The sequence below is a fragment of the Pontibacter locisalis genome (genome assembly GCF_042684605.1).
Classification (GTDB): Bacteria; Bacteroidota; Bacteroidia; order Cytophagales; family Hymenobacteraceae; genus Pontibacter; species Pontibacter locisalis.
In genome coordinates, this window is the sequence record NZ_JBHULU010000006.1 from 1 (window position 1) to 106351 (window position 106351).

The window sequence follows — 106351 nt, forward strand, 5'->3', positions numbered from 1 at the left end:
CATTTATGCCTTTGGCTCTTTTGCTGATCGTTGCCCGCTTTAGTGGCCTTTGATGCCCTCCAGCCCCTTAAAAGCCTGAAAGACACGCCACTTTAAAACCTGAAAATAATCCCAATCACGGCCAACTAGCGGATATGCGTAAACATACGGTTATTGCCACTATGTGCGAAGGTGATTGAGCCTGTTTTATAGCAGTTGCCTTTTCCTGTTCGCTTCTTTCCAGTAGTCTTCATACCCATAGCATATTCTTTAGCTAATATAGGAGTTATTTATAAGTTGTCAAGCGGGCTGGTGATTTTTTCCAAAGAGTGGCTGGTCACGTGCGTGTAAATCTCGGTAGTCCGGCTCGAGCCGTGGCCCAGCAGCGTCTGGATGTAGCGCAGATCCGTACCCTGCTCGAGCAAATGCGTGGCAAAAGAGTGGCGCAGTGTGTGAGGCGTCGCCTTCGTCTGGATTCCGGCCTTTGCCATGCTGGCCCTAAAAACATTACGGATGCTCTCCACCGTGTACTGCCCGCCCGTCTGCCCCTCAAACAGCCACACCTTTGGCCGATAGGTTTTATAGTATTCTCTGAGGCCCTCCAGCAGTTTCTGCGAAAGCAGCGTGGTGCGGTCCTTTTTGCCCTTCCCCCCACGGATTAGGAGCAGGTTCCGGTCTGACTGCACGTCTGAAAGGCGCAGGTTTATCACTTCCCCTATCCTTAGCCCCCCGGAGTAGAGCAACTGCAAGAGGCAGCGGTGCTTGATGTTCTCCGTGACCGAGAGAATCCGAGCCACCTCCTGCTTGCTGAGCACAGTGGGCAGGCGGCGGGGCTTCTCGGGCCGCTCCACCAGGTTTAGCTGCACCTCGTGCCGGCCCAGTACCCGCTGAAAATAAAACTTGACGGCGTTGATAGACTGGCTGATGGTGGAGAAAGAGTATTTCTGGCTCTGCACCATTCCCCGGTGATAGTGGTTGATCTCCTCTTCTGAAAAGGCATTGATCTTCTCCAGCCCCTGCTCCTTATGCCCGTTCAAAAAGCGCAGCAGAAGCGAGTGGTAGGTGCGGATGGTGTTCATAGAGTAATTGAGAAGAAAGAGCTTTTCCAGGTAAGCCACAGGGCAGGCAATATAGCCCTCGCCCTTGGCGTAGTTCTGCTCCCAGAGCCTTGCCTGCAGCCTCAGGTCCCGAACCTTCAGCGTCTGCGCCAGCCACAACTGCGCCACCCCCGCCACATCATCAAGCAGCAGGTGCAGGCTGTCGCTGCCGGCCCCCGTCACAAAGCACTTTAGCGCAGGCAGCCATCTGCAGCTTTTGCTAAGCCTCAGGCACTCATAGATGCTGGTGTCGTAGGCGTGGCTGATCTGCACCAGCGACTTCCCCTCATGCTCCAGCGGCTGCAGACGCACCACCGGCAACACCGGCGCTTTCTTTAGCGGCTCTGAAGCATGGCCCTCGGAGAGGATAACCAGGCCTTCTGCCGGCCTTAGCCTTTTGGGGCGGTTGAGGTAGCGGGCGTCTACCTTTGCCATACCATCAAAGTGGAGGTGCAGCCGCTCGATGCATTGCTCAGAGCGGTGCATCACAAAGCACTTGTAAGTCTTGCTGTAGCGTAGCCATTCGGCCTCCTTCAGCCGCTTTACGATGAAAGGGTTGGGCTTGTGCCAGATGCGGATAAAGGGCTTTCCATCGTGCTCCAGGGGATTGAGAAAGATGACCGGCTGTGAAGAGGTGTAGTACATGTCACGATGGATTGATTAACGGACACAATTACGCTCATTCCAAACACTTAGTCGGAAATTACCCGTATAGTTCCGTAAGTATCCGGGTAATCCGCTTATATCCGAATAATCCGGATATAAGCGGATAGGTACGGCTAAAAAACAAAACATGGAGAAAGAAAACAGGGGATGCGGGCAGTGTGGTGGCCCCATGGCGGGAAGATCAGACAAGAAATTCTGCTCGGACCAGTGCCGGGCGGCGGCAGGCAACAGGCGAAAAATCTCAGACGAAGGAGAGCAGTTAATGCGACAGGTGAACGCCACTCTGCGCAGGAACAGGCACCTGTTAAAGCAGGCAAGCCCGCTGGGAAAGACGACCATCAGGCGAACGGCACTTGAGCTTCATGGCTTCGACTTCCGCCACTTTACCCACCTCTACCGCGCCAGGAATGGAAACACCTATCACTTCTGCTACGACTACGGCTATATGCTGCTTGAGGAAGAGAAGATGCTCATCGTCAATTGGCAGCAGTATATGGGGAAATAAGCTACTTCCCTCCTACCTGTAGAGAACGGGTCATGGATGCTGTGCGGATAAAGGAACATATGCTTACATACTCGTATACTTACATACTCGTATAATGGAGTAAAAAAGTTGAAGGGAGGTGATTATACAGCTATGCGCTTATTCATACAGCTACCCTATTTACTTATTTTTTTAGATAAACCAATCCCATGTTCAGGAAAACAAGCATCGATAACGATCTACTCAAGGTTTTTGAAACGGTTCCTGACCCTTATCTGATTCTCTCCCCTGACCTTTTCATCATCACCGCAAGTAATGCATACCTGGAAGCGACACTGAAGCAGCGGGAGGACATCGCAGGTAAATATGTATTCGATGCCTTTCCCGACAATCCAGCTACTCCCCTTTCTAATTCTGTTTCCAACCTTAAAGCCTCGCTAAATGAAGTGTTAAAGACAGGGAAGCCACACCAAATGGCCCTGCAACGTTATGATATTCCCCTACCCGGGGCAAATGGAGGATTTGAAAAGAAATACTGGCAACCTATGAACACACCGGTGCTTGATGAAAAAGGAGCGTTTCTCTACATCATCCATAAAGCTATCGATGTTACCAGGCAGGTTGAGGACAATGCCCGGATTGAAGTCCTTGAGCAGAGCTACCGAAAAGAGCATAGTCTGAATAAAAAATTAGCTACTCACGGCCAGGAGTTGACAACTGCCAATGAGGGACTGATTGTTGCAAAGCACGCGGTTGAAAAGCTGAACAGCAAGCTGGAGGACCTGGTGCAAAAAAGAACCAACGAGCTGATACTTGCACAGCAGGAAACTGAACGCCAACGGAGTGTATTAAACGAAGTTATCATGGAAGCTCCGTCCCCCATAGCAATTATAGCCGGGAGAGAGATGGTTTACCAACTTGTTAATCCGGCCTATCAGCAAAGCTTCCCGGGAAGGGAGGTGTTAAACAAAACCGTGCTAGAAGCGTTTCCCGAATTAGCTGGCACGCAGATTCCGGCTATTCTTGATCATGTATATTGCAGCGGTGAGACCTTTGTTTCAAAGGAGATGCCCCTGATGCTGTCCCGCCATGAAGGTGCACCCCTGCAGCAGCTTTACTGGACCTTCACCTACCAGGCCCGCCACAATCAGCAGGGAGATGTAAACGGCATCCTGGTCTTTGCCCACGAAGTTACCGAACAGGTGCTTGCCAGAAAGAAAGCAGAGGAAAGCGAGCATCAGGTACGCTCCATCATTGAAAGCTCCCCGTCCCCCCTGGGTGTCTACGTAGGAAAAGAAATGCGCATACAATTCGCCAACAAGGCCATTAAGGATATATGGGGCAAGGGTCCAGATTTGATCGGCAAACGATTCAGGGATGTGTTGCCTGAGTTGGAGGGTCAGTCAGTATTCGGAGAATTGGACTATGTATTTGAGACAGGCATTCCTTTTCATAGCAAACACAGTCCTACGGAACTGCTTATAAACGGACAGCTGAAAACGTTTTATTTCAACTACATCTTCACCCCTCTTTTCAATGCTTCGGGTGAGGTGTATGGCATTATTACTTCTGGATCAGATGACACAGAACTTATACTTGCCCAGCAAAGACTGGAAGAAAGCGAATCCCGCTTTCGCAACATGATAGAGCAGGCGCCAATTGCCATTGGCCTAAGCCGTGGCAGGGACCACTTCATTGAAACCATGAATACCCCCATGCTGCGCATAGTAGGCAGGAATAAAGATGAGATCGTCGGAAAGAATCTGACACAAGCAATGCCAGAGACCAGAGACGAGCCATTTCTGGAAATAGTTGATTCTGTTCTGCAGACAGGTGAGGCCTACACTGGGAGTGAAGTGCCCATTTCCTACAAGCTGGGGGAAAACACGGTGCAACGCTACTTTAACCTCTCTTATACCCCCTTAAAAGAATTAGGCGAGGTAACAGGCGTACTACATGTGGCCGTGGATGTGACGGAACAGGTGGAAGGGAATAAGATAGAGCTGAAGCGGTTCAAGTTCATGGCCGACCAGGCGCGTGACTCCTTTATTCTGATACGGAAAGACGGCTCTTTTGCCTACCTCAATACAAATACCCTGGAGTCATGGGGGTATAATGATGAGGAAATGCAGCATTTGCACATGGCTGACATAGATCCCGTTTATGACCGGGAAGCTTTCATGCAATTGTTTGCTGAAGCTCAGAAAGAAGCTGTTCCACAATTTGAAGCACTGCATAAAACGAAAGGGGGTGACATTTTTCCCGTGGAGGTTAATGTGGTTGGATTGACTCTTGGTGAGACGCCCTACCTGTTTGCAATAGCCAGGGACATTACCAGGCGCAAACAGGCAGAGCAAGAGATGGAAGTCAGCAATTCTGAGTTGAAAAGGATGAACAGTGACTTGGACAATTTCATATACACGGCCTCACATGACTTGAAAGCGCCCATACACAATATCGAAGGCTTGCTTCACGCCTTGCTCCAGAACCTGTCCCCGGACACTTTGGCCTTGGATGAAAATCGACAAATCACCTCCATGATGCAGGAGTCTGTGGACCGATTCAAAAAAACCATTGCGAATCTCACGGATGTGGTAAAGCTCCAGAAGGAAAACAGCGGAGAAGCGGCACTGATAAATCTTTCGGAAGTAATTGAGGGTGTACGATTGGACCTTGAGCAGGTGATTCAAAGCTCGGGGGCTGAAATAGAGATAGACATTGCCGGTTGCCCCAGTGTTCACTTTTCGGAGAAAAACCTTCGATCAGTGATGTACAACCTGCTCTCCAATGCCATCAAGTATCGTTCCCCCGGGCGGGCGGCACGGGTGCAGATCAGTTGCAAGGCTTCCACTGACTTTCATGTCCTCTCGGTGAAAGACAATGGCCTGGGCATGGAAGCCAGGCATGTCGATCAGCTTTTTGGCATGTTCAAACGCTTTCATGCAGATATCGAAGGCTCCGGGATAGGCCTTTTCATGGCCAAGAAGATGATAGAGAACGCCGGGGGACGCATTGAGGTAGAAAGCACATTGGGTATAGGAACCACATTTCAGGTGTTTTTCCCATACAGCAAGAATAAGTAAATAGCTTGTTTCACTATGTATGCCTGGGCAAAGCAACTATCCTTAAGACATATTGTGGTTGCAATGGATTCCGCAGCGCTGTATAGATACGAAGCGCTTGTTTACGCCAACAAGCCCAATTCGTCCTGGGCAGTAACAAAGAATTTCGCTCTCCTCATTGCAGCAGGGGTGGAGATGTAGCCCAGCTTGCGCATCCAGTTGAGCAACTGCCCGTGCTCGTCTGATTGGCCGGTGTACTTCTGCCACAGCTGGGCTTTGGTGTACCGCCCCACGTACACCTGATAAGCACCGGCGAGCACAACGGCCACCGCAGCCGTCATGATCAGAAAATGGCTCAGGGGCTTTTGAAAAACCCCTGTGAATAAGGTTCAAAAATTCCATCCTTTGGTCTATCGAAAATTACCGGCCTCTCCCCTTCATTTTACAAACAATTAAAGCAAAAGCGCATGACTAACCTCGAAAACATGTGATTTATGTAACATACTTTTTTTACTATGTAACATAAAGCAGTTTGAATAGCCCCACCTTTGTATCATCAAAAACAGTTGAACTATAGAAAGGCTGGCTACTGCAAGTAACGAACAATAAGAAAACCCAGATTGAATTTAAGATACAAAATACCAGCATCAGCGAAAGCATTACCAAACTGCCGGAAGTACATCAAAAAAGACGTTAGGCACTAAAGCAGCAATTCCAATCCTAAGGTTATATATCTCCGGCCAGGTTACTGGTCAACAACTCAAACCATACAAAAAGCCAAGTACTTTAAGCAACGCCCTTTTTCAGACGAAATTAGGTGCTATTGTTTGTGCTTTAAAAAATCATCTTTAAACAGTTCCGGGAAGGCAAAGCAGGAACTATAAAAACCCCCTATTCAGAATTTTAAAAAACATTATATGAAAAGATTATTTACAATTACATTAACCTTTCTGTTTATCAGCTTTTTCACATTGAGTGCGACTGCCCAGGAAAAACACGGCGGCACGTTAAACTTAGGTATAGGCATTGGCGGCTACGGCGGCTACTATAAATATACTAACAGAACAATGCCTGTTATAAACGTGAACTATGAGTTTGATGTAGCCAAAAGGTTTACGCTTGCCCCGTTCATAAGCTTCTCTACTTTCTCAAACGATTACCACGACGATAACAACAACTATTCGTACAGCGAAACTATCATCCCGATTGGTGTAAAGGGCACGTATTACTTTGATGATATACTGCAGGCAAATTCTAAATGGGATTTTTACCTGGCCGGCTCATTAGGTTTTGCAGTTATAAACTCGCGTTGGGATGATGGTTATGATGGCGACAAGAACCATTACCGCAAAGGCAACCCGCTATTCCTGGACCTGCACATTGGTACAGAATACCATTTTAATAACAGAGTTGGTGCTTTCTTAGACCTTTCTACAGGTGTATCAACTATAGGCATCGCCATTCATTAATCAACTATAGCCAAAACAGAGTAGTTTATCCTGTAACTGATGTACCGGTTAAAAACCGGAGACCAGTTACAGGATAAACTATTTTGCGGTTATACTGGTATCTGATGCAGCAGGCACACTATAGTTTAAACCATAGGTTATAGTTTGCAGCTTAATGAATTAATGTTGCCGCACATACGTCTTACTTATACATCACAGAACCTGACTTACATGTTATTGTAAGATCCTGATCTCATTGCTCATCACATCGTACCGGGTTCTGATCTCATTGCCAGTAGCAGCGCCGTACCATACTCCCGGATTTGAGTATGCACTTTACTAAAACAAATGAAATTATATATCAAGTACATGGTGAGCGATCGCTGTAAAGCACTGGTGCAAAACGAACTTACAAATCTTGGTTTGCAATCAGAATATGTGGTAGTTGACCTGGGCGTGGTGGAGATACACAAAGACATTACCGACATTCAGCTCGAACAACTAACAGAAAACCTTAACAAGGCAGGGTTAGAACTACTTGATAACAGCAAAAGCAAACTGATCGATAAAATAAAGAAACTGATAACAGAGATGATCAATTCGCCGGAAGAACAGCCGAACGTGAATTACTCTGTTTACATCAGCGAGAAACTGGGTTATAACTATAAATACTTAGCCACTATCTTTTCCGAAGTAAAAGGCATTACCATACAGCAATTCATCATAATCCATAAAATAGAGAAAGCAAAAGAATTGCTGTTTTATGATGAGCTAAGCCTTACCGAAATTGCCCACCGCCTGCACTACAGCAGCGTGGCCCATTTATCGAGCCAGTTCAAAAAAGTAACAGGCCTTTCCCCCTCTTTCTACAAGCATCTGAAAGAAAAGCGTGCGGGCGTGCTTGAAAATCTGTAAAATATGAAACATACTTGAACAAGTATGTAAAGTATTGCCTCTCTATAACCCCCACCTTTGTCTATTCTATTATGTGCACACTTCACACTATAGGTATGGATAGACTTAAGTTGACTATTTCGGAACTGTAACCAGCATCTTACTGATAGATAATGGGTTTTACAGGAATAGTTAGTATGCTGCTGGTCTGCCTGAAAGTTTATTAAATCCAGTTATATACTTCCTGTCATGGTAACACCTCGACCTGAAAGTGCAGTACAATTTCTCTATTTCCAAAATCGCTTACGTTTGCCTATGCACCTTCAAAAACTAGAAACCGGAAACTCTTCCTTCGACCACATTGCCCATGGCGGCCTTCCACTTGGCCGCACTACACTTGTTGCAGGCAGCTCTGGTAGCGCCAAAACGCTGTTTGGTGCGCAATTCCTGGCAATGGGTATTCAGCTGTTCGATCAGCCTGGCGTGTTTGTTACCTTCGAAGAACAGGTAGATGATATTCGGAATAACCTGAAAAGCTTTAACTGGGATATTGACACCTGGGAAAAAGAAGGAAAATGGATATTTTTGGATGCTGCTCCCAAAGAAGAAAATATAATAGCAGTTGGTGATTTTGACCTAAGCGCTTTCAGAATAAGGTTAGAAAGAGCGGTAGAAAAATGTGGCGCTCAACGGGTAGTTATAGACTCCATCGGCAGCATATTTACGCAATTCCACGAAGAGATGCATACCATCCGCAGGGAGCTAATACAAGTAGCCCTGACACTTTCGCGGCTGGGAGCTACGTCTATCATCACAGCTGAACGCCTGGAAGAATATGGCAAAATCACGCGCTTTGGTGTAGAAGAATTCCTGACAGATAACGTGATCATACTCCGGAATGTGTTGCATAACGAAAAGCGCAGAAGAACTATAGAGATACTTAAGTTCAGGGGAAGTAACCACGAGAAAGGTGAAAATCCGTTTTCGATAAGCGCTGAGAAAGCTATCGTTATCATCCCGTTATCAGCCATGAACCTGATGCATATCACATCTAATGAGCGGGTAACATCAGGTATACCTGCCCTGGACGAAATGATAAACGGCGGTTTTTATAAAGGCTCTATCAACCTTGTGTCCGGGGCAATAGGTGCTGGTAAAACATTAATGGTCACTAACTTTGTAAATGGAATCCGGGAGAGAAAAGAGCGCTGTCTGCTTATGGCTTTTGAAGAAAGCAGCCAGCAACTATACCGTAATGCAGCAAGCTGGGGTATAGATTTTAAACAACTGGAAGATGAAGGACTGCTGAAAGTTATCTGCATTTATCCTGAGATCTCATCACTGGAGGATCATTTCATTAATATCCAGGAAATTGTAAAAACGTTCAAGCCTGATAGAATCGCGATCGATAGTTTATCTGCCTTATCTCGGGCTTCTTCTGATAAAGGCTTCCGGGAGTTTATCATCGCTTTTACATCGTATCTGAAGCATCATGAGATAACAGGCTTGTTTACGTCAAATACACCGTTGCTGGCGGGTGGCACATCCGATACGGAAGGAAACATCTCTCCTATCACGGATACCATTATTCTGCTGCGCTATGTAGAGATGTCCGGGGAGATGCAACGCAGTATAGCGGTGCTTAAAATGCGCGGCTCCAAACATGACACCTCTATCCGAAAGTTTACTATAACAGATGAAGGAGCCAACATAGGAAAACACTTTGAAGGCATAAGCGGCATACTTACAGGCAGCCCTATACTTATTAAACTTGAGTAACAAATAAAAAGCAACCATCATTAGCCGGTAATTAACCGGCAATATCAGCCAAAATTTAATCAATGAGCATGCATATATTTCAGCTCTTTATTAACGGACATAGCCTTAATTCAGTTGAGGCCGTGGACACATTACTCAAGATTTGCAGGGAAAATTTAAACGGAAACTATCAGCTTGAAATTATTGACATCCAGAAAGACCCTGATAAAGCAGAAGAGGCCGGCATTATAGCGATACCAACCCTTATCAGGATGGAACCGACACCTGTTAACCGCATAATAGGCGCTTTAAATGTTAGAAGCCGGGTATTGGCTGGTTTGGGAATATCCAGTATGCATGTTACGGTATAAACTTACAGGCAGTGTTATTACAAATGTAACACTACCTGTAAGTATAAATCAGCCTTCTGTTTCCGATAGAACAAGATGCAGCTACTTTAAAGAATTTTATAGCTTAAATAGACCAACTATAGATCTTACTATTTTCAACACGTGCGAATAATGTAACATGCATTTTGAGGTGCAACATTATTCCGGTTTTAGTTTAACACATTTTTAACATCATACAACAGTGCCTGTTATGGCAAATTGTCGAGAGGATGAAGAAAAAAATATTACTGATAGACGATGACAGCACTTACATCTATATCCTGAAACAGCTGCTGAAAAAGCATGATGAAGTGGGAGAGATTGTAACTGCAGAAAGTGGGTCTGAGGCGCTGGGTATCTTAAAATCAGACTTTGAAATGTGTCAAATGCCAGTGGTCATTATATCAGACATTGAGATGCCGGTAATGAATGGCATCTTATTTCTGAGGGAGCTGGAAAGTCTGAAACTGGTAGATCATAGGATAACAAAGATAGTGCTTAACAGCAACAATTCGCGGTACGATGATATGGACTGGTCAGTGGAAAGCCCCGATATAGTCTATTTCCAAAAACCCCTGAATTTTAAAAAAATACTCCTGATACTGAGCGATCAGCATTAGTTGTTATCATATCAGCCGGATCAATTCCATGCCGTAGCCCGAAACTGAAAAAGCAGTCAGTATATTTGGGGAGGAACACAGTTAAACCATACATATTTTAGTTTAAAACAGGCTCTCTATAGCTCGTCAAAACAACTTAAGAGACTCAACGAACGCTATGACACTGTTTATTAAATATATGGTTAGCCAACGCTGCAAAATGCTGGTGAAGGCAGAATTGTTCAATCTCGGGCTACAATATGAAGTAGTTGACCTGGGCACTGTGGAGATACTGGGTACTATTACACCGGAACAGCGCTCACAACTAAAAGAGAATCTGCTGGTATCTGGCTTAGAGTTGCTGGATGACAGGAAAAGCATCCTTATCGAGAAGATAAAGAACGTCATCATCGAGATGATCCACTACTCTGATGAATTCCCGAAGGCTAACTACTCCGACTTTATAAGCGATAAACTAAACTACGATTATACCTACCTGGCTAATATCTTTTCAGAAGTAAAAGGCATCACGATTCAGCAATTCATCATTTCGCACAAAATAGAAAGAGTGAAAGAATTGCTCCTGTACAAAGAACTTACTTTAACGGAGATCGCCCACATGCTCCATTACAGCAGCGTGGCCCATTTATCAAACCAGTTTAAAAAAGTAACCGGCCTCTCCCCTTCGTTCTACAAGAAACTAAAGCATAAACGCATGGCCAATCTCGAAAACATGTGATTTATGTAATATAGTTTTTTTACTGTGTAACATAAAGCAGTTTGAATTGCCCCACCTTTGTATCATCAAATACTGCCGTGCTTAATAAAGATGCACGCACCCGCCAGTAACGGAAAAAATAAATAACACAGATTGAATTTAAGAAAACTAGTGACTACCCTTGCGCTTGCATCGGTTGTTGTAATTGCCGGATGTAAAGAGGATACATTCATAGAAGATCTTGGGGTTTGCCCCGTTGTTATAAGTACCACTCCTGAAGACGGAGCCACCTCGGTCCCTCTCACCTCTCATGTTACAGTTACCTTTAATGAGGAAATGAACCCTGAGACTATCACCCAATCATCTTTCACCTTAACAGGATCGGAAAAAATACCAGGCGAAATATCCTACAACACCGAAACCAACACCCTTACCTTTATACCTGAAAACGAACTAAATTATGCCACCACTTACACAGGCAGAGTTGCTCCCTCTGTTAAAGATGTACTGGGTAACGCGCTACAAACAGATTATGTCTGGACCTTTACTACCATCGCTGCTTCAATACCAGCAGTAGTTTTAACAAACCCGCTTAACCTGGCAACTGGTGTGCCCCGAAATCAAGTGATCAATGCCGGATTCAGTGAAGCAATGATTCCTTCAACGATCACAGCCACTTCGTTTACCCTGAAAAATGGTACATCAACTATAGCCGGCAGCATCAGCTATACTAGTACTACAGCTAAGTTCTCACCTGAGAATAACCTGGCTGCCAACACAACTTATACTGCAACTATAACTACAGCTGCCAAGAGTAAAAATAATGCTCCTTTGGCTGCTAACTATACCTGGACCTTTACGACGGGAGCTGACAATACACAACCCGGTTCCCCGGCAATGGGCGTTGACCTTAAATCGGTTGGCCGCTTCGGTATCTTTGCAGGTGTAGGTATCAGTAACAATGCTGGCTTCAGTGAGATCAGAAACTTAGATGTAGGCATAACTCCTGGTGTTCGCTCATCAGTAACCGGTTTCCCGCCGGCTATAGTTGTGAACGGCGCCATTTATGCATCAGATGATATTGCACCTCCGGGAACTGCAGCTATGTTGTTACAAGCTAAGCAGGATTTGTTAGAAGCGTATCTGTTTGCTGAAGGAGCCTCTTCTCCGGCACCAGCTACCGTAGCCGGCGACCAGGGTGGTAAAACACTTGCACCGGGTATCTACAAATCAACTTCAACTTTACTGGTACAGGCCGGTGACTTAACACTGGATGCACAAGGCGACCCGAATGCCGTCTGGATCTTTCAAATAGCCTCGGACTTTACCACAGTTGGTGGCGCAGGCGGTAACATTATACTTACAGGCGGCGCACAGGCTAAAAACATCTTCTGGCAAACAGGCAGCTCAGCAACTATAGGCGACGGTACTTCCTTTAAAGGAAATATACTTGCCCTGACCTCTATCACCATGAACTCAGGTGCCAGAGCAGTAGGTAGAATGCTTGCCAGAAACGGCGCGGTTGTAATGACCAACACAAACATCATCGAGAAGCCTTAATCAACACGAACATGAAGATCAAAAATAACAATACCGGATCGCGCCAAGCGTGGTCTGCCTCTAAGCTTGCGCTCAAAAGTATCGTACTTAGCACCATTATCTTTACAGGAATACAGGCTCCGGCCCAGGCCCAGAATGCTCCGTTCACTAAACCATCGTGGTGGTTTGGTGCATCAGCCGGTGCAAACTTCAACTTCTACAACGGTTCTACTCATAAACTGAACTCGCAGCTTACGCCGCCTGTAACTTTTCATGAAGGCAACGGTGTAGGTCTTTTTGCAGCGCCACTTATAGAGTATCGTCGCCCGGAATCGAGATGGGGACTGATGCTGCAGACAGGTTACGATAGCCGCAGAGGTGAATTTAACCAACAGACAACCGCTTGCGATTGCCCTGCAGACCTGAGTACCAAGCTAAGCTACATTACAGTAGAGCCAAGCCTGCGCTTCTCTCCTTTCAAAGCCTCAGGGTTTTACCTGATGGGTGGCCCGAGACTGGCCTTTAATGTGAAGAAAGAATTCACCTACGAGCAGGGCGTAAACCCGGCTTATACGGATCAGCAGACAAGCTCTAGCGTAAAAGGTGACCTGAGCGATGTAAAAGAGAGACTTCTTTCGATGCAGGTGGGTGCTGGTTACGACATTCCGCTTAACTCACAGAACAACCGCACACAACTTGTACTTACTCCATTTGTAACGTACCAGCCATACTTCGGCCAGTCGCCGCGCAGCATCGAAACCATGACGGTAAACACGTTAAGAGTTGGTGCCGCTATAAAGTTAGGACGAGGTAAGCCAAACGCAACAATAGCTGCCAACGATGTGCAGTTCACGGTTAACTCGCCTACCAATATTACGGCAGACCGCAGGGTAAGAGAGACCTTCCCGCTTCGTAACTATGTGTTCTTTAACCAGGGTTCTACAGCCATTCCGGATCGTTATGTGCTGCTTGAGAAAGACCAGGTAAAAGACTTTAAAGAAGATCAGCTGGAAGTATTTACTCCTAAAACATTAGCTGGCCGCTCTGATCGTGAGATGACAGTATACTATAATGTACTGAACATACTTGGTGACCGCTTAGGCAAAAATCCATCGGCAACCATAACCCTGGTAGGTTCATCAGAGAATGGTCCGCAGGAAGGTACCGTAATGGCTGAAACTGTGAAAAGCTACCTTGTAAATACGTTTGGCATCAATGCTTCGCGCATCGCTATGGAAGGACGTAACAAACCTAAGCTGCCATCGGAACAACCGGGTGGTACCAAAGAACTGGAACTGCTTCGTGAAGGTGACCGTCGTGTGTCTATCGAAAGTAACGCACCGGCCTTGCTGATGGAATTCCAGAGTGGCCCTGAAGCTGCCTTGAAACCGGTAGTGATATCAGCCATACAGGAAGCACCGCTTGACAGTTATGTAACGTTTACCGCATCTGGCTCTGATAAGGCTTACACTTCTTGGTCTATGAACATGACAGATGACAAAGGCATCGTTCAGAACTTCGGACCATACATGCAGGAAACTGTAAGTATACCAGGCAAATCCATATTAGGAACACGCCCTAAAGGCACGTACCTGGTAACTATGCTGGGCACCAAAGAAGACGGTACCATCGAGAAGAAAGAAGCTACCGTGAACATGGTACTCTGGACTCCGGCCAAAGACGAAGAAGGCCAGCGTTATAGTGTACTTTATGAGTTCAACGACTCTAAAGCGATAACTACTTACGAGAAATACCTGACTGAAATTGTGACTCCTGAAATACCACAAGGTGGCAAAGTGATCATACACGGTTACACTGACATTATCGGTGACGATACCAACAACAAAAACCTGTCGCTGGCTCGTGCTAACGATGTGAAAAGGATCATCGAGAACAGCCTGGCGAAAGCAGGCAGAAAAGATGTGACCTTTGAAGTGCACGGATTTGGCGAAGACCAGAAACTGGCACCATTCAATAACAAATATCCCGAAGAGCGATTCTATAACCGTACGGTTATCATCGACATCATCCCCGGAAAGTAAGAAACCCGTTTATTCATGAGTTAAAAGCTGCCTGATTTAGTTCAAGCAGCTTTTCGCTTTTCAGGAAGCCTCACATTAGCTAGCCTTAGTAGTGACCAGCATACGTTTTTCAACTGCCATTAAAGAATTAAAAGTCAACAAATCTGGAAACTATCTGATACACCAATTTTGTCATCAGGCTAGTAGTAACACCATCAAGCATAGACTGGCTTATATGGTAGGATACTGATCGCTTTGGGTCACGCGCCTCTTTAACATCTCCCTCCCGAAACTTGCCCCAGGAGGAAGGATTATTAGATTTGATAACAAACATATTTATCAATCTGCTACCTGTCTTTAAAACCAAACCAGGATTATCCGGATCATGTTTGTTCAGTAGTTGTACCTTAAGATTATTATAAGGGAAGTGTACCTGTCCTGTGGCTTCATTTCTGGTAGCCTCTATCTTGAAAGTCGCTTTATGTATCTGCCCGCTTTTTATCCGCATAAATACCAGGTTCTCTAACAAAGGGTTTAAAGCCTTAAAATCCATTGGTTCCAAGGTGCCTTCGTAGGTATACCGGTCTTCCGGATGGTCCAGCTGAAACTGAAAATGAGCCTGCAGGGTACTAACGCCCATAAACAGTGCGGAAGCATGTACAGTTAACATGTTCTTCCGGCGGATGAGTGCTGTATCGTTAGTGATGTTATAAGCTTGCAAGCGAATTTTGTCCAACATGAATACTGCAGGCTTAATACCATCAATGCCGATAACGGGGTGTACCAGGTAGTTTTTTTCCACATGTATTGTATCCAGATTAATATAAACCCCAGCACCACGTAATGCGCTTTGCAGCGTAGGTGGCCTTTTATCGGGATCAAATCCTAAACGGTTATCTCGATAAATTTCCACTACCGGATTCCGGATCAACATATTAAGCGCAACTATATCCTGGTTGTTGAACAAAGCCCGCAAGCTGATGCCTCGCATCTCAATCTCAGGTACTGTCAGGTCATTACGGTCACGGGCATACCTGAATAGGCTTGCATATTGTTCTTTACTATAAAGTGGCCGCAGGCGTAGACTATCTATAGAAAGTGATCTGTTGCTCATCGAGGCTCTCATTGCTTTTACCTCGAGCGCATACAGGCTGTCGCGCGTGAAGAAGGTATAGCCTCCCACAAGTATACTTAAGTCCTCCACATCAAAAATTTCAAGGGGATCAGAAGCCTCCAGCGATACTAACCGAAACTGATCTATTTCCAGCGCTACGTGCTCCAGGGTCTGGCTGATACGAATCGTGTCCTCCAGAATGTGAAAATCAAACGTGCCATCATCTATCTCCAGTCGTTCCACACGGAAAGTCGTTTCTCTGTCAGGCAGCTGTTGCATCGCTTCACTGGTTGTTTTCGTATCCTGCCAGACCGGAACTTTTACTTTCAAAAGATTTACGCTGTGGTCCTGCAGAATAGTTACCCTGGGGCCTGAGAGCAGCAACTTGCTCATGTGGTATTGCCCCGTTGCGTAGGCATGGATCAGGTTAAATCCGGTTATCCGGGACCTCTCCGATGAAATATCGATCAGGTTACGGCTGGCAAGTTCCGGGTAATCAGCTTTCAGGCGTTCGTTTACTTCCCTGTCGGCGCTTACCGTTAAGGTATGGGCGATAACCTCCTGTTGCCTGCTGGAATAGTGCAGGCTGTCCAACCGGATGGTGTACAGACTATCGGTGGTCCTGTAAGTGTAGTTTTTTGCCAGCAGGGTCATCTCCTCCAAAGGGAGTGCTTGGCTCAGGTTCTCAAAACTGGCAGATGTCAGCTGAAATCCTGAAATCGTGGCGGTGGCGTGCTCCAGCAAGTGCGTTTGCATAACCGGTTCCAGCTTTTCGTTAAAGGTAAAGGAGCCATCTTCCAGCCGGATCGTTTTTAAGGAAACAATATCCAAATATTTAAAGAGTCCCTCCCCTGCACCTTGCTTACCAGATTCTGAAGCTGCCACTTTACGATCCAGCAGGATAGCCACATCCGGTTGCCGGAGCAGCAAATAGTCGGCCTCCAGCCGCCCGGTATTAAATGTATTAACCAGATCCAGACCAGTTATTCGCAGTGTGTTGGCTGAAAGGTCGAAGAGATTGCGGCTGGCGTTATCGAAAAGTTTCTGGCGGTCGTTTTCCCTGATGCTGGAGATCACATCTACCGAACGGGCAGAGAATTCCTTCTGCCTGGTGGAGTAGCGCAGACCCTCCAGGGCAAAGGTATACGTATTGTCAGGCATCTGGTAGCGGTAGTTACGGGCAGTTCCAACCATATCCTGCAGAGGCAGTTTTTTATCCGGATTGAAAATGAAGGCAGAATCTACCACTAAACCAATGGCTTTCAGCGAGGCGTGATCCAGCTGCTGCAGGAGCTGAGTAGCTCTGTTTTTGCTGTGCTGTGTAAGTGAGGCATCCGTAATGTTTATCTCTCCTACTTCCAGTTTGTTTACAAAGCCAGAAACCTGCCGGTACAGCTCCTCCAGATCCGGCCCTGCATCCTGTGTTTCTACCATCTGGTCGGTACGCACATCTATGACTGGTTGTGCTGCGGTTATAGTTCCTATTGTCAGCCGGGATGTGCGCAGAGCCCTCAACAGGTCCATATCTCTGAATTGCAAGTGTGGCAGGGAAATGTTGTAAAATGTGCGCTTGGCCTTGTTCAGGCTTTTCAGTTTATCATTTTTGTTCCAGTCACCATTCAAATGTAGGCCAACTACATGCAAGGTTTTATCCCATGTAGAAAGCTTCATGCTCTCTGACTTCAGGGTATATGGGTTATTTAGGGGGCTGTAGGTATAGGTCTTTGTCGTAATCCCTATTGCTGCTGCGAAGGCTTTTTCTTTCGGTGTAAAAAGGGTGGCAGAATCTAGTTGCAGAGATTGCAGGTAAATATCTCCCTTTTCGAGACTATGGATAGTTTGAATGGCAGTGTTTTTCTGCCTGTACTTGAAGCTGCCGTCAGTCAGGCGCAACTCCCTTATACTAATCTCTTTCAGGTAAGGCGACAGGTCGGCGTAAATTTCAGCCAGGCCAGGAAATGAAGCAGCATCAGGTATAGTAAGGTCTTCGGTTAAATGCAGAGCAGTACGATTCAACAGTAACTGGTCGAGGTGCAACTGCTTTGAGCGCCAGGTTGCTCCTATATCCAGACCTTTTATATGTAGCTTTGGTGCATGCAGCTGATAGACTACCTGGTGGGCCAGATTCTTAGGAAGAGCCGCGTTTACCTGAATATCAGGCTGCACCTCCACCTCTACTGCTTTCAGCGCCTGTTGCCTGGAGGAATAGGAAAGTCGCCCTAGCCGTACTGAATACACACTGTCCGGGGAATGATAAGTATAATTATTTAAGCGTAGTTCAACCTCATCTGCCTGAAGCATCTCTGCAATATCCTGCTGTTCCTCTACGTTCAGCCGCACGCCCCGAACCTGTAGCGAAAGGTTATGAATTTGATGTTTAGGTCTGCTTTGTAGTCCCTCTGCCAGGTACCGATAGCTTGCATCCTGTATTTCGAGCTGCCGGATGCGCACAGCTTCCATAGCCCCTCCTTTGCTTCTATAATTTCTGTTTTCCTGTCCAGTCTTATTCAGCAGCTGCGTGATCTCCGGGCGTTCTGCTACAACAGTATTCACTTTATACTGATTGTTAAAAATCAGATCAGTTAGATTTATGTTTTTTATTTCCAGCCTTGGTACATGAATGTCGAAGAGACTCTGGCTCGCCTGGCCTTTTTCCTTTAGCTGATTGTTTACTGTGGTGTCCGGGTAGAGGTGCAGTCCTTTCAAAGTGATGCTTCTAGTGCGAAAGTGAAGCTGAAGATCACTTAACTCAATGTGGTATAGTTCATTGGTCTGACGGGCAACCTGTTTTTTTATATAACGCTCTACAAGTGGCTCGGCCAGGAAATACAGTACAACCAACACAACCAAACAGAAACCCAGTAGGCTTACAAGCACAATACCAGCAGTCTTTAAGGCTTTTCGGCTTGTGCCGGTTGTAGCTGGCTTTGCCATTGGATATGTATTATAAAAGGAAAAATCAGTAAAGGCTTGTCTAGATGCCGGTAAATAGTTTTACGATTTGCAGGTATTTGAGATGTTACTGCACTACCTGTGCTAAGTGCTTTGTATAACCTTTATGATTTAAATACACTTCCCGGAATGGGGAGCAGGACGACGCTGTTGTTTGGATGAGAAATGATACTACCAGAGAGATGCTGTGCCTCACCATCCTTTGGTCTACACGAAAAGCCTTCAGTTAACGCTGAAGGCCTTTTTTTTTCACTTCGAACACTATTCGGACACCACGCCAGCTATCAGGTATTCTTCCAGGCGCCTGTGGGCCCTGTTTTCTTGAAAGCCGGTTACGGCGTCAACAGGCTAGAGTATCTGCAAAAAGTGTTATACAGTAAAAATAGGCTGAGTCATGAACGAAGGTCAAAACAGATTAATCTTTAAGAAACTTTTGGCCAGCTAAAACTATGGAGTGGATTCCTATTGAAGATCAGTATCCGCAGCTGGAAGGTCCAATCATTTTTACTTTAAAAGATTTTACTTTTAAAGATAAAGCTGGGGACAGGACAGTTGAACTAGGGTATGTCAATGCTGCTGGAGACATTTTTACCCTACAGCATTACGATGTCATCACATCCAGGGAATAGCCTGGATGCTTCTACCAGAACCTTACCAGGGAGAGGATTAGCCCGTTAGCATAACCATAGCTTACTTACAGTAAGTGCTATGCCATCAGAAGCCTCTTGATGTCTTTGGTTTTACCGAACAGCACAAGCACGTCGCCTCCTTCCATAATCGTTTCAGCCGAGACAACCCCCACTGCGACAGGCTTTTTTATAGTCTTTTCCAAACAGGTTTTTGCGTTCTCTCATCCGCAGGATAGTCAGCACATTCACGTTAAACTCAGTCCTGAAGTTTGCCTCCGCTATGCTTTTCCCCACGTATGGCTCGGGCACAGTTGCCTCTATAATGTTGTATTCCTCTGATAACTCAAACGAGTCCACAACGCCTTTCATGTCCAGGCTTTTAGCCAGGCGCTCTGCCGACTCTGCCTCAGGGCTGATGATCCTGTCCACGCCAATAGCCTCCAGCACGAAGGGAGATGGCTCTGCCGATGAGCTTTTTCACCTGCAACTGCTTCAGGTTTGCCACGGCCATAACCGAGGCGCCGAAGTCCTCCCCTATCCCCACCAACACGACATCGGTCTCTCTGAGCGGCAGGGTGGACAAGGCCTGTATGCTCGTGGCATCAAGCGCACCGGTGTGGGTGATCCGGTCTTTGTACATGGTAACCTTCTCCAGGTCCTTGTCCACGGCGATTACCTCATGCCCCATGTCTGTCAGCTTGATGGAGAGCGAAGAGCCAAAATACCCTAAACCAATAATGATGAACTTCATATAACGTCTTTCTCTTAAGTGATAATGATCCTCTCGGAGGGATAGCGGTAATACCTGGTGTTTACCTTAGCCACGATGCTGGCTATGAGTGTGTAGATGCCCACTCTCAAGGAACATGGTAATGATGATGGCCACTTTACTGCCCGCACTCAGATCCCCTGTTATGCCCAGGCTCAACCCAACTGTGCTGAAGGCGGAGAAGGCCTCAAACGCCACCGCAGGCAGCTGCATCTCCGGGTTAAAGTAAGACACCGCTAGCGTGGTTAACCCGATCACCAGGAAGGAGAGCAGCATCACGCCGAATGCCTCCCGGACCGACTTGCTCGCGATCTCGCGGCTGAAGGCCTCCAATTTGTGCTTCTTCCAGTCGTTATACTTAATGTTGTAAGGGGAGCGTTACTGTATTTCACGGACACTGCCTGCATACTCTCAGCCTTCCGGAATCTTATCTATCTTAGGGCCATATGGTTTATATATGAGAGCAAAGCGTCAAATTCGCGGAAGGGTTTTACGTACTGCTCAACTAATCTCATACCCACCTATCCATGCTACCACCACAGCTACTGTTTCTTTTCAACTCGTCTTACAAATCAGTTTTGAACTGTGAGACAGGGAAAACAGCCTAGATATTTGCTAAACCTCTAAATATTGATTAAAATATGCTATTAAAATCAAACATTTTGTCCCCATGGAACCTGCTGACTTTCTGCTAAATAAGCTTGTTGACCTTAAATCAGGACTTAACAAGACCCTTCTTGAGAAATTTGCAAAAGCAATGCCTCTAAAGGCGTTTCGCAAAGGAGAACTCATAGCACCCGCGGGACGGGTGGCCAATGAGGTTTTCTTTGTTGAGAAAGGCTGTGTGAGAATGCTCTACTACCTGGAGAGTAAGGAGGTCACTGCCTCTTTCTACTTTGAAGGCAGCTTTACAGGACCTTGTATTAGCATGATGTTCAAGACGGAGAACCAGCAGGTTTTTGAAGCATTTGAGGAGTGTAAAATACGTTCCCTGAGCTTTGCTGCCTATACAGAGCTTCTTAAGCAGCAGCCAGAGTTCTACAGGTTACGTAGCACCATCGCTGAGAGAATCATGGCAGACCAGGAGCTGATCATTCGCTTCTTTCTCGGACTTACGCCAAAACAGCGCTACCAGTACCTTATGGAGAACCAGCCCGAGTTGTTTCTACGGGTTCCACAGCATCACATCGCCTCGATGATAGGGGTAACGGCAGTGAGCCTTAGCCGGATCAGGAAAAGAATTTCCTGTTAGCCCTCTTTTCTTATCTTTTGTTAACGGTTTTAACCCTCACTCCCTGCTATGTTTGTAGTGCAAAATGAAGTTATGTTTTGCACTAGCAGAGGCTCCGCTGGGCCTCCATCCTAAAATGACCTCGGCAGCGGACGGGAGATAAAACATGAAAAAAATGATAAAGGAAAAAATCACAAAGGCAAACCAGGGAGACTCCTTCACCATGATGGGACTCAAAATTACCGTAAAGCAAAATGCGGAATCCAGCAACGGCCTCATTTCTGTGCTTGAGCAGGAAGTAGCACCTGGTGCAGGCTCACCACCTCACATCTGCAGCAAGGAGGACAAGATCATCTATGTGGTAGAGGGTAATTTTGAGGTTCTGCTAGGTGATGAGGCACACGGCTGCACAGCAGGCGACACCATCACCATTCCACGCGGGACAAGGCACAACTTTAAAAACTCAGGTCTGCAACAAGGTAAGATTCTTGTAACCCTCACCCCCGGCGGACATGAGAACTTCCTCCGCGACCTTAGCCATTCACTAGTGCAACCTGGCGCTGACAAGGGAGTTATGAAGCTGATAGCCGAGAAGCACGGAGTTATATTAGGATAAGTTCTCAGTTAATTTATTTGCTTATGCGCTGCTTTTTGTGCCTTTGTGCTCCTAGACTCAAAGACAAAAGGTAGGGAATTAAAAGAAGAAAACCAGTTAAAAATCATCAATCCTCTCAAGTAAAAGGGAAAATAACTGCATGGCACTAACTAAGATGGAAGGGGCTCTTATGTTCCAATCTTAGTTATGCCAATGCAATTCTGCCCCCATCTCAGGTCATAACCAGAGGGACCACGATGAAAAGAAAATGGTGACAACAAAAACCGCACTTCCTGAAGGCTCAATTTTTAACTTGAATTACGGAAAGTACAACTACTTTGACGAGAGTGTTGGGATTGGACAGCGTTTTAGTCAGCTTTAGTTCCCGATCCTAACCTATGAACCTCGAGAATCACAGGAATCGACTTACAAGCTGGATTATGGCCAAGTTCAGAACAAAACAGAATTTAATGGTCTTTGTAGCGGAACCTGGACTCTATGAAAACAAACATGCTATAGCACATCAGGCCAAGCGACACTGCCCCAAGAAGGTAAGCACCGTAGGTTGCGCTTTCGAGAAAATGGAAGGCACTCTCGGCTGCCCCTTTCTTCGCATTTAATGCGGCTCTCCCGAGCAAATAGCTGAAGATGCACCAAACTGTGCCACGGGAGACATAGCCAATTTTCCCGGTTTTAATCATTGCCTCTTCAGCTTTGTGCCCTAAACCGGCCTCTTTTATCTTTTTCCTGTATCTCTCTGATAAGCCTTCGTAAATAAAGAAAGCTCCACCAAGGGCCATAAGCGCGGCACCGAAGAGAACTATCCACTGCCCCAAGGGCTTCTGCAGCACTCCTGTGACGAACTCCTGCCTAATGCTCTCGCTGCCGCTACCGCTGCCTACTGCCAGCCTGCCCGCCACAAGCGATAAAAGCCCATAGAAGGCTCCACTGGCCCCGTAGCGCGCCCTGTAGACAAGCCCTGTTAAGCCGGATCCCTTTCCCTCCGTGTCTATTATGGCTTGTAGCAACCTCCAGCAACAGTAGCACGCCAAGCCGAAAGAAACAATCAGCAGGAGGGCTTTTCCAAAAAACAGATCTTCTATAAAGAGAAAGACCTCTTTTCTGTTTATTTTCTGGCTGTCCCTGCCCCATTCAAGCGCCGCCACCAGGGCCAGCACGCCCAATAGGAAATATACAACGCCTTTTGCCGCCAAGCCTATCCGGGCAAAGCGCTTCACAAATTTTGGGGGAACAGAAGGCAGGTATTCGGCAGGATCTAGAAGCTTTAAATTCATAGTGTTTGCGCCCCAGGGCAGCAATTGGAGTGGAGTGCATAATCTGTACGTGCCTGAAAAGGACATGTTATCTTATAGCTTAGCACATTCTGAATTTACTAACCTTGGGAGCAATTAACGACAGTTGTACCTCTAAGAACGAGTGGAGTACAGCAGCGATAGACTTCAGGGTAGATCCTGTGGATTGAACAGGCTTAAAAGCAACAACCTTTGTATAAAGCACAACACAGCCGATACAATTTAAAATACGGCACCAAGAGTGAACCTGCGCTTGCTAACCCTGACATACATTTTATCCATTTAAACTGGTATCATGTAAAACGATGAATAGCTCCAGCAAGCTCACAAACTAGCCTGCCGGTGAGAAGCTGTTTCAGAAGATACATTTCACTAATGCTGAGACGCTAAAGGGGATGTTCACTAAACGATGTACAGCACCTTTCGTAAAGCTTAACATGCACCTATAAATCTCCAAACCAGCAACTTACTATAATTAACTATGAAAAGAATGAACAGAATCAACAGGACAATTAAATGGGGACTCTGCCTTACTCTTCTGGGTGGTTTGATAGCCTGCAATCCGGGAAAAGAGGCTGTAGAGGATGGCGTCATCCTTGATGACATCGAAAAAGAAGAGGTTGAAGTTACTACCACAGGCACTTGGGATAAAAACCTGTTCAACACCACCTTCGCCTCCACCAACTACTATGAAGACTGGGACGTGAACGATGACAACATGCTCGACCAGAACGAGTACATGGGAGGCTTCTACGACACCTGGGACACCAACAACGACAACAGGCTGGACGAGAACGAGTGGAAGACTGCTACCAGCGACTTTGGGATGGAGAATGAAGACTGGATCACCTGGGACGGCAATGCAGACGGCGTACTGGATGAAGTCGAGTTCGGGACGAATTTTGCCAAAAACGGCTGGTTCAACAGCTGGGACACGGACAGAAACAGCATGCTCACCGAGCGGGAGTACACAGATGGCCTGTTCGGCCTCTGGGACGAGAACAGAGACGGTATGCTGGACGAGAACGAGTACGGCGCCTACAATACCTACTTCGGAGTGTAAGGCAGTTTAGTTAGCATTTCTTTTTGAAACCTTGAAAAGCAAGGAAACAAAAACAGGTGCTACATCTCACAAAGGGGAGGCTTGGTTCCGCTAATGGGCCTGGCCCTCCCTTTTTAGCTTTACGTTACCCTCATTTCTATTTCTACTGCTCTTTTGTGGAAGTAACAGCTAACCTGTTCCATACACGTCCTGCCAGGTCCAGCCATCGCTTTCCAGCAGCGCCGTAAGCTTCTGCCGGTGCTGCTTTACCTCCTGGCGTGCTACATATCCGGTTGCATCTTCATGCAAAGGAACACCCTCCTCACGCAGCTCACAAAGATCAGGCTCAGGGGCTGTTCCCTTATCAGGGCTATTTTTGGAGGAGGCTCCTTTCACAATGTCAATGTAAGTATCAAGAGTAACTCGTAGCATTTTGAGCTTCAGCTTATCTTTGCAGGAATCCTCGGATACTGCAGGCATAAGGACCAGGACAACTTCATCCAGCATCACCAGGGACCGTTTGATGGATTTATCTTCTCTGCTGTTATGATAGTAATGGATCATGGGGTAAGACCGGTGGTTCAGGGTATGCTGCATGATCATGTCGGCCAGGTCGGAGGCATTGTCGAAAAAAGAGGAAAAGTCTTTACCATTCCAACTGTTTATCAGGATCGCCTGCGGCGTTTTGCCCATGCTGGCGATGTAGAGGCTGATCTTGCTCTGGAGATTCACGGCTGACAGTACGGGCACAAAATAGGTGATGGATGTGGTGATAAAGGCAATACCGGCGAAAGCCGAGAGACTGGTAACTACCCGCCATGCATCGCTGGCCGGGGAAAAATCACCTGTGCCTAGGGTGGAGAGCGTAAAACCAGCGAAATAAAGCTTTTCAACCCAATCCGCAGGAAGGTGTGTGCTGCTGTCCCTGACAGAATCTGCGTCTGAGAGCAGCACAAGGAGCAGCGCAGACCACATGCCTGCTATCCAGACAATAAGAATGGAGACCAAGATAGCAGGCCCCGCATATTCGAGTGATCTACAACAGTAAAAGCCGCTCCTTTTAACGTGGAGCGGCTTTTATTTCTAACTGTCCTTGGACACTTACACTTTTCATTTAAACTATGTAACTGTACCTGATAGGCTTGCTATTCTATGATTGCACCTGCTTGATACCTCTACATCTTTAGTTGTCCCCTGCCCTGTTCACCTCATCCAGGTTTATGTTGCGCTTTTTCATTTCCACCTTTGCACCTTTGCTAAAGCGGTAGCGCAGGTTAATGCGGAAGCTCTGCGTGCCATGATACTGCTCCGCGCTGATGGCGTAACCCTCTACCTGTGTCTCTCCTTCCATCTTTTTGCTTCTGAATATGTCGGTTACGTTCAGGCTCAGGTCCAGTTTATCATTCAGGAACGAGCGTTTCAGACCGGCATCCACCCACCAGTTGCCGTACAGTTCATACAAGCCATAAGCCACTGGGCCACGGTAGCCGGCATTAACCTCCATGCGCACGCCTGCCGGCAACTGCACATTGTGGCTCGACTGTGCCATAAACGTTACCTGCTCGTTCTCCAGCACCTGGTCACCTCTTGTCTGCGCGAAGCTCTGGAACAGCACCGTAGCACTGTTGTTCATTTCCCACTTCGCAGCCACCCTTACCGGGGCAACCAGTGTCGCACTTGCGCTTTGCATGTCGTCCATGTTCTGCTGCTGAAATAAGGTTACCTCGTCTGATGATGTCTTTGCCGGAACCTCCACAATAAAGTCTTTTGTGACAGCATAATCGAGCACCAGGTTGTAGCGCTGCTGCAGTGTTTGGGTCACAGAGAATGAGTGCGTGTACTGTGGCTTCAGATCCGGGTTGCCCAACACGAGCGAGTAAGGGTCCAGGTACAATACGAAAGGGTTCAGCGCACTGTAGCGCGGCCTGCTGATGCGGCGGCTGTAGCTGTAGCTGACCTGGTAGTTCTCGTTAACGGTCTGCTGCAGGAACAGGCTTGGGAACAGGTCCAGGTAAGAGTTTTTGTTGCGTTTGTTCAGGGTTAAGGATTTTCCGTTTGTAACCGTTTGCTCAGCCCGCAGACCTCCCTGTAGTCTCCATTTATCTCCCAACCCTGTAGAAAAGTTAGCGTAGGCGGCATAAATGTTCTCTGTGTAGATGAAGTGGTTGCTCCTGCTGTTATCCAATATCTTTTTACCGTCAGCCGTCTGGTAAAACCTCAGCTCATTATCAGACACCACATGACTTGCTTTGGTACCTAACTCCAGTTTACGGCCTTCTCCAAGTGGCTTGGCAAAATCTGCCCTGGCAGCGTAAATATTATAGTTGCTGGGGTTCTCCGAAGTCAGCAGGTCTGTTACGCTCGGTGAGCTATTGCCTAAGCTGTCATACACGTTCAGAAAGCGGGAAGCATCATCGCTCGTAAGCCTTACATAGTCCACATCAGCCGACAAAGTAGTACCAAGGGAGTCCAGCTTGCCCAGGTAGTGCACATTAAAGGTGGTGTTGCCGTATTGTGTCTCAGAACTGTTGGCAGCCTTGATGTGCAGGTCGTTCTCCGGCTGGTTGTCGCGCAGGTAAGCGTTGGTGTTGATCCTGTCTTCAGTGGTGTAGAAGGAGGCATTTGCCAGAAAGCCTACGCTGTGTTTGCTGTTCAGGATATAGTCAGCACCTGCCCGTATGGCAGGTATGAAGCGAGTGCCTTCTTGCTTTACATACTGCTTTAGTTGTAGCCCTTGCTTTTCCAGGTAAATGCGCTGCATGTTGTTGGTGCGGTAGTTAGTGCGCTCTGCCACATCCAGGTTTACAAACGAGCTCCACTTCCCCTGCTTATAGTTCAGGTCCGTGCCGGCTGTATAGCCGTGTAAGTCGCTGTACTGGTAACCAGCATACACGCTGCCGTTCATGCCGCCGGTAGTGTTTTTTTTCAGGTTGATGTTGATGACACCCGAAGCGCCTTCTGCATCATACTTAGCTGACGGGTTGGTGACAATCTCTAAATCTTTGATGTTATCAGCTGACATGCTCTGCAGCAGGTTTTGCAGCTCCTTACCTGAAAGGTAAGCTTGTCTGCCGTCGATCATAATCTGTACGCCCGCCTTGCCGTTCAGCTTGATGTTCCCGTCCTGGTCCACCCAAACGCCCGGCGACTTGGTGAGCACCTCAAAGGCAGTAGCACCAGCAGCCATAGCCGTTCCCGCTACATTTACCACCATTTTGTCGGCGTGCGCAACTACGGTCGGGCGCATGGCCTGCACCGTTACCTCGCGCAGCACCTGCGCGTCTTCTTTCAAAGACAGGCTACCAAAGTCTTTGCTGAAGTTACTGCTGGTCACCTTGAACGGAACGGTTTCCGTGGGCGTGTAGCCAAGCATGCTTAGCTTCAGTTTATAGATACCGGCGGCAGGCGTAACGATACGGAAGCCACCTTCCATGTCGGCAATTGTACCAGTCACTACGGCCTCGTCAGAATCTTTTAGCACCGCTACGTTCACAAAGCCCAGTGCCTTCCCCTGCTCATCTTTAACAGTACCTGACAATACACCTTGTGCCAGTGCCTCGTGACCAAGTGCGGAAAGTGTCAGGAAAATCAGAAGTAGATAACGTTTCATAGTTTTATTTTTTTGTGGTTTTAAATCTTTTTCGTTCAGCTCTTCCGCTGAAGTAGTACAAAGATGTAAAGCACATAATGGCTATGAAATCTGATTCTGATGAACCGGGACCTGAGTGGAATGAACCAGGATATGGGCTAAATGAAATGGAATGCCTTCCGCATGAAACTGCCGTTTAAAGGAATGAAGCGGGTATAACAAAGTAGCCAGACCAGCCGCCCCGCCAAGGCAACTGCTTGTTTCTTATGTTTAAATGGCTTTAATTACGAAAAAATGCAGTAGCGAAACACCAGCCCACACAATAGCAGGTTTCAGCTTTACCCGATAAAACAGATGCGCTACAAGTATAAATTCTTCCTCAGAAAAATCGCAATCGCAGCGCTCACGACTGTGCTGTTATACTATGCCGTGGTGTTTATACATGCAGGTACCATCTGGTTCTTTAATGAGAACATACTAATTGAGCTTGTTTTTGCATTTTTCTTTCTGTTCGCCTTGCTCTGGTCGCACATAGTTATTTCCAAAGCTTTTACTTCGGAGCCAATCAAAAGTCTTCCGAACAGTTGGAAAGCTGCTTTGGAAGGAGTAACAGTTGTAGTAATCAGCATTGCCATCTGGTATCTGATGTATTATCTACCATACACCTTTATCTTCTCCCTTTTCGGCGCAAAACTGGCTTTGCTTCCAGAGCGGCTAAGGTTAGCTTATGTTATTAGCAGTGTGGCCTCGCTCTTTTTCTACTATTTTGTAGAGCGCCAGCGCAACATAAAGCAGCTACAGGCAGAGCATCTGCGGGCCGAGCAACTACAGAAGGAGAACTTCAGGGCACAGCTGGAAGCGTTAAAGAACCAGGTAAACCCGCACTTCCTTTTCAACAGTCTGAACGTGCTTAGCTCGCTCATTTATGTTGATCAGGACAAAGCCGCTACTTTCCTGAGCCAGCTGGCTGAGGTATACCGTGCCCTGCTCGACAGCGGCGATAAGCAACTGGTACCGCTTGAGCAGGAGCTGTCTCTGGCAAACGCTTATATCTACCTTATGAGAACCCGCTTCGGCGACAATGTGCAGTTCCAGGTAGAGGTGCCATCAGAGTACCTCCACTTGCAGCTGCCTCCAACTTCTCTGCAGATGCTGCTGGAGAACGCCACCAAGCACAATGGCTCTACCTCCACAAAGCCGCTGCACATCAGAATCTATGTCGTTGACGAGAAACTGGTGGTGGAGAACAACCTGCAGCCCCGTCTGGAGGAGGTAGCTTCAACCAAAGTAGGCTTACAGAACATCAGCAGCAGGTACAAGTACTTAACCGACAAGAAAGTAGAAATAAAACAAAGCGAGCAGTCTTTCACTGTAGCCTTACCCTTACTTGATGTAGCAACCTATGAAAGTAGTTATAGTTGAGGATGAACAATTAGCTGCCGATGCCCTGGCCTCTATCGTAAAAAGGCTGCGGCCGCAGTCAGAAATTTTGGCCACGCCGGGCTCTGTGGAAGAGACGGTACAGTGGCTTAGCCTGAACAAGAAACCGGACCTGATCTTCTGCGACATACACCTTTCGGACGGAAACAGCTTTGAGATTTTCAGACAGGTGGAGGTAAACTGCCCCGTCATTTTCACGACGGCCTACAACCAATATGCCATAGAGGCTTTTAAGGTAAACAGCGTGGATTACCTGCTAAAGCCAATAAAAGCGGAGGATGTAGCACAGGGATTGAAAAAGTTTGAAAACCTCCAGCAACAGCACCTGACACAAGGTATGGGAAACCTACAACAGCTTCTGCAGGCACAGCAAACACGGCAGCAGCAAGCAAAATCCAGATTCCTTGTAAAGCACGGCCAAGCCATAAAAGCCATACCCGTGGAGGAAGTAGCTTACTTCTGGGCGGAGGAAGGCGTTGTGTTCCTGGTAACGCAGCAAGGAAAGCGCTTTATCGTGAACTATACCCTGGATCAGCTGGAGGAGCAGTTAGATGGCTCATCATTCTTCCGGGCCAACAGGCACCTGATTGTGCACATCAAGGCTGTGCAGGAAGTACGCCCCTACTTTAAAGGGAGGCTTTCGCTCCTCTTACAACCTGCCTCCGAGAAAGAGGTTATCATCAGCAGCAGCAAAGCATCAGATTTCAAAGAGTGGCTGGACTTGTAACCTATTTTATGTAAAAGCCTTTAAAGGATAGCAACTCAGCTTTGACACAAATGAATCTAATCAAAGACAATACATGGAAATACTCATCCTGATACTACTTACCCTACTGAATGGCTTCTTCGCCCTCTCTGAGCTGTCCATCATCTCGGTCAACAGAAACAGGATTTCCCAAAAGGCAAAGCAGGGAAGCAAAAGCGCAGGCACGGTTCTGGAGCTGCTTGAGTCCCCGGAGAACTTCCTCTCGGCCGTCCAGGTCGGCATCACCCTGATTGCCATCGTGTCTGGTGCTTACGGAGGGGCTGCACTCTCCGATGACGTGGAGGCGTGGCTCAGGGGCCTCCCCCTCCTCGCCCCCTATGCCGACACCCTCTCCATTGTGCTGGTGGTCGGGCTGATCACCTACTTCTCCATCGTGGTCGGGGAGCTGATACCCAAGACCGTGGCGCTGGGCAACGCAGACCGGATAGCCCTTGCCGTGGCGCCTGTTATCCGGGTGTTCACCAGGGCCACCATGCCGCTGGTCAAGCTGCTCTCCGGCTCGACCAACCTGGCCGTGCGGCTGATGGGCATCAAAAAGCCATCGGAGGAGAAGATGTCGGAGGAGGAGCTGAGGCAAATCATCCGGACGGCGGGGAAGCAGGGCGTGCTGGCCAAGGACGAGATCCAGCTGCACCAGAACATCTTCACCTACGCCGAACAGCGGGCCAGGAACCTGCGCACGCACCGAAACGAGGTGGAGTTCATCGACCTCACCCAACCGCTCGAGCGCATACGGGAAACCATAGAGCACAGCGCCCACACCCGGTTCCCCGCCACCGAGGGGGGCTTCGACAAGGTGGTCGGCGTGCTAACGGCCAAACGCTTCTACGAGTACCTGGCCGGGAGCATGGCAGAGCCGCTCCGCAACGTGCTCTACCCGCCAATCTTCGTGCCCGAGACGATGCGGGCCAACTCCGTGCTCAACACCTTCAAGAAGGAGAAGCAGTACATGGGCATCGTGGTGGACGAATATGGCACCACGGAGGGCGTCATCACGGTGCACGACATACTGGAGGCAATCGTGGGCGACATGCCGGACCTGGACGAGGTGGAGGAGCCGGAGATTATCCGCAGGGACGATGGCACCCTGCTGGTGAGCGGCTCGGTGGAGGTCCACGAGCTGAACCGGGAGCTGCGGCAGGAGGTCATCCGCAGGGACCCGGAAAACTATGCCACGCTGGCGGGCTTCCTTTCCTACACGCTGGGCCGGTTCCCCTCCTCCGGGGAGAAGGTGCCGCTGCAGGGGTATGAGCTGGAGATAGTGGACATGGATGGCTATAGGGTGGACAAGGTAATCCTGAAGGCGCAGGAGTGACCCGGCTCTTACTTACCAGCGGCGGCACCCTTTCCTGTAAAAGAAAAAACAAATCAGCCGAAGCTCTACCTGCTTCCGAGTCGCCAAAGCTCTGATATGCTACAGAAAGGCCTTCTCAAGTGGTAACAGCATAAAGGCACCGGGCCGCAAGGCGAAAACAACTTCATTGAAGCAGGACCGCAAAACTTTTGCAAATTTGTGGACAAAGGTTCAGAAGCACATAAGTCATTCTCCTGCTCAAAACCCAAAATGATGCCTGTTTGAGTGGAGTTTACATTAAGTAGAACTTCTCAGGAGCCAGTGGCTTTGGCACCTCTGGCTCCTGCAGAACCTGTTTTATGTTGATTTCAATGGTTCTGGCTATGGCCGTCACCGATGTGTCCGTAGGCTTATTGCGGAAAGGGTCCTGCATGTGCTTCGCTGTTTTCTCAATCAGGAAGAAGGTGGAGGCAATCAGCGTCAGAACCGGAATTTCGTATAGCCCTATAGTCTCCACCAGGGCCAGGGAAAGTATCACCAGGAAAAGGTAGATAAAGAAGTGCAGGAACAAGCCGTAGGTTACCGGGAACACAGTGTTGTTGATTCGCTCGGCCTTTCCCATTGAGTCGCAGAGACGCACAATGGTGCTGTCCAGCTGGACCTGCTGAAAAGGATTTATGGCCTCCTTACGATGCAGCTCCTTCAAATCCTTTATGTGAAGCATCAGCAGGGCGTATGGTTTGTTGTTCTGCTTGCTTAAATACAGAAGGTCCTCCTCCTGCAGGTGCTCCTTCTGCTTTTCGGCAATTGGGTCTAAGCCTCTTAAGGATTGGCCTAAGCAATAACACCAGGCGATCTGCCGGAAAGATATCCTGTTCAGCAAAGGCCGCTCCTCCCCAACCATTAAGTAGTCGTCTTTGATAAAGGCCTTCAACTGCAGCACAAGAGAACGTGAGTCGTTCACGATAGCACCCCATACTTTGCGGGCCTCCCACCAGCGGTCGTAAGACTGGTTAAGCTTAAATGCCAGCAGCAGTGAAATGGAGGTTCCCAGAATGGTGGGAAGTTGGAATGGGATAAGAGGCAGATAGTCTGCAAAGAAGTACTTGAGCAAATGGAAGGCGACTGAGAAAAGCAGGACCCGGAACACGTCATACTTTATTTTATTGAAGATATAGCGAAAGGGGATTCTTTTTTCTACTAGCATACTAACACTTATTCTTGTTACTGAATTTTCACTAAACTATAATTTACTGTTTTATAGCTTTACCGGTTTAGGCATCTAAAAGCCTGATGAGAAAAATATACTATCCGCCTTTTGATCTACAGAGTAAATAATAACAAAACGGTTTAAACTGTTGTCCAAGCCGCTTTCCATTTTCTTCAGTAACGGAAAGGATTTTTTGTTTTCTTACCCCCTACTATATCCCATCCCTAAGATCGCCCTGCTGCACATTCTATATGGGAAAGCCAATGCCTTTTGTTTCTTCTGCTGTCCCTGCTTTTTATTGCCGGTTCTTGACACTGATGTGTCCAAAAACAAGATATATGTTGATTTGCCTGAGGCAGCGACAATCAGTAGCTATCACACCTAAACAGTCACTAACAATTGATAATAGTAACATTTAAGAGTAAGAAGCGTCCAACCAATAGACTAGGTATAGCACCAAAGTTTGTCATCAACTATGTTCAGATTTTTTTTATTATCTATTGTCTGTCTTATCACCATTCCTGGCTTTGCCCAATTTCCGGAAAGCAAACCTGAAGATGAACCTTTCTTAGACATTGGAGTCGCATTACGTTTCAACTACAACCTCTCCACCTGGAAGGAAGACCAGCTGGAACGTGGCGGTGACTTTGGTTTTGATATTTTCCGCATTAATGTATTGGCAGCCTACAAAGGCATCAAACTGAACGCCGAATACCGCCACTATGCCGAGGGTTTTGGTGGTGGCATGCTCAAACAGGGCTGGTTTCAATATGATTTCTCCGAAGCGTCGCAGATACAGGTCGGGCTAAACCAGGTGCCGTTCGGTATTCAGCAATACAACTCCAATAACTGGTTCTTTAACATGACCTACTATGTAGGCTTTGAAGATGACCACGACATGGGCATAAAGTACATCCGAGATACAGGCCGATGGAAGTGGCAGGCAGCATACTATAAAAGCGCCGAAGATCTTGTGTTCAGTGCAGCAGAAGGGAGTCCTGACCGCTATTCTTATGACATACTGGGGCGCAACAAAGAGAATAATCAGCTGGATTTTAAAGTGGTCCGGCGCCTGGGCGATAGCCTTGCACATGAACTGGGAATATCAACACAGGGTGGGTTACTCTACAATCTAGACACAGAAGAGAATGGCACCAGGTATGCCGGCGCCATACACTACGAATACAAAACAGGCCATAGTCTCTGGAATATAAAGCTGCAGGCCATGTTCTACCGTATCAACCCGGAATATGCACCCGGTAACAACCTGAATTTTGTGGAGATGGGAGCATACGGCGCAAACTATAATGTAGCCAACAAAGGTGAGATTTATACAGCAGGCATTGCTTACCACATCCCCTTAGAAACCCGCCTGCTGCAGGGTATTACCCTCTACAATAACTACGGTTACTACAACAAGCGGGTAAGTGGTTTTGAAAACTCACATATGAACGTGCTTGGCGCCTTATGGACTGCCGGCCCCATGTACATCTACACAGACGCAGCCTTTGGCTATAACCAGCCCTGGCTGGGGCCAGAGTGGGAAAACGCTTTTACCGCAGGTACCCCAGGAGACACAGACTGGCACATGCGCTTTAACATTAACCTGGGATACTATTTCTGACATGAAAAACAATCCATAAATGAGCAAAGTAACGAGAAGTGACACAAAGAAGTCGTTGGGCCTGGAGGTGAATGGCCCTGTATTCTGGTCTTCCATTGTAATCCTGGTAATAATCATAGCACTTGTTCTTATCTTCAGGGAAAGCGCCGAAGTGTTCTTCAGTGAAACACAGGCCTCCGTTACCTCTAATATGGGCTGGCTGTTTATCCTGAGCGTAAATGTATTCGTGATCTTCTGCCTTTATATGGCTTTCGGAAAGTTCAGCCACATACGGCTGGGAGGCAAGGAAGCAAAGCCGGAATTCAGCACCTCCTCCTGGTTTGCGATGTTGTTTAGTGCTGGTATGGGTATCGGTTTATTATTCTGGAGTATTGCTGAGCCAATCAACCATTTTCAAACGCCGCCTTTGGGCGAACCGGGTACACCAGCCGCGGCCAGACAAGCCATGAACTTCACTTTCCTGCACTGGGGATTCCATGCTTGGGCTATATACGCACTAGTAGGGCTCTCACTGGCTTATTTTACCTATAGCCGCAAACTTCCCTTAACCGTTCGTTCTGTATTTTACCCTTTCCTGGGGGAGCGTATCCATGGCCTTATAGGCGATATTATAGATATTCTGGCAGTACTGGCTACACTGTTCGGTCTGGCTACCTCACTGGGGCTGGGTGTAAAGCAGGTTGCTGCTGGTCTGAACCATGTATTCCCGGCCATCGACAGCGACGTATCTACCCAGATCATGCTGATAGCAGGCATCACAGCCATAGCCACTATTTCGGTGGTAACGGGTGTAGAAAAGGGCGTGCGAATTCTGAGCGAGTGGAACATACGCATAGCCCTCGTGATACTACTGGCGGTGCTGTTCTTGGGTCCGACTGTTTTCATACTTGGCTCCTATGTACAAAACACCGGCTCTTACCTGGGCAACTTTCTGCAGCTGTCTTTCTGGAACGAAGCCTATTCTTCCCGGAACTGGCAAGGTGGCTGGACAGTCTTTTACTGGGCCTGGTGGATTTCCTGGGCTCCGTTCGTGGGCATTTTTATTGCCCGTGTTTCCAAGGGACGTACCATCCGGGAGTTTGTACTTGGCGTGCTGATCGTTCCATCACTGCTTTCATTTCTGTGGATGACAGTGTTTGGCAGTACAGCCTTGCGGGATGTATTGGCCGGTGAAACAGCTGTTGCCGAGGCCGTGGCAGCTGATATGTCTACTGCCCTTTTTGTTTTCTTTGAGCAGCTGCCTTTTTCTACTATCCTTTCTGTTATAGGTATCATTCTGGTAGCAGGCTTTTTTGTTACCTCCTCTGACTCCGGCTCTCTTGTTGTAGACAGCCTCACTTCCGGAGGTAGAACAGACTCACCAGCGGGCATACGCGTTTTCTGGGCGGTGGCGGAAGGGGCTATTGCGGCAGTACTGCTGATCGGTGGCGGACTGCAGGCTTTGCAGACAGCTGTGATTATAACAGGCCTGCCCTTCGCACTTATACTGCTGTTGATGTGCTACAGTTTATACAGGGGCCTGAGCGAAGAATTTGAAGAAGAGAGCAAGCTTGGGAAGGCTCAGCAACGGAAAGACTACCAACAACTGGTGGCAGACGTGCTGGCCAAACGCTCCGCCAAGCAGGAAGTAAAGACATCAGTAGAAAAAAGAGATGACACTCCTAATAAACCAAAGCTATGATTGCAATTGATTCCATGATGGTCTGCCTCGACCTGAGCGATATAGACGAAACACTGGTAAGGTTTACCCGAACTGTGTGCGAGCGCCTGCCGGTAAAAAAAGTGTTCTTTGTACACAACATTAAGACCTCGGAGTTGAGCGATGACTTCAGGGAGTACTTCGGGGATGTTAATATTAGTGATGAGATTGAAGGCAACATAACAGACATTGTTACGGAACATTTTGGCAGAGCCACCGAATATGAAGTACTCGTAAGCGAGGAGCCGAATACAGAAGTGATGATGGCTGAACTGGTAAAACGCTATAGCGTAAAGCTGACGTTGCTGGGCAAGCGCATGAGCGACAAGAGTACGGGGGCTTTGGGTACCAAACTGCTTCGAATCCTACCCTGCAGCATACTGGTGTTACCGGAAACTGCTAGTTTTAACATCGCCAATGTACTCACACCTATCGATTTTTCCGATGCATCCGTTCATGCACTCCACTTAAGCAAGAGTCTTGCTGATCAGTTGAACCTCAACCTGGAGATCATGCACGTATACAAACTGCCTACGCAGTACTTCCCGCTGATCTCAGAGGAAAAAGCTATCAGAAAGGCGGAGGAAGTCGTAAAAGGTAAATTTGCTGACCTGCAGAAAAAGCATGGGGAAATAGCTGGCGTGCCTTATACCCTGGTACGGGCAGCCGGCAAAACCGTGGCAGAGCGAATTGAAATGCAACTGCATAAAAGAGAGTATAACCTGCTGGTGGTAGGCCTGAAAGGAAACAATCCTATCCCATCACTGAGCCTTGGCAGCGTACCAACAAAGCTATATAACATGGACATCAATATTCCACTGTGGTTTGTGTATTCAGAGGAAGTGATAAAGTAAAGCGCTAGGACTGTGCAGCTGCTCCTACCAGGTTGCTGATACCCAACACGACCATATCCACACCGATGGCTCCCAGAAAAAAACCGTTGATACGCAGGAGCAGCTCCATGTTCTTATCAAAAGCCAGTTGCACCCTTTTCGAGCGCATACTGCGCCTTACCTGCTTCATGCCCATAATAAAAACAAAGTTGATGAGCATGATCAGAAAAAGGGCGAGAACTCCCTGCCACAATACCAGCTGTTCGGACATAAGAACAGTGAGAGAAATAGTACCTGCCCCTACCATAAAAGGCAAGGCTATTTCAGAGGCCAGATCATGTAGATCACCTTTGATTTGAATAAAAGCTTTCTTGCCCTGCACGATGAAGATGTAGGCAAAGGAGAAGAGCACAATGCCGCCGAAGATCCGGAAGGACTCGAAGTTGATACGGAATACCTTTTGGAAAACTATATCTCCCAAAAGCAGGAAAACGAGGAAAATGAAAAACGAAATAACAGAGGCCTTTAAAAACACAGACCTGAAGTCAGCGTCTGACAGGTCACCCATGACTGGCTTTAGGTACAGGAAAAGCGCAAACGGGTTCAGCATCACAAGAAAACTCAATATAGCTGCTATCATAGGTCAGGTATTGTTTTATGCTTTTGGAGTTACGGTACATCATGAAGTAAGATTCCGGACTGTGCAAGCAAACCACAATTAAAGGGGAACTTTCGGGTAATTCTGCACTTCTGTTTCCTTTCCGCTTTTGCTGTTAAGCAGACGACTAGGGCGGTTTTGTTGTGCCTCTTCCTGCGCCTTATCAAGCGCCTCCTTTTCATGATCGAAAGCTTTAATGAGGTTTCTGTCATGATCCAGTACGCACCATTGCTTCTTCTCCTGGCTCCACTGAACACGGTAGGTTTTCACCCCTGCCTTGTTGCGGATCAGGTCAAGTATTACTTTGCCGTCGCTGTCGTTGCCATCCGGGTAAGGCATGGGTAGGAGCGCAAAGAAGACATAGTACAAAGAGAAATAGGTGAACTGGTAGGTGAGTATGCCAGCCTCCAACACTTGGTGCTCAACCAGGTATATCACCGCCCCCGCTGCTATTGCATTAAAAAGAGCACCACCTGAGAAAATGAGAATGTTGGCAATACGCTCATTGCGCCTCAGATTATCAAAGGTGCAGAGGCCGTACCAGAAGTAGTATTTTCGCACCTCCAGTATGCCTAAACGGAACAGTACCTTTCCAGACCCAATCGTTACTTTAATGTTTTTACCACCCATCAGCCAGGCAAAAAACACATGCCCCGCCTCGTGCACAAACGAGATAATGGGAAGCACCAGGAAGAAGGCCAGAAAGAACTTTGGTATGTCATTTATCCCAAACATGTCATGTCTGTTACGGGATTGGTAGCAAGTAGTATCAGCTGCGTTAGTTCTTTTTCCAATTTTAGACCATAAGAACATATGGACTGTACTAAAACAGTCTCCAATAGGCATAGATGGACTTTAACCTGATTACATGCAGCTAAATAATTCACTAACTGCTATTTAAAGTCTGATATTCCAACCACTTTATACTGTCTTTTTTGATTTAATTAAACTCAAATACTAACAACACATCTCCTAAAATAAATGATATAAAAATCTTTCCCAGCATATCATTTTCCACCTGCAAAAGACTGACTAAAACCGTTAAATCAGTGTTAATATGGTTTGATATTTTCATCCTTCGTTCTACATAGAGGTTGTCAGTTCTACCTAAACACGAATCAGCACACACTACACCAAAGGAGGTCAACGCAAAAGAAGCATTTAATAAAGTCCTTATTTTGCCTCAGAAAAGAAGAGCGTGTCCACCTTGTCCAGAAAGCGTTCATCCCTCAGGCCTGATCTATTGAACAAGACAAGTGTGCCCAGCCCCTCCTCCGGGTACAGCCTCATTTCCACATAGTATCCGCCTCCGCCGCCGGCATGGTTGTAGTAGCGCACCCTGTTCAACGTGCCAGAGAACCAAGACAGGCATATGCCCGTTGGCTTCCCGGAAGCATTCTTTGTCTCCGTGAAGAGCATATCTTTGCTGGCAGCTGAGATAACCCCGCTTGGAATTGCAACAGTTGATTGGAGAAATTTTTCATGCAAACAGGTAGTGTCAGCCCAAACAACCACTTTTTACCTTCATGTTTGCCAGACATAATCTGGCCCGCTTTAGTGAACACTTTAGTGGTTTCTTGTTGTGCTGTAGTCCCTCCGCCAGAATCAAATTTGCTCAACAAAATCCACAAAGACTTTTTTATGAAGTTCAAGATCCATATCAGGTGATAGTGACACACGGGCAATATAGTCTTTGTCGGCTTCTTTGGTCGTGCCCTGGGTGGATGTTGCAGGTATCGTCCAGTAACAGCCTTTTAGCTGCCCATAACTCACACAGTACTTACTCTCACTGGGAATCTCACTGATCATCAAATCGATCAGTTTTTGATTCAATGCTCTTTTATAGGATTCCCTTTCTTCATCCGTATTCCCTTTAGTGGGAAGGTCCAGTGAAAACACGGATGGCGTAAATCCTTGCTGAGCCAGTTCCTCTGAAACAAAATTGATCTTCGCCTCCGGTAAAGTATCCTTTATAAAATTCACATACTCCCGTGTGTTCTTGTAGGCATCTGCTATCCTTTGATTCATGGAAGGCAATTGCTCTGCCAGTATCTCCATCTGAAGGTCTGTTGCCTCGTTATCGCAAAGTATCAGGTGCTTCTCTATCTTTCCCAGCAAGGCTTCAGCTTTTGAGTTTACCACACAGTAGCCGGCAGTAACTTTTCCGCCACTCGGGAATTTCGATCCACTCACATAGGATATGGTCCTGATCGAGGAGAGTATGCTATCCTCACTTACAAACTGCACATTAGGGCAGAATGTCTGATCCAGGATAAAAACCGGATCGATGGCAACTTCACCTGTTGCAGTCTTACGCTCTTTTCTTAGAACATCTCTTAATTTGTCAAGATCCGGAACCTCAACTCTTGGGTTCGTTGGTATCTCAGCGATGATGTAAGGAACAGCATCTTCCTTAGCAATTTTGTCCAGCACCGTGTCAATGCTTTGAACCATATCATGCTTTCCATCAACCGGTAAGTCCACCACTTCAACATTATCAATACAGGCAGCTACTCGTCTTGCCTGGTCATTTGTTCCACCATAGCAATTGGGAGGAACAATAAATCTGATTCCCTTTCCTTTATGATTTTCCAGAGCATCGTGCACCAGGCCCATCATAATCGCATACTGCATAGACAGTCCCGATGAAGCAACCAATGCTTTTGTTTTGGCACCGGTGATCTTTCTGATTGACTCTAAGACACTTGCTTTGTTCTTCTCGACGTCACGCTGCTCATTATTGAAAGAAGATTCCCCTGTTAATTTCTGCAAGGCAGCAAAACAATTGGCCGGGGTCATGGCAATGGTCTCTCTCCTGCGCACATGCTGAATTTCTGAAATATATTCATCATTTTGTTCACCATTTACCAATAAAATGCTTCCAAGTTGAGGGTGAGCTTTGATAAAGAAGTCAATATTCGGATTGAGATCAGCATGACCAATTTCATCTTCCTGTGAAACGAAAATGGTACTGCCGTTAAACTCCGAAATCCCCTCTACTTTCTCAACATGCTTTAAGTCGAATTTATAATTGTAAACGCCCTTTAGTACCTCAGCATCAAAAGATTCCGGTAGTGTGCCGGTATAAACGATTTGGGTGTTCTTATGATCCAGTAAGTTTTTTCTTAGAACTGCTAATACAGGAACCGTCCTGGAAGAAAAACTGATTACATTTTCTGGTTTTAGATTATTCAACTTAGCAATTGTCCACTCCAGTACTGATGATAATGGATGGCCTAACCGAATATAGTCAAAAGCAGTGGGTAGTTCACTGAGCGCTGACGTTTCAGAATTATTTTCTTTAACCAGAATTTCGAACTGCTCCAGGAATTGTGTTTTGGCTAATTGTTCATTATAAATATCCAGCCGATGGGTTGTTAGCCGCAACCAGTCAGTAGGCATACTTACTAATACATTTTTAATATATTTTAGCACTTTATTATCTTCCATAATTTTCACTTTTAGATAGAGCGTTAATATAGATTGCTAAGATTTATATTAAAAGTGTTAGAAGACATTTGTTACATCATCCCTAAAAGCGGCCATGCGGAAACAAACGGTAAATGAAAAAGAAAAGGTGGTTATGAGAAACTGGCAGCCCTAAATGGAAAGTTCGTTAAACCATATCTTCCTGTAGAAAACAGTCCAAGACACCAAAATCCATATTAGTTAACAGCACTTGCCTCAGACATGCCTATGCTATTTACCCTTAACTGAACCTCCACGCTGTACCCGTTCACCTGCGTTACCTCCCGCCAGGCATCCACGTGCACCTTATCCTTTGCCTCCGGCCAAAAATTCCTGAGCTGAGGCACCAGGTCTCCCACTTTCTAAGCTATGCCGAAAAATACATCGTGCTGCTCAGTATTCCAGCCGGGAGGCCTGCAGCCGAGCATGAGCATAAATAGCTTATGTTTCTTCATCTCAGAAATGTATGTACTTTGGTAACACCGTGTTCAATCCTATATTGTTTTACACTATATAAAGGCTATTAAGCTATGGTAATGTTGGATGCAGAGAAAGTAGACTGTTGGTTCTCATCCAGAGAAACAACAGGTTTTTAAACTTTTAATGGTCAATGGGCTACTCATCCCTTCTTTCCAGAACCGCTGTAACTGATACGAACCTTACGATGCAATCAGCAAAGAACTAAGCCTGCTGAAGTTCGCATGCCCCTCCCTTAAGAGTTGCAGTGGCCTCTACCCCACCACTCTTATCAGAGCGCACTTCCTGTCGCTACTAATGCTTTCCCTATTTAAGGCCTGCTTTGTGCACGTTTTGAAGGTTATACACAAGGTGTCCATTCAAACGCTGCAGATAAATTGAACTAAGAATCATCTTTTTTGAAAGCAGACGCAAATACAGCCTTTTTGACCCCAAGGACACTTTGGCAATTTTTCCCCGCATCAGCCACTGCAGTGATACCGGAACAGTCTTTAAATTTCACTACAATTATTTTTTTATAATTTTAGCCTAACGGATGAGCTACAACTGCCCTATGCAAAGAGAAATCAAAAACACATTTGGACGGACTTTCTATAAGATCCAGTACCACGAGGACCTTAACGTCGTTGATGCCGTGTGGTATAGTTCTGCCTCCAAGCAGGACCTCAAACAGGCAGTGGCTGCAGGGCTAGAGGTACACGAAGGCACCCGCTGCCCTTACCGGCTGAACGACAACACCGATTTTTCGTCACCCTGGACAGATGCAGTGGCTTGGCTTGAAGAAGATTGGCTGCCTCGTGCCTATAAGGCCGGCATACGATTCCTGGCTCATGTGGCCCGTCCCGACTCTTTTGGTGAAGCGGCAGGAGAAGCACTTGTCAAGGGGAAGATAGGCTCTGTGATTGAGGTGCAGTATTTCTCTAACAGACAAGATGCGCTTGAGTGGCTAAAATATAAACAGGGGGTAGATCTGGCTGCAACCTCACGTACATGGTGAGTGCGCGCAACTTACTTCTCTTTGTATTTACCCCTCTAACTGAAATACATCATGGCTCTGGCCTGACCCGCTGTATCAGCTTATGTAGAGTATAATCCAGCACCTCATCCACCTCGTCAACCAGATGATCTCTAACCTGATGATCAGGTACAACGCCTTTTAATTGTTCATCCCCATTTGGGTGTACAATATATCCTTTTGGCACCTTCAAAACTACTCCTGTTTGAGGCAGGGTAAACGAAAATTGAGAAGCATACAGCGTCGGAATAGCCCCGGTCTCTTCTCCCATAAGCTCAGCAAAACCAAAGTCATGTACAAGTGCTGCACTAACGGCTGCCATGGAATAGGTATGGCGGTTCTGCCAACTTTATTTTCTTTAATATGCTTTACAAAAGTTGTTATGTAAAAACAGGGCTAAGTTAGAAATCTGTGTCCCAGGATTAAAGTAGGTAAGCTGAACTAAAGCTTCAAAAACAAAAGTTACCTTAGTGACTTCAACAGAATAAGTGGCGCTATTCCTCCCTATCCTGCCTCGTATGACTGAGGTTCAAGATAGGCAGCTGGATGTGGAATTTCACCGCTACCAGCCTGATAATTATCACCGTTGCGGCTGCCAGCAGCTCCACAACAGGGATCAGGAAGTCAAACTGGTAGCATATAAAGAAAACGAGACCTCCTGCGATGCATGCCAAGGCGTAAATGTCTTTCCGGAACAGCAAAGGCACCTCGTTGATGAGCACATCCCGAATTACCCCGCCTGCCGTTCCAGTTATCGCACCCATCAGGATACAGGCCCAGAATGGTAGCCCCGCAGCAAAACTCTTAGCTACCCCCACTGTGGTAAAGAGCCCAAGTCCGACGGTATCAAACATGAACAGGGTATTTCCCAATCGTAGTAGTTTCTCCTTGAAAAGAATGGCTGCCAGCAAAGCCACCCCTGTAATGACCAGGTATGTGGCATCAAGCATCCAGAAAGGTCTCACGTCTAGCAGCAGGTCCCTTATGGTTCCGCCCCCGATCGCTGTCACAAGGCCAATGACATAAGCCCCGAACCAGTCGATGTTTTTGCCCGAGGCAAGCCTGATACCACTGATGGCGAAGGCAAATGTTCCTAAAAGGTCTAAGACCTCAATAAAACTTATCTCTGAAAAAACCTCCATTTATCTTTTTCTATATGTCTGCCATACGCACCTATTTTAGCGCGTGGGTGAGCAAGATACTACACCCATCACAAGTAATGTAATTAAAGCAGATAAAGACCAGTTTCAAACATCTTTGTTCATGAATTATTATATTCTAAAGTTCCCAATAAAGTACTGGTACAGCAGTTGGCGAGGAGTTAGCCGATGCATGACTGCTGTACTGAGCGCAAACAAAAAGCACCTGTTAAAGATCAACAGGTGCTTTGTATAAGACTATAATTGGCAATTATGACTCACGCCATTTTATCGTACACCCAATGGCCTTGGTGTTAGCCTGGCTCACCGTTTTGTTGGCTACCAGTTCCGCCAAGGCGGCTTCTGCATATCTCTTCTGCACTTTCTCCGGTGCTCTGTAGTTATCGTCTATCGTGCCGATGTAGGCTACTTCAAACTCGCCGTTCTGCTGCTTCTCAACAATGTACAGGTGCGGCGTGCGGGTAGCACCGTAGGCTTTCGCTGTCTCCTGCGTCTCGTCGTGCAGGTAAGGGAACGGGAAGTTCTTTTCTTTGGCCCTCTGCTGCATGTGCGCGTACGAATCTTTCCGCGATTCATTTACATCGTTCGGGTTGATGGCGATAACCGGGTAGCCTTGGGGCGCATACTTGTTGTGCAGCGCAATAATGCGGTCTTCGTAGGCTACAGAGTAAGGGCAGGTGTTGCAGGTAAAGGTTACGATAAAGCCTTTGGCGTCTTTGTAGTCGGCCATGGACACCATTTTGCCGTCCACGTTCTTCAGTCTAAAATCGGTAGCGGTGTCGCCCACCTGGTAGCCGGTGTCTGTGACAGCTTCAGCAGTTGTTGCAGACCCCTGATCGCAGCCAAGCAGCAACAGGCAGCATGTGTACAGCACTAGAAAATTTATCTTTCTCATAGAAGTATTGTTTATGGTTTGAATCGTTTTATCAGGGCCTGGAGTTCGTTCTCCTTCAGCTCTCTCTCAACAAAGTGGTACTGCCTGCGCTTGTTGTTGAAGAGCATAGTGGCCGGTATGGCACCGCTCCACCTGGGCTCCAGCTTGTCTATCCAGGTGTTGGCGTCTGTCTCGTCAAGCAACCACACATCAGAGGCCAGTTTACGCTTTTGCATTCTAGTCTTCAAGATCACTGAAATCCTACGGATAAATTTGATCATTCTGTCTCCCTAAAAGCTGCTCTATATAAAATGGAGCGCCTTTTATGGGTTTGAAAATGTTTACCCTTTGCTACAAACTTTCTATAGTTCTTTCACCGTCATTAAACTACATCTCTTACTTTTTTGATAGTTGCAGAATCAGCTTCACAGGCTGTATCAAATATAATGAGCTCGAACTGTTGTCTTTGTTTGTGCACTCTCATTTGATGACCTTCACCTCTTTTATGTTATCCTTTATTTCCCAATCAATGAGCAGGTAGCGTGGGTCAATGCCGGCATGGGCTGGCTTACCAGGTACTGTCACCGTAATCGTCTGCAAAGCGGAGCTTAAGCGATGTTTCTGCTGGTAAAGCACTTTGCCTACCTCCTGCCCTTTTTCCGTAGGGGCGAAAACCCCTATATCCACCCAATCATTAACCGGTAGGTTAGTCTCTACTCCTATACTGTCAACTACAAACTTCCGTGCCTGCACGTCAAGGGTCACCTGCCATTTACCCGGTTCCACCTGCTTTGCCGTGGCCTGCTCGGTGCTTAGTTCCCAGAAGGTATTTTTCTCAAAAAGATCATGAAGCAGCGGTTGGAGCGAGTCAGGAGTGACTGCCTGCAGTTCGTGGTGCAAATCAAGCGAAGTAGGTAATGGAAACTTTCCAGAGCCATGCTTCTTCAGTAAAGTTCGGAGTGCTCCATTTACTTTGTCCCTGCCTATATACTGGCTCATCGCATACAGTGCAAAAGGACCTTTACGATAATTCTGGTACCAGTCATTCGCCTGCAGCAGCGGCACGGCAGCACGAGTTTTTGGATTCTCATACTCTTCCCGCAAAAAGCTTAACAGCCGTTGAACGTTCTCAGGCCCATACTTGTCTTCCAGCACACCCATAGCGGAATACCAGGCCAGGCTCTCGGAAAGCAGGCCTGCTCCTTCTGCATGGGCCGGATCAACCTGGTTGCCCCACCACTGGTGTGCCACCTCGTGTGCCACCACCGCCGTTATCAGATCAAACTTCCGTTCGTCTTTGTCTGGGTTCATGAGAAAGAATCCTTCTCCGGCCGTAATATTGATGGGGGCAGCATGGTTTCCAAACGCGTACCCCGGATAAGATACAAACCGGATGGTACGGTGGGGGTACGCCCCGAATTGCTTGCTGTAGTGGTCTAAAGAAGCCTGGACACTCTTCACCATGCGATCCAAATTAAGGGTTTGCCCCGGATCATAGTAGATCTGTATGCTTACACCCTGCCCTGAACCACCCAAGGAGCTCGTCCACTTACCTTCATGCACGGCATAGTTAGCAGAGAAAAAGTAATATTCATTCCGGATAGGAACATCTGTAGCATAATGGAAGTAGCGCCGGTTACCTTTTGTCCATGTTCGCTGCAGCACACCCGGCGCCACAACCACCTGGTCTTCGTCTGTACCTACCACTGCATCAAATATAATACGCTCGGAAAAAGGCGATTCCTGACGTGCTTCCACATCGTAGAGTGAAGGAGTTGCGGGGCGTGGAGCCAGTCCATATTTTTTTCTGGAACCAGCATCATCCAGCTCCCGATAGGACTGGTAACCAATCGCAGGCAGCCATTCATAGTTTCGGAAATTAGTGCTGCCAGGAGTTACCGAGACATCAGCTCCATTGTTAGTAAAGCCACGTGAGCCTACCTGTACATCAAAGCTAAGTTGTAGGGAGTCGCCGGGTTGGAGCGGTTTTTTCAAAGTATAAATCTGGTACCCCAGAACTTTATCTTCAAACACTCTGTCAGCAGGCCGGTTAAAAGTTATGGCCTTTGTCTCAACACCCGGCACAGTGGCTACATGTACAGCATCTATTGGCGCCTTATGCTGATTCACGAGCAGGTAGGAGCCTTTAACTGTTGCTTCCCGTTTTTCCGGGTATATCTCTACCTGTAAGCTAGCACTTGTCTGCCGGGGCTGCGGAATACGGGAATACTTCGCGTACAGCTTTTCGTACTGCGCTTGCCGCTCCGCAATCTCAGTTGAAGACAGGTAATTGTTCACGACATTTGTGTTATAGAAAGTGAAACCTCCGAATACCAAGATGCCCGCTATTGCTACCGTAGCAACAACGATCGTGGAACGGGTGATGCGACGCACAGCTAAGTTGAACCGCGATTTAATTTTTTCTTCCCTGCCCCGCACCCAGAAAAGTTTTGCCACAACAGCCAGCAGCAGCGCCCACGACAACCAGTATAGTTTAAACCACAGCCATGGTTCCAGCGATAAGTTAAAGCCGGCCATAGTGGTATACGACCACCCAGGACTGGCACTATAGATGAGTAGTTTATGGCTGATGCCGAGACTCGGAGCAAACGCGATAAATCCATAAGCAAGCAGGGCAAAAAAGTGGCCCAGGTATTTTTGATTGACCAGCACATGCACTACAAGCGCAAGCAAGGCAAAGAGCAGACATTCTACCAACTGAAGCCCGAAAAGCGCCTTTACATACAGCCCAATCTCAATAGGTGCACCGCCTATACTACTCTGTGCAACCATACCTGCTATCATCAGAAATATTAACCACACTACAAGCATAAAGCTTAATGCAAGGAACCTGCTCAGGAACAGAACCCATTCCGGCACCGGGGCTGCATTGGCAATCTCGTTTATACCTGCTTCTCTCTCCTTCCACACCAGTTCCCCGACATAAAAAACAGTAAGAAGAGTAATCAAAATCCAGAAGGACTTAATTTCTACCAAAGGTGCTGTTAGAAAGTTAACCATCTGATCCGTACGGGGCAGCAAGGGCACGTCTTTGGCCTCCATGTTTCCGGGTATGGCAAAACCTATTAGCAGGACAAGGGCAATCAATAACAGCAAACCAATACGGCCTTTTGCAAGCTGTAGAAAAGATTTCCAGGTGATGACGCGTAGCTGTAGTAAGTGAGTTCTAAATCCAAAAACGCCCTTAATATGCATTAATGTATTCTCCGGTTTCCATTTAAGCCACTCCTGCGCTGGCAGGTTTGCTGTGGTTTGGTTCAACTGCTTCTTGCCAACTCCTGTTGTGGGCTGACCAAAACTGAAACGACTATGAGTAAAAGCCAATAAGCCAACAGAGATGCTGAGCCAAAGTATGCGGTTAATGAGCAGCGGACCTTCTAGTGAGAGTAGGCGCGTATTCATTTCCAACGGGCTCCATTCACCTGATAGTTGATCTAATATGGAACTGAAATGGATGGGATCTAGTATGTTTTTCCACTCTGCAGCATCATGTGTAATCAATTCCAAAACGAATGCTGCCACAAAGAGAAGTACACCACCCAGATAACTTGCCATGGCCCTGCGGGTAAGCGCCGCCAATGAGAACTGAATGGCAGTTACAATAAAAATGTTAGGTAACAGGATGTAGAAAAAGCTGGTCAGATAAGCTGATGCTCGGAACGGCCCCATAACTTCAGGCTCTACACCAGTAAAGTATAAAGAGAACAGGATGCTCAGCGGAATGGAGAGCAGAACAATTAAATTGAGAAGGAATGCGGCAAGAAACCGCCCTCCCAGGTAAGTGGCTTTACTGGTTGGCGTGGTGTAAGTGAGTGAATACATACGTGTCTGCACATCTCGGGCAGCGGCATCGCCTGCCACGGATCCGCCTAACGGAAGCCAGAACAAAATGCATAGAGCGGTGACGGCCGCTATCACAATAGGCGCATTCAACAAGAAATAACCTTCCCGGGCATCACTTAAGTAATTTGCGATTATCCATAAAAATGCAAGCACTGCCACTACCAAAAAGTATAGCCAGGTAGAGGCACTGCGTATCTGGTATGCAAACTCCAGCTGATAAGTCTTCCGTAACTTCATATGCTTACCTCCTCCACTTGCTGACAGGCCTTGTTAAAGCCTGCCATGGTGCTAAAGTATACATCTTCCAGGTCCGGCTCCACCAAGTCAAAACCGTTTCCGATATTCTCCTCACTATACACATGCACGATGGTGCGCCCACTAAACAGTTTGGCAGAAATAACCTGATGCTCCTGGTCTAGTGCATGCAACTCATTCTTGGATATCAGCTTACGCCAGATATGGCCTTTCAGTGCCTCTACAGCCTGCATCGGTTCAGCCTCCAAAAGTATTATCCCCTTGTTGATGATTGCCATATTGGTACACAGCTCCGACACGTCTTCCACAATGTGGGTGGACAGGATCACCACGCTGTTCTCGCCCAACTCGCTGAGCAGGTTCAGGAAACGCACGCGCTCGGCCGGATCCAGGCCTGCCGTAGGTTCGTCAACTATAAGCAATTTTGGATTCCCCAACAGGGCCACGGCCACCCCAAAGCGCTGCTTCATGCCACCGGAATAGCCACCCAGCTTCTGTCTGCGCTTGTCCCATAGGTTTGTCTGCTTAAGTAAACGCTCTACCACTTCTTTGCGGGCTGTGCGGCTGGTAATGCCTTTCAAAACGGCGAAGTAATCCAGCAAATCCTCTGCATTTACTTTTGGGTAGACACCGAACTCCTGTGGCAGGTAGCCCAGCGTCTGACGCACCTCCTCTTTTTGGCGGAGCACATCTATCTCTCCAAGACTTATACTTCCTTCATCCGGATCCTGTAGCGTGGCCAGCGTTCGCATAAGTGTAGATTTACCCGCACCGTTAGGGCCCAGCAATCCATACATGCCCGGCGGTATGTGCAGCGAAACATTGTTTAGTGCCTGTACTCCGTTGCCGTAAGTTTTGGACACATTCCGGATGGACAGGTTGAACTGGTGATTTTCCATAGTTCTTATTTTTAAGTATTCTTAATCAGGCAGAAATGAAGCGACAAATAAACTGTCCCTTGAGGGGACTATAGGGGTGTTTACTACTGATGAAGAAGCATCTTCTGAAATTTTGGTCATCAGCAGACGATTACACCACTGTGGTCCCCTCAAGGGGACAGTTTATCAAAGCATCATTGGGTATAGGATGCATTCCCGCTCATTTTCAGAATAAAGGAAAAAAGAGAGCACAGGAACACAAAAAGCGATATGCTATTACTGTAGTTTAATCTACCAAAGGCTGGTTTGCTTCCGCCAATGCGCTTGCAGGCCCAATAGCCCGTTTCGTAGATTGGTATCAGGCTCCTGCCGAGTTGGTAGAAAGAAAATGGCCGGAAAAAATATCTTTGTTTTATGGAGAGAGTTAAAAAGGTGTTTGTGCTGGTCCACGTTGTGCTGTGGACGCTGTTTATCCTGCTGTCAGCCTTACAGCTAAGCCAGGATGGTGCCCACTGGCAAACCCTAACCACTGGTTTCATATTAACATGCTTGCTTGTTTTTTACGGTAATTTTTATTTGCTGACAAACTATTCGGGAAAGAAGAATAGAAGAGCTTATTATCTCAGGTTGGCCCTAATCATATCGATCGGCGCTTTCCCCTTCATGATTTTCCACTATCGAGCGTTGGAAACCTGGCAAACTTTCATTGGGTTCTATGGTGTGACCTTGATCACTATTGTGCCTCTCTTTACATTTCTCGGTTGGTTGGCCAGAATTACGGAGAACCTGGTGCTAAATACCATCAAAAAAGAGCAGCTGGAGAAACAGGCTGTGGAAGCTGAGTTACATTATTTGAAATCACAGATAAATCCGCACTTTCTGTTCAATACTTTAAACAACATCCATACGCTGGTATATAAACAGGCTCCGGCAGCACCCGAAGCTGTACTTGGTTTATCTTCGCTGATGCGTTATATGATCTATGAGTCGAATGCACCCACGGTGCCGCTTTCCAGGGAAATGAGCTACCTGCAGGACTATGTAAGTTTGCAGCAGCTCCGATACAAGAAAGCCCCGGTGGTAGATCTTGAAATAGAAGGAGATACAGAATCCTGCCATATTGCCCCGCTGCTGTTTATACACCTCCTGGAGAATGCCTACAAACACAGCCCTGCCCGACTGGAACCCGGTAGTATAAAAGTTAGCGTGGAAATAAAAGAGAATACCCTTACCTTCCGTGTACAGAATCCGATCAGCAACAACCCTGGTAATGCGCTAGAAGAGCCCGGTGGCATTGGACTTACGAATGTCCGTAAAAGGCTTGCGTTGCTGTACCAGGACCAGCACGAACTGGAGATAAGCAGCACTGGCGAAACATTTATAGTTACCCTAAAAATTTACGGACTTCATATACAGGCTCATGAAAGAAAAGCTCACCTGCTATATAATTGACGACGAGCACCTGGCCCAGGAAATACTGGAAGAGTATATAGCCAAAATTCCTTTCCTGGAGCTGAAAGGCACCTTTATGAGCCCCCTGGAGGCAGCAGCGCAACTGGACCAGGATAAGCCCGATCTGCTTTTCCTGGACATTAACATGCCTGACCTGGATGGGCTCAGTTTTATCCCCATGCTGAATCCAAAGCCGATGATCATCCTGACAACGGCCTACGATCAATATGCCTTGAAAGCTTTTGAACTGGAAGTAAAGGATTACCTGGTGAAGCCTTTTTCCTTCGAACGGTTTTACAAAGGTGTACTGCGCCTGTACCAGGAACAAGGTAACCGGCAGCTACCGGAAAAGGGGGCAGTTAAAGCAGAACCTAAGGGTGAGCAGGAGTATATCTTTCTGAAGGTAGGCCATCGTATTCAGAAAATTGCAACCCGGGATATTCTTTTCGTTGAGGGCATGAAAGATTACCTGAGAATCCACACTGCCAAGGAAAAGATCATGACCCTCATGAGCTTTGCGAAGTTAGAAGAGGTATTACCCTATTTTAATTTTGCCCGTGTTCACAGATCATACCTAGTAGCCATCGAAAAAATAGATCATATCGAGAAAAACAGAATATGGATAGGTGATAATGTTATACCCATCAGTGATAGCTTTAGTGGGGGTTTTTATAGAAAACTTAAAGGGATTTAGCCAATCTACTTGAGGTTCGTCAAGTATTCTCTTTTCTAAGGGTTTGTCTGAAGCCACCAAATACAAGCAGCAGGGTTCTACAACTTAATTCTTCGTTCTACCAAAATAAGAAAGCCGCTCCACGAAAGCGAAGCGGCTTTACTGCAGGTATGTCAAACGCTTATAACCATCAGGTAGAGGTGAAAAGACTCTCCTATCAGATTGAATCTCTCTCCTCAGAGGCGCTTACTGCATAACAGAAACGTTAACAGACTGCGTTGCCTGGTTACCCTGCTCATCAATTGCCACAACAGCAATGGAGTAAGCACCAGCAGGTGCATTCGCGTCAAGTATAATGTCAACATCAAGGTCTTTTTCCCTGTTATCGTTCAGGAAGTCATTTATGCTCTGATCATCAACCTGACGTGTCGTACCGCTTGGATCCGTAACATTTACTCTTATTTCATCAAGCCCTATATTATCAGTTACAGTGGCTCTAAGAGGGATAACAGTACCGGGTCCAAAAGTGGAGCCAGCCGCAGGAGAGGTAATTGTAATCGAAGGATTAGTAGTATCCAACTCTACATCATCGTCATCATCGCAGGCAAAAGCCACAAAAGAGAACAACACCAAAAAAAACCAATTTAATTTTTTCATAGCTTAAGAAATAAGTAAAATAAAAAATTAATAAAATTATAAAGGGAACAATCACTTAAAAGATCATGTCCCCTCACAGGTAGTTAAACGAAAGCCAGAGTTTAAAGTTATAACTTCATTTCCCACTGACAGGACAATAAAAGCTGGTGGAGTAGTAACATCGACTGTTAAGATAAACCTTGACTTTAGAACCTGCTCTAAAATTGCCACTGCCGTTACCTCAACTAAAGTTCCTACACGTCCAGCCACTGCAGGGCCTGCCCCTCGCTGGTAAAGTTTCTCACCGCCTCAAGTGCTATTCTGTGAAAAACGGTTTCAGGCAGAACCCGGCCAAGCCTCTTTAGCCGCGCCTGAGAAAGCAACTCATAAAAATTTGTCGCCAACCAATCTTTGGCCACAGGTGTGAGCACGCCAAGAGCTCTTGTCGGCCATTGCCTTCTCAATTCCGGTATCACGCAGAACCTCGTACAGCTTTGTGCCACCGGCAATAACCTCTTCTACGTTCACCGGACGCTGCCACTTCGCCCAGTCTGCAAGGTAGCCACGGCATAAGCAAAGAAGCCTCCGAAGACGGAGGCTTTTTTTAACTTTGGCTAAAAGTCAGGTTTATTCTTTCTTAGAAGCATCTGCTCCTTTCTCGTCCAGGAGAATAGAGCCTTTCTGCCCCTGGGCATTCGCCATAGTAACTTCGTATACAACTACACCATCGGCAGCTCCTTCAACAGGAGGTAATTTGAAGATCTCTACAACAGCCCAGTCTTTATAGGTGTCGCTCTTAAGCGCAACCTTCACAGGCTCCGGAAGCTGGTCATGGGTTACTTTCTCTTTCTTATCAGCCTGGACCTTTTGCGTAGCTTGCTCTTGCTGTGTGGCTGCCTGTGCATGGGCCTCCACTGCTGAAACTCCTAACAAGGCGACAGCGGCCGCCAGAATTGTTACTTTTTTCATAGTAGGTTATTTTGGTTACGCTCTACCTATTGGTATAACCATGCCAAAAGCTATGCAAAATATAATTACCTGATATTAAGCAAACTACAAATAATGAATATTCCAAAGAGGTGTGAACGTGATACACGAACTGCGTATATATTCTACAATATGTAGAAGTTGTTAAAGCTTAACTGTATCTGAAAGCTTTTTAAGCTGACACACTCAGGGAGCAGCGGAATATATGACTGCTGAAGCAATATTGTCTGCCATGAAGATACTGAACCTTATGCTAAATGGTATTATGCAGGTTTTCATCTATGTGACAAACATCACTGAAGAGAGCTTATTTATATTTTACCTTTGTATAAAATAATAATGAGAATCACTTAGGTAAACGCTTAACAGATTACCAGAACTTGAAAGTATTTTACCAAGTAAAATCAGTATTTAAATTACTTAAAATTGAAAAGATGAAAATAAAGCAGTTTGAAGATAAAGGATTAGCCCACTATTCATACGCTATATTAAGCGAGCAAACCGGGGAAGTGGTGCTGGTAGACCCGTCACGAAATCCGCAGCCATACTATGATTACGCAGAGAACAACAATGCCAGAATTGTAGGGGTAATCGAAACGCACCCGCACGCCGACTTTGTAAGCTCTCACCTGGAGATACACGAGAAAACAGGCGCAACAATATATGCCCACAGCATGGTAGGTGCCGATTACCCGCACAAGGCTTTTGACGAAGGGGCTGAACTGCAGATCGGTGAGGTAAAACTGAAGTCTATCCATACTCCGGGTCACTCGCCGGATGGTATTAGCATTGTGCTGGAGCACGAAGGCAAAGACAAGGCAGTTTTTACCGGCGACACGCTCTTTATCGGTGATGTGGGCCGGCCGGATCTGCGTGAGAGTGCAGGTAACATTACTGCCAAGCGTGAGGAACTGGCCCGCCAGATGTACCACAGCACCCGCGAAAAGCTGATGAAGTTAGACGATGATGTAACTGTTTATCCAGCGCATGGTGCCGGTACCCTTTGCGGAAAAGGCCTGAGCGAAGCAAACAGCAGTACGATCGGCGCTGAAAAGATGAGCAATTACGCCCTGCAGCAAATGAGCGAGGATGAGTTTGTGAAGATCCTGACAGAAGACCAGCCGTTTATACCTAAGTATTTTGGCTACGATGTAGGACTTAACAAAAAGGGTGCTCCGGCTTACCAGCCAAGTATAGATGGCGTTGCCAGGCTGAAGAAGAACTATAAACCAGAAGACGGTGCCGTTGTGGTGGATGCCCGCAGCGAAAAAACATTTAAGAAAGGGCACTACAAAGGCGCCATCAACATCCAGAATGGTAACAAGTTTGAGACCTGGCTCGGAAGCATAGTTGGCCCAAGTGAGAGTTATTACTTAATTGCCGAGAGTGAAGATGAACTGAAGGACCTAATAGACAAGTCATCGAAGATCGGTTATGAACTGCTTATGAAAGGTGCATTTGTAATGGATGCTATAGCAGATGAAAAAACACCTCAGATAGATATCGAGGAGTTTAAACAGCATCAGGATGATTACACTATTGTGGATATCCGGAATACATCTGAGGTAAAAGGTGGCAAATTCTTTGAAAAAGCCATTAATATTCCGTTGCCGGAACTGCGCGAAAGGGCAAAAGAGATACCATCCGGTAAGCCGGTGGTAGTGCATTGCGCGGGTGGCTACCGTTCTGCAGCTGGCAGCAGCATTGTGGAGGCAGCCCTACCCGATACCAGGGTACTTGACCTGAGCGAAGCTGTTAACGATTTCAAGAACGGCCCGAAATAAAAACCTATAAAGTGTAGCCGGTGCATTGTTGCAATGCACCGGCTATTTGCTTGTATTCTTCATTCCTGCACCTCCCGAAAGTGAGTTCGTATAGTATAGGATCTAAACTAATAGGCACAAGATTATGGCTATATATGAAGGCTAGGTAAAAGATGGCTCAGGAAAGTGAGGTGTTTTTTCTCACAATTAAACTTATTTTACAGCGCCATCCACAAAATATGGCATTATGCACCTAAACGTTACACATGGAAATATCAGACAAAGAGGCTATACTAAAGCAGTTCCCGCAACTGGAGCAGCCCTTGATGGACGAGTTGCTGAAGCAGAGTACCTTAAAGGCAATAGAGGCAGGCGAAGAAGTAATGCGCACCGGCCAATACATTAAGTCGACGATTCTGCTGCTGAGCGGTCTGCTTAAAGTATACCGTGAGGATGACGAAGGCAACGAGTTCCTGATGTATTACCTGGAACCCGGCAACGCCTGCGCCCTGTCTATGATGTGTACGGCCCGCAACGAGAAGAGCCAGATTATGGCCAAAGCTGTGACAGACGCAGAGGTGCTGCTGATACCTTCCCATTTGTCTGAAATGTGGCTGGGCAAATATAAAAGCTGGCACAACTTCGTAATTGCTTCTTACCGCCAGCGTTTCGAGGAGCTACTGCAAACCCTGGACAGCATTGCTTTTAAAGGGCTAGACGAGAGACTGCTTTTCTACCTGAAACGCCATGTAAAAGTAAGCGGAAAGGAAGTAAGGTTATCGCACCAGCAAATTGCCGACGAACTGAACAGTTCCCGCGAAGTGATCTCCAGGCTCTTGAAAAAATTAGAGCAAACCGGCGCCATTACCCTGCACCGCAACTACATAGAGGTACACGACCTGGAGATAGTTTAAGAGTTACTGAGTGTAAGTGACGTAGAATTTTGCCTCTCTAATTTTTTCTGTATTGCTAAACTTCCGGCACCTGCTCCTTTAACCTTCCTCTGTGACAAGAGTCACTGTACTCCCTTACAGCATACTGTACCTTTGTTTCAATAAAACTAAAAACATAAAACTTGATGGAAGTACTCGGATATATCGCTGCTATGCTGATTGGCCTTTCGCTTGGATTGATTGGTGGTGGCGGCTCCATACTTACTGTACCTGTATTGGTTTACCTTATCGGGCTTAGTCCGGTCATTTCAACTGCCTATTCCCTGTTTATTGTAGGTCTTACCAGTTTGGTAGGTTCTTACAAGTTTTACCAGAAAGGGTTGGTGAGCCTGAAAACTGCTGTTGTCTTTGGTTTACCTTCTATAGTGGCAGTGTTCTTAACACGCCGTTACCTGGTGCCTGCCATTCCGGAAAACCTCTTTACTGTGGGTGACCTGGTTGTAACCAAAGGCGTAATGCTGATGCTGCTGTTCGCCGGACTAATGGTATTTGCCTCTATCAGTATGATCAGAAAGAAGAAAACCCCTGAGGAACCGGTTGATGAGAATATTGACAAAGACCCTGATGTGCAACATACAGACCCTGCTGAAACACATCCAAAACCAAAGTTCAACTATGGCGGCATCTTAGCCGAAGGCCTGGTAGTAGGTACACTTACGGGTCTGGTAGGTGCTGGTGGTGGCTTTCTGATCATCCCGGCGCTGGTGCTGTTCAGTAAGCTCGACATGAAAATGGCCGTGGGTACTTCGCTCCTGATCATAGCGGTAAAATCACTTTTCGGCTTCATAGGCGACATCTACAACTACGAAATAGACTGGATGTTCCTGGGCATATTTTCCTTGATCTCTATTGCTGGTATCTTCATCGGCACGTTCCTTTCTACCAGGATACATGCCGATAAACTGAAGACTTCATTTGGCTGGTTCGTGCTCGTGATGGGTATCTATATCATCATAAAAGAAATATTTTTCGCCTAGGGAGTCAGCGTGACCAAAGTCACAGACAAAGGCTTCTATTATACCGACCTTTGTATTGTGATTAAATACACAACAAGAATTTAAGAAGAAAAGCTATGTTTAACATATTCGGATCAAAACCCAAAAACTACGAGAACCTGGACGGCACCACGTTCAGAACCAAATACCAGAATTCTCCCAAGGCGGAGCTGCTGGACGTAAGGACAGCCGGCGAGTTTGCCTCAGGCTCCGTCAAAGGCGCCAAGAACCTGGACGTGACATCTGCTCAGTTCCAGCAGGCACTGAAAACAATGGATAAGGGCAAAGAGTACTTCGTGTTCTGCCGCAGTGGCAACCGCAGCGGCTCGGCCTGCGACATGATGAGCAAAGAGGGTTTCAAAGCGCATAACCTGGCAGGAGGCGTTGGTGCCTGGCCACGATAATTTAATTACAAAACATGAGCAGGCAAACAGGGGAGCCCGCGACTTGGCTCCTCCCCTGCTCGCTACCATTAACTAAACTACTAAGAGATGTTAGAATTATTGAGGCAACCGTGGCCGTGGTACACGTCGGGCGCCCTGATCGCCTTTGTGATGGTGCTGCTGCTCTTCTTTGGAAAGTCGTTTGGCTTTTCATCTAACCTGCGCACGATCTGCACGGCCTGCGGGGCTGGCAAGAACGTCAAGTTCTTTGACTTTGACTGGCGCTCCCAAACCTGGAACCTGCTGTTCCTGGTAGGCGCTGTACTGGGCGGCTTTATCTCGGCGGAGTTTCTGGCCGGAGACACTCCCCTGCAGATTTCGCAGGCAACAATACAGGACCTGCGGGAGTTGGGTTTCTCTGCTCCCGACGACCTGCAACCGGAAGAACTATTCAGCCTGGAGGCAATCTTTTCAATCAAGGGGTTCCTGGTGATGCTGCTGGGAGGCTTTGCCATCGGTTTCGGCTCCCGCTACGCCGGAGGCTGTACCTCAGGCCACGCCATCAGCGGACTCTCGAACCTGCAGCTGCCTTCGCTTATCGCAGTAATCGGATTCTTTATCGGAGGCCTGATCAGCACGTTTATCCTGCTGCCGCTGATTTTTTAACAAGAGCATTAAAGTATGAATTATGAGCGCCAGAGGACTGAAGACACAGCTCGTGCATCATTCATAATGTATAATCTCTAATCCATAATTTGAAAGCACCGTGAAAGGAATAAAATTTATATTGGCCGGCATTCTGTTCGGTATCGTGATGAGCAAGTCGGAGGCCATTTCCTGGTTCCGTATCCAGGAGATGTTTCGCTTCCAGGCCTTCCATATGTATGGCATCATCGGCACGGCCGTAGTGCTGGGTGCGATCGCCGTGTTCCTGATCAAGAAGTACAAGCTGCGCGATTTTCAGGGCAACCCGATCGTGTTCACACCCAAAGAAATGTCTGTTCCGCGCTATATAATAGGCGGCACCATCTTCGGATTGGGATGGGCGCTGACAGGCGCATGTCCGGGACCGATGTTTGTGAACATTGGCTTCAGTTACTGGGCCATTTTTGTGGCCATCGCAGGCGCCTTAGCTGGTACCTATATGTATGGCGTGCTCCGCGACAAGCTGCCCCATTAAATATAACTTGGCTAGAAGTTGACTATGTTTTGAAAGCCATTTGCTGTTTTAGCGGTGGCTCTCAGGCATGTTAAACAGGCAAAGTATACTAAACGCATGACGCAACTATCAGAAACAAAGCTTGGATTGAGGGAGAATGCAGGGCAGTTCTGGCTGCTGGTGCTGGTAAACGGCTTTGTTGGTTCGATGGTGGGATTGGAACGCTCCGTGATCCCGGAGTTTGCCGAATCCGTTTTTGGCATTAACGGGCACACGGCGCTCCTTTCTTTTATAGTTGCGTTTGGTTTGGCGAAGTCTGCCGCAAACCTGGCGATGGGCCGGCTGGCCACGAAGTACACCCGCCGGCAACTGCTGCTGATAGGGTGGCTGTTCGCGCTGCCTGTCCCCTGGCTTTTACTGTACGCCGATAGCTGGTGGTGGGTGATCATCGCTAACTTACTGTTGGGTATAAACCAGGGGCTGGCATGGTCGGCTACGGTTGTGATGAAGATTGACCTGGTAGGCGAAAAGAACCGCGGCCTTGCCATGGGCATAAATGAATTTGCCGGTTACCTGGCTGTGGGACTGGTTGCCTTCCTGGCGGGATATATTGCCTCTGCTACCGGAGATGTAACCATGGCTTTTGTTCCGGGTATTGCTTTCTCTACCATTGGTTTACTGCTTACCCATTTCCTGGTGCGTGATACACATGCACACGTGCAAACGGAAACTGCTAAAACTACACTCCCGCTGCTGCGCAACACCTGGAAAGATACCACCTGGCGCCATGCTAATCTTGGTTCTGTTACTTTGAACGGCTTTGTAAATAACCTGAACGATGGTATACTGTGGGGCCTGCTGCCGGTACTGCTCAATGCAAAAGGCTACTCTTTAACTGAGATAGGTTTACTGGCGGGGATTTACCCTGTAGTGTGGGGCTTGGGACAGTTGGTTACAGGCAAACTGGGCGATGTGCTCTGCAAAAAGCAACTGCTAAGTATGGGCATGATGGTACAGGGTGTTGCGATTGCAATGCTATTATTTGCGGGCTCCTACACTATTCTGGTAGCTGCACTTATTATACTTGGTGCAGGTACTGCGCTGGTCTACCCCAACTTTCTGGCGGTAGTAGCCGAGAACACGCACCCTAGCCAAAGGCCGCAAAGCCTGGGCATCTTCCGGTTCTGGCGCGATTTCGGGTATGTAGCCGGAGCGGTGGCTGCCGGTGTGTTCGGCGACCTGTTTGGGTTGCAGGCTGTTATACTTGGCACAGCCATACTTACAGTAAGTGCAGGGGTGTTATCTGAATACAGGATGTGCTGTACTAAAAAGCTGCTCTGGCATAGCAAGGAGTGTGACACCGAATTGCTTAAGGCATCCTGATTTTATACTTTTATGAAACCTGAAGGCCGTAACAATTCATACTGAAAGCCCTTTTGAAACAAGTACTGCACATGCTTACGTGCTGCAATAAGCTTTATATGAGAAGTTACCTGTTGTTATTTCTGAGCACACTGTTACTGCTCTTCGCGCTGCCGAAGAACAGCAGCCTGCGCAGTTTTGCACAGCAGGCTGAGCTCAAAAAAACGTGCAGCAGCAGCAAGCGATTTGCTAAAAAGCCCTGTGCCAGAAAGTGCCTGAAGCACCAGACGCACTCAGAAAACCACAATAACGCAGCAAACCTCGTCACCGACTGCAGTCAGCAGATCTACGCTATCATCAATTCATTGCAGGCCAAGCCAATCATTTATCAACCAACTAAACGTGCCCTTATACTTCCGCACATTCGGAAACACCTTTCTCCTGATTTAGAGCACGACCCCGAACCACCCCGGTTTTCTTAAAATAACCTTTATTGTTAAAGCAGCAGAAGGGCTTTATCTGTTCCTGGTTTGTTGCCTGCGTTATACTTGCCACCCAACTGGTGTTTGGCAAAAGTATAGCTACACCCTATTAAAAATGTTATTCTAAGAAAACCGAATCTTATGGAAATCACTCCGAAGCAAAAAATATCGTTCCTGGTGCTGCGCGCCATGGCTAGTCTTATATTTATCATGGCAGGTATAAACCACCTGTTTCAAACTGCCTGTGCTGCAGCCAGGCTTGAAAAAGCTCCGTTCGCACAGTTAGCCACCTGGGCCGCCCCCGCCGAAACCCTGATCATACTTTCTGGTATAGGATTGCTGCTGGGCGGCTTAATGCTGCTGATAGGTTTCAAAACCAAACTTGCGGCTACCGTACTGCTTGCCATACTTATCCCGATCACAGTTACCGTACAAGTAGGCGCAGCGGGTAACGGGCCACTTTTCAAAAATATCGCCCTGATAGGTATGCTGATCTTTTTTATCGTGAACGGTGCCCTATACTATGGTCTGGACCAGGTGCTGGCCCTTAAAAAGAAAGCAAGCATGAGCGCCATCCGTAGTGGAAAGTATGTAGCTGTGCTTGCTACCGGTGTTTTGGTGCTGCTTGGCTCCTGCACAACCACAACTGCTCAAAATGCGCCGCAACAAAGTACAGCCCCAACTACGGCTTCTAAAAAGTATGCCGTGCTCATCAGCCAGCCTAACCACCTGAAAGCCGCTGTAAATACGGCAGAGACGATCACAAAAGACAGTAAGTATAGCCGCGGAACCTTTGTAGTAATGGCCTGCGGAAAGTCTGTAGAGGCTTTTAAGAAAGATGGAGCCATGGCCGCTGAAATAGAAAAAGGAAGAGCAGCCGGCGTAATATACATGCTATGCGGCATGTCACTTAAAAAATTTAAAATCGATCCTGCTGCATTGGTAGAGGGTGTTGAGGTAACTCCAAATGGTTTAACCTATATGTTCGACCTGAAGCAGCAAGGTTTTACTACTGTGGAACTTTAGTCACAGGGTGTAATAAAAGTTTAAGCTATCTTAGCTACGTTTTAAAGAAAGACCAACATCATGAACAAGAATAAATTTTCGATAAAGAACATACCAGGCTGGGCAGTTATGCTGGCTATTTTCGGTGTTTTATATTTGACAGGTTTGCACACAGAAGCCATTGGGCAAGTGCAGCGCCTTTTATTGGCAACCGGAATCAAAAACGCCGATGTGCCCGAAACCCTGCAAAACCCGGACGCAAATGCAGTAGCAGATGCAGCAGCGGTGGCCAATTCAGAAATGGCCGGGGCAGGCTTCCAAATGGTAGACCTCGATGGTAAACAAGTAGGCTTTGAGAGCCTGAAGGGTAAAGTGGTTTTTATGAACATCTGGGCCACCTGGTGCCCGCCATGTATCGCCGAGATGCCTAATATCCAGAAGCTGTACGACAAAGTAGGCTCAGATAAAATTGCTTTTGTAATGCTTTCTGTAGACGAAGCCGGCATGGAGAAGGTAAAGAGGTTCATAGATAAGAAAGGCTATACTTTCCCGGTGTACATGCCGGCCGGCCAATTACCGCAGGAGTTCTACTCCAATGCTATTCCTACTACTTTCATTATATCGCCGGAGGGTAAGATCGTGGCCAAACAAGAAGGAATGGCTGATTATAATACGCCGGAGGTACAGGAATTTCTGCAAGGTATGGCAGGGAAATAATTACAACTCGTTAAAGCTGGTCTTCATGCAGAGGGCCAGCTTTAACGAGGATTAATCATGTTGCCTCCCCTCCATAAAATCAAGATCATCCTGAAATCTAAAACACCAAAAAAAATTCAAATCTGGTTTCAGGATAGTACTTGGGATATCTATTCTTGGGCACTGGCAACTCTGCTCCTGAACATAGCATAAGGTAAAGGTGTATTGAATATATCTAACCGTCATTATTATAATTTATTTGCAGCAGTATGGCTACTCTTAGCGACCTTTCAGCCATGATCACTCCAGTAGTGCTCATTCTGGCAGCCGGACAACTAATTCTGACAACCTCTCAGCGTCTCGCCCGCAGCGTGGAACGAGCCCGAAAACTTTCTGAACAATTCGAGGATTTAGTTCTTCATAAGGAGCAAAAGGAAACATCCGTGAAGAAAAAGCTTCTTTACAGACTTTTGGAGAGAGCTGCCAACAGATCAAGAAAACTCCAGCAGGTAATGAGCATGCTTTATGTGGCTTTATCTATTTTTGTGGCTACGAGTGTCTCCATAGGTCTGCTTGAGGTTTTTGGTGTCCTGGTGGCCTGGGTGCCCGTAACGCTTGGTTTAGTTGGTGCTGGTTTCCTTTTTTACGCTACGATCCTGCTTATCTCAGAAACCCGAATTGCGCTGGGGGCAATTGACATCGAGATGAACTACCTGGTTGAGAATTATAAAGAGGAACTGCCGGAACTGGAAAAGAAAAGCAACTCGTAAAGGCATAATATACTGTCTTACTTGGGGCTTAACTTACATGTTCATTCAATTACCTAATGTACATGGTTAACAGCACTGTATTAAATCACATAATAAAAGGCAATTATGGATTCAAATACCGATTCTATATCTAACTTTTAAAATACTGAATTAAGGACCCCCTCTGTTCCATAATTAATATCTTACTCTAATAGTGAAGTGCACAGATACTAATGAATAAATTAAAAGGATACTTTGTCTCCATAATTTATTAGATCTTTGCCGGACAATTTAAGAGGATTAATATTGAATCACTTTCTAGACCTTTACAGCGTTATTCACCTATGTTAGATTTTCTTCTTCTAGTGCTCGGTTTTGTCGCGTTGATCTTTGGCGCATCAAAACTAGTAGATGCTGCGTCAAGCCTTGCCTCCAGGTTCGGAGTTCCCAACATAGTTATAGGCCTTACCATTGTAGCTTTTGGCACATCTGCCCCTGAACTGGTAGTAAACCTTTACGCCTCCTTAAACAACAGTACAGAAATGGTACTGGGGAATGTGCTTGGCAGCAACATTTTTAACGTTTTGGGTATACTGGGAATTGCTTCACTTATTTATCCCTTATCTGTAAAAACAAATACTACCTGGCTAGAGATACCGCTTAGCCTATTGGCGGCTGTCGCTGTTCTTGTAACCGCCAGTGATGTCTATTTAGACGGCTCTGTCTCCAATATGATTTCGAGAACTGATGGATTCATTCTGCTCCTCTTTTTCTTTATCTTCCTTGTCTATAACATTACCTTAGCAGTAGGAGGCAAAAATGAGGAGGAAACTCCCACTCATCAGTATACCTACCTGAAGGCTGGAATCTTTTTGGTGCTTGGTCTGGCCGGCCTTGTTGTTGGCGGCAGGCTCATAGTTGACAGCGCAGTTGGTATAGCTCAATCAATAGGGATGTCGGAACGCATTATTGGCCTGACCATCGTCTCCATCGGCACCTCCCTACCTGAACTGGCCACCTCTGTTGTGGCCGTAAGGAAGCGGAATGTAGACATTGCCATCGGAAATGTTGTCGGTTCAAACATCTTCAATGTTTTCTTTATTCTGGGAATCTCCACTGTAGTTACTCCTCTGAGTATAAATCCAAATTCCATTTCTGACATATTCGTAAACATTGCCGCCAGTCTGCTTCTGTTCATCTTTGTATTTACTGGTAAGGGAAGACAAGTAGCACGTTGGGAAGGTGGAGTGTTACTAACCTTGTACATAAGCTATACAGTGATGCTGGTAACACAATAGAAAAAAAAGTTAAGGTCAGCTAACCTGGTTTATGCATCCTAGAAAGAAATGTAAAAGCTTTTATGGTAAATAAAGCAGCTAAACAATGTTTATACACAAAATAAGTACCCTCTGCTATTGCTTTAATCAAAACATACTCATTCCTTTGCTGCGATGAATGTAACAGGTATACAGGTATTTAAAAAGCTTAATATACTGCTGGCAGTTTTGCTGTGCAGCCTTTTTGCTTTTGCCATCCCTGTTACCACTAAAGCTGCTACGGATGCAACGCATCAGGAAAGCATACATCTTGCTGCTGAAAGTCCGCTGGTTTTATTTGCCGGAGAGGTTTCATCAGGAGAACCCGAGGCGGTTCTTCTGCTAAATAAGTCTTTGCTTACGCCAATCCTGTCCGCTATTCTAGTCCGGCTTTATCCGGAGAATGCGAACATTGCACCTGCTCCTCATTCTTTCCCAGCCTCCAAAGGCGACTGTGGTCTGCACACAATCCTTACCAAAGGCCCCTAAAATTACTTCCTTATACCCGCTCCTCTCTTTTCTGAGAGGCTGAAGTTTACTGGTCCCAAGGGCACCGGAAAGCTTATCTCATTATTTATTTCTTTAAGGATTCGTAATATGGAGCTGTTAAAGTACCTCCTCGATTTTATTTTGCACATAGACCTGCACCTTATTGTGCTGCTGCGTGAGTACCACACCTGGATCTATTTCATCCTGTTTGTTATTATTTTTTGTGAAACAGGCCTGGTGGTAACACCTTTCCTTCCAGGTGATTCCCTCCTTTTTGCTTTGGGCGCACTGGCTGCCATTCCATCTTCCGGGCTAGACATAATGCTGCTCTTAGCACTTCTTTGCGTTGCGGCTATACTCGGAGACTCCTTCAATTACCTGACGGGAATCAAAATGGGTAGCAAAGTGTATGACAAAAACTATTGGTTTTTACGCCAAAGGCACCTGCAGCAAGCAGAGGTGTTCTACGCGCGTTATGGCGGCAGAACTATTATCTATGCCCGCTTTATACCTATTGTGCGCACCTTTGCCCCTTTTGTGGCAGGTATGGCCCGCATGAATTACAAACGTTTTCTTTACTTCAATATAGCCGGTGCGCTTTTATGGATAATCTTCTTTTTAATGATTGGCTACCTTTTCGGAAACCTGCCTGCCATCAAGAAAAACTTCTCGCTACTGGTACTAGGGATAATCATCATCTCCATGCTTCCTCCTGTGGTAAGTCTGGTAAAACAACACATCAGCGTTCGCAGGAAGGTATAGCTTTGGTACAATACATGATTTCTGTTACTGCTGCTGCTTCAGTGGCACTCTTAATTTTTAATACCTTATAATGAGTCTTTATTCAAAAACCACTGCCATTTCCACCGCAGGGGTTCTGGTTTCATTGGGCATTATCTACGGAGATATTGGCACATCCCCCTTGTATGTGATGAAAGCCATCATAGGGAATGCACCTATCTCTGAGGCGCTGGTATATGGAGGTATCTCCTGTGTTTTCTGGACCCTCACGCTCCAAACTACTATAAAGTATGTGCTGCTGACACTTCAGGCTGATAACAATGGTGAAGGTGGTATTTTTTCTTTATTTACGCTTATCAGGAGAAAAGCAAAATGGTTGATTGTACCTGCTATGGTCGGAGGGGCAGCATTGTTGGCAGACGGCATTATAACGCCACCAATTTCTGTCTCCTCCGCTGTAGAGGGTTTACGAATACTTTATCCAGAAATTCCGACAGTACCTATCGTCCTGGTTATTCTTACCTGCTTGTTTCTGATGCAGAGCTACGGCACAGAAATAGTAGGTAAAGCATTTGGGCCAATTATGCTGTTATGGTTCACTATGCTGGGCTCCTTAGGAGCTGTCTCGATACTGCATCACCCGCAAATTATCCAGGCGCTGAACCCCTACTACGCTTACAACCTGCTGGTAAACTACCCGAATGGATTCTGGTTATTGGGAGCTGTATTTTTATGTACCACCGGGGCTGAGGCGTTGTATTCTGATTTAGGCCACTGCGGCCGACCTAACATACGCCTGAGCTGGAGCTTTGTTAAAGTTTCCTTGCTTCTCAACTACCTGGGCCAGGGGGCGTGGCTGATGACTTTAGAAGGTAAAACGCTGGAGGAAAACCCTTTCTATGGCATCATGCCGGGCTGGTTCCTGCTTATAGGTATCACAGTTGCTACTATTGCCGCCATTATTGCCAGCCAGGCACTTATTTCCGGCTCCTTTACACTTATCAGTGAAGCTATCCGGTTAAACCTGTGGCCGAAAGTCAGGTTAGTATACCCTACAAACCTAAAGGGGCAGCTTTACGTGCCAAGTGTTAACTGGCTCCTGTGGATGGGCTGTGTGGGTGTAGTACTTTACTTCCGGGAATCGGAACATATGGAGGCGGCCTATGGACTTGCTATTACAGTGGCCATGCTTTCTACCACTGTCTTGATGATGTACTATTTGTTCACAAAGTTAAAGTCAAAAATTTTAGCATCGGTTTTTCTTGCTGTTTATCTGGCTATTGAACTGTCGTTTTTGGTGGCTAACCTAAACAAGTTTGAGCACGGAGGATGGGTATCTCTTTTCATTGGAGCAGTACTCCTCTCTGTCATGTACATCTGGTTAAATGCCTACCATATCAAGCGAAGCTTTACAGAATACGTGCGCCTAAAGGATTACCTGCCTGCCCTGAAAGAATTAAGTGCGGATGAGACCATACCAAAATATACTACGCACCTTGTATTCATGACAAGTGCCGCCAATCCTAAAGAAGTTGAGTCTAAAGTTATCTATTCCATTTTCCAGAAACGGCCGAAGCGTGCTGACATTTATTGGTTCATTCATGTGGAGACAACTGATGAGCCTTTCACAGCCGAATACAAGGTAAAGAAAATCGTGGAAGGAGATGTCATACGAATAGATTTCAGGTTAGGCTTTCGGGTGGAACAAAGGATAAACCTTTTCTTCCGCAAGGTGGTGGAAGAAATGGTTTCCAGCGGTGAGGTTGATATAACCAGCCGTTACCCGTCTCTGAATAAGCAGCACCTCATTGGCGATTTTAGGTTCGTAGTTCTGGAGAAGTTTCTGTCCTATGAGAACGATCTTCCACTCAAGCAACGGGTAATCATGGAGTGGTACTTCAATGTAAAGAAGTTTACCAGCTCAGAAAGCAAGTGGTTTGGACTAGACACTAGCTCCGTGAAAGTTGAGAAGGTGCCACTGGTGATTTCACCTGCAAAACTACCACACATGCAACGAGTTTTGGCTTAAATAAATTGGCAGAAGCTATGGCCCTTACAAAACAGAAACTCCAGAAACAGTTCTCGCTGCGCAACATTTTGCTGCCCATACTGCTTGGGTTGGGCGTGATTTCCTATATGCTGTACAAGAATTATGAGCCAGAACAGCTGCAAACACTTGTACAGGCAAACCCTTTCTGGATCGGAATGGCCTTGCTTGTACTTTTTATCCGTGACTTTGGCTACATGTACCGCATTCGCCACATCACAGACAAGGTGCTTACCTGGAAGCAAAGTTTTAACGTGATCATGCTCTGGGAATTTGCCTCCTGTGCCCTTCCCTCTGTAGTGGGTGGTTCCACTATAGCAGCCTACATCCTGAATAAGGAGAAAATTCCGCTGGGCCGGTCTATTGCGCAGGTAATGCTGACGGCCCTATTGGACAACCTGTATTTTGTACTGGCAGTGCCACTCGTTTTACTATTTACCAAAGGGCAGCTTTTTCCTGAAATGATAGGACTGAACGAGACGCTGCGGCAAAGCATTGGAATTGCCTTTTTCATCTCTTACCTGATGATCGCGGTCTATGCCTTTTCCATGTTTTATGCCCTTTTCATCAACCCCAAAGCAGTAAAGAACCTCTTGATCCGGGCAGGACAATTAAAACCATTACGCCGCTGGAAAGAGCCCCTGTTCCGGCATGCCAATGATCTGCTGATTGCCTCCAAACACATGCGCACAAAAAAAGTATCGTACTGGCTGCACGCAAGCCTGTCAACCTTCTTTGTCTGGACGGCCCGGTACATTATCATCGGATGCCTGATTGCTGCCTTCACGGAGTTGTCAACGTACGACCACCTGATAATTTTTGCCCGGAACCTGATCTATAAAATCGTTCTGTTTGTGTCAGTAACCCCAGGTGGGGCCGGATTCGCTGAAATCTCATTTCCTGCTTTCTTCGGAGCGTTTGTGGGTAGCTTTACCACCATCGTTGTGCTACTGTACCGCCTTTTAACTTACTACCTGTACCTTTTGGCGGGTGCTTTTATTTTTCCGCGATGGGCCACTAAGGTTTTCACTACCACAGAAGCACAGGAGGAAGAGAAATACGATGCTATTAATTCAGTTAAATCACAACCAACACCTCATTCAATAGCTGTATAGCAGCCATATATGCGTAACTTATTCCAAAATCTTACCCGCCGTAAAAGTGCCACAGCACTAATGGCTGATTATGAACGGGATGGTAACATCCACGGCACAGACCTTATCCGGACCCTTCGCCTGAAGGACCTAGTTTCATTTGGCATAGCCGCCATCATTGGAGCTGGCATCTTCAGTACCATAGGGAATGCCAGTGCGGCGGGAGGCCCTGGAGTGTCACTACTGTTCGTTTTCACTGCCATTGCCTGCGGCTTTTCTGCTCTTTGCTATGCCCAGTTTGCCTCTACCATTCCGGTGTCAGGAAGCGCTTATACATATGCCTATGCTTCTTTTGGTGAGCTTGTTGCCTGGATCATTGGTTGGGACCTTCTCATGGAGTATGCCATTGGAAACATTGCAGTAGCTATTTCCTGGTCCGACTATTTTACTGCCGTTATGCAGGGTGTGGGATTAGGTATTCCTGAGTTCCTGACCATGGACTACCTTAGCGCCTCCCGCGGCTATAATACAGCCTTGGAACTGCTGGCAAAGGGGCAGGCTTTGTCTGCCTTACCTGTTCGCACACAGGAAGCTTACCTTGCCTGGTTGAATGCACCTTCGTTGGGTGGGTTTAAACTGGTGGCTGACCTGCCAGCGCTCAGTATTACAGTTCTGATCACTTACCTGGTGTACATAGGCATTAAGGAGTCTAAGCGTACTGCTAACTTCCTGGTTTTGCTCAAGCTGCTTGTCATACTTCTTGTAATTACTGTAGGGGCTTTTTATGTGAGTCCTGCTAACTGGACCCCATTCGCTCCCAACGGTCTGGCGGGTATTATGAAAGGGGTTTCAGCAGTGTTCTTCGCCTACATTGGTTTTGATGCCATCTCTACCACCGCAGAAGAGTGTGAGAACCCACAACGCGATCTGCCACGCGCCATGATCTTCGCACTGATCATCTGCACTGTACTGTACGTCGTGTTAGCTTTGGTTCTTACAGGTATGGTTCCTTTTAAAGAACTGGCTGTAGGCGATCCTCTTGCCTATGTTTTTTCGAGAGTGAACCTGGATGTTATTGCCGGCATAGTTGCCGTTAGTGCGATTATAGCCATGGCCAGTGTGCTGCTGGTGTTCCAGTACGGACAGCCCCGTATATGGATGTCGATGAGCCGGGACGGTTTGCTTCCGGGTGCCTTTTCGCGCATTCATCCTAAGCATAAGACCCCCTACTTTGCCACTATTGTAACAGGTTTTGTTGTAGCGGTGCCTGCCCTTTTTATGAATCTGACAGAAGTGACGGACCTGACAAGCATCGGGACCCTATTTGCCTTTGTTCTGGTCTGTGGTGGTATCCTGGTAATGGAAGAGAAACAAAAGGAAACAGCAGTGACTCACAAAGGTTTTCGGGTACCATACATCAATGGGAAATACACTTTGCCACTACTGGTGCTGGTTGCTATTCTTTTGTTGCTGTACTATAATGAAGCTGAAGTAGCTGCTTTTTTTAGTTTGAGTGGAGGATGGGAAAGTTTTCAGCATAAACTACCGTTATTTGGTTTTATTGCGGTTACTGCTGTACTTACCACACTTTCTTATCAGCGAAGCCTATCTTTGATACCGGTCTTGGGCCTACTCACAAACCTGTACCTGATGACGGAACTGGGAATCACCAATTGGAGCCGCTTTCTGACGTGGCTGGCATTGGGCCTCCTGATCTACTTTGCCTATGGGTATCGTAACAGTAAATTACATAATGCTGAAAAAACTGTTAAGGCTTAGAAGGTCCTTCACAGAAAATCCGAAGAGGCTTGATTTTAGGAATTCAACTATGTAGTAAGCAGGGGATGAAGGAGACTAGAGCTTTTTTTAAAGCTTTGGCTCCTGTAAAACTAAAAAATGAAACACTACAGAAGTAAATTGCAAGCCTACTCTTCAATATTCAGCTTCAATTTGAAATTAATGTTTTTATAAAACAGAAAGGGACACATAAAGTGTCCCTTTCCTATAAATAAAATTCAGATAAACTGAACTTTACTCATGTATATATTTACGACGCTGCTGGCCCTATGTTACACTATTATATAAATATATTTTCTAGTGAGCCCTGCATTATAAAACCAGCAGGTCTTCCTGGAATTTATTCATCACTCCAGAATGCTAAACTATTTCTGTTTCGTATTATCCTTAACAGTTACTACTCTTCCTGATCTACCTTCCGGATTAAACACCTTTAGCTTTACCTCCCCTGTCGTAGGAACAGGAGCAGTATATGTTTTACTATTAAGAGTTGGTTCAGAGCCATCTGTGGTGTACCTGATGGTAAAACCAGGCAGCTGTAAATTTGCTTTCACTTTGCCATTTTCAATAACAGCACCTGCTGTAGGTATGCGATAGTTATATCCTCCAGCATAGTAGCTTAACCGTGGGAGCTCGCGTTTACCTAAGATGTTTACAAACTCAGACCACGCCTGGTTATAGGCAGCTTCGCCTTTAGCAGAATTTTCATCTGTTGCCCATGCAGGGTCAGGTGCCCAGGCTCGCTCAGCTAAACCTAGTAGCTTAGGCAGGAGCATGTACTCCATCCGCTCAGGATCTTTTATCATCTCTGACCAGAGGGGGGCCTGCAAACCTACAATATTGGTCTTACCAAAATCAGTAAGTTGTTCCTTACCTTCAAACACAGATTTATTGATCGGTTTATTAATGGTGTCAACTTTCTGGTTCTTCATGTAATTAAAAGGTATAAAGTAGAATGGCTTGTCAAGGTCCAGATATCCGGCCCAATACAAACCAGGCTCTTCATAAGCCTTTTGGTAAGCAAGGTCCAGGTAAAGGTTAGAGGCATTGGTCAGGACAACTTTATAACCGGCATTGGCCATTCTATAGGCGAGGTCTTCTGCACCCCAAAGGTTATTCCATACATCTACATGAAAGTTCTTATTCTTAAAATCCTGGTTCGGCACATACACATTTTTACCGTTCTGCTTCACCTTTCTCAGCCCGATTTCCTCCCAGCCCGACAGGTATAAGTTTCGTGCGTTCAGCATATCATTTACCTTACCGTAGAAATAGTACCAAAGGTCCTCTTTGCCCTTTACCTCTGGATTGGCTGCGATCAAAGCCTTAACAGACGGAGACTTTTCCCACACCCCTGCCGGCACCTCGTCGCCTCCCATATGAATGGTACGTATCGGAGCACCGGCTTCTTTGTACATAGCCAGTATTTCATCTACCACTTTTTCCAGGAAAGTATAAGTAGATGGCAATGAAACATCTATAACATTATCATTCCAGTTCTGTACAGACCGGTACTCCGACTTATCGTTCAGGTCACGGAGCAGGAAACGCTTAGCCTCCTCAGGTTTACCCTCCTTCATCAGTCGGGCATAACGTGCATCCATGGACTTGATGGCTGCCCGGGCATGACCAGGTGTCTCGATCTCTGGTATAACCCGGATATGGCGGTCAGTAGCGTATTTTAATATCTCAATAAACTCCCCTTTGGAATAATGGCCGCTGCCACTGGATTTACCCGCCTCCGGACCTGATCCCAGAGAAGGCTGCAAACTATTAATCTCATCTGTAGTGTGGCCACGTCTTCCGCCAACTTCTGTCAGCTCCGGCAGACCCGGAACTTCAATTCGCCAGCCTTCGTCATCGTTCAGGTGAAAATGCAGCACATTTAATTTATAGAGTGCCATCAGATCCAGTATCTTACACACCTGCTCCTTTGACTGGAAATTCCGCGCAACATCCAACATTAATGCTCTGTGCCCAAAGCGTGGCTCATCGGAAACCACGACTCCGGGAAGCAATAAAGCCTGTTGCTTTGAAGCAAGTGCTGCAGGTGGTATGAGCGTTTTAAGGGACTGGGTACCGTAAAAGGCACCGGCAGGCGTCGAAGCAGCAATGGTTATGCCTTCTTTGGTCACATGCAGTTCGTAGGCTTCTGCACCCAGACCATTCTTTTGCTGCAACCGAACACTTTTACCTGGCCCAGTTGCACTTACTACTGGTTTCTTACCGAATATTGAACCCAGGTGCATCGCCAGCAAAGCAGCTTCCCTTGAAAAAGCTTGATCTGCGACAATGGGTGTCTCAGAAGTAAGCCTGAACGACTCCCTTGTCTCACGGTAATTAACAGGTGTTGGGAAAACTTTTGTCAGCTTTTCTAGGGGGATATCTTTAATTACAGCATTCTGCTCATAAATTTCTTCCGGCTTTACCCAGCCTACCCAGTCCTGCCCTGGTTTAGACACTTCTATAGGCGCAGTCGGTAGTCCTTCTGTTTTGTTATTGTCCCAAACTAAATAAAAGCCATGAGGGGTTCTGGAGTCATTTACTATCTGCCCGGAGGAAACAAACTCTATACGCTTGGAAGCACCCGGAGAAAGGCCTTTAAACTCTGAAGTGGGTGTCAGGTAGCGGAGGTCTCCGTTTACATGTTCTACCCTTACAGGAGCATTCTCATCCTTGGGCTTAAGTGCAGGAAAAGAGTGGAAATACAACGTCCAACCGCTGGCCGGCAATGGCTCCTTTCCTTTATTTGTTAAGGTAAGCACAGCCAATGTCTGTGATTTATTCTGAAATTTCCCATCAGTTACTTCATATGTAAGCTGAAGCTGTTTCGGATCAAATTGTTTCTTTTTGTTTTGAGCAAGAGTAGTCGTAAAAGCCAGGGTAAAGAAAGCAAGTATGACTGCTGCTAATATCTTTCGCATTAAATAATCTCCTTGTTATACCATTAAATATATCAAAAAATTAGCAGAAGTAAATCCTGGTAAGGAATTTATGCCATTCAAAAAGACCTTTACTTCCTTTGGCCCACTATTAAAAAAGACTATGAGTTGAGCTAAACATTGAGAAGAATTCATATTTTAGTTCTAGTTAATTATAAACCCATTAGTTGCCTTTACTTATGGTCCAAGACCTGATAAAAATTTTGACCAGAAACCAGGATAAACTGTATGTTGAAATAGAGTTGTTTGGGGAAGAGGAAAGTATCTGGAGAACGAGTGGCAGCATATCGAACACTGCTGGCAACTTGTGCCTGCACCTCATTGGAAACCTTAACACTTATGTTGGTAAAACACTCGGCAACACAGGCTACATCAGGGACAGACACGCAGAATTTAGCCTGAAGAATGTAAAACGGGAGGAGCTGTTAAGGCAGATAAATAAAACCAAGCAAGTTGTACGTGAAAGCCTTGTACCACTGCATAATGATGATCTGGAAAAAGATTACCCTGAGCAGGTGCTTGGCTATCCGATGACTACTGGCTTCTTCCTGGTCCACTTGAGCGCCCACTTATCTTATCACCTGGGCCAGGTAAATTACCTGAGGAGAATGCTGGAATCATAGTCATCGTGGCTTGATGGTGGATTACCTCTACCTATAATGCCCTTTTTAGGCAGATGGTACTAAAAACTCATGGATTCATGCGCATGCTGAAACGTGTCGTAGGTGTACCCTAAAAACGGCAACTCCCTTCTCCCACCCGAATTTGGATGAAAAAACAGTCGGCATGAACCTTGTGAGGTTTATAGCCCCCTACGGATCCTCTAGCTTGGATAAATTTTACAGGGGCCTAGAACGAGAGTTAAATTTTTGGCGCAAAGACATCCGGCCCTCTTTACTTGGCAACGCTAATGTAGAGGGTATTTTTTCTTTTGTAATGCATATTCCTTTGTAACAAAGCAAACTGTATAATCCGTTAATTAAAACCAGAAAAGTATATCGTTATTCCTTGGGCGTCTCCACTAAAAAAAGTTTTAAATTTTTCCCTGAAAAACGGGGAGGATAGTATATATTTATAACGGGTTTTTTCGTGATGGTAGATATAGGTATGACCTTTCTTAAAGTACAATTTAATTTTTCCAGATGCCTAATTGCATCTCTTATCTTTCTTTCCTGTTTTTCATGTCAGGAGTCAAAGAGGGAAACTCCCTTAACTAACAAACAGCAAAAGGAGAAAGAGGAAAAGAAACCACAGGTGGCGGTAAAAGTGCCTGCTTCTTTCACTCCCGCTAAGGTTAAGAAAATGGAGAGTCAGCTTGACTCAATTTTTACGCACCTGCATAAACGCAAAGGCTTTAACGGCACCGTGCTGGTTACAAAATATGACAAGGTGATCTATAAAGGAGCCTTCGGATTTGCTAATTTCAAACGCAGGGATTCTCTGAATACACATACCGCTTTTCAGCTTGCATCGGTGTCTAAGCAGTTTACAGCAATGGCCATCATGATGCTGAAAGAGCAGGGCAAACTAAGTTATGAGGACAGCGTGCAGCAGTTCATTCCTAACTTCCCATACAAAGGAATAACCATACGACAACTGCTCACCCATCGGTCCGGCTTATCGAATTATACCTATTTCAGTGACGAACTTTGGCCTGACCGTAGAGTGCCTATCACAAACGAGGATGTTCTTGACTTGATGGAGGCACATCAGCCAAGGCCTTATTACCCGCCTAACACACACTACGACTATAGCAATACGGGGTATTTTTTACTGGCCTCCATTGTAGCGAAAGCATCCGGTATGCCATTTTCCGCTTTTATGGAAAAGAATATCTTTGGCCCTCTGCAAATGAAAAATACGTTCACATTTAGTGATAGCTTGGTTTCACAGACCGATAAGGTTGCTACCGGCCACACCGGCGGAAGAAGAAAGCGGTACCCTGATTACTTGGATACTGTTCTGGGCGACAAAGGCATTTATTCTACTGTAGAGGATTTATACAAATGGGACCAGGCATTGTATACTGACAAACTGGTAAAAAGAGAAACATTGGAAGAGGCCTTTACCGGCTCCCGTCTTAAAAAGAATAAAGACGAAGATTATGGCTTTGGCTGGCGCATCCGTCCATTGGATAATGGTGATACGGTAGTATACCATGCAGGTCTTTGGCACGGTTACACTACCTACCTCCTCCGCAACCCAAAGGATCACAGTGCACTGATTGTACTGAGCAATGTATCTAATGGAAGCCTAAGGCATCTGAAAGAAATTCAGCGCTTTCTGTACCCAGTTCAACAAGGTATTACCCCAGTTGAGGAAAATGCCACCGCAGTACCTGTTGTAAACGCTAAGCCATAAATTTTCTCCTAAATCAAAATTTAACCCTAAAGCCTTCGGTCAACACCGGAGGCTTTTATTGTTAATAAAGGTAACTGGACAGAGCTAAACTTCGGGAAGCTCACGGAAGTTTTGCTGATAGGCTAACTTTTCCCTGCTATAGTAGTTATACGGTTTAAAGATTCTTCAAAAACGTATATTGTAGCAGCACATGAACAATAAATTTATACTTCCTACTCTACTTGCTTTGCTTTTGAATTTTAGTACACATCTAGTTATAGCTCAGGGGCAGGTTGCAACCAGGTTGATCAGGGGGTCAAATTTTCAGATTGGAGTTGGTTATGAGTACCAACGCATGGATTTTGAGAACTTAAACAGCTCCTTAACTTCCTCTGGTTTCCCTGAGCTGTCCGAATCTGTGCACTCGGTAAGTTTTCTTACCCAGAATATATCTGATAATTGGGTAATAGGACTTAGAACAACCTACGCAATTACAAATGAAGTAAAATTCGACAGAAAGGAGATTAACTATCGAAACAACAAATATTCCCTCGAGTTAGCCTATAACCTGCTCAGTTCTGATAAAGCCGTACTGCTCCCAAGCGTTGCAGCTACTTTAGGAAGGAACGTGCTGCTAATAAAAGATATGGACGCCACGCAGCAAAACTTTCAGAACCTTTTGCAGAATCCTTCACAGGAGGCTGACCTACGTAATTATTCTTACCTGGCTGACTTGGGATTAGCTTACCACTACCAGTTCTACAGAAGAGAGCATAACAGGGAAACCGGGAAAAGCTCCAGCTGGATACCAGTCATTTTCAAAGCAGGATACTTACTTGAGTTAGGATCTAGTGATTTTAAGTTTAACGGGGAGGAAATAGCTGGTGTTCCGGAAGTGTCATTAGGCGGTTTTTATGCCTCCATTCATATAGGTTTAGGAACAAGATTGCTTCCCCTGAATTAATATTTTTTTCTTCATTTTTTCTTCATCTTTACATTCGTTATTTGTCTGGTTAGGTAAACCCTACGCCTCCCTTAAAGGGAATATGAGTTTCCTGCAACAATTTTATGGTATTTACATATCTAACTTTATAAATAGTTTCGAATAATTTTTAGGCACCAGGCATGCAACATACTGACAAAGCTCTGACTTTACATCTTTTGCCTGTTTTCAAAGCAGATTACCTGGAGTTAAGCCTGGATTCGGATAAGAAATACCTGGAAGCAAGATGGGTGAAGGTGGTATCCAGTTCAGAATTCAGAAGCGGAATTGAGGCTATCATCATGCAGATAACAGCAAATGCAGTAGAACTGTTGTTGTTAGACCTAAGAGCAACCGGCACTCCATCTATCAGTGACCAGAACTGGGTGGCAAAACGCCTCATGTCTCTGAACAAACAGACTTCCCTCAGGCGCAGCGCCAGAGTTTACTCAGAAGACATTCTTCAACATGTAGTTGGGGAGGTGATCACAGCAAGAGTAGAAACACTGGTATATGATGTTCAGGCTTTTAGCTGCGAGGCATTAGCAAGAGAATGGTTGCTGACAAACAAAATAGCTACACAATAAATCTTAGTACAATTTTACTCGATTAGAGCTCCTTAAATCCAATACAATTAACGATTCAGGTTAATACCGCCAAAGCTCAGTATACCACTATTTTAACACTGATTTAAACCAATCATAGCCCCACCCGTTAAATTATTTAGGTTAGATTAATCCAATTTAAATAATAGAGCTATGATTAAAAATTTAAAGAAATCTACAACTTTAAGTCTACTGCTTGGTAGTCCTCTGCTAGCAGAGGCACAGGTAGAAACAGCGGTCATCAATCCGCTCCTCGATAATGGTCCCAGGTTTTTCATATGTATTGTAGCAGGTGTACTGCTAGCCATTGGATTTCAGGCGCTGCTTACCATGCTTTCGGTGGCCTCTGGTATCTCAGCCATAGGAAATATTCGTGAGAAAGCCCATAAACCATCCAACAACAGCCATTCAACCAACAGTGATTCTGATGATACCCCTATGGTTCAGAAAATCAGTAGTGCTTTTGGTATCTGGACTTTAGTAACTGTAACCATTTCACTTTTCTTTGCAAGTTTACTTGCTGTTAAATTAAGCCTCATAGGAGCTAACTTTGTGGGAGTTACGCTAGGCCTGGTTATTTGGGCTGCCTTTTTTACTACAATGATGTATTTAGAGGTGAAAGCAGTTACATCTCTTTTAGGCACCCTTGTTGGCACCGCCCTGAGTGGTATAAGAACTTCTGCCAGTGCACTTGGCGGCATGTTCAGTTCATCATCTGAGAGTGAAGCCAAGAGTGTAGCAAAAGTAAGCGCACAGGAAAATGCAAAGGCTATGCGAAAAGAGTTACAGAAGCTTTTCAACAAAAACGACCTGGATCAGAAAATAGATGAATATGTTACCCGCCTGAGTCCGCAGGATCTTGATATAAATAAAATAAAGAAAGAACTGAAGGATCTGATCACTGATATTGAGATAAAAGAAAAAACTGAACTGGGTGAAGAGGGTGTAACTAAACGTATGTTTTTAGAAACAGCCAGCAGTACGCCTAATATATCTAAAAGCGACCTGAAAAAACTGTCTGGTATTTTTGACCAGATAAAAGGTATTGCCAAGTCAGAAGGTGATCGTACGGATAAGGTAGAGCAAGCTGTGGAGCAGTTTACACCTGCCAGCCGACAAGATATAGATGAGTTTAAGAAAACAGTAGCAGAGTACCTTAAAGCAACAAATAAGCAGGAACTTCAGCCTGAGCGAATCAGACAGGATATACAGGCAATGCTTAAGGATCCTAAAAAAGCTAAAAGCATCCTTCAAAGTAAAGCTGGTGCCGTGGACCACGACACCTTGGTTAGTATTCTGGAACAACGTGGAGACCTAAGTCACGCAGATGCAGAAAAATATGCTGCTTATGCAGAGAAGGCACTTGACTTCATCAAAGGGCACTTAGGCCTGGGCGGTGATAGCCAGAGCAGCAGTGGCCAGGGAGGTTCTTATTCGAACACCAGAATAGAGCCCTACCCTACTGCAGATGTTTACATTACCGAAGCACGTGCAGACGGCAACCAGAACGAAGAAAGAGCAAGTAGAGCAAAAGGACGCATCAGAGAATTTCTGAGTGAGCTTGAACAGAAAAAAGATTACAACCTGGGGCGCATCCAGCAGGACTTTATGAATCTGTTTAGCAGTGCTGGCGATAGCCATGAAAGCTTATCATACAAGCTGAAGAACTATAACGAAGAAGAAATGACTCGCTTCCTATCAAACAATACCAGCATACCGCATGACAAGGCTCATACTATTGCAGCCAAGGCCGTTGAAGCCCGTGATACGGTGCTTGCAAAGGCTAATGAGGTAGAGCATGAAATACGAATGCGCCTCGAACAGGCTAAAGAAGGTGCTCTTATTCAAGCCGAGAATACCCGTAAAGCGGCTGCATCAGCTGCCTGGTGGCTTGTGGCTACCGCGGTTGTTTCTGGTATAGGCTCAGCAATCGGTGGTATGATTGCTTTAGACTCGTGGATTATATAGTCTGAGCCAACTAAAACAAATGCAATAATTTAATCTATCCTACAGAGCCCCAGCCTTTTATTTGGTTGGGGCTTTTTGTTTAATCTAACTTCTGTATCGATAAATACTGTTTTCTTAACCAGAAGTGTTTCTTTTATTTATAGCAGCTACTAAATCGTTTAAAAATCCAAAATCATATGTTCTAGTATGGGTTCCAAGCGTATAAGAGACTATGAAAACTCAGGCCGATATATCTTGCGAAATACTAAGAGCATATGAACAAGTGCCTGATAATTACCTGATCCTGTCAACCGATCTCATAATTCTAACTGTATCAGACGCATTTCTCAAAGCCACCTTTAGTTCAAGAGAAGAGATAGTAGGCAAACACTTCATGGAGGCCTTTCCTGAAGATTCTAACCGATGCGAATTTCACTATGAAATAAAACTGAAAGAAGCCTACCACTTCGTACTGGCAAACAAACAGGTTACAGAAATTGATGTCTTACGTTATGATTTGCTCAAGCCTCATGAGGATGGTCATGATCCTGTTGAAAAATATTGGAAAAGTATAGTTGTACCGGTTCTGAATCACCAGCATAAAGTAAGTTACCTGATACATAAGATAGACGATGTCACCGATCTGGTGCTAAAAGAGCAACGGCTTGATGATTTAGAAAAGGAGGCACAGCGGGACAAAATGAATAGAGAAGAACTGCTTCATCAGTCAGAAGTGGTAGGACACACCGGCAGTTATGAAGTAGACTTATCGGACATGCGGTTCAGGTTCTCTGAAAACCTTTTCCGTCTGTTAGGACAAGAGCCATATACTGTTCCCCAGACCATTGAATTCATTGATTCTATTTCTGTGCCCGAAGATGTACAAAAAGTTAAAAGCATACTGGAAAAAGCTATCAGCACTGGAGCAAACTACGAGTATGAGCGTAGGGTTTTCTGGCCAGATGGTGAGATGCATTACCTAAAGAGTAAAGGCAGAGTCATTTGTGATAAAGAAGGTAAACCCATAAAAATTTTCGGCACAGCCCATGATGAAACCGAGTACAAGCAGAAAGAACAAAAGCTGAAGGAAGAACATCGGCGTTTAGAAGATGCACAAAGACTGGTTAGAATGGGTTATTTTGAGCGAAAACTAGAGGAAGAAGTTTTTACCTGGTCCGATGAGCTTTACAGGATACACGGCCTGGAGCCACAAAGTGAGGAAATCACTATAAACCGTGTTCTGGCATTTGTGCACCCTGACGACCAGGCAGCAATGGAAGAAGGAATTGCCGCATTGATAAAAACAGGAAAGCTGTTTGACAAAACGCTTAGGATCATCAGAAATGACGGGAAAGTGCGGTACGTTCATAGAAGAGCAGAGGTATTGAAAGATGAAGACGGAAAGAATGAAAGACTCTATGGCACCGTGCAGGATGTTACTGATAATTGGGAAGCGGCACAGCAAATAGAAGAGCAGAAATTGATTGTAGAAGCATTCAACCAAACCTACACAACCGGTATACAGGTATTCAAAAGCGTTAGAAACAAAAAAAATGAAATTATTGATTTCGAATGGGTTTATACCAGTAAATATATAGAGGACTTTCTGAAGATTGGGAATGCCAAAGGAAAGTGCCTGTTAGAAATGTTTCCCGCTTACTTGCAAAACGGGTTCTTTGATAAGTATAAGCATATAGTAGAAACAGGAGAAGCCTTAAACATGGAAACCTTTTATGAATGCGAAGGTTTTGCAAACTGGTTTGAGGTAAGAGCAAAAAAGTACCATGATGGCTTTGTAGCCAGTGCTGAGGATATAAGTAACCGAAAGGCAATAGAAAAGGAGTTCAGGATTGCCAAAGAAAACCTGGAGCTGGCCTTAGAGGGTGCTCATGCCGGATGCGGTTGGTGGAACATTAAAACAGGAGAAGCCAAATGGGATGAAAGAGGCAGGCAGTTAATTGGTTTTACCAATGAAGAAGAAAGTAAAAGTATTAAAAACTGGCTGCAAAGAATCCATAGTGAGGATAGGAAAAAGGTAATCTCCTATGCTGCAGAATGTGCCAAAGAAGGCCGTGACTTTAAAATAGAATACCGGATCAGTTCTGACGGTGGCGAATTAAAATATATTTTAGGTACGGGACTGGTAAAAAAAGATGCACAAGGAGAACCCATAGAAATTTTTGGCCTGGTGTTCGACATTACGGATCAGAAAAGGACGGAACATGCATTAATAGAAAATAAAAAGCTTTTAGAGGCTGTTTCAAACACACAACCTGTAGCAATAAATACCTTACGTGCCATCAGGGACAGCCAGAACCAAATAGTAGATATGGAATGGACTTTTGCTAATTCCATGGCAGAACTTAAAGCCGGAGCAGGTTCATTATCCGGGAAAAAGTACTTAAGTATATTTCCTGGAGAGGAGAACTCCGCTACTTTGGAGAGGTACAGGCAAATAATTGAAACAGGAGCACCCCATGATTACGAGATTAATTACCTAACAGGTAAAGCGAATGGCTGGTGGAGAAATGTTGCAGTAAAATTGGGAGACGGCATACTACTTACTGAAGAAGACATCACCAAAAGGAAAACGGCGGAGCGGGAACTGATAAAGCAGTACCAGGTACTAAAGCAGGCAGAAGAGGTAGCGCGTTTAGGAACTTGGGAATATAATATTGCCACTAAGGAGGTGACCTGGTCAGAAGGAATGTATAGGCTATTTGGTCTACCTTTAGGTAATCCTGTGAACCTTGACACATACCTAAAGTTCGCAACGGAGGAGGACAAACCCGTCGCAAAAAGAATAGTTGCTCACTTAAAGGAAAAGCAGGACCTACTGGAGGAAACCATCAGAATTAATTTAGACAAGGATACGCGCATCATCCGGATAAAAGCTGTTGCCTTACGCAACTCCAAAGGGATAGTAACAAAGATGCTGGGCATTGACATGGATGTAACAGAAGTTAAGCGTCTGGAGGAAGAGAATCTCCAGATCAGACTTGAGCAACAAAAAGACTTGCTGTTAGCTATACTTGAGGCTCAGGAGGAAGAGCGAAGAAGGATTTCAGAGGATCTACACAACGGAGTAGGGCAAATTTTATATGCGGCTAAAATAAACCTCGACAGGTTCCGTGTTCAATTCGCGTCCCAGGACCCGGAGTCTTCCTTTTTGTTAAAGCAGACAGAGCAAATACTAAAGCAGGCAATTCGTGAGACCAGGGTACTATCCCATGCACTTGCACCTAGTGTGCTGGAGCAGTTCGGGCTGGAAATAGCTTTTAAAGAAATAGGCTCCTCTCTTAGCAGCCAAAACCTTCAAATAAGCTGCTACGTGTTCAACCTTCCTCCTGAAATAGAAAAGTTTTTACAGGTGGCCGTATATCGCATGGCGCAAGAGTTGGCAAACAACATTGTTAAACATGCCCGGGCAACAGAGGCAAGTATGGTGTTACGGAAGCAGAGAAACAGACTTTTGCTACAGGCAGAGGATAATGGTCAGGGATTTGATTCAAAAGGAACATCATCGAAAGGTATCGGTATCAAGTCCATTCGTGATCGGGTAGAACTTTTGAATGGCACCTTTAAAATTAAAAACTCCCCCGGTGCAGGTACCCAAATCCTCATCAGTTTGCCTCTTTAGGATAAATACATTAAGTATAGAAAGGCCAATAGCACATCAAAGCATACTTTTCTTTGTCAATTACTTAAGCCTGTTATACTTCGGGGTCATCAATTCCAATAATATTATTTTCGATGGCATACTTGATCAGGTTAGCCGTATTCTTAGCATGCGTTTTTTCGAGAATGTTCTGCCGGTGTGTTTCAATAGTTCGCTTGCTGGTGTATAGCTTATTAGCTATTTCAACATTTGTATAACCTTCAGCTATAAGCGATAGCACCTCCAGTTCACGTTTAGAAAGTTGCTTTCGCTCAGCTGTTAAGGGCGCACCGTTGGGGTCGGTCCTCCTAGACTGTTCTAACAGCTTCTTAGAGAGTTCTCCGCAGAAGTAATTAGAACCTCCCGACACCAGCTTGACAGCAGCAAAAAGCTCATCCTGGTTGGAGGTCTTTAGCATGTATCCGGAGGCACCACAGGAAAGCATTTTCTGCACATATGGTACGCTGTTATGCATCGATAGCCCTATAACTTTGGTATCAGGGAAAGAGGCGCAGATTTCTTCAGTTGCTTCGTAGCCGTTCATGACCGGCATGTTAATATCCATCAGCACAACATCTGCCGGAGACTCTGATAGTATTTCTAGTACTTCGAGCCCATTACCAGCCTCGCCCACTATTAAAATCTCATCGTCCTGTTCAAGCAGCAACCTTAACCACTGGCGTAGTACAACATGATCTTCTGCTATAACTACCCTTACTCTTTTCTGTATCATTAAAAATGCGGTACAACTTAAATCTGGTGCTATTATTTGATACGGCAAACAAGGGTAAAGAGGATATATTACTGAAAGCAACGGTATACCAACCAAAAGGAAAGAAACAAAAGAAGCATATAGGCGTGAAATATGACAAGAAAGACTAAGGTTAACGCACCTTTTTCGGTAATTAAAAGTATAACTAATATTCCTGCTGCCCCACCTGATAATTGTACAGACTGGTTGCTCAGGTACTACTAAATATGCATCTAAACCTTCTGCCGCAACATCTGTTGACTCTTAAACGGCCACAACAACTTTGGATATTGTATTTATCCGGCATTGCACCAGCAAAAACCTGGGCAGGTCTTGTTATATAATTGGCAGAGAAAGTACCCCTTATCAAATTAAAAATGAATACGAAAGAAAAAAGAACCACTACTTACTATACACCCGAGGAACTGGAGTTAATGGAAAGCGGACCGTTATCTGATATTTTCCAAAACATCACTGAAAAAATTAATGATACCGATTACCCCTGTGTTGGAGCGAAAGCAGCGGTTAACTCAAAGCAATTCAGGGTAGGCATTTATGGTAACATGGCCACTGAAAGTACTACCTTACAGCTGGGCGAGGATCTTAAAAATTATATCAAAGAAACAATTGAGAGCGACAGCGAATACATGACCATGATTGCTGTTTTTGAAAATGAAGATCCTGAATCCGAACAGAGCTTTGAAAAGAAACTCTGGTCACAGCTGCAGTACCTTCATAACACAGACACGCATGCATTGCCCTGGGATCCGGAGGTGAGCAGCAATCCCAAAGACGATGACTTCAGTTTCAGTTACAATGGCACTGCTTTTTTCATTGTAGGGCTACACCCCAAGGCCAGCAGAAAGGCAAGAAGGTTTGGCTATACGGCCCTTGCCTTTAACCTGCACCGGCAGTTTGAGCAACTCCGTGAAAAAGGAGTTTATGAGAATATGAAAAAAGTAATCCGGGAGCGGGAAGAACTGTATGACGGTTCTGTAAACCCCATGCTTAACGACTTCGGTGAAGGCCTGGAAGCTCCGCAGTACAGTGGTCGCCAGGTAGACGAAAGCTGGAAATGTCCTTTTCATAAGAACAGGTAGTCCTTATGTATAAACCCTCCCAATACGAAAAAAAAGACCCGGAATTCATCTTCAGCTTTATTCAGGAACACCCTTTTGCAACTCTTGTTCTGCAGGGCGACCGTTTGCTGGCAACACACATACCTGTTCTGGCAAAAGGTCCTAAAGATGCATTTTGTTTATTTGGCCACATAGCTAACCACAACCCACAGCGCGAGTGGTTAAAAGATGACAAGGAAGTATTGCTGATTTTCCAGGGAGCCCATGCCTATATTTCCTCCTCATGGTATACAAAACCAGATATCAGCACCTGGGATTATTCAGCCGTACATGTCAGTGCCCGGGTTAAGCTACAACAGGAGGATGAGCTGCGGGAGTCACTTCAAAAGCTGATATCTAAATTTGAGTCGGTCCAGGAAAACCCGCTCTACTATGAAGATATTCCAAATGATATATTAGAAGAGGACATAAAAGGCATAACGGGGTTCTGGCTCTTCCCCACGCACATAGACGCCATTGCCAAACTCAGCCAAAACCAATCAGATGAAAACCTTTCATCCATTGTAGCACATCTACAGCAAGATAACTGTCCTGTTCACCAGGAGTTAGTAAACCAGATAAAGAAAGAAAATGATTCAAACGATAGCTAAACAAACAGGAGCTGCCTTTAAGCTTAAAAAAGGAGAAAAATTAAAAGTGATAGATCCGCAAGGTGAGCAGGTGAGCGATATGGTTCTTTTTAACGCGGAAGACAAGCGGGAAAAGCTTTCTTCTGGTAAAACCCTAGATTTTGAGGAGACGATACTGATAACAAAGGGCCACCACCTGTGGAGTAACCGAAGCCATAAAATGATGGAAATTTTAGAGGACACAAATGGGCGTAATGACTTCCTTTTAGCTCCCTGCAGTCCGGAAACCTTCCAGATCATGTATAACAACCCGGAGTACCACCCGAGTTGTTTTGAGAACCTGTATACAAACCTTGCTGAATTTGGCATTGATCCCGATGAGGTACCCACTGCCTTTAATATTTTTATGAATGTGCAGTTTGCACCGGATGGAAAGTTATCAGTGGAGCCGCCACAAAGCAAAGCAGGTGACTATGTTCTTTTGGAGGCAAAAATGGATCTGATTGTAGCACTTACAGCCTGCTCTGCGGAGCAGTCAAACAACTATAGCTTTAAACCGATCCAGTACGAAATAATCAGCGCGTAAAGTTAAGCCGTGGTTGTGAATCCGTAGGGTTACCTCTCCACATTCACAACCACCTTTCCTACCGTCTTCCCCTGCTGAAAAAGGTGAATAGCATCATGCATCTTGTCGAAGGTGAAGGTGTGGCCAACATACTGGGGTTTTATCTGTAAGGCCTGTAGCTCCTGTAACAGTTCGTGCATCATATCCGTCTGCTCGTACAGGTAGATGAGATTAAATCCCATCAGGGATTTGTTTTCGGTGGGCAAGCGCAACGGATCAATTTTAGGACGCCTCAGATATTTCCAGATAAGCCGGGGGTAGTTCGGTTTAGAACCATGACTGGTAAAGCTGGCATTCCCATATACTACCATTCTGCCCATAGGAGCCAATGCTTTCCAGCCTTGTTTCAGAATTTCACCACCAATACACTCCATGATCAAATGCAACTGACGATCTCTTAGTGCTCCCTTCAGGTTGCTATAAAAATTATTGTCTCTGAGAATCACCTCATCATAGGCTTCTTCCTTTCGAAGGAAGTCTACTTTTCCCGCACTGCCTACGGTTCCTATAGTATATGCGCCGTATGCTTTACAGATGCGATTGGCAAGAATTCCTACACCGCCGGCTGCACTATGGATAAGCACTGTCATACCTTTCTGTAAAGCCCCTAAAGAGGTAAGAGCGTAATAAGCTGTGAGCCCCTGAACAAGAAATCCAGCACCCTCTTCAAAATCCCAGCTATCTGGCAATGCTATCACATACCTATGATGGATGTTTATATGCGAAACGTATCCACCAAACCTCGTAGCTCCCATCACCCTGTCTCCTACTCTCCAATCAACAACATTCTCACCAACTGCTATTATCTCACCTGAAAACTCCAGGCCCGGAATAAATGAACCCGGTGGAGTGGCACTGTACAGGCCTTGCATGGCAAAAATATCTGCAAAATTAAGCCCGATTGCTTTCACCTTTACACAGACTTCATCAGCTGCAGGCTTTTCGAGCTTTTCCGTTTGTAACTGAAGATCTTTTATAGAGCCGGCTTTTGGCATCCGGTACACCTGGCGGTTTAACATCTGTTGTAATTTATGCTGCAACTATTCTCATAGATGGTTAACCTCCTACTCAACTGTAAAGTCAAATAGTAAGGATACTGTTTGTCTCTCCGTATTCATTCGGCGCTTCCCCATCAGCATCAGGATCATTGCGCCACTCGCTTCCATTTATCAGGTACTTAAATTCATGGTAGCTGTTTTTAGGGAGTGACACTTCAGCAACAAAACTCCCGTCTTTCCTCTTCTTCATTTCAACTCTGTTATTCCAGTCACCGTTTAAACCCACAATCTCAGCTTTATCTGCGCTATCTGCATTCATGTTAAACTTCACCTTACATTGGTCTTTTGTCTTTAGGTACGTTTTCGTGATCATACTTTTATTTTTACAGTCGGAGAATCAACTTATTACCACATAGTCAGATGTCCTTTTTTGATGGCAAAAGTCATTTTATTCCTATTACAGTTAATTTTAATAACTAGTTATATATTAACCGGATAAGTTTCAATACAGCACTTCCAGCAATAATAAGGCAGCAATCAGCCACGATAAGATTCGAACTCAAATTGACCATTTTTAAAGATATATCGTACAGCATATATTAAAATCTACCTTCATCAACTTTAACTTAACATGTTAGCATACCTGTTTCAGGATTGGAACGCAAACAAGGGCAACTTAAAAGGCAGAATTGTGATGTTGTTGTTCCGTTTTGCGCGTCCCGCTTCTCTTAATAAATTTCTTCACATCCTTTGGCTTCCTTACCTGGCCTTTTATAAGATTCTTGTCGAGTGGTTCCTGTGTATTGAGTTGCCTCACTGGACTACGGTGGGTAAGAACTTTTACCTGGGTCACGGACAAGCCCTGGTTGTAAACGGATGTACCATTATAGGAGAAAACTGTTTTTTCAGACACTCCACTACCCTTGGCAACATCCGCAGGGAAGACGGTACCTACTCTGGCTCTCCTGTTATCGGTAATAATGTAGAATTAGGATCTAATGTTTGCATTATCGGTGAGGTGAGAGTTGGAAATAACGTAAGAATTGGAGCTGGTTCCGTGGTAGTAAAAGACATACCGGATAATTCCATAGCAGTTGGAAACCCAGCTAAAGTAATTAAGACAATCGCCCCGATACAAAATAATATTTCCCATGAAAAGGAACTCCTAAATCAGGTGTTTTAAGGACCAAAATTTCCTTAACCATTCTATCCCTCATAAGCTTCTTCAGTTTCCACTTACCAACTTTAATTGGTGATATAAATCATTAAAAGCAGTGACCTAAGTCTTCACTTTCATTAGAAGTTAAAGTTAGATTTGTGTCAGGAAGCTTATCACAAAAGAGACTTTTTAACATGAACCTGGTACGTGAACTAAACATAATCCGGAAGGAAATAACAACCAGTAACCTTCTCCTGATTAAGAAGGAAAGTAATGGCCTGGAGTATTCTTTTCTTAACGAAGACGCTAAAAGGAAAGTAGTTCTTTTAAAGGACCCTGTACTGATTACGTCCCTTTCTCTAAGGAGCACAAATGGTATCCTACAGGGGGAAGACTTCCAGTTATTTAAGAATACATTTGAAAACTTTGAACTTCGGGTAAAATCAAAAAAGCTTTATCAAAAGCTAAGTGCTGCTCCTCCTGTTACCGGCACAGGCAGAAATTCAGAAAGCAAAGTGGCTGCTTAACAAACACCTTTCTGCAGGATACTCCTACCTGGCAACAAAATCTTTTTTCTTTTCTAAAGATCGTCGTATGAATAATATGATAAGGGCTTTACATCAGGATTAAGATAAAGGATGATTAAAGAAGCATGCGGTTGGTTGGCGGGATTACTTCTGTTTTGCCCCTTGAGCGTTTTGAGCCAGGACCGCACCTGGAGTGCTACAGTAGCGGGTGGAGCAGTTAAGAATTTTCGTACTCCTCTTACAATACAACAAAGCGATGCAGAGGCTATAAAACTTGATGCAGACTTTGTTTCAAGACCTTTCTCTCCACCAGTTTATTATGATATTCGGGTAAGCACCCTAAACCAGCGCAAAGGTTGGGAACTGAAGTTTACACACCACAAGCTTATCCTGACAAACCTGCCTCCGGAAGTTCAGCGATTTTCTATTACGGATGGTTTTAACTTATTAACCATGAACCGGCTTTGGCTACACAAGGACTTTTCTTTGTCTTTAGGCGGAGGAATAGTTATTACCCACCCTGAATCAACTGTGCGCAACAAGGCTTATCCTGAAAACAAAGGAATACTTAACAAAGGTTACTATATTTCCGGACCAACAATAGAGGCGGCTATAGCCAGGAGGTTTTATTTTGATGGGAACTGGTTTGTTTTAGGGGAAGGCAGAGCCAATGGATCTTATGTAAAGGTACCAGTGGCTGATGGTAACGCAAAAGTTACCAATGCAGCCCTACATGTTTTACTCGGGATTGGCTTTCAGCTAAATGGTAAAACCACCTCTGAAACCAAATAGCACTATAAAGCATTTAAGGAAATTGCTGAGAAATAACACTTACAGGCTCAGACTCCTTTAGCGTCGTTAATTTTACTCCTGGAGATGGCTTCTCTCCTACTGCTTTGAGTTTTTCCTCCTTTTCCTTAGGTATAGCTGCAATCTTGTTCTCTGTTGCTACAGTGTCTCCGGTAATATATGTTCCGATGATTGGGGCCATTCCCTTTAATACCTGCACAGGTAACGAAGAGGTAAAACTATAGTTAGAGGCTTCCCGGCCGGGTACAAAGGCAGTAAGCGTTCCAAAATGTTTCTCACCCAGGAAGAAAACAAAGGTGGCAGTCCGGTTAACGGCACGTGATGAAACTCTCTGGCCACGGGCAGTGAGCGTAAAAACCCTGTTATCACCTGTACCTGTTTTACCACCCATAATTACCGGTGTGCCATCTGCTTTCATGAAACCACCCTGCAGACGCCGTGCTGTACCGGCATCTACTACCTCTGATAAGGCCTCTCGCACAGTTGCAGCCACTTCGGGCACCAACACCTGCTCGCCCTCACTAGGCTGCCACTTCAGGGCAGCTTCATATGGCGTCTGTGCAGCAAAATGAAGCTCCTCAATCCGCAGCGTTCTTTTTCGGATACCGTCATTCATAATGATGCCCATCAATTCAGCCAAAGCTTCCGGACGATCGCCGGATGAACCAAGTGCCGTGGCAAAAGAAGGAACCAGGTGAGCAAAAGGATACCCTAGCCTCTCCCAACGGTTATGGATTTCGGAAAATGCCTCTATTTCCAGCATTGTGCTAATGCGGGAATCGCGTGCATTTTTGTAACGTGTCCGGAACAGCCAGGCATATACTTCCTGCCTTTCTTCCTTGCTTGCTTCCACAACAGAGTTCCACTCAGCATCCGGATTCTCCAGCATATAGCTCAGTAACCACAGTTCCAGTGGGTGTGTGCGGGCAATGTATCCCTGGTCAGGCAGATTATATGCTTCCGGACCGTAGCGGTGGTACAGTTCCATTACTCTCTCATCTGTAATCTTTTCTTCTGGTAAGCGCTCACGAAGGAAGCGAGCGAATGTAACTGAATCTGTTTGCGGGTACAGGAAACGATGCACAGAAGAGAGTCTTACCGGGTCCTGGCGAAGGCCACCCAAAAACTTTTCCATCCGCTCATCAGGAGTAAGACCTTTATACTTTCTCCAGAAGCGCAGCAGGAAGGTCTTACCTTCCTTGTCGGCAAACTGTGTCAGGTATTCGCGGCGCCTTGGATCCCTGTCGTTCCCCAGTAGCTGGGCACGGCTCCCAATGGAGGTGTGCGTTGTATACCGCACAAGATCACGCATTATCCTTACAAAAGGCAGGTTGATTGACTTCAGGAACGCCTCATGTACCGTTGGATTAGAGCCATTATCTTCTTTCCGGAAGTTATGGAACGTGTGCATGCCACCTCCTGTAAAAAACATTTCCCAGGGGCTTGCTGAATAACGCCTTTGTAAGGCTGCATTTAAAACGCTCTTCAGACTTTTATCATCCGTAAGGAGCAGGTACTGTATCACCCAGCGACTCAGGTTATCCTGTGGTTCCTTTAGAGCCTCGCGCAGTTCCTGGGCTGACTTCCCCTCATAGCCCTTGTGAATTTCCGCGATTACCTCCAGGTATGTTACCATCACTCTTAATTTGGCAGTAGAGCCTAATTCCAGTTTACTGCCTTCATTGATATCAAATGGTTGATCATTGTTATCAGTTTGTACCCGGACCATATTACCATAAGGTGTTTTTTCAAAAAGGGTAAAGCTGTAAAGCACCTTATCTGTTTTACCAGCTGATAGCATGCGCTCGCCCAACAAGCCTACAGAACTGGCATACTCAGGATCATTTAGCTTGCTCAGGTAGTCGCTTACTTGCTTTTGCAGATCATTCTGAAGGGTACTGGTAGCAGCAAGATCCAGTCTGTCCAAGTCGTAAAGTGGCTTACCCAAAAGGCCTGATAAATGTGTTCGCACCATTAAGGCACCTTTATCTGTATCCATGGGTGCAACTGCCGGGTAATTTCCAAAATCCCGAAACGTTACTTCATGTACCAGGGCTGCATCGCGTAGTTCCGGAGTAATATAGCCGCTGCTCGCCAGCAAGCGCAGGTAACTTTCCGTAAGTTTGCTTAATTCTGCGCAACCTTGTGCACCTAAATAGTAAGATGGCCGACGCTGAGCAATCATCAGGGAAAGCACCTGGCGCAACGCCTGCCCTTGTGCCACCAGTTTTTCACCTGAAGCCTGAGGATCTTTTAACAGCTTGTTAACCTCCTCGAAATCGGCTCCGAACCACACCCATAATCCATCTCCAACGCCATGCACTTCTCCATACCCAGGGGCACCGGAGAGTGGAACCGTGTTCACGTATGATAGAACTGCTGATTGTCTTGCCGGAAAAGTCTCTGCTCCACCTTGGTAAGCCCGAACACTCGCAGAGATCATCTGCCGCAGTTTTTCCCTTGGCCCGGTTGTAATACCCTCCGGAGAATGTCGGTACTTCTCAATCTGAGTAGGAAGAGTACTCCCGCCAATAGTCTGGTAATCAAACCCAACAACTTTGGCAGCTTCATGCATGGTAGCCCGGGTAAACCTGCCCCAATCAATGGCTGGATTCATAAAGGGCCTTTCTGTATCCAGCAGTTCCCGGTTTTCTATAAAAAGTAAAGACTGAACTACAAGGTAAGGTATGGCTTCAAAATCAGAATAAACGCGCCTCGGGTAACTGAACTTGTAAATAGGTTTGCCCAGGTAGTCAACAATGTTCAGGCCTGTCTGCATCTTCTCCTGGTAAGGCACAAAGAACCCATGTGAAGTATAATCTATAAGAGCTGGAGAAAAACGGGTCTGGTATTCAATTCTCATACCGCGAAGCTTTGCCTTATCCAGCAGTTGTGGCAGCTGAGCATAACCTAAACGCGTGTCAAACGGTCCGTGTAAAGGGTAAACCATAGAATCATTTGGTCCCTCTTCCAGGTTGTAGGTTAGAGTTGCAGCGTACTTTGAAAGTTCTCTTGCCTGTAACTTTGATGTATGGATTTCATAGGCAACGCCAGCGATGGCAATTCCCATCAATAAAAGCAACATACCGAAGATGACCCATTTTAAAATGGGCCTTCTTTTTTTCTCATTCATATCCTTATGTACGGGACGGTAGTTATTTATTACCATGGTTGGAGTTATTAATTCTCGTTTAAAATCAAGAGTATAAAAAGGTAGGTTTTAGTACTTCTTACGGGAAGTTTCACTTGAAGGTGACTTAAAATATCAAAAACATTGGTACAATTTAATATAAGGCATATTTCTGGTGGTAAAAAACGATCAGTTTAGCCATTGCCCGCAAATTCAAAGGTTTTTTATGCATGCCGCACAACATACATCTATTGTTGTAAAACAGATCATTGATGTAGCCGACCCTCGTTATAATCCAAAATTTACATGTACAGGATTATCAGCGCAAGTACCTTGAAACGGGAAAAATATGCGCTGAAAAGGGAGCACTAAAGGATGGTGCACAGGAAGGCATCCAGGCAACCTATTACCTGACTTAAGGAAATATGAGGCCCTTTGCTATACCATACAGCAACTAGCATGGGTAGGGCAGCAACAAACTGTGGAAATATCGGGGAAATAAAATACTAACCTGTTCCTTCTATGACAACTGCCAGGGGAAAACTTAAAACTTTACTGCAAAAGATGTAACCAGCAGCAAGTTATTATCTTTAGCACCTTCTTCCCCAACAAAGACCTTATCTTTAGAATCATAGGCTCTGGCTTCGAGCCTCCACAGGAAATTGGGCGTGGGTACATAATCAAAGTTGAGGGATGCGCTGGATGTCTGGAAACCATTTGGGTTTAATGTGCTGACGATGATCTGGTCTTCATCATTGTAATGCTCCAGCCTCCCTGCAACAGCAAACCGGGGAGCCAGTTTAAACTGGGCAAGCACCATACCGGCATACCAGCTTCCCTTTTCTTCCGAACTAAAAAGCTCCTGACGACCATAGTCCACGCTGCCCGCCACATGGAGCTTCTCTGAAAAAATATAGCTGCCATATACATTATGGAAAAAGCGACGCTTAGCCTCCATTCCTTTCGGCGCCTCGTTGCCGTAGTAGTTGTTGTAGCTCAGGCTGAGCCTTTCGGTGGGGTTGTAACTGATGCCAAAGCCGAGCGACTTCGCATCGTTGGTTTCCTGAATGTTCTGCCATCCGTTCAGGACCAGGAATTTCAGGGTTACCTTCTCAGACACATCTGCCGTTAATTGCGCTCCTGTCTCATAATAGGGAGAGTTTTCAGCCATAAGGGCACGCGTATAGACTTCGTTATTAAGGGAGAAGGTATTCTCGTAGCCAATGTGCGAAGGTAGTATTCCAAGGTCAAGCCACACACCTTCCAGCAGTTTAACGCCAGCGTTTGCTTGTGCAATAAGTCTTGTAAGCTCGTTAGGTTCGGCAGCATAGTTAGCCTGCACATACGTACCGGTTTGAAGTGCCAAGGTAGCGCGTACCCCTTCAGTACTGTAGTCGGCCTGCAGGAAGCCCCAGTTCAGGTTAAACTCGTTGTGCCGGAAAGCTTGGGTAGTAAAAAGCCGCTCCTTATCAAGTGGCTCAGAGAAATCATAAGCATAATATACGTCAAGACCTCCGCTTATATTAAAGCGTTTATCTTGTACCCGGAACTCTAAGGAATCATTAGGTTGTGCCTTGCTTACTGTAAGAGCAAGCATATACACTGAAAGTACTACGAACAAGTGCTTCATGTACCAAAACTACAGTATAAGCCTTGGAAGTAAAAGCTTACTGAAGCAGGTGTAAGGAAAAGAAAGCTATTCAGCAGGCACTCAGGCTTTATCTTTTACATACATGTAATAAAGCATGTATCCTACAGCATATAGTGCCAGCACCAGCATTGTAATTAATTTTTCCATATGGCTTTAACTTAATGACCACAAACTACTTATGAGCCAGTATTTTTTATTACCACCTTATTAATCACCTCTGCCAGGTATTTATTGGGTAAACGCTAAGTAACTTACCTGGTTCAGGTCTTGAGCCTGAAATGGTGATTATCTTGTATGTAATTTACAAAAAAATCATATAATTAATCAACAATAAAATTTCACAAGTTTGAAGAGGGGCCATTGCTGCAGTCGTTTGTTTGTAAGGTTCCTTACGGTAATACCTGGTTCACAAGCGCTCTCCCCTGTTCAAAATCGGTGATATTCTGTAGTGTAACCCGGGCTATACTTTGCAGTGCATCCCGGGTGAGAAAAGCCTGGTGGCCGGTAATCAGCACATTATTGAAAGACAATAGCCGCATAAACACATCGTCCTTTATCACCTTATTGGAAAGGTCTTCAAAAAACAGATCCCCCTCCTCTTCATACACATCCAGCCCCAGATAACTTATCTTTTCACTTTTAAGTCCCTTGATCACGGCCTTTGTATCAATAATAGCACCTCTGCTGGTATTTATCAGCATAACCCCATCCTTCATTTTCCCAATAGATTCTTCATTGATCAGGTGGTGTGTTTTAGGAGTCAGCGGGCAATGTAAAGAAATGATATCCGATGCAGCATATAGGGTGTCAAGATCCGTAAATTCCACTCCTGCTTCCTGTGCCTCCCTGTCTTGCTGGATATCAAACCCAAGTACTTTACAGCCAAAGCCTTTCAGAATGCGGGCTGTTACAACTCCTATTTTTCCCAAACCAATGAGTCCAACAGTTCTTCCATGCAGGTCGAAACCGATCAACCCGTTCAGAGCAAAGTTTCCCTCCCTTACCCGGTTGTAGGCTCTGTGCGTTTTGCGGTTCAGGGTTAAAATAAGGGCTAGTGTATGTTCAGCAACAGCATAAGGAGAATAAGCCGGTACGCGCACTACTTTTATTCCCAACTCTGCCGCTGCTTTCAGATCAACGTTATTAAAGCCAGCACAGCGCAATGCAACCAGTTCTATTCCCTCCTCAGCCAATTGGTGCAGCACCGTGCTGTTAACCACATCATTTACAAACACACATATTGCCCTGCTTCCTTTGGCCAGCGGAGCAGTCCCCTCATTCAGGGGCACCTCCAGGAACCTTATCTGGTGGTTGTACTGCTTATTACATTCTGTAAAGAACTGTTGATCGTAAACTTTGGTGTTGAAAAAAATAGTATCCATAAACTCCCTCTTTATTCGCAATGTAAGGCTTCACTTTTATAACTAACCGATGCCCTAGCTTACGTTAATTTAAGATAACAGGAAACAAGAATGTAACCTTTACTGGTAATATTGGTTAAGTAGCACAAAAATAGGGTGTGTAATAAAAAGCATATTGAAAATTAAACCTTTATCAACACCTAATGCGTAGAACATAAATATTGTATAATATATTAAACAGTCTGGTGGCTTATATCCAACTGTTTAATTAATGTTGAACTTAAATAGTTATAATAATGAAAAAGTTATTTTTTGCAGCAGCCGTACTCTTTGGATCATTTGGTTTTTATGCCTGTGGTGGAGATGAAGGCATAACAGAAACAGAAGATGCAACAGTTATCGAAAGAGATACTACAGTATCAGAAATTGAGGTTGAAAGAACAACCATGGATATTGATACTACAATCGATACAGAATCTGAAACAATTGAACTGGAAAATGAGCAATAAGAAGTGATTCATTTTTCAATTAGTGATATTACATAAAAGAGAGGCGGTACAGCTAAAGTTTACACTTAACTGTACCGCCTCTTATTTTATACCTTACCCTTCTAGAGTTCCAGCACTTTGCTTGTCCAGGCTCTTACATCTTTAAGCAGCGCCTCGTTTTCTGCCAGTGACTCACCGTACGAAGGAATCATCTGCTTCAGTTTTGCCTGCCATTCCGCTGAACTTATTTTTTTAGGGAAACACTGCTGCAACAGGCTCAGCATTATAGAAACAGCCGTAGAAGCACCCGGTGAAGCACCCAGTAAGGCTGCAAGAGAGCCATCGGCAGAACTTACCACCTCTGTTCCAAACTCAAGCACTCCTACTTTATCAGGATGCTTTTTAATAACCTGAACCCGCTGCCCTGCGACTTCAAGTTTCCAATCTTCTATTCTGGCTGTAGGCATATAATTGCGCAGCGCCATCATACGATCCTCCGGCGATTGCCGCACCTGATTGATAAGGTACTTTGTGAGCGGAATATTCTTTAAACCAGCTGCCACCATTGGACGCAGGTTATTCGCCTTCACAGAAAATGGGAGATCAAGTAGCGACCCCTGCTTTAGAAAGCGTGTAGTGAAGCCTGCATAAGGACCAAACAGTAATTCCCTTTTTCCATTTATAAATCTTGTATCCAGGTGGGGCACCGACATGGGTGGAGAGCCTACAGCTGCTTTACCGTATACCTTCGCCTGGTGCCTTTCAATAATTTCCGGATTGATACACTTTAGCCACTGCCCGCTTACAGGAAAGCCACCATACCCTTCGCCTTCCGGAATTCCTGATTTCATTAACAAAGGCAGCGAACCTCCTCCGGCACCGATGAAAACAAACTTAGCCCGCACCTTACGTTTATCACCCGTTTCCAGGTCTTTTACTTTAATGCGCCACCTGCCATCACTTTTCTGTTTTAGTTTGCGCACTTCATGGCCGAAGTGTAACGTTACCCCCGGCAACTCCTTCAGGTGGTTGAACATTCCCCTGGTCAGTGCTCCGAAGTTAACATCCGTACCTATGGGCATGTTCGTAGCCGCCACCTTATCATTCCTGTCACGCCCCTCCATAATGAGCGGCATCCACTGCTTAATTATTTCAGGGTCTTCAGAATAATCCATACCCCTGAACAAGTGGCATTGCTGCAGCGCATCGTAACGCTTACGCAGGAATGATACATTATTGTCTCCCCACACAAAGCTCATGTGCGGCAGACTTTTAATAAAGTTCAACGGCAGGTTTATATGTACCTGCTCCACAAGGTGCGCCCAGTATTGGCGGGAAACATCAAAGGACTCTGCAATTTTCACTGCCTTGCTCGTATCAATTGATCCGTCAGGAAACTCAGGGGTATAGTTAAGTTCGCAAAAAGCTGCATGGCCGGTGCCGGCATTGTTCCATGCATCAGAGCTTTCAGCTGCTGCTACGTCAAGTCTTTCGAAAATATCTATTGTCAGATCAGGGTCCAGTTCCTTAAGCATCATGCCCAGGGTAGCGCTCATAATGCCGGCGCCAATCAAAATTACATCAGGTTCTTTATCGCGTGTTCTGTTTAATCCAAACATGTAGTATGTGTTCTTTCTTACTTGGTGCGTTTATCAAGGTTTTTTCCTAAATCTTTAACTTTTTTCATGAAACCCTCTACTATAGAATCAGAGTAAGGTCCGTAGGCATCGGAAATGGTGCCTTTTGCACCGGAGGTCGTCTCCAACACATACAGTATACTCATATCATCAGGATTACTTTCTCCCTCGAACCGGTAGAAGTTAACAATCTGTACCTCGTTCGGGGTAAAGCTTTGCTTGTCATCCATTGTGCAAAGCTTCTCCTCATTTTCAACTCTAAAATCTACCAGGTACCCTTCCTTACGAAGTTGGGCCAGTACCTTTATCATTGGGGTTAATTCTACTTTATCTTCCATTTTTATAGCTTTCTATTTTAAGTTTAAAGTATACGAGACATATAGCCTGTAGGCTGTGAACATGCTTGTCTAGACAAGTTTCCATACTAATAACTATCCACTGCAGCAGGAGTTATTCTGCCTTCCTGAAAAATCTTTTTTTTTATTTATGGAATTCCTGCAACGGCAGCATCCTGTTTAAAAGCCTTTGAAAATACAGGCCTACGCGAAACACATCTTTAACTAAACAGAAAGGAGCTGAAACATGGCACAGATTCAAGAAACCAACCCTGCTGGAAAGGGAGGAAAAAGAAGGACTAAAAAAATGGGACTTAACCTGGATATGACTCCAATGGTGGACCTTGCCTTCCTGCTGCTTACCTTCTTTATGCTTACTACAACATTCAGCAAATTGCAGACCATGCAACTGCATATGCCAGTGGATGCAAAGGATAAGAAGGTGCAAACCCCTATTCCTGGTAAAAACGCTGTTACCATTATTTTAGGAGAACAGGATGAAGTTTACTACTACTTTGGGTACCCCGGAGACAAGCCTGAGGTGGTAAAGACAGACTTATCAGCAAGTGGTATCCGGCAGGTACTGGTATCTGATCAGATAAAATCCAACGAAAAGATGGTGGTACTGATCAAGGCCATGAAACAGTCGCGCTACAAAAACCTGGTGGATTTGCTGGATGAAGTAAAAATAACCGACACAAAAAAATATGCCCTGGTGGATATAGAGGAAGCTGACAAAGACCTGATTGCAGGCCTGTAACCTAATATTTTCCCGGGTGCCAGAGAGAACAGTAGCACTCTCTGGCACCCGATACACACATGCAGCTGTAGCTATATAGCTTTCGGTTCCAACTTTAATGCGTACCTTACAAGAATGAATAGAAAATACATCGTTGACAGCACGACACATGAGTACCTTTGCGTTGCCATACAAAAGGGAAGAGAGTGGACCCCTAACAACCAGGATTCTTTGAAGAAATTCATGAATTCCCGCCCCAATAAGAACAGTGAAGGCTTTGAATTGATATCTGGCGAGTTTAACGACAACTCCTTTTTTGAAAAGTGGATACGAAACGGCACTAATTTTCTTTTCCGCTACTAAACCGTATTGCCCTTTTCTGAAGCACCTTATGCCACAAGAGCAGTAACTTTTATCTGCTCTTGATAAGCTTCCTTCCCAAACATCCTTAGCGTCCGGTAATGGGACTTAAGGGCAGCCGCGAAGGTCGGACTTGTGATGTAAGGTAAATTAAATTCCTCAGCTGTTTCTTTCACTATTTTAGAAATGGCCGGATAATGTATATGACATACTTTAGGGAAGAGGTGGTGCTCTATCTGCCTGTTCAATCCTCCCAAAAGGAATCCTGCCAGCGCACTGTCAGGTGCAAAGTTGGCAGTGGTTCGTAACTGGTGCTCTGCCCATGCCTCTTCTATATTACCTTCGGCATTCGGTAACGGAAAATCTGTCCCCTCCACCACGTGCGCCAGTTGAAAAATAAGACCCATCACCACACCCTCCGAAAGGTGCATTACTACAAATCCTACCATCACCTGCCACCAGGCTATATCAAGCACCAGCATAGGTAATATAAGGAACATGAAGTAGTACAGGAATTTCGAGATGAAAAGGTTGTAATACTCACGCTTCGGATGCTTCAGCTCGTGTTTTCCAATATTCTTTTGAAAGAACTTCTTGAAATCCTTCCTGAAAACCCACATAAGCGAAGCAAGACCGTAAAGCCAGAATGCGTACAGGTGCTGGTAACGATGTAACTTGTTAACTTTCTCATCATGTGTGAGTCTTATTAAACCAGGAGCTACCTCTATATCTTCATCATGCCCTGGTATGTTTGTGTAGGTATGATGTACAATATTATGGGAGATGTTCCAGAGGTATGGGTTTGCCCCGATCATATAAAACACACGACTCAAAGCCTTGTTTACTTTGCTGCTCTTGGCAAAGGAACCGTGTGTGGCATCATGGCATACGTTAAAACCCAGAAAGGCCGCAAAAGCACCAATCAAAACGGATAAGCCCAGCATAACCCAGGGGCCAAACTGGTTGGAGATGATAAGCAGGTACAGGGAAACAAAGCCTCCCAGAAAGAAAATACCTTTCATCCACATGGCACTGTTGGCGTTCTTAGAAAAACCTTCCTCTTTAAAATAGGCATCCACCCTCTTCCGGGCAGTAGCAAAAAAAGCAGTTTGATTTGAGTTGGTGAATTTTACTTTTTGTGACAAATTGTGTTGGTTGATGTTTCGTGTTAATTAAAGCTTAAGCACTGCAGATGAACAAACTCTTAGGGGTTATTCAAAGGAGGTATAAGTAAGTGCAGACTCAAAAGATGCTTCAGAGAGAGGGACCTGGTAAGTGGGAGTAGCCTTCAGACAAAGGTATAGATTTTTAAGGTCTAAAAAACAACGCCGGGTGCATTACCTTAACCATTGCAAAAGGCTTGCCACCTTTCTAAGCTAAGGCCAGCCATTTAGCTGCCCTTAAAGCTGCTTTTCTAAAAAATTTCCTTTAAATTAAGATTCACAATGCCTGCATCTAAATAAAGGCTAATCTTAAATCAGTTTCATCCTTTATCCCCCGCCAAAACGAGTACATGGAAAACTTCATCAGTTCTGTTAACAACATAGTCTGGAGCGACGCCTTAATCATTCTCTGCCTTGGAGCGGGTATATATTTCTCTGTTGTAACCAGGTTCCTGCAAGTCCGGTACATCCGGGAAATGCTGCGCCTTCTCTTTAACGGGCAGTCCTCGCAAAAAGGTATCAGTTCTTTCCAAGCTTTTACCGTGGCCATTGCCGGCCGGGTAGGTACGGGCAACATTGCAGGTGTCGCTACGGCCATTGCCATGGGCGGACCCGGTGCTGTTTTCTGGATGTGGATGATTGCCTTCCTGGGAAGCTCTTCCGCGTTTATTGAGGCTACCTTAGGTCAGATATACAAAGAAACCAAGGACGGACAGTACAGAGGTGGCCCGGCCTTTTACATTGAAAAAGGACTGGGAGTGAAATGGTACGCTGTAGTGTTTGCTGTAGCCACTATCATCAGCATGGCACTGTTTCTCCCTGGTGTGCAGAGCAACAGCATCGCCTCCAGTGTTTATACAGCTTTTGAAATTCCTGTGGCTGTTACAGGAGCAGTTGTTACGGTCTTTTTAGCCCTTATCATCATGGGTGGTGTAAAGCGAATTGGCAGGGTGGCAGAAGTCGCCGTGCCTTTTATGGCTGGCGCTTACATCCTGATGACCGTGATCATCATTGCCGTTAATATCACTGAGGTTCCAGCTGTTATCAGTCTTATTATTCGTTCTGCCTTCGATATTGAGCCAGCGTTTGCCGGTGTATTTGGCATGGCCATCTCGTGGGGCGTAAAGCGCGGCATCTACTCGAATGAGGCAGGACAAGGTACCGCCCCGCATGCTGCAGCAGCGGCAGAAGTAAGTCACCCGGTGAAGCAGGGCCTGGTGCAGGCTTTCTCTGTGTACGTAGATACCCTGTTTGTTTGTACCGCAACCGCTTTCATGATCCTGTTCACGGGGCAGTACAATGTAATAAACCCGGAAGGAGGTTTTATCGTGGAGAACCTGCCGGGGATCGCTTTTGGACCTGAGTACACGCAGATGGCTGTCAACACCTATTTTCCTTCCCTTGGCAGTGGCTTCGTGGCTATTTCTCTTTTACTATTTGCCTTCACCACCATTATGGCCTATTACTACATTGCAGAGACAAATCTTAGCTACCTGAACACGAAAGGCAGTAAGTCCCTGATCTGGGTGTTGCGTGCGCTGATACTGGCTGCTACATTCTATGGCTCCATCAAAACGGCCGAGTCTGCCTGGATGCTGGGGGATATTGGTGTAGGTATTATGGCATGGCTAAACGTAGTGGCGATCCTGCTTCTCCGAAAGCCAGCCTTGCGTGCACTCAAAGATTACCAGGCACAGCGCAAAGCCGGTCTGGATCCTGTGTTTGAACCCCAAAAACTGGGAATAGAAAATGCGGAACAGTGGGAAAAAAATCAGCAGGAGGATAAGGAACTGTCAGCGGTTTAAGCCTGCTGTGCAGGGGTAAACTTCTCAACATTAAGAATAACCTTACAGGATGTGAAGCCTCTCCCCTCCTGTAAGGTTGTTTTTTTGTATCAGGACTGCCTATAGAAGGGTTACCAATGCATCTTTTTTGTATAAATTATGAATGGCTTTGGAATAAGTATGAATCTACAGTTGTTCCGCAAACCACGTACAAATTCTTTGAATTATTATCGTTATTACCCTGTTACGACACTGTTGCACTGATCAGGTGAGGAAATAACTTCGGTTATTCAGAATAACCTGCAGGTACTGTTGTTTATTACTTCTATATGATTGAGACCCTGATACATACTTTTTTATTAAGCCTTTCACCCTTCGGAGAAGCACGTGCCGGTATACCCTATGCTATACTGAATAACGTCAATCTGGTGTGGGCGGTCCTGATCGGTACAGTTGGCAACACCCTGGTGTTCCCTCTTTTTATGTGGTTGATTGATGCATGCAGCAAAAGGTTCTGGCCTTTTCGTGCGTACAAAAAAGGCGTCATCTACTTATCTAAAAGAGCTAAAAAACTTGTTGGAGGCAACGTGCAGAAGCATGGGTTTTGGGGACTTATGGTATTCGTGATGATCCCGCTTCCGGGTACTGGTGCCTACATGGGCACTATTGCAGCCAACATTTTTAAAATAGAGCGCAAAAGGGCTTTCCTTGCTATTACACTGGGGGTTGTGATCTCTTCTGTTTTTGTAGGAGCAGGATCTTACTTAGGTATGGTTGGCTGGGAAAGTTTGTAAGAGAATAAAAGCTTACTAGTTTATAAATTAATACAAAGAGAGGCTGGGTCGACAATAGACCCAGCCTCTCTTTGTATAAGTATAACAGCTAATCGAATTAAATCAATTAAAACCCGCTCACATTCAGACGCCCATTTGACACGCACCTGCCATTCATGGAACTGGTAGCGGTGTTACCATTTATGATAGCCCCCCGGATGGTAGTCGCACTCGCACCAGCATTAGAAGCAGCGTAGAGTGCTGCTGCACCGGTAACATGCGGCGTAGCCATAGAAGTACCACTGTAAGAGCCATACCCCGATTTACCACCCTTACCAGGAAGTGTGGAATAGATACCTGACCCTGGTGCTCCTATATCCACCGTAGTTTTACCATAGTTGGAAAAACCGGATTTTGCCCCGGAGCTGGTAATAGATGCCACGGCTATGATATTCGAATTTGCATAGCTGGATGGGTAGTGCGGGGTTCTATCATTATCATCTCCCACTCCGTCTCTGCCACCATTGCCGGCCGCTGCAACAAACAAGATATTTGCTTTATTTGCGCGCTCTATAGCATCATATAAGCCCTGCGAAAAGCCGCCACCGCCCCAGGAGTTGTTGGTAGCTACAATGCTCAGGCCATGACGTGTCTTCAGGTCTGTGATATAGTCAACAGATTTGATGGCGTTGGAAGTGGTACCACCATTGCGGCCCAGGAATTTTACGGTTATCATTTTTACGTGCCAGTTCACTCCTACAACTCCCTTACCGTTACTAGCTGCACCAATTGTTCCGGCAACGTGCGTACCATGGTCGTCATGGGTACCATCATATGTACTGTTGTTGTTTCCATCAAAATCCCAACCGTAAATATCATCTACGTAGCCATTCCCATCGTCATCCTTACCATTGCCGGCTGTTTCCCCCGGGTTAGTCCACATATTTGCCTGCAGGTCTTCATGAGTGTGCATCACCCCCTCGTCTATAATGCCTACCACTACTGTAGAGGAGCCTGTCTTACCGGCTGTCCAGGCAGCGGCGGCATGACTGCCATATTGATTAGCAGGAGATGTATTGCTGCCGTACATGCCCCACAGGGAGTTATTTGTAAAATAACTGTCATTAGAGGTAGCATGGTGCTGGTAGATATAATTCGGCTCAGCAAATTCTATCTCGTTACCACCTTTTATTTTGCTGATAGCTTCTAAGGCTGCCATAGGCGTGTGCACCAGCATAAGGCCTTCTCTGTCTCCGAAACGCTCCATTGCCTTCGTGTAAATACGTTCCTTTACTTTGCCGCTGATGCGGCTCAGAACAGCTGCCCGTGCGTTTTCGGAAGTGCCTGCCTTAAACTTCACCAGCACTTCATTGGCCACATGTTCCGGACCACGTGCTATGGCCGCCTGCGCCTCTTCAGTAACGGCCATGGGATCTGTTTCGGAGAGAGGTTCTTTCTCACAACCTGAAAGCAAGGAAATGGATAAGGCCGTCAGGGCTAAAGTAGAGCCGGCCGCAAAATTGTTAAGAATTCTCATATGCCAGAATTGTAAATGGTAAGAAAAAGACGGGTAGTTCAGTTAACACCCGGCAAGTAAGATTGACTATAAAACACTCTCTTCAAAAGACTAAGAACTAGCGGATTAGAGAGAACAGGAGGTTCACCATAAGACGAAAAAGAAGTCATTTAGTTGCCCTTTAAGATTAAAAATTTGGACGATATCCTTTGTTATGGCAGAAACTGAAACAAAAGTCAAAACGGATGGTATGAAGCCTTCAGATGTATAAACATTGATCTAAATTGTACGCATCTTTGCAGCTCAATTACCCCATGGTACCTACAATGAACAATCAGCGGCTTTCGCTTAGCCTTTTTTTCTTTCTGGCCGGCTTCAACTTTGCCAGCTGGACATCGCGTATCCCTACCATTGCAGGTTCCTTGAAACTTAATGAGGCAGAGCTTGGCTCTATTCTGCTTACGATGCCGATCAGCTCCCTGATCGGGCTTCCCCTATCCGGTTGGCTGGTAACGAAGTTCGACAGCAGGGTACCTTTAACAGCGGCATTTCTGCTGAATGCTGTCTCCCTTTCCTTTATAGGTTTTGCAGACTCTTCCCTGCTCCTGATCATGGCACTGTTCCTTTTCTCCCTGAGCATGCGCATTTTTAATATTGCCGTGAATACGCAGGCCATCACCCTGCAAAAACAGTTTGAGCGAAAGATAAACGGTTCTTTCCACGGACTCTGGAGCCTGGGAGGTATTGTTGGAGTTGGCGTTACTACCTTGCTGGTGTCCCTGAAAGTCTCAATGGTGCCACACCTGCTGGCCGTGTCGGTTTTTTCTGTGCTGATGACCCTGATCACATCCCGTTTCCTGCTGCGCAACGACCGCTCTACTACCGGAAATAAACTGTCTTTCAGAAAGCCTGATCCTGCCATTGTGTACATGGGTTTGCTGGTGTTCTTTGCCGCCGTGTGTGAAGGCGGTATGTTCGACTGGAGTGGCATCTACTTTCAGCAGGTGATAAAGGAGGAGGTGTTTACGTCCGGCTACCTGATCTTCATGTCGTTCATGGCGCTTTCCCGCTTTATATCGGACCGGATCATCGACAGGATCGGTATGGCAAGAACCTACATCCTCAGTGCACTGCTGATTTTCTCGGGCATAACGCTGGCTATCGTATTTCCAACCTTCTGGCCGGCCATGGCAGGCTTCTCGCTGGTGGGCTTTGGCACTGCCTCCGTTATACCCATGACTTATACTTTAGCCGGCAGGTCAACAAAGTATTCCCCCGGCGTTACGCTCTCCATCATCGTTACCTATGGCATCATCGGCATGCTGATCGGTCCGCCGCTGATCGGCTACATTGCCCATGCTTTTAACCTGAGGGTGTCGTTTATACTTTTCGCCTTCGCCGGAATTATGCTCATCCCGGTGTCACAGATGTTCTTCAGGCTGCAGAAGGAGGCGTAATGCGTAAGATCTGACCAATTGCTGCAAAACACCTACTCCTGCCCGGGCTCTTGCGTTAAGTATACTATCACTTCATAAACGACAGGCTATGGAAAAGGAAAAAGCACTACGCGATCATTTGGTAAAGCTCCTCCGGGGCGGACAGGCATACCAGCCATTGGCTACCCTGCTGCAGGACTTGAAGGCAGAAATTGCAGGCAAAACCGTTCAGGAGCTACCTTATACTATTTGGCAACTCGTAGAGCACATGCGCTTAACGTTAGAGGATATTCTGGAGTTTATACAGAACCCCAATTACAAAGAACCCACCTGGCCAGACGACTACTGGCCCAAAGAAAAAGCCCCTGCGGATCAGGCTGCACTCGATACAAGTATAAAAGCCATAAGTGCGGGCATGGAAGAGATGATACAGCTGGTGCAGGACCCGTCCAATGACCTGTTTAAACCATTCCCGCACGGCGACGGCCAAACACTGCTGCGGGAGGCGCTACTAATTGCAGAGCACAATGCCTATCATGTGGGTGAGGTAATTGTGCTGCGCAGGTTGCTGGGGGATTGGGAAAGTTAAAGAGGTTTGGGAGTTAGAGAGGTAGAAAGTGTCTCGTCCTAAAATAAGTTTACAGGTTTAGGTATTAGTCCTGTTAAAAGTTTACAATTTTTCTTAGTCCTGCTATTGCTTTACAATGGTACGTTTTTTTGTATAATAATTCTTCCACACTTTTT

Annotated in this window: 96 protein-coding genes; 60 read left to right on the forward strand and 36 right to left on the reverse strand. The window is 45.8% G+C overall.

Annotation, left to right across the window (positions count from 1 at the left end; translation table 11 throughout):
- Positions 1–269: 269 nt before the first annotated feature.
- Positions 270–1721, reverse strand: a complete 1452-nt coding sequence (locus ACFSRY_RS05055; protein ID WP_377503685.1) for a tyrosine-type recombinase/integrase — start codon at positions 1719–1721, stop codon at positions 270–272.
- A gap of 190 nt (positions 1722–1911) precedes the next feature.
- Between ACFSRY_RS05055 and ACFSRY_RS05060 the strand changes: the two genes are divergently transcribed.
- Both ACFSRY_RS05060 and ACFSRY_RS05065 read left to right on the forward strand, forming a co-directional pair.
- Entirely contained in the window at positions 1912–2247 is a 336-nt protein-coding gene (locus ACFSRY_RS05060) for a hypothetical protein (protein ID WP_377503687.1), read from the forward strand.
- 188 nt (positions 2248–2435) lie between these two features.
- Positions 2436–5309, forward strand: a complete 2874-nt coding sequence (locus ACFSRY_RS05065) for a PAS domain-containing protein (RefSeq protein WP_377503689.1) — start codon at positions 2436–2438, stop codon at positions 5307–5309.
- A 101-nt stretch (positions 5310–5410) separates the two neighbouring features.
- On the opposite strand, the gene ACFSRY_RS05070 is transcribed toward ACFSRY_RS05065, so the two are convergent.
- Complete coding sequence (locus tag ACFSRY_RS05070; RefSeq protein ID WP_377503691.1) at positions 5411–5629, reverse strand: hypothetical protein; 219 nt, start codon at positions 5627–5629, stop codon at positions 5411–5413.
- Positions 5630–6205: 576 nt separating this feature from the next.
- Between ACFSRY_RS05070 and ACFSRY_RS05075 the strand changes: the two genes are divergently transcribed.
- The 8 genes from ACFSRY_RS05075 (at position 6206) to ACFSRY_RS05110 (ending at position 14675) form a co-directional block, all read left to right on the forward strand.
- Positions 6206–6757, forward strand: coding sequence for a hypothetical protein (locus ACFSRY_RS05075; RefSeq protein ID WP_377503693.1), 552 nt, complete (start codon positions 6206–6208; stop codon positions 6755–6757).
- A gap of 327 nt (positions 6758–7084) precedes the next feature.
- A complete protein-coding gene (locus ACFSRY_RS05080) occupies positions 7085–7651 on the forward strand; it encodes a helix-turn-helix domain-containing protein (RefSeq protein WP_377503694.1) in 567 nt (188 codons plus the stop codon).
- A 294-nt stretch (positions 7652–7945) separates the two neighbouring features.
- Positions 7946–9409 (forward strand): circadian clock protein KaiC, encoded by a 1464-nt coding sequence (kaiC, locus tag ACFSRY_RS05085; RefSeq protein WP_377503697.1) that lies wholly within the window; start codon positions 7946–7948, stop codon positions 9407–9409.
- Positions 9410–9471: 62 nt separating this feature from the next.
- A complete protein-coding gene (locus ACFSRY_RS05090) occupies positions 9472–9759 on the forward strand; it encodes a circadian clock KaiB family protein (protein ID WP_377503699.1) in 288 nt (95 codons plus the stop codon).
- 248 nt (positions 9760–10007) lie between these two features.
- Entirely contained in the window at positions 10008–10397 is a 390-nt protein-coding gene (locus tag ACFSRY_RS05095; RefSeq protein WP_377503701.1) for a response regulator, read from the forward strand.
- 157 nt (positions 10398–10554) lie between these two features.
- Positions 10555–11115: a helix-turn-helix domain-containing protein gene (locus tag ACFSRY_RS05100; RefSeq protein ID WP_377503703.1), complete on the forward strand. Its 561-nt coding sequence runs from the start codon at positions 10555–10557 to the stop codon at positions 11113–11115.
- Between the two features lie 132 nt (positions 11116–11247).
- A complete protein-coding gene (locus tag ACFSRY_RS05105; protein ID WP_377503705.1) occupies positions 11248–12654 on the forward strand; it encodes an ice-binding family protein in 1407 nt (468 codons plus the stop codon).
- Between the two features lie 11 nt (positions 12655–12665).
- Complete coding sequence (locus ACFSRY_RS05110) at positions 12666–14675, forward strand: outer membrane beta-barrel protein (protein WP_377503708.1); 2010 nt, start codon at positions 12666–12668, stop codon at positions 14673–14675.
- 127 nt (positions 14676–14802) lie between these two features.
- Here ACFSRY_RS05110 and ACFSRY_RS05115 read toward each other — a convergent pair whose 3' ends face one another.
- A complete protein-coding gene (locus ACFSRY_RS05115) occupies positions 14803–18702 on the reverse strand; it encodes a hypothetical protein (RefSeq protein WP_377503710.1) in 3900 nt (1299 codons plus the stop codon).
- A gap of 467 nt (positions 18703–19169) precedes the next feature.
- Here ACFSRY_RS05115 and ACFSRY_RS05120 point away from each other — a divergent pair, with 467 nt between their 5' ends.
- Complete coding sequence (locus tag ACFSRY_RS05120) at positions 19170–19349, forward strand: hypothetical protein (RefSeq protein WP_377503712.1); 180 nt, start codon at positions 19170–19172, stop codon at positions 19347–19349.
- Positions 19350–19426: 77 nt separating this feature from the next.
- Here the strand turns inward: ACFSRY_RS05120 and ACFSRY_RS05125 are convergent, their stop codons facing one another.
- From ACFSRY_RS05125 to ACFSRY_RS05140, 4 genes are all read right to left on the reverse strand, one after another.
- Positions 19427–19552, reverse strand: a complete 126-nt coding sequence (locus ACFSRY_RS05125; RefSeq protein WP_377503878.1) for a hypothetical protein — start codon at positions 19550–19552, stop codon at positions 19427–19429.
- Positions 19503–19778, reverse strand: coding sequence for a hypothetical protein (locus ACFSRY_RS05130; RefSeq protein ID WP_377503714.1), 276 nt, complete (start codon positions 19776–19778; stop codon positions 19503–19505). The genes ACFSRY_RS05125 and ACFSRY_RS05130 overlap by 50 nt, the downstream gene beginning before the upstream one ends.
- Positions 19756–20100, reverse strand: coding sequence for an NAD-binding protein (locus ACFSRY_RS05135; RefSeq protein WP_377503716.1), 345 nt, complete (start codon positions 20098–20100; stop codon positions 19756–19758). Before ACFSRY_RS05135 ends, ACFSRY_RS05130 begins: the two co-directional genes overlap by 23 nt.
- A 66-nt stretch (positions 20101–20166) precedes the next feature.
- Positions 20167–20451: a potassium transporter TrkG gene (locus ACFSRY_RS05140; RefSeq protein WP_377503718.1), complete on the reverse strand. Its 285-nt coding sequence runs from the start codon at positions 20449–20451 to the stop codon at positions 20167–20169.
- Between the two features lie 337 nt (positions 20452–20788).
- Here ACFSRY_RS05140 and ACFSRY_RS05145 point away from each other — a divergent pair, with 337 nt between their 5' ends.
- Both ACFSRY_RS05145 and ACFSRY_RS05150 read left to right on the forward strand, forming a co-directional pair.
- On the forward strand, positions 20789–21370 hold the full coding sequence (locus ACFSRY_RS05145; RefSeq protein WP_377503720.1) for a Crp/Fnr family transcriptional regulator: 582 nt from the start codon (positions 20789–20791) through the stop codon (positions 21368–21370).
- A gap of 145 nt (positions 21371–21515) precedes the next feature.
- The gene (locus ACFSRY_RS05150) at positions 21516–21965 is read left to right on the forward strand and encodes a cupin domain-containing protein (RefSeq protein WP_377503722.1); all 450 of its coding nucleotides are present in this window, start codon (positions 21516–21518) and stop codon (positions 21963–21965) included.
- 446 nt (positions 21966–22411) lie between these two features.
- Here the strand turns inward: ACFSRY_RS05150 and ACFSRY_RS05155 are convergent, their stop codons facing one another.
- Complete coding sequence (locus tag ACFSRY_RS05155; protein ID WP_377503724.1) at positions 22412–23239, reverse strand: DUF1206 domain-containing protein; 828 nt, start codon at positions 23237–23239, stop codon at positions 22412–22414.
- A gap of 499 nt (positions 23240–23738) precedes the next feature.
- Between ACFSRY_RS05155 and ACFSRY_RS05160 the strand changes: the two genes are divergently transcribed.
- On the forward strand, positions 23739–24320 hold the full coding sequence (locus tag ACFSRY_RS05160) for a hypothetical protein (RefSeq protein WP_377503726.1): 582 nt from the start codon (positions 23739–23741) through the stop codon (positions 24318–24320).
- 168 nt (positions 24321–24488) lie between these two features.
- Here the strand turns inward: ACFSRY_RS05160 and ACFSRY_RS05165 are convergent, their stop codons facing one another.
- Together ACFSRY_RS05165 and ACFSRY_RS05170 are read right to left on the reverse strand one after the other, a co-directional pair.
- Positions 24489–25307 (reverse strand): potassium channel family protein, encoded by an 819-nt coding sequence (locus ACFSRY_RS05165; protein WP_377503728.1) that lies wholly within the window; start codon positions 25305–25307, stop codon positions 24489–24491.
- Positions 25308–25482: 175 nt separating this feature from the next.
- Positions 25483–27909, reverse strand: coding sequence for a TonB-dependent receptor domain-containing protein (locus tag ACFSRY_RS05170; protein WP_377503730.1), 2427 nt, complete (start codon positions 27907–27909; stop codon positions 25483–25485).
- Positions 27910–28242: 333 nt separating this feature from the next.
- Between ACFSRY_RS05170 and ACFSRY_RS05175 the strand changes: the two genes are divergently transcribed.
- From ACFSRY_RS05175 to ACFSRY_RS05185, 3 genes are all read left to right on the forward strand, one after another.
- Positions 28243–29310 carry a sensor histidine kinase gene (locus ACFSRY_RS05175; RefSeq protein ID WP_377503732.1) on the forward strand — a complete coding sequence of 356 codons (1068 nt, stop codon included), beginning with the start codon at positions 28243–28245 and terminating at the stop codon, positions 29308–29310.
- Positions 29291–30055, forward strand: a complete 765-nt coding sequence (locus ACFSRY_RS05180; protein WP_377503734.1) for a LytR/AlgR family response regulator transcription factor — start codon at positions 29291–29293, stop codon at positions 30053–30055. The genes ACFSRY_RS05175 and ACFSRY_RS05180 overlap by 20 nt, the downstream gene beginning before the upstream one ends.
- 73 nt (positions 30056–30128) lie before the next feature.
- Positions 30129–31409, forward strand: a complete 1281-nt coding sequence (locus ACFSRY_RS05185) for a hemolysin family protein (RefSeq protein ID WP_377503737.1) — start codon at positions 30129–30131, stop codon at positions 31407–31409.
- 271 nt (positions 31410–31680) lie between these two features.
- Here ACFSRY_RS05185 and ACFSRY_RS05190 read toward each other — a convergent pair whose 3' ends face one another.
- Positions 31681–32595: a bestrophin family protein gene (locus ACFSRY_RS05190; RefSeq protein WP_377503739.1), complete on the reverse strand. Its 915-nt coding sequence runs from the start codon at positions 32593–32595 to the stop codon at positions 31681–31683.
- Between the two features lie 478 nt (positions 32596–33073).
- On the opposite strand from ACFSRY_RS05190, the gene ACFSRY_RS05195 reads away from it, so the two are divergent.
- From ACFSRY_RS05195 to ACFSRY_RS05205, 3 genes are read left to right on the forward strand one after another with little or no spacing between them, the layout of a single operon-like run.
- Positions 33074–34222, forward strand: a complete 1149-nt coding sequence (locus ACFSRY_RS05195; RefSeq protein WP_377503741.1) for a hypothetical protein — start codon at positions 33074–33076, stop codon at positions 34220–34222.
- 19 nt (positions 34223–34241) lie between these two features.
- Positions 34242–35903: a BCCT family transporter gene (locus tag ACFSRY_RS05200; RefSeq protein ID WP_377503743.1), complete on the forward strand. Its 1662-nt coding sequence runs from the start codon at positions 34242–34244 to the stop codon at positions 35901–35903.
- Positions 35900–36775 carry a universal stress protein gene (locus tag ACFSRY_RS05205; protein WP_377503745.1) on the forward strand — a complete coding sequence of 292 codons (876 nt, stop codon included), beginning with the start codon at positions 35900–35902 and terminating at the stop codon, positions 36773–36775. Before ACFSRY_RS05200 ends, ACFSRY_RS05205 begins: the two co-directional genes overlap by 4 nt.
- 4 nt (positions 36776–36779) lie before the next feature.
- Here the strand turns inward: ACFSRY_RS05205 and ACFSRY_RS05210 are convergent, their stop codons facing one another.
- The 5 genes from ACFSRY_RS05210 to ACFSRY_RS05230 all read right to left on the reverse strand — a co-directional run bounded on the left by ACFSRY_RS05210 (position 36780) and on the right by ACFSRY_RS05230 (position 41239).
- Positions 36780–37394: a MarC family protein gene (locus ACFSRY_RS05210; RefSeq protein WP_377503747.1), complete on the reverse strand. Its 615-nt coding sequence runs from the start codon at positions 37392–37394 to the stop codon at positions 36780–36782.
- 78 nt (positions 37395–37472) lie between these two features.
- Positions 37473–38147, reverse strand: coding sequence for a M50 family metallopeptidase (locus tag ACFSRY_RS05215; protein WP_377503749.1), 675 nt, complete (start codon positions 38145–38147; stop codon positions 37473–37475).
- 438 nt (positions 38148–38585) lie between these two features.
- Positions 38586–38831 carry a hypothetical protein gene (locus ACFSRY_RS05220; protein ID WP_377503751.1) on the reverse strand — a complete coding sequence of 82 codons (246 nt, stop codon included), beginning with the start codon at positions 38829–38831 and terminating at the stop codon, positions 38586–38588.
- A gap of 186 nt (positions 38832–39017) precedes the next feature.
- Positions 39018–40862 carry a PLP-dependent transferase gene (locus tag ACFSRY_RS05225; protein WP_377503753.1) on the reverse strand — a complete coding sequence of 615 codons (1845 nt, stop codon included), beginning with the start codon at positions 40860–40862 and terminating at the stop codon, positions 39018–39020.
- Positions 40863–41077: 215 nt separating this feature from the next.
- Positions 41078–41239, reverse strand: a complete 162-nt coding sequence (locus ACFSRY_RS05230; RefSeq protein WP_377503755.1) for a DUF1543 domain-containing protein — start codon at positions 41237–41239, stop codon at positions 41078–41080.
- A gap of 671 nt (positions 41240–41910) precedes the next feature.
- Here ACFSRY_RS05230 and ACFSRY_RS05235 point away from each other — a divergent pair.
- Complete coding sequence (locus ACFSRY_RS05235; protein ID WP_377503757.1) at positions 41911–42354, forward strand: hypothetical protein; 444 nt, start codon at positions 41911–41913, stop codon at positions 42352–42354.
- Between the two features lie 49 nt (positions 42355–42403).
- Here the strand turns inward: ACFSRY_RS05235 and ACFSRY_RS05240 are convergent, their stop codons facing one another.
- The 6 genes from ACFSRY_RS05240 to ACFSRY_RS05265 all read right to left on the reverse strand — a co-directional run bounded on the left by ACFSRY_RS05240 (position 42404) and on the right by ACFSRY_RS05265 (position 49424).
- Entirely contained in the window at positions 42404–42694 is a 291-nt protein-coding gene (locus tag ACFSRY_RS05240; protein WP_377503759.1) for a hypothetical protein, read from the reverse strand.
- Between the two features lie 172 nt (positions 42695–42866).
- Positions 42867–43514 carry a trimeric intracellular cation channel family protein gene (locus ACFSRY_RS05245; protein WP_377503761.1) on the reverse strand — a complete coding sequence of 216 codons (648 nt, stop codon included), beginning with the start codon at positions 43512–43514 and terminating at the stop codon, positions 42867–42869.
- Between the two features lie 268 nt (positions 43515–43782).
- Positions 43783–44427, reverse strand: coding sequence for a thioredoxin family protein (locus tag ACFSRY_RS05250; RefSeq protein WP_377503763.1), 645 nt, complete (start codon positions 44425–44427; stop codon positions 43783–43785).
- An 11-nt stretch (positions 44428–44438) separates the two neighbouring features.
- Positions 44439–44642, reverse strand: a complete 204-nt coding sequence (locus ACFSRY_RS05255) for a hypothetical protein (RefSeq protein ID WP_377503765.1) — start codon at positions 44640–44642, stop codon at positions 44439–44441.
- Between the two features lie 244 nt (positions 44643–44886).
- Entirely contained in the window at positions 44887–48507 is a 3621-nt protein-coding gene (locus ACFSRY_RS05260) for a M1 family aminopeptidase (RefSeq protein ID WP_377503767.1), read from the reverse strand.
- Positions 48504–49424, reverse strand: a complete 921-nt coding sequence (locus ACFSRY_RS05265) for an ABC transporter ATP-binding protein (protein WP_377503769.1) — start codon at positions 49422–49424, stop codon at positions 48504–48506. The genes ACFSRY_RS05260 and ACFSRY_RS05265 overlap by 4 nt, the downstream gene beginning before the upstream one ends.
- Before the next feature lie 393 nt (positions 49425–49817).
- Between ACFSRY_RS05265 and ACFSRY_RS05270 the strand changes: the two genes are divergently transcribed.
- Complete coding sequence (locus ACFSRY_RS05270; protein WP_377503771.1) at positions 49818–50855, forward strand: sensor histidine kinase; 1038 nt, start codon at positions 49818–49820, stop codon at positions 50853–50855.
- Positions 50824–51549, forward strand: coding sequence for a LytR/AlgR family response regulator transcription factor (locus ACFSRY_RS05275; RefSeq protein WP_377503773.1), 726 nt, complete (start codon positions 50824–50826; stop codon positions 51547–51549). The genes ACFSRY_RS05270 and ACFSRY_RS05275 overlap by 32 nt, the downstream gene beginning before the upstream one ends.
- Positions 51550–51774: 225 nt before the next feature.
- Here ACFSRY_RS05275 and ACFSRY_RS05280 read toward each other — a convergent pair whose 3' ends face one another.
- The 3 genes from ACFSRY_RS05280 to ACFSRY_RS05290 form a co-directional block, all read right to left on the reverse strand.
- Positions 51775–52185 (reverse strand): DUF4625 domain-containing protein, encoded by a 411-nt coding sequence (locus tag ACFSRY_RS05280; RefSeq protein ID WP_377503775.1) that lies wholly within the window; start codon positions 52183–52185, stop codon positions 51775–51777.
- A gap of 233 nt (positions 52186–52418) precedes the next feature.
- Positions 52419–52640, reverse strand: a complete 222-nt coding sequence (locus tag ACFSRY_RS05285) for a hypothetical protein (RefSeq protein ID WP_377503777.1) — start codon at positions 52638–52640, stop codon at positions 52419–52421.
- 151 nt (positions 52641–52791) lie between these two features.
- Positions 52792–53133 carry a hypothetical protein gene (locus ACFSRY_RS05290; protein ID WP_377503779.1) on the reverse strand — a complete coding sequence of 114 codons (342 nt, stop codon included), beginning with the start codon at positions 53131–53133 and terminating at the stop codon, positions 52792–52794.
- A 452-nt stretch (positions 53134–53585) separates the two neighbouring features.
- Here ACFSRY_RS05290 and ACFSRY_RS05295 point away from each other — a divergent pair, with 452 nt between their 5' ends.
- The 17 genes from ACFSRY_RS05295 (at position 53586) to ACFSRY_RS05375 (ending at position 70164) form a co-directional block, all read left to right on the forward strand.
- On the forward strand, positions 53586–54935 hold the full coding sequence (locus ACFSRY_RS05295; protein ID WP_377503781.1) for an MBL fold metallo-hydrolase: 1350 nt from the start codon (positions 53586–53588) through the stop codon (positions 54933–54935).
- 245 nt (positions 54936–55180) lie between these two features.
- Positions 55181–55828, forward strand: coding sequence for a Crp/Fnr family transcriptional regulator (locus ACFSRY_RS05300; protein ID WP_377503783.1), 648 nt, complete (start codon positions 55181–55183; stop codon positions 55826–55828).
- Between the two features lie 164 nt (positions 55829–55992).
- The gene (locus tag ACFSRY_RS05305; protein ID WP_377503785.1) at positions 55993–56844 is read left to right on the forward strand and encodes a sulfite exporter TauE/SafE family protein; all 852 of its coding nucleotides are present in this window, start codon (positions 55993–55995) and stop codon (positions 56842–56844) included.
- 95 nt (positions 56845–56939) lie between these two features.
- Complete coding sequence (locus ACFSRY_RS05310) at positions 56940–57266, forward strand: rhodanese-like domain-containing protein (protein WP_377503787.1); 327 nt, start codon at positions 56940–56942, stop codon at positions 57264–57266.
- Positions 57267–57353: 87 nt separating this feature from the next.
- The gene (locus ACFSRY_RS05315) at positions 57354–57911 is read left to right on the forward strand and encodes a YeeE/YedE family protein (protein ID WP_377503789.1); all 558 of its coding nucleotides are present in this window, start codon (positions 57354–57356) and stop codon (positions 57909–57911) included.
- A 100-nt stretch (positions 57912–58011) separates the two neighbouring features.
- On the forward strand, positions 58012–58425 hold the full coding sequence (locus ACFSRY_RS05320) for a YeeE/YedE family protein (protein WP_377503791.1): 414 nt from the start codon (positions 58012–58014) through the stop codon (positions 58423–58425).
- Between the two features lie 96 nt (positions 58426–58521).
- On the forward strand, positions 58522–59787 hold the full coding sequence (locus tag ACFSRY_RS05325) for an MFS transporter (RefSeq protein WP_377503793.1): 1266 nt from the start codon (positions 58522–58524) through the stop codon (positions 59785–59787).
- 98 nt (positions 59788–59885) lie between these two features.
- Positions 59886–60248 carry a hypothetical protein gene (locus ACFSRY_RS05330; RefSeq protein WP_377503795.1) on the forward strand — a complete coding sequence of 121 codons (363 nt, stop codon included), beginning with the start codon at positions 59886–59888 and terminating at the stop codon, positions 60246–60248.
- Between the two features lie 141 nt (positions 60249–60389).
- Positions 60390–61274: a DoxX family membrane protein gene (locus ACFSRY_RS05335; protein WP_377503797.1), complete on the forward strand. Its 885-nt coding sequence runs from the start codon at positions 60390–60392 to the stop codon at positions 61272–61274.
- Between the two features lie 60 nt (positions 61275–61334).
- Complete coding sequence (locus tag ACFSRY_RS05340; RefSeq protein WP_377503799.1) at positions 61335–61970, forward strand: TlpA disulfide reductase family protein; 636 nt, start codon at positions 61335–61337, stop codon at positions 61968–61970.
- Positions 61971–62218: 248 nt separating this feature from the next.
- Complete coding sequence (locus tag ACFSRY_RS05345) at positions 62219–62719, forward strand: DUF2721 domain-containing protein (RefSeq protein ID WP_377503801.1); 501 nt, start codon at positions 62219–62221, stop codon at positions 62717–62719.
- Between the two features lie 323 nt (positions 62720–63042).
- Positions 63043–63996 carry a calcium/sodium antiporter gene (locus ACFSRY_RS05350; RefSeq protein WP_377503803.1) on the forward strand — a complete coding sequence of 318 codons (954 nt, stop codon included), beginning with the start codon at positions 63043–63045 and terminating at the stop codon, positions 63994–63996.
- 153 nt (positions 63997–64149) lie between these two features.
- Entirely contained in the window at positions 64150–64503 is a 354-nt protein-coding gene (locus tag ACFSRY_RS05355) for a hypothetical protein (protein ID WP_377503805.1), read from the forward strand.
- A 108-nt stretch (positions 64504–64611) separates the two neighbouring features.
- Positions 64612–65265 carry a DedA family protein gene (locus ACFSRY_RS05360; protein ID WP_377503807.1) on the forward strand — a complete coding sequence of 218 codons (654 nt, stop codon included), beginning with the start codon at positions 64612–64614 and terminating at the stop codon, positions 65263–65265.
- Positions 65266–65335: 70 nt separating this feature from the next.
- The gene (locus ACFSRY_RS05365; protein WP_377503809.1) at positions 65336–67273 is read left to right on the forward strand and encodes a KUP/HAK/KT family potassium transporter; all 1938 of its coding nucleotides are present in this window, start codon (positions 65336–65338) and stop codon (positions 67271–67273) included.
- Between the two features lie 17 nt (positions 67274–67290).
- Positions 67291–68406, forward strand: a complete 1116-nt coding sequence (locus tag ACFSRY_RS05370; RefSeq protein WP_377503811.1) for a lysylphosphatidylglycerol synthase transmembrane domain-containing protein — start codon at positions 67291–67293, stop codon at positions 68404–68406.
- A gap of 9 nt (positions 68407–68415) precedes the next feature.
- Positions 68416–70164 (forward strand): amino acid permease, encoded by a 1749-nt coding sequence (locus tag ACFSRY_RS05375; protein WP_377503813.1) that lies wholly within the window; start codon positions 68416–68418, stop codon positions 70162–70164.
- A 383-nt stretch (positions 70165–70547) separates the two neighbouring features.
- Here ACFSRY_RS05375 and ACFSRY_RS05380 read toward each other — a convergent pair whose 3' ends face one another.
- On the reverse strand, positions 70548–73106 hold the full coding sequence (locus ACFSRY_RS05380) for a family 20 glycosylhydrolase (protein ID WP_377503815.1): 2559 nt from the start codon (positions 73104–73106) through the stop codon (positions 70548–70550).
- 197 nt (positions 73107–73303) lie between these two features.
- Between ACFSRY_RS05380 and ACFSRY_RS05385 the strand changes: the two genes are divergently transcribed.
- From ACFSRY_RS05385 to ACFSRY_RS05410, 6 genes are all read left to right on the forward strand, one after another.
- Complete coding sequence (locus tag ACFSRY_RS05385; protein ID WP_377503817.1) at positions 73304–73747, forward strand: DUF1572 family protein; 444 nt, start codon at positions 73304–73306, stop codon at positions 73745–73747.
- A gap of 484 nt (positions 73748–74231) precedes the next feature.
- A complete protein-coding gene (locus tag ACFSRY_RS05390; RefSeq protein WP_377503819.1) occupies positions 74232–75485 on the forward strand; it encodes a serine hydrolase domain-containing protein in 1254 nt (417 codons plus the stop codon).
- 190 nt (positions 75486–75675) lie between these two features.
- On the forward strand, positions 75676–76428 hold the full coding sequence (locus ACFSRY_RS05395) for a hypothetical protein (RefSeq protein WP_377503821.1): 753 nt from the start codon (positions 75676–75678) through the stop codon (positions 76426–76428).
- Between the two features lie 161 nt (positions 76429–76589).
- Positions 76590–77033 carry a hypothetical protein gene (locus ACFSRY_RS05400; protein ID WP_377503823.1) on the forward strand — a complete coding sequence of 148 codons (444 nt, stop codon included), beginning with the start codon at positions 76590–76592 and terminating at the stop codon, positions 77031–77033.
- Between the two features lie 171 nt (positions 77034–77204).
- Positions 77205–79019, forward strand: coding sequence for an EI24 domain-containing protein (locus ACFSRY_RS05405; protein ID WP_377503825.1), 1815 nt, complete (start codon positions 77205–77207; stop codon positions 79017–79019).
- Between the two features lie 211 nt (positions 79020–79230).
- Positions 79231–82638: a PAS domain-containing protein gene (locus ACFSRY_RS05410; RefSeq protein WP_377503827.1), complete on the forward strand. Its 3408-nt coding sequence runs from the start codon at positions 79231–79233 to the stop codon at positions 82636–82638.
- Between the two features lie 73 nt (positions 82639–82711).
- Here ACFSRY_RS05410 and ACFSRY_RS05415 read toward each other — a convergent pair whose 3' ends face one another.
- Complete coding sequence (locus ACFSRY_RS05415; RefSeq protein WP_377503829.1) at positions 82712–83389, reverse strand: response regulator; 678 nt, start codon at positions 83387–83389, stop codon at positions 82712–82714.
- Between the two features lie 5 nt (positions 83390–83394).
- Here ACFSRY_RS05415 and ACFSRY_RS05420 point away from each other — a divergent pair, with 5 nt between their 5' ends.
- The 4 genes from ACFSRY_RS05420 to ACFSRY_RS05435 all read left to right on the forward strand — a co-directional run bounded on the left by ACFSRY_RS05420 (position 83395) and on the right by ACFSRY_RS05435 (position 85701).
- Positions 83395–83538, forward strand: coding sequence for a hypothetical protein (locus ACFSRY_RS05420; protein ID WP_377503831.1), 144 nt, complete (start codon positions 83395–83397; stop codon positions 83536–83538).
- 246 nt (positions 83539–83784) lie between these two features.
- Positions 83785–84507, forward strand: a complete 723-nt coding sequence (gene gntA, locus ACFSRY_RS05425) for a guanitoxin biosynthesis heme-dependent pre-guanitoxin N-hydroxylase GntA (protein WP_377503833.1) — start codon at positions 83785–83787, stop codon at positions 84505–84507.
- A 5-nt stretch (positions 84508–84512) separates the two neighbouring features.
- The gene (locus ACFSRY_RS05430) at positions 84513–85136 is read left to right on the forward strand and encodes an FMN-binding negative transcriptional regulator (protein ID WP_377503835.1); all 624 of its coding nucleotides are present in this window, start codon (positions 84513–84515) and stop codon (positions 85134–85136) included.
- On the forward strand, positions 85117–85701 hold the full coding sequence (locus tag ACFSRY_RS05435) for a DUF1989 domain-containing protein (protein WP_377503837.1): 585 nt from the start codon (positions 85117–85119) through the stop codon (positions 85699–85701). The genes ACFSRY_RS05430 and ACFSRY_RS05435 overlap by 20 nt, the downstream gene beginning before the upstream one ends.
- Positions 85702–85730: 29 nt before the next feature.
- Here ACFSRY_RS05435 and ACFSRY_RS05440 read toward each other — a convergent pair whose 3' ends face one another.
- The gene (locus ACFSRY_RS05440) at positions 85731–86759 is read right to left on the reverse strand and encodes a synaptic vesicle VAT-1 family membrane protein (protein ID WP_377503839.1); all 1029 of its coding nucleotides are present in this window, start codon (positions 86757–86759) and stop codon (positions 85731–85733) included.
- Positions 86760–86820: 61 nt separating this feature from the next.
- Positions 86821–87111, reverse strand: a complete 291-nt coding sequence (locus ACFSRY_RS05445) for an isoamylase early set domain-containing protein (RefSeq protein WP_377503841.1) — start codon at positions 87109–87111, stop codon at positions 86821–86823.
- Positions 87112–87369: 258 nt separating this feature from the next.
- Here ACFSRY_RS05445 and ACFSRY_RS05450 point away from each other — a divergent pair, with 258 nt between their 5' ends.
- The 3 genes from ACFSRY_RS05450 (at position 87370) to ACFSRY_RS05460 (ending at position 89216) form a co-directional block, all read left to right on the forward strand.
- Positions 87370–87921: a serine acetyltransferase gene (locus ACFSRY_RS05450; RefSeq protein WP_377503843.1), complete on the forward strand. Its 552-nt coding sequence runs from the start codon at positions 87370–87372 to the stop codon at positions 87919–87921.
- Between the two features lie 134 nt (positions 87922–88055).
- Entirely contained in the window at positions 88056–88424 is a 369-nt protein-coding gene (locus ACFSRY_RS05455) for a hypothetical protein (RefSeq protein ID WP_377503845.1), read from the forward strand.
- Between the two features lie 111 nt (positions 88425–88535).
- Positions 88536–89216, forward strand: coding sequence for a hypothetical protein (locus ACFSRY_RS05460; protein ID WP_377503847.1), 681 nt, complete (start codon positions 88536–88538; stop codon positions 89214–89216).
- 13 nt (positions 89217–89229) lie between these two features.
- Here ACFSRY_RS05460 and ACFSRY_RS05465 read toward each other — a convergent pair whose 3' ends face one another.
- From ACFSRY_RS05465 to ACFSRY_RS05475, 3 genes are all read right to left on the reverse strand, one after another.
- Positions 89230–92367, reverse strand: a complete 3138-nt coding sequence (locus tag ACFSRY_RS05465) for a transglycosylase domain-containing protein (RefSeq protein ID WP_377503849.1) — start codon at positions 92365–92367, stop codon at positions 89230–89232.
- 541 nt (positions 92368–92908) lie between these two features.
- A complete protein-coding gene (locus ACFSRY_RS05470) occupies positions 92909–93994 on the reverse strand; it encodes a porin (protein ID WP_377503851.1) in 1086 nt (361 codons plus the stop codon).
- 410 nt (positions 93995–94404) lie between these two features.
- A complete protein-coding gene (locus ACFSRY_RS05475) occupies positions 94405–95397 on the reverse strand; it encodes a 2-hydroxyacid dehydrogenase (protein ID WP_377503853.1) in 993 nt (330 codons plus the stop codon).
- 275 nt (positions 95398–95672) lie between these two features.
- On the opposite strand from ACFSRY_RS05475, the gene ACFSRY_RS05480 reads away from it, so the two are divergent.
- Entirely contained in the window at positions 95673–95885 is a 213-nt protein-coding gene (locus ACFSRY_RS05480) for a hypothetical protein (protein ID WP_377503855.1), read from the forward strand.
- Between the two features lie 101 nt (positions 95886–95986).
- Here the strand turns inward: ACFSRY_RS05480 and ACFSRY_RS05485 are convergent, their stop codons facing one another.
- The gene (locus tag ACFSRY_RS05485) at positions 95987–97483 is read right to left on the reverse strand and encodes a malate:quinone oxidoreductase (protein WP_377503857.1); all 1497 of its coding nucleotides are present in this window, start codon (positions 97481–97483) and stop codon (positions 95987–95989) included.
- A gap of 17 nt (positions 97484–97500) precedes the next feature.
- Positions 97501–97839, reverse strand: coding sequence for a hypothetical protein (locus ACFSRY_RS05490; protein WP_377503859.1), 339 nt, complete (start codon positions 97837–97839; stop codon positions 97501–97503).
- 244 nt (positions 97840–98083) lie between these two features.
- Here ACFSRY_RS05490 and ACFSRY_RS05495 point away from each other — a divergent pair, with 244 nt between their 5' ends.
- Together ACFSRY_RS05495 and ACFSRY_RS05500 are read left to right on the forward strand one after the other, a co-directional pair.
- Positions 98084–98596: an ExbD/TolR family protein gene (locus ACFSRY_RS05495; RefSeq protein ID WP_377503861.1), complete on the forward strand. Its 513-nt coding sequence runs from the start codon at positions 98084–98086 to the stop codon at positions 98594–98596.
- A 114-nt stretch (positions 98597–98710) separates the two neighbouring features.
- Complete coding sequence (locus tag ACFSRY_RS05500) at positions 98711–98938, forward strand: hypothetical protein (RefSeq protein WP_377503863.1); 228 nt, start codon at positions 98711–98713, stop codon at positions 98936–98938.
- A gap of 26 nt (positions 98939–98964) precedes the next feature.
- On the opposite strand, the gene ACFSRY_RS05505 is transcribed toward ACFSRY_RS05500, so the two are convergent.
- The gene (locus ACFSRY_RS05505) at positions 98965–100080 is read right to left on the reverse strand and encodes a fatty acid desaturase family protein (RefSeq protein ID WP_377503865.1); all 1116 of its coding nucleotides are present in this window, start codon (positions 100078–100080) and stop codon (positions 98965–98967) included.
- A 368-nt stretch (positions 100081–100448) separates the two neighbouring features.
- Between ACFSRY_RS05505 and ACFSRY_RS05510 the strand changes: the two genes are divergently transcribed.
- A complete protein-coding gene (locus tag ACFSRY_RS05510; RefSeq protein ID WP_377503867.1) occupies positions 100449–101903 on the forward strand; it encodes an alanine/glycine:cation symporter family protein in 1455 nt (484 codons plus the stop codon).
- 308 nt (positions 101904–102211) lie between these two features.
- Positions 102212–102676, forward strand: coding sequence for a COG2426 family protein (locus ACFSRY_RS05515; RefSeq protein WP_377503869.1), 465 nt, complete (start codon positions 102212–102214; stop codon positions 102674–102676).
- 106 nt (positions 102677–102782) lie between these two features.
- Here the strand turns inward: ACFSRY_RS05515 and ACFSRY_RS05520 are convergent, their stop codons facing one another.
- Positions 102783–104192, reverse strand: coding sequence for a S8 family peptidase (locus ACFSRY_RS05520; protein ID WP_377503871.1), 1410 nt, complete (start codon positions 104190–104192; stop codon positions 102783–102785).
- A 293-nt stretch (positions 104193–104485) separates the two neighbouring features.
- On the opposite strand from ACFSRY_RS05520, the gene ACFSRY_RS05525 reads away from it, so the two are divergent.
- Both ACFSRY_RS05525 and ACFSRY_RS05530 read left to right on the forward strand, forming a co-directional pair.
- The gene (locus ACFSRY_RS05525; protein ID WP_377503874.1) at positions 104486–105628 is read left to right on the forward strand and encodes an MFS transporter; all 1143 of its coding nucleotides are present in this window, start codon (positions 104486–104488) and stop codon (positions 105626–105628) included.
- A gap of 88 nt (positions 105629–105716) precedes the next feature.
- Entirely contained in the window at positions 105717–106196 is a 480-nt protein-coding gene (locus ACFSRY_RS05530; protein WP_377503876.1) for a DinB family protein, read from the forward strand.
- Positions 106197–106351 lie beyond the last annotated feature (155 nt).

What these genes read in the sequence shown, in the direction of transcription:
- ACFSRY_RS05055 (WP_377503685.1), bottom strand. Translation starts at nt 1,721, where the DNA reads ATGTACTACACCTCTTCACAGCCGGTCATCTTTCTCAATCCCCTGGAG.
- ACFSRY_RS05060 (WP_377503687.1), top strand. Translation starts at nt 1,912, where the DNA reads ATGGCGGGAAGATCAGACAAGAAATTCTGCTCGGACCAGTGCCGGGCG.
- ACFSRY_RS05065 (WP_377503689.1), top strand. Translation starts at nt 2,436, where the DNA reads ATGTTCAGGAAAACAAGCATCGATAACGATCTACTCAAGGTTTTTGAA.
- ACFSRY_RS05070 (WP_377503691.1), bottom strand. Translation starts at nt 5,629, where the DNA reads ATGACGGCTGCGGTGGCCGTTGTGCTCGCCGGTGCTTATCAGGTGTAC.
- ACFSRY_RS05075 (WP_377503693.1), top strand. Translation starts at nt 6,206, where the DNA reads ATGAAAAGATTATTTACAATTACATTAACCTTTCTGTTTATCAGCTTT.
- ACFSRY_RS05080 (WP_377503694.1), top strand. Translation starts at nt 7,085, where the DNA reads ATGAAATTATATATCAAGTACATGGTGAGCGATCGCTGTAAAGCACTG.
- kaiC (WP_377503697.1), top strand. Translation starts at nt 7,946, where the DNA reads ATGCACCTTCAAAAACTAGAAACCGGAAACTCTTCCTTCGACCACATT.
- ACFSRY_RS05090 (WP_377503699.1), top strand. Translation starts at nt 9,472, where the DNA reads ATGAGCATGCATATATTTCAGCTCTTTATTAACGGACATAGCCTTAAT.
- ACFSRY_RS05095 (WP_377503701.1), top strand. Translation starts at nt 10,008, where the DNA reads ATGAAGAAAAAAATATTACTGATAGACGATGACAGCACTTACATCTAT.
- ACFSRY_RS05100 (WP_377503703.1), top strand. Translation starts at nt 10,555, where the DNA reads ATGACACTGTTTATTAAATATATGGTTAGCCAACGCTGCAAAATGCTG.
- ACFSRY_RS05110 (WP_377503708.1), top strand. Translation starts at nt 12,666, where the DNA reads ATGAAGATCAAAAATAACAATACCGGATCGCGCCAAGCGTGGTCTGCC.
- ACFSRY_RS05115 (WP_377503710.1), bottom strand. Translation starts at nt 18,702, where the DNA reads ATGGCAAAGCCAGCTACAACCGGCACAAGCCGAAAAGCCTTAAAGACT.
- ACFSRY_RS05120 (WP_377503712.1), top strand. Translation starts at nt 19,170, where the DNA reads ATGGAGTGGATTCCTATTGAAGATCAGTATCCGCAGCTGGAAGGTCCA.
- ACFSRY_RS05135 (WP_377503716.1), bottom strand. Translation starts at nt 20,100, where the DNA reads ATGAAGTTCATCATTATTGGTTTAGGGTATTTTGGCTCTTCGCTCTCC.
- ACFSRY_RS05145 (WP_377503720.1), top strand. Translation starts at nt 20,789, where the DNA reads ATGGAACCTGCTGACTTTCTGCTAAATAAGCTTGTTGACCTTAAATCA.
- ACFSRY_RS05150 (WP_377503722.1), top strand. Translation starts at nt 21,516, where the DNA reads ATGAAAAAAATGATAAAGGAAAAAATCACAAAGGCAAACCAGGGAGAC.
- ACFSRY_RS05155 (WP_377503724.1), bottom strand. Translation starts at nt 23,239, where the DNA reads ATGAATTTAAAGCTTCTAGATCCTGCCGAATACCTGCCTTCTGTTCCC.
- ACFSRY_RS05160 (WP_377503726.1), top strand. Translation starts at nt 23,739, where the DNA reads ATGAAAAGAATGAACAGAATCAACAGGACAATTAAATGGGGACTCTGC.
- ACFSRY_RS05170 (WP_377503730.1), bottom strand. Translation starts at nt 27,909, where the DNA reads ATGAAACGTTATCTACTTCTGATTTTCCTGACACTTTCCGCACTTGGT.
- ACFSRY_RS05175 (WP_377503732.1), top strand. Translation starts at nt 28,243, where the DNA reads ATGCGCTACAAGTATAAATTCTTCCTCAGAAAAATCGCAATCGCAGCG.
- ACFSRY_RS05180 (WP_377503734.1), top strand. Translation starts at nt 29,291, where the DNA reads ATGAAAGTAGTTATAGTTGAGGATGAACAATTAGCTGCCGATGCCCTG.
- ACFSRY_RS05185 (WP_377503737.1), top strand. Translation starts at nt 30,129, where the DNA reads ATGGAAATACTCATCCTGATACTACTTACCCTACTGAATGGCTTCTTC.
- ACFSRY_RS05190 (WP_377503739.1), bottom strand. Translation starts at nt 32,595, where the DNA reads ATGCTAGTAGAAAAAAGAATCCCCTTTCGCTATATCTTCAATAAAATA.
- ACFSRY_RS05195 (WP_377503741.1), top strand. Translation starts at nt 33,074, where the DNA reads ATGTTCAGATTTTTTTTATTATCTATTGTCTGTCTTATCACCATTCCT.
- ACFSRY_RS05200 (WP_377503743.1), top strand. Translation starts at nt 34,242, where the DNA reads ATGAGCAAAGTAACGAGAAGTGACACAAAGAAGTCGTTGGGCCTGGAG.
- ACFSRY_RS05205 (WP_377503745.1), top strand. Translation starts at nt 35,900, where the DNA reads ATGATTGCAATTGATTCCATGATGGTCTGCCTCGACCTGAGCGATATA.
- ACFSRY_RS05210 (WP_377503747.1), bottom strand. Translation starts at nt 37,394, where the DNA reads ATGATAGCAGCTATATTGAGTTTTCTTGTGATGCTGAACCCGTTTGCG.
- ACFSRY_RS05215 (WP_377503749.1), bottom strand. Translation starts at nt 38,147, where the DNA reads ATGTTTGGGATAAATGACATACCAAAGTTCTTTCTGGCCTTCTTCCTG.
- ACFSRY_RS05220 (WP_377503751.1), bottom strand. Translation starts at nt 38,831, where the DNA reads ATGCTCTTCACGGAGACAAAGAATGCTTCCGGGAAGCCAACGGGCATA.
- ACFSRY_RS05225 (WP_377503753.1), bottom strand. Translation starts at nt 40,862, where the DNA reads ATGGAAGATAATAAAGTGCTAAAATATATTAAAAATGTATTAGTAAGT.
- ACFSRY_RS05235 (WP_377503757.1), top strand. Translation starts at nt 41,911, where the DNA reads ATGCAAAGAGAAATCAAAAACACATTTGGACGGACTTTCTATAAGATC.
- ACFSRY_RS05240 (WP_377503759.1), bottom strand. Translation starts at nt 42,694, where the DNA reads ATGGCAGCCGTTAGTGCAGCACTTGTACATGACTTTGGTTTTGCTGAG.
- ACFSRY_RS05245 (WP_377503761.1), bottom strand. Translation starts at nt 43,514, where the DNA reads ATGGAGGTTTTTTCAGAGATAAGTTTTATTGAGGTCTTAGACCTTTTA.
- ACFSRY_RS05250 (WP_377503763.1), bottom strand. Translation starts at nt 44,427, where the DNA reads ATGAGAAAGATAAATTTTCTAGTGCTGTACACATGCTGCCTGTTGCTG.
- ACFSRY_RS05255 (WP_377503765.1), bottom strand. Translation starts at nt 44,642, where the DNA reads ATGCAAAAGCGTAAACTGGCCTCTGATGTGTGGTTGCTTGACGAGACA.
- ACFSRY_RS05260 (WP_377503767.1), bottom strand. Translation starts at nt 48,507, where the DNA reads ATGAAGTTACGGAAGACTTATCAGCTGGAGTTTGCATACCAGATACGC.
- ACFSRY_RS05265 (WP_377503769.1), bottom strand. Translation starts at nt 49,424, where the DNA reads ATGGAAAATCACCAGTTCAACCTGTCCATCCGGAATGTGTCCAAAACT.
- ACFSRY_RS05270 (WP_377503771.1), top strand. Translation starts at nt 49,818, where the DNA reads ATGGAGAGAGTTAAAAAGGTGTTTGTGCTGGTCCACGTTGTGCTGTGG.
- ACFSRY_RS05275 (WP_377503773.1), top strand. Translation starts at nt 50,824, where the DNA reads ATGAAAGAAAAGCTCACCTGCTATATAATTGACGACGAGCACCTGGCC.
- ACFSRY_RS05280 (WP_377503775.1), bottom strand. Translation starts at nt 52,185, where the DNA reads ATGAAAAAATTAAATTGGTTTTTTTTGGTGTTGTTCTCTTTTGTGGCT.
- ACFSRY_RS05290 (WP_377503779.1), bottom strand. Translation starts at nt 53,133, where the DNA reads ATGAAAAAAGTAACAATTCTGGCGGCCGCTGTCGCCTTGTTAGGAGTT.
- ACFSRY_RS05295 (WP_377503781.1), top strand. Translation starts at nt 53,586, where the DNA reads ATGAAAATAAAGCAGTTTGAAGATAAAGGATTAGCCCACTATTCATAC.
- ACFSRY_RS05300 (WP_377503783.1), top strand. Translation starts at nt 55,181, where the DNA reads ATGGAAATATCAGACAAAGAGGCTATACTAAAGCAGTTCCCGCAACTG.
- ACFSRY_RS05305 (WP_377503785.1), top strand. Translation starts at nt 55,993, where the DNA reads ATGGAAGTACTCGGATATATCGCTGCTATGCTGATTGGCCTTTCGCTT.
- ACFSRY_RS05310 (WP_377503787.1), top strand. Translation starts at nt 56,940, where the DNA reads ATGTTTAACATATTCGGATCAAAACCCAAAAACTACGAGAACCTGGAC.
- ACFSRY_RS05315 (WP_377503789.1), top strand. Translation starts at nt 57,354, where the DNA reads ATGTTAGAATTATTGAGGCAACCGTGGCCGTGGTACACGTCGGGCGCC.
- ACFSRY_RS05325 (WP_377503793.1), top strand. Translation starts at nt 58,522, where the DNA reads ATGACGCAACTATCAGAAACAAAGCTTGGATTGAGGGAGAATGCAGGG.
- ACFSRY_RS05330 (WP_377503795.1), top strand. Translation starts at nt 59,886, where the DNA reads ATGAGAAGTTACCTGTTGTTATTTCTGAGCACACTGTTACTGCTCTTC.
- ACFSRY_RS05335 (WP_377503797.1), top strand. Translation starts at nt 60,390, where the DNA reads ATGGAAATCACTCCGAAGCAAAAAATATCGTTCCTGGTGCTGCGCGCC.
- ACFSRY_RS05340 (WP_377503799.1), top strand. Translation starts at nt 61,335, where the DNA reads ATGAACAAGAATAAATTTTCGATAAAGAACATACCAGGCTGGGCAGTT.
- ACFSRY_RS05345 (WP_377503801.1), top strand. Translation starts at nt 62,219, where the DNA reads ATGGCTACTCTTAGCGACCTTTCAGCCATGATCACTCCAGTAGTGCTC.
- ACFSRY_RS05350 (WP_377503803.1), top strand. Translation starts at nt 63,043, where the DNA reads ATGTTAGATTTTCTTCTTCTAGTGCTCGGTTTTGTCGCGTTGATCTTT.
- ACFSRY_RS05355 (WP_377503805.1), top strand. Translation starts at nt 64,150, where the DNA reads ATGAATGTAACAGGTATACAGGTATTTAAAAAGCTTAATATACTGCTG.
- ACFSRY_RS05360 (WP_377503807.1), top strand. Translation starts at nt 64,612, where the DNA reads ATGGAGCTGTTAAAGTACCTCCTCGATTTTATTTTGCACATAGACCTG.
- ACFSRY_RS05365 (WP_377503809.1), top strand. Translation starts at nt 65,336, where the DNA reads ATGAGTCTTTATTCAAAAACCACTGCCATTTCCACCGCAGGGGTTCTG.
- ACFSRY_RS05370 (WP_377503811.1), top strand. Translation starts at nt 67,291, where the DNA reads ATGGCCCTTACAAAACAGAAACTCCAGAAACAGTTCTCGCTGCGCAAC.
- ACFSRY_RS05375 (WP_377503813.1), top strand. Translation starts at nt 68,416, where the DNA reads ATGCGTAACTTATTCCAAAATCTTACCCGCCGTAAAAGTGCCACAGCA.
- ACFSRY_RS05380 (WP_377503815.1), bottom strand. Translation starts at nt 73,106, where the DNA reads ATGCGAAAGATATTAGCAGCAGTCATACTTGCTTTCTTTACCCTGGCT.
- ACFSRY_RS05385 (WP_377503817.1), top strand. Translation starts at nt 73,304, where the DNA reads ATGGTCCAAGACCTGATAAAAATTTTGACCAGAAACCAGGATAAACTG.
- ACFSRY_RS05390 (WP_377503819.1), top strand. Translation starts at nt 74,232, where the DNA reads ATGACCTTTCTTAAAGTACAATTTAATTTTTCCAGATGCCTAATTGCA.
- ACFSRY_RS05395 (WP_377503821.1), top strand. Translation starts at nt 75,676, where the DNA reads ATGAACAATAAATTTATACTTCCTACTCTACTTGCTTTGCTTTTGAAT.
- ACFSRY_RS05400 (WP_377503823.1), top strand. Translation starts at nt 76,590, where the DNA reads ATGCAACATACTGACAAAGCTCTGACTTTACATCTTTTGCCTGTTTTC.
- ACFSRY_RS05405 (WP_377503825.1), top strand. Translation starts at nt 77,205, where the DNA reads ATGATTAAAAATTTAAAGAAATCTACAACTTTAAGTCTACTGCTTGGT.
- ACFSRY_RS05410 (WP_377503827.1), top strand. Translation starts at nt 79,231, where the DNA reads ATGAAAACTCAGGCCGATATATCTTGCGAAATACTAAGAGCATATGAA.
- ACFSRY_RS05415 (WP_377503829.1), bottom strand. Translation starts at nt 83,389, where the DNA reads ATGATACAGAAAAGAGTAAGGGTAGTTATAGCAGAAGATCATGTTGTA.
- ACFSRY_RS05420 (WP_377503831.1), top strand. Translation starts at nt 83,395, where the DNA reads ATGCGGTACAACTTAAATCTGGTGCTATTATTTGATACGGCAAACAAG.
- gntA (WP_377503833.1), top strand. Translation starts at nt 83,785, where the DNA reads ATGAATACGAAAGAAAAAAGAACCACTACTTACTATACACCCGAGGAA.
- ACFSRY_RS05430 (WP_377503835.1), top strand. Translation starts at nt 84,513, where the DNA reads ATGTATAAACCCTCCCAATACGAAAAAAAAGACCCGGAATTCATCTTC.
- ACFSRY_RS05435 (WP_377503837.1), top strand. Translation starts at nt 85,117, where the DNA reads ATGATTCAAACGATAGCTAAACAAACAGGAGCTGCCTTTAAGCTTAAA.
- ACFSRY_RS05440 (WP_377503839.1), bottom strand. Translation starts at nt 86,759, where the DNA reads ATGTTAAACCGCCAGGTGTACCGGATGCCAAAAGCCGGCTCTATAAAA.
- ACFSRY_RS05445 (WP_377503841.1), bottom strand. Translation starts at nt 87,111, where the DNA reads ATGATCACGAAAACGTACCTAAAGACAAAAGACCAATGTAAGGTGAAG.
- ACFSRY_RS05450 (WP_377503843.1), top strand. Translation starts at nt 87,370, where the DNA reads ATGTTAGCATACCTGTTTCAGGATTGGAACGCAAACAAGGGCAACTTA.
- ACFSRY_RS05460 (WP_377503847.1), top strand. Translation starts at nt 88,536, where the DNA reads ATGATTAAAGAAGCATGCGGTTGGTTGGCGGGATTACTTCTGTTTTGC.
- ACFSRY_RS05465 (WP_377503849.1), bottom strand. Translation starts at nt 92,367, where the DNA reads ATGAATGAGAAAAAAAGAAGGCCCATTTTAAAATGGGTCATCTTCGGT.
- ACFSRY_RS05470 (WP_377503851.1), bottom strand. Translation starts at nt 93,994, where the DNA reads ATGAAGCACTTGTTCGTAGTACTTTCAGTGTATATGCTTGCTCTTACA.
- ACFSRY_RS05475 (WP_377503853.1), bottom strand. Translation starts at nt 95,397, where the DNA reads ATGGATACTATTTTTTTCAACACCAAAGTTTACGATCAACAGTTCTTT.
- ACFSRY_RS05480 (WP_377503855.1), top strand. Translation starts at nt 95,673, where the DNA reads ATGAAAAAGTTATTTTTTGCAGCAGCCGTACTCTTTGGATCATTTGGT.
- ACFSRY_RS05485 (WP_377503857.1), bottom strand. Translation starts at nt 97,483, where the DNA reads ATGTTTGGATTAAACAGAACACGCGATAAAGAACCTGATGTAATTTTG.
- ACFSRY_RS05490 (WP_377503859.1), bottom strand. Translation starts at nt 97,839, where the DNA reads ATGGAAGATAAAGTAGAATTAACCCCAATGATAAAGGTACTGGCCCAA.
- ACFSRY_RS05495 (WP_377503861.1), top strand. Translation starts at nt 98,084, where the DNA reads ATGGCACAGATTCAAGAAACCAACCCTGCTGGAAAGGGAGGAAAAAGA.
- ACFSRY_RS05500 (WP_377503863.1), top strand. Translation starts at nt 98,711, where the DNA reads ATGAATAGAAAATACATCGTTGACAGCACGACACATGAGTACCTTTGC.
- ACFSRY_RS05510 (WP_377503867.1), top strand. Translation starts at nt 100,449, where the DNA reads ATGGAAAACTTCATCAGTTCTGTTAACAACATAGTCTGGAGCGACGCC.
- ACFSRY_RS05515 (WP_377503869.1), top strand. Translation starts at nt 102,212, where the DNA reads ATGATTGAGACCCTGATACATACTTTTTTATTAAGCCTTTCACCCTTC.
- ACFSRY_RS05520 (WP_377503871.1), bottom strand. Translation starts at nt 104,192, where the DNA reads ATGAGAATTCTTAACAATTTTGCGGCCGGCTCTACTTTAGCCCTGACG.
- ACFSRY_RS05525 (WP_377503874.1), top strand. Translation starts at nt 104,486, where the DNA reads ATGGTACCTACAATGAACAATCAGCGGCTTTCGCTTAGCCTTTTTTTC.
- ACFSRY_RS05530 (WP_377503876.1), top strand. Translation starts at nt 105,717, where the DNA reads ATGGAAAAGGAAAAAGCACTACGCGATCATTTGGTAAAGCTCCTCCGG.